This is a genomic window from Nocardiopsis sp. NPDC006938, from assembly GCF_042869555.1.
In the GTDB taxonomy this organism is placed as follows: domain Bacteria; phylum Actinomycetota; class Actinomycetes; order Streptosporangiales; family Streptosporangiaceae; genus Nocardiopsis.
In genome coordinates this window covers 57,672-149,260 of sequence record NZ_JBIAGA010000016.1, presented here as the reverse complement: position 1 = coordinate 149,260, position 91,589 = coordinate 57,672, and the positions used below count along the sequence as shown (strand labels likewise).

Genomic DNA, 91,589 nt, shown 5'->3' with positions numbered 1-91,589 from the left:
TTCAGGGCCAAGCACGGCACCGGGCCACCCCCCAGGACGACTGATGTGTTCGAGAGATGCGTGTCCCCCGGACTGGTAAAAACCCCCGCCGTCCGGGCGCCGCTTGCCGCTCTACGGCCAACCCGCTCTCCTGAACCCAGCACTCACGTGCACGTTTGTACCCCGCTGTGGTTGAGGGGGTTTGCGCCGTGCGGCTTACTACCGCACATGACTGAGGTTCGACCCCCGGGGGCTGGGGGACCGTGTCTTCAGCTGTGGGTCCGGGGTGGGACTCCCTGGGGTGCACGGTTCCACAAAGGTGTGACTGGTCGTGTACTGCGGCTTTGGTGATGGGTGCCTACGCCATGTCGTAAGCTGGAACGCACGAGTACTATGACGCGCTGCTACTGCTCAAGGTGGCAGCGCTTTTGAGTGTTGACGGACGGGTTGGATGACTGAGGACAGCCGATCGGGAGACCGCGAGGACTCCGGAGCACACGACCACAGCGGTAGCCGCTCCGGTGAGCCTGGCGGTCGCGGACGGGGAGACGAGTCCCGTTCCCGGTCTGGCTACAGGGGCTCTCGGGACGACAGGAGTGGGTCCCACGGAGGCGGCGATCGCCGTAACTTCCGAGGTGGCGACCGTCGCGACGACCGCGATGGTTACCGGGGTGGCTCCGGTGGTGGTCGTCGTGACGACCGTCAGGGCGGCTACCGGGGTGACCGGGACCGTCGTGACGATCGCCAGGGTGGTTCCGGGGACCGTGGTGGGGATCGCAGGGACAATCGCGACGACCGACGCGGTGGTTACCGGGGCGGACCCGGCGGCGACCGGGGAGGTTTCCGGGGTGACCGGGACCGTCGGGACGGGTCCGGGGATCGTGGTGGTTACCGGGGTGGCTCCGGTGGTGGTCGTCGTGACGATCGCCAGGGTGGTTCCAGGGATCGTGGTGGTTACCGTGGTGGGGATCGTAGGGATCGCGACGACCGACGCGGTGGTTACCGGGACCGGCAGGGCGGTGCGCGTGAGTTCGAGCGGCGGGACGACCGGGACCCGGCGGACATCGCTCCGCCGCTGCCCGACGAGGCCACCTTCGACCAGCTCGACAAGGACACCAAGCGCGACCTGCACTCGCTACCCAAGTCCCTGGCCGAGCTGGTGGGTAAGCACATCGTCGCCGCCGGCATCACCGTCGACGAGGACCCCGAGCGCGCCTACAAGCACGCCGCCTACGCGCGGAGGAAGGCTTCCCGCCTGCCCACCGTGCGAGAGGCCTCCGGCATCGCCGCCTACACGGTCGGCAAGTGGCAGGAAGCCCTGTCGGACCTGCGCGCGGCTCGCCGCATGAGTGGTCGGGACACCTTCCTCGCGATCATGGCCGACTGCGAGCGCGGGCTGGGCCGTCCCGAGCGGGCGCTGGAGATCACCAACGACCCTGCCGCCAAGGACCTGGACGCGGACGAGCGGATCGAGCTGCGGATCGTCGCGGCCGGAGCCCGCCGCGACATGGGCGATGTCAAGGCCGCCCTCGCCGAACTCCAGGTGCCCGAGCTCAAGGAGCGCAGGGCCCGCCCGTACGTGGCGCGCCTGTTCTACGCCTACGCCGACGTCCTGGAGGAGCTCGGCCGCAAGGAGGACGCCCGCGAGTACTTCGCGCGTGCCTCCTCCGTCGACCGCGAGGGCGTCACCGACGCCGACGAGCGGCTGGCCGCGATCGAGGGCGTCGAGCTGGTCGACAGCGACGTCGAGGACGGCGTGGTCTGGACCGATGTCGAGGAGGAGGCGGACGAGGCCGAGGCCTCCGCTCCGCGTGAGCGTCGCAGGGACCGCGACTGACCCGTGACGGGGCGCCGTCGGGTGGCCGAGAGCCACTCGGCGGCGCCGCCGTGTACCTGGGCGGGGTCCCCGAGCGGTACGACTCGGTGGTGTGCCTGACCTACCTGGGGGAACGCCCCCTCCTGGTACGGCACCGGAACCGGGCCTGGGAGTTCCCCGGCGGACACCGCGAACCCGGGGAGGACCTGGTCGCCACCGCCCGCCGTGAGGCACGGGAGGAAGCCGGGGCCACCCTAGGGCAGGTGACGCCACTGGGGTACTACGTGCTGTCCGGCGGGCACACCACGGTGGTCACGCACGCGCGGGTGGTCGCCCTGGAGCCCCTCAGCGGAGAGTTCGAGACCGTCGAGGTGCGGGCCTTCGACCAGCTCCCCCCGGAGGAGGAGCTGTCCTGGCCCGACGGCGTCTACGCGTACCTGCTGCGCAACCTCGAACTTCCCGGCGCCCGCTAGCCGGGCTTCCTGACGTGTGTGAGCTCGACCCCGAACGTCCTGTACCCGAGTCGGCGGTTGATGGCCAGCATCGGCCCGTTGTCCACGTGGTTCTGGGTGAAGGCGTGGGTGGCGCCGCGATCCCTGGCCGCGTGCAGTGCCGCGACCTTGGTGCGGGTGGCCAGGCCCCGCCCCCTGTACTCGCGGGCCGTTCCGGTCATCGCCGACCCCACCCGGGTGGCGCGGTCCGACGAGTACGCGGAGAACGACACCGGCGCACCCTGGTGCAGCATGACCATGCTGATGTCCAGGTCCGTGAGCGGGTTGTTCCACACCGCGTCGAGCCACTCCTCGTACGGCATGAACGCCTCGGAGGACTCACCGGGTTCGTCGGAGTCCGCGGCCCTGTCGAGTTCGAAGACGGGACGGGGGTCGGCGAGAGCGCTCAACGCGAGTAGCTCGAAGCCCTCCGGGGCGGGGACGCGGTCGGGCAGCGTGCCGAGGTCGAGCCCCAGGACCTCCGCCTCCCCCAGTGGTTCGTACCCCAGCTCCTCGGCCGCCCGGTGGAAGGACGTGCTCCCGTCCTGCCCGCTCACCGCTCGCAGGACGGTGGCACCCTCCGAGACCAGGCGGGCGTCCGACGCTTCGAGGAGCCGCTTGGGAAGATCGCCGTCGCGGTACGGTTCCGCGACGGCGACGAACAGGCTCCGGCCCGTGCGGGTCCCGTCGTGGGCGGTCTGGAGACGGCTCAGGACATGCCCGACCACGGTGTCGCCGTCCACGGCGACCAGTCGGACGTCCCGCGCCCCTGGGAGGGGGTGGGAGAGCCGCCACCGCAGGTGCTCCTCGGTGATGATCAGACAGGGCAGGGCCTTGTGGATGAGCGCGTAGGCACCGGCGGCCTCGGACGCGTGGATGACGCGGATCTGGGGGGTCATGCCGGGAGGCTACGCCGAGTGGTCGCGGGGCCGCACGTGGTTTTCCGGCCGCTCAGGCCCGCTCCTCCTCGGCCCGGCGTCGAGCCTCGGCCTGTTCCTGAGCGAGTCGGTCCAACCAGTGCACGATGCCGCTGACGTTGGCCTCCGGGCCGCTGAGTGTGTCCAGGACGGCCGCGGTCCCCGCGGAGGACTCGGGCGGAAGCGGCCGATAGCGGCTGATCACCTTGTCGCGCACCATCGCGATCGCGTGGTCGAGGTCCCCGCCCGTGTCCCGGGAGTCGCGGACGGTCTCCACCCACAGGCGGAGCTCGCTCTCGGCGCGGTCGATGGTCTCGGCGACGGCGTCGTGCGCGCCGAAGTGGGAGAACATGAGCCGCTGCGCGCCGATGTCGCCGAACAGGCGCAGGGTGCGCAGGCAGGCGTCCATGTCGAAGTCCGGCGGCGGGGTGGCCGGGCGTAGGTCCCCGGTGAGGGGGTTGTACACGCCCAGGGCGTCGCCGACGTACAGGTCGCCGGTCACGGTGTCCACCAGGCCCATGTGGTGCTTGGCGTGACCGGGGGCGTAGTGCGACACGAGCCTGCGGCCCGCGCCGAGGTCGATCTCGCCGGTCTCGGCGACCGAGCGGATGCGCGCCGCCTCGGTCGGGTGCATGTGGCCGAACAACGATTCCAGCCGGTCCCCCCACACCATCTTCGCGCTGGCCATCAGACGGCTCGGGTCGGCCAGGTGGCGGGCGCCGCGCTCGTGCACGACGATCTCCGCGTTCGGGAACAGGGCGGCCATGTCCCCGGTGCCGCCCGCGTGGTCCAGGTGGATGTGGGTGACCACGATGGTGGCCAGGTCCTCGGGGGCCAGGCCCAGGCGGATGACGGCGTCGCGCAGGACCGGGGCGGAACCGGCGGTGCCCACCTCGACGATGCAGGGCCTCTCGGTGCGGATGAGGTAGGCGGACACGACCCCCGGGTATCCGGCGAGCATCGTGTCGATCGCGTAGATCTCGTTCCCGAGCGGGGTGATCCCCTCGGGCAGACCGCTGACGTCCACGTCGTCGTGCACGGCGGGCACCCCTCTTCCTCAAGCGTCCTGTGGTCCGCCACGGACCGGTTCCGACTCTAGGACAAGGATGTCACGGCAGCTGACGGCGGGGTCGCGCGGTTGTCCACAGCCCCCGGATACCCCTTTCCCTCCGCCCGCGCCCGGGTCATCCTGGTACCAGCGCGCGCACCAGGCCCCTCCCGGAAAGGCTCGCTCCCGTGCTCGAACCCACTCCCGCCCCCACGTCGTCCAAGCCCGTCCACTCCACGTCCGGCGCGACCTCGGCGGTACCCGCGCGGTCCGCCGGATCGGTGCCGTCGCCCCGATCGCAGACCGACCGCCACCGCAACGAGGTCCTCGTGGTGGGGCGGGTCACCGCCGCGCCCCGCGAGCGCGAGCTCCCCAGCGGAGACCGGTTGGTGACCTGGCGGATCTGCGTGGCCCGCCCCGAGACGGCGGGGCACCCGCGTACCCGGGCCGACTCCGTGACTCTGGTGTCGTTCGACGCGCGGATGTGCGACGCCGTCGCCGCGTGGCGGGTCGGCGACCTCGTCCGGGTGACCGGTGGCCTGCGCCGTCGCGCCTGGCGCGGCTGGAACGGAATCCGCAGCGTGTTGGAGGTGGAGGCGGACTCCGCCTCGCGGGTGGGAGAGGCGGCAACGTGAGGGGGACTACCAGCCCAGGGCGGCGAGGGCCTCGGTTGAGGAGGTCCCCGCGGGGTCGATCGTCTCGTCCGCCCAGACCGCCGCGCACAGCGCGCGCAGGCCGTCAAGCCGGTCGCCGCTCCCGGAGATCCGGACCGCCCCCCGGGAGGCGGTGACCGTCCACCCCCCGCACTCGGTGCGCGCGGTGTCCCCGTCGACGCGGCGCACCGGGCCGGGATGGGCTTCGTTCATCCCCGACACGTTCCACGCCAGGTAACGGGGGCGCTGGTGGAGGGGCGCGGCCAGGGCGTCGCGCGCTGTGGCCACCCCGGACAACACCAGGAGTCCGGCGGCTCCGTGCACGGTGGCGCCCTCGATGTCGGTGTCCAGCCGGTCGCCCACGATGAGGGGGTTGCTCGCGCCGGTGCGCAGCATGCCCTCCTCGTGCAGGGGGCGCTGCGGCTTGCCCGCGACGATGGGTTCCACCCCGGTGGCGTGCGCGATCACCCGCACGAACGAGCCGTTCGCGGGGGTGACCCCCCATTCGGTGGGTGCGGTGGCGTCGGAGTTGCTGGCCACGTAGAGCGCGCCCCGGGACACGGCGAGCGTTCCCTGGTCGAGGAGGTCGCGGCTCATGGACCGGGAGTAGCCCTGGACGACCGCCACCACCTCGTCGGAGGCGACCGTGACGGGGCGCAGCCCCATCCGGCGCACGGCCTGGCGCAGCCCGGTGTCGCCGACCACGAGCACCTCGGAGCCTGCGGGGAAACGGGAGGAGACCAGGCGCGCCGCGGCCTCGGCCGAGGTGACGACGTCGTCGGGGGTCGCGGGAACGCCCAGCTGGGTGAGGTGTTCGGCGATACGGGCGGGGGTGCGTCCGGCGTTGTTGGTGACGAAGGCGACCCGGGCTCCGGCGGCGCGGGCCTTGCCGACCGCCTCGGGGGCGGCGGGCACGGCCGCGGGGCCGATGTAGACCACTCCGTCCAGGTCGAGGAGCATCGCGTCGTGGAGTTCGTTGAGCGGGCGGTCTGCTGCCTGCAGGGACATGGCGCGTGGTCCGATTCCGTGAGGAGGGAGAGGTCCCCTCCAGGCTAGGTCGCCGGGAGCTCGTCGCCGCCTGCGGCCCGGTGTGGGTTCGGTCGCAGCTCCGACGCCTGGCGGTGATCGACGAGCCACCCGGTGGCGAAGGCGACCGCCTGGGGGAGGGGGAACAGCCTGGCTGTCGCCGATCCCACACGTCCGACGGTCACCGCTCCGGTGGCCTCGAAGTCGGCACCCAGGGCGGGGAAGTCGCTTTCGTCGAGGGCGACGCCGGTGTAGGTGGTCCATCTCCGGTCGCCGTCCGGGGTGCGGATCGCGCAGGAGGATGTCGCCGTGGTTGGTCGGGGCACGCGGTACTCGGCGAGGTGGAAGGCGGTACAGGAGTCGTATCCGGTGCCCAGGAGCAGGACCCGTGCGTCGGCCTGTTCCAGCCGGGCGAGAGGGGAGGCTTCGCCGAGCGCGGACTCCAGGGGGTGCGGGTGCATGAGGTGTGCGGCTCGCGGGCCCAGCGCGGCGAAGGAGGTCTGCGGGTGGGGGCTGCGCACGGCGCCCGGCCAGGTGCGGACCCGTTCGGGCACGCGTCCCATGTAGGCGCTGGGGGTGAGCGCCGGGTCGAACGGGGGCGATTCGGCGCGGATGGTCTCCCACCAGGCTTGGGGGACGGGTGGGTTCTCCCAGCCGGAGGGGTCGGTGTTGTCCATGGTCTGGGTGGGGACCACGAGGTTGCCCGCGGGGCCGATCGCGTCGAGCAGGGCCCGCACCACGGTCTGGTCGCCGCCGCAGACCCAGCCCAGCGAGCGCAGCGAGGTGTGCACCAGGAGGGTGTCCCCGGGGGCCACGCCCAGATGGGTGAGGTGGAGGGTGAGGGAGGAGGCGGTGCGCGGACCGTCCGTCGGGGCGGGGGGTGTGGGCATGGCAGCGCTCCTGTGTTGACGGACACGGGGGACTGGGGACATGCTCGCAGTGTGTACGCGCGTGAGGCCAGTGCTGTCGTGGCGGACTGGAGCGATTTCCCGTTCGGCCGTAGGTCAAGCGGAGATAACGGCCCGCGTTGTCGCAGGTCGTGAAGCGTGAGCCCCACGCACGTGGGGATGGACCGACGTACAATGTCCGCACGGCCACCCTTGGCCGGTGAGCCCCACGCACGTGGGGATGGACCGGCGTCACCCTCGCGGACGCCTATTTCTGCGGTGTGAGCCCCACGCACGTGGGGATGGACCGGTGATCTCGCTCGGCAAGGCGTACGCAGGCGGGTGAGCCCCACGCACGTGGGGATGGACCGGTGTGGCCAGCGCGGCGGAGGTCCTCGATGAGGTGAGCCCCACGCACGTGGGGATGGACCGTACCAGCACGAACGGATGGACCTGCGCCACCCGTGAGCCCCACGCACGTGGGGATGGACCGGTTTCCAGGGTCATTACTTCCCCCTCCGCTGCGTGAGCCCCACGCACGTGGGGATGGACCGCCGCCACACAGGGGCTCACCGGCCCCTTGCGGGTGAGCCCCACGCACGTGGGGATGGACCGATGCCGTTCTTGTCGTAGCCCTCCGAGGCGCCGTGAGCCCCACGCACGTGGGGATGGACCGCCAGCGGACGCCGGGGGGAAGGCTCCCGGCGCGTGAGCCCCACGCACGTGGGGATGGACCGCCCGCCTCGCGGTGGCCTCCTGGACCAGCTGCGTGAGCCCCACGCACGTGGGGATGGACCGTCGACCGCCGACTCCGCAACGGAACCGCGATTGTGAGCCCCACGCACGTGGGGATGGACCGGGTTGATCATGAAGAACGCTCTCCGCCGCGTGGTGAGCCCCACGCACGTGGGGATGGACCGACGTCAGGATGTGCAGGGATGCCGACGTCACCGTGAGCCCCACGCACGTGGGGATGGACCGAAGAAAGCGTCCCCCGCACCGGCGGGACCGAGTGAGCCCCACGCACGTGGGGATGGACCGTTGGCGTTCGTGTAGGTCGACTCAGGGCCTCCGTGAGCCCCACGCACGTGGGGATGGACCGACCACGATCATGTCCGCCGCCCGCACCGTGTGGTGAGCCCCACGCACGTGGGGATGGACCTCCCTCATTGCTACCCGCGACGCTGCCGAGGACGTGAGCCCCACGCACGTGGGGATGGACCGGAACGCCAGGGCGGTCCGCACCGCTGGGCGCTGTGAGCCCCACGCACGTGGGGATGGACCGACGCGGCGCTCTCGCGGGCGCACGCCTCTGGGGTGAGCCCCACGCACGTGGGGATGGACCGATCTCCTCGGCCACGGCGACGCTGCGGTGCTTGTGAGCCCCACGCACGTGGGGATGGACCGATGCCCAACGCCCGGCACTGAGACGCGAGTAGGTGAGCCCCACGCACGTGGGGATGGACCGCGCCTGTGGACCTGGAACCGGCCCGCTGGCACGTGAGCCCCACGCACGTGGGGATGGACCGACCGTCCACGCGAACATCAGTTCAAACACCGGTGAGCCCCACGCACGTGGGGATGGACCGAGGAATACCTTGCCCGCTGGTTGGTCGGGCAGGTGAGCCCCACGCACGTGGGGATGGACCGGCGATGTGGCGTGCCGAGCAGATCGGTCTGCCGTGAGCCCCACGCACGTGGGGATGGACCGACCGTCGATCATCGCCCGGATGGGGGTGAGCAGTGAGCCCCACGCACGTGGGGATGGACCGCGGAGGGCAGCCGCACGGATTGCCGTTGTCTTGTGAGCCCCACGCACGTGGGGATGGACCGGGCTACGAAATGACCTCGCGCACCAACCCCGAGTGAGCCCCACGCACGTGGGGATGGACCGGCCTGGAGCAGGGTGCGGGCGGCGGGGCCGGTGTGAGCCCCACGCACGTGGGGATGGACCGGAACACCCGTGGACACCACCCGCACCCGGCCGGTGAGCCCCACGCACGTGGGGATGGACCGTCAGTTCGCTAGTTCGCTAGCGAACTGCTTGCGTGAGCCCCACGCACGTGGGGATGGACCGGCAGTAGGGGCCGAACTCCTCGTGCGAGACGCGTGAGCCCCACGCACGTGGGGATGGACCGTGTTCAACGCCGACGGCGAACTCGCCCGTGACGTGAGCCCCACGCACGTGGGGATGGACCGCCCTCGCCGTGGGAGCGCTCAGACAGGTTCTCGTGAGCCCCACGCACGTGGGGATGGACCGTTTTCGCGGGGAAGCGGCTCTGGCAGCGGCGAGTGAGCCCCACGCACGTGGGGATGGACCGGAAACTACGCCAACGGCGACGGTGTATACGAAGTGAGCCCCACGCACGTGGGGATGGACCGTGGTCAAAGACCCTCTGCGAAATCACCACGGGGTGAGCCCCACGCACGTGGGGATGGACCGTGCTCGGACGAATCTGAAATTTCTTTGAGCGCGTGAGCCCCACGCACGTGGGGATGGACCGGGGTTGACCCTGCCACGTACGGTCTCCAGCCTGTGAGCCCCACGCACGTGGGGATGGACCGTCCTTCGGGGCCGCGTTCGACGTGAAGATCGTGTGAGCCCCACGCACGTGGGGATGGACCTTCTGAGGTTTTGAGGTTCTTAGATCAGCTGGGTGAGCCCCACGCACGTGGGGATGGACCGGCCCGCCAGGGCGGTGAGACCCGATGACCACCGTGAGCCCCACGCACGTGGGGATGGACCGTTCGCCCAGTTGTCCGCGACCAGGCGGCCGTTGTGAGCCCCACGCACGTGGGGATGGACCGCGCTCAGTCACCGCGACGCAGAACCGGTCACGGTGAGCCCCACGCACGTGGGGATGGACCAGGACCGCCCGCACCGGGCCGTCCCCGGCCCGTGTGAGCCCCACGCACGTGGGGATGGACCGATTTTACGCTCCCGATCGGGGTCGCACACGGCGTGAGCCCCACGCACGTGGGGATGGACCGCCGACCCACGCGTTCTCGGACGTCAACGTGGGGTGAGCCCCACGCACGTGGGGATGGACCGAGCCAGCACGACCGGGCGCTCGCACAGCTGCGGTGAGCCCCACGCACGTGGGGATGGACCGAGCCAGCACGACCGGGCGCTCGCACAGCTGCGGTGAGCCCCACGCACGTGGGGATGGACCGGTGCCGCTGTCCTGGCCCGCGGCCGAGGCCGGGTGAGCCCCACGCACGTGGGGATGGACCGCGCGCCGAACCTTCGACGCCGAGGTCGAACTAGTGAGCCCCACGCACGTGGGGATGGACCGTCGCCCTTCGGGTCGTGGTGGTCGTCGGCCGCGTGAGCCCCACGCACGTGGGGATGGACCGCCAGAGCACGTTTTCCCACCCGGGGTCGGGACGTGAGCCCCACGCACGTGGGGATGGACCTTGAGCGTCGGCACCGGGCGCGCGAGCGCTCCGTGAGCCCCACGCACGTGGGGATGGACCGTGGACGGACGGCACCCGCCCGGCCGTCGTGCCGTGAGCCCCACGCACGTGGGGATGGACCGGGCATCCAGTCGCGTCGGCGGTACCAGATCAGTGAGCCCCACGCACGTGGGGATGGACCGGAAGGTCTGGCACATGAGGTTCCCGAAGAAGCGTGAGCCCCACGCACGTGGGGATGGACCGGCACATTGATGGGACTTGCGGTCGGAGGCCCCGTGAGCCCCACGCACGTGGGGATGGACCGCTGTTCCGCGACCTGGTCGACGGTGAACACCCGTGAGCCCCACGCACGTGGGGATGGACCGGTGTGCAGGCCGGGGTTGGTCTTCCATGCGTCGTGAGCCCCACGCACGTGGGGATGGACCGACCACCCCGGCCGAGGTCGACCCCGCCCAGGCGTGAGCCCCACGCACGTGGGGATGGACCGAAGCGCGGCGGGGCGCGGGAGACCGTGAAGACGTGAGCCCCACGCACGTGGGGATGGACCGATTTCGATGTCTTCGGAGAAGCCCGGCCAGTGGTGAGCCCCACGCACGTGGGGATGGACCGTTCGCGGCGCGCGACCTGGACCGGGTCCGGGCGTGAGCCCCACGCACGTGGGGATGGACCGCCGCTACTCCAAGCACCAGCACTCCCACGGGAGTGAGCCCCACGCACGTGGGGATGGACCGCTTGCGCTCGCGTGCCCGGCTGAACACCTGAGCGGTAGTGGAGATGATGGTCGCGATCACTAAGCCCACTCGGCGACTTCCATTAGGCGTTTCAGTGCATCGCCTAGGCATGACATATGAAGCCTAGGCGGTACACTTCCGTATGAGCTTCGCAGACGACCACATCGCCGCCATCACCGCTGCTCTGGCCAGCATCGATGATGCCGCCGACCGTGCACGCACAGCCGGAGACATGCTCACCCACGTCCCCGGTCTACAGCGCGCACTACGCGAAGTGCGACAGGAAGCCGTCCAGGCGATGCGCGCCGACGGGCTCTCGCACGCAGACGTCGCCGCAGAGCTCGGCATCAGCCGGTCTCGCGCCCAGGGCATCGCTGAAGGCAAGACGACCGCCGCGCGCAAGAAGGCGGAATGACGACAAGCCTCGCCCCATCAAGGGTGACCCCCACGTACGTGGGGGTGGACCGGGGCCGGAAGTTGGTGGGTCCGGGAGGCGCAACTCCTGACCCCCGCCACCACATGCCCTCACGGATGTCGTCTCGGCGTCTGGGCCCGCGCGCTCTCCGAAGGGGAGCCGCACGGGAGTTCGTGAGTTCCGTCCGGGGGTAGTGGGCAGACGCTTACTGGGAGTCCTGCTTGCGGCGCTCGATCTCCTCCAGCTCGCGCTTGTTCTCCTCGTGCTGCTCCGCCCCCTCGTGGAGAAGGCGACGGGCATGCTCCTTAATGCTCTCTTCAGCCACGGCCATCGTTCTCTCTTCCTGACATCCGCCCACTCCACAGCTGCGGTTCGCCATCGCGACGTCCAGCGCATCCGAGGTGTCACAGATGTTGGTCGGCTCGGTCCCGTCATCCTCGCGCCGAGTGCCGATCCACATGGTCGGCGTTGATTCCCTGACGGTACGGAGAGTGGCACCGGAGCTATGGACACAAGACGTGTCACCTCCCAGAACCAAGCCTGAGAACTGCCACGCTTCGTGGCATCGCTGCTGGTCAGCCAGTGACACCGAGGAACTCCGCGATCTCCCGCTCCTGCCGAGACCACTCGGCGCCTGGGCCTTCAATCCGAGCATGATCTCCGTGGTCCGCTCCACGTTCCGCAGCCGCGGGTGCGCGGACACCTGGACCAGGGCGTACCTCTGCTGTGTGTTCCCCGTGGCTGCCTTTGTCGCGGCCGAATCTCGTCCACCGTCGACAGCGTGACATCCGGTCGGCCAGACACCAGTTCGTTCTGCATCCCGTTCATCAGCGCCGTGGCAGCACCGTAACCACTGGCCAGGTGCGGACATCGGAACTCCCCACCTGTGCGCATCGTGTCGGCGGCCCTACCCTGAGCCCCATGAGTCTCGATGACGCGGTGACCGCAGCCAGAGCCAAACAGGAGCAACAAGCACAGAGCCCGGGGCTCCGAGTAGACCAAGAAGTTGAGATTCAGGAGCTTGCGCGGGAGGCCGTGAAACGTCTACGCGTAGCCCCACGGTCGGAGCAATTCGTGCAGGTGCGCGCCGGGGCAATGTTCGCCGACTATCTCTACGAACGCCGGGGCTTTAAGGCCGTCCGTCAAGAGCGGTGCTGGGTACTGAGCACCGGCACGGCTAGCCGCACCCCCACCACCTGGGCAGCCCCCAGCTGCGTTCTGATCCTGGAAAGCGGAGAGGTGGGCCGTATCTACCGGGAGAAGGTCTTCGAGCGCGATCTCCCGGGCGAGTTCATCACAGAACTACCGTTGGCTCCGCTTCCTTCCGATGATCCATTCTTCGGTGGCCCCGGAGGATCTCACGCGTCTCGCGTCGGTGTTCTGAAGGAGAAGCTGGCGGAGGCTATCGTCACCTACGGGGCAGCGTAGAAAGCCGCGAGGTGGCGGGTTCGGCCACCGGTGAACCCACCTTCTTCAAGTCCAGCTAAGGTCCCAACGGCTCGAACTGTGTCGAGATAGCCGACACCCCCACCGCCACCCTCGTGCGAGACGCGCAGAACCGAGGCCTCGGCCATCTCGACATCACCAGATGCCAATGTTCCGCGCTCATCCGCACCTGCCGCTGACACAACTAGAGACCCACCCGCCACACGCACCACAGACTTGAAGATGCATGGACTCCAGCCCGGCGCGCCCCACGTCAGCACACGCCCGCAACGTCTCATCAGTGGTCATGGTGTTGCTCTCTGTCAGATCATCATCACCACGGGTGCCCGAACCGGTCGTCTCGTCAGACCCACGCACGTGGGGATGGACCGGGGACTCACAGCTTCGTGCGCGACCCCAACGGCCAGCTGATCTCCATGGTGGCTTGGTGCGGCGACGAGCGCTTCCACTGCACACCCTGTGCGGTAGGAACTCGACAACCACACCTACGCGGCTCGTGACCCCATCAACAACACCGACCCCACCGGGCTTCAAACTTCTTTGCCGGATGCCCTCTACGCAGGTTTCACTATCTAGGGAGCAAAAGTCGGAGTTTCCATGTACGTCCTGGCTATTGCCGGGCCCGTTGGTGCCATCTCCACGGGAGTCCTGGTAGTCGGCGGTCTCGCCTGCGCAGGGTACTGGATGTATCATCAGCCATAAATAGGCGCATTAAATAGCAAGCGCTCTGTGGTATTGTCCCGAAAAGACAAAAGTATCATCAAAGTGCTAGGAAAGAGGCGAGTCGCCCGGGTGGTGCTCGGGCGGCTCGGGAGGGTGCATGCTTCATATTATCGCAGCAGCTCTACTGGCCCTTGGGGCCGTGTTTCTCTTGAGGCTAATGGTCGTTGGGAAATCGCCGCGTAACGCTTCCGCCTTGGAGAGATTTGCAATACTAGCACTATTTATTGGAGTGCTTGCCTTTGTCTTGGCGTCGATTCTCTTGGGTGATCTCTTTTGAGTTCTCCGAAGGGCTGAAAGAGGTGATCAATGGTTTCGTGCTCGGACTCCTCACTGTGAGAGTGGCCTTCTCATTCGCTGCCACCCCCTGGGGTTCGTGGCGGCAATCGGCGCTGGGCTTGCGGTGATTAGTCAAGTCCGAGCAATCGACCGGGCCTGTGGTGGCCGAATCGCGGCTAGCATGTCAACTTCAGTCGAATTGGCTGCCATGTCCGTTCTGCGGATGTGGCGACCTGATTGCTCGATGAACGCAGGGAGGAATAATGTCAACGATGCGACATCAGAATATATATCTTCTGGTCGTGATTGCGGGCATATCAGTTCTCTTCTTTGTGCTGGTGTCGCGGCAGGGTTCGGGTTATGGATCGGCTGCTCTAGCCACGATCGCACTGTTGGCCATTTCCCTTTTCGCGGGATTTCTCTACTGGGTCATAAAGAAGATCGTCGGTGGTGGGAGGAATTCGTCTGCTGAAAAATAACTCTCGGCGGTAGGGGGTCGGGCCCAGTTTCCGGGCCTCTGCCTGCTCAAATCCGCGCGTTTGCTGTCAGCTCGGAATCCCACGCCGTGTACTCCTCCATCGGCGTCATGGTGAGCCCCATGCACGTGGGGATGGGCGCCGCTACATGTCCGACCCCGGCTGGTACCTGCGTCATATCGTCGACCCATGACCTCACCAGCGGGTGCGGGAGTTGCTGACGAGGTGAACGAGGATGCTTGCGGTGTCTACCAAGGCACCCAGCCCCCCAGTCGGAGCAGAGGTCCCCGCCCGAGGCGGTCGTGTGCTTCCTGGGTGAGATCGACGCGTCGGTGGCGTTGGGGCGTAAGGGCGCGCGGAATCTGATCGGCGGTTTCCGCACTGAGGCGGGATGGGCCGCGCGCCCCTAGGATCGTCACACATTGTAGTCGAAGTAAACGGATCGTGACGAAGTGTCAGTAAAAGCCCTGATCATAGGCTCCCGCGGCTCCCAACTCGCCAAGGCCATGGTCCGCGAATTCATCACCCCCCTGTCCGCTGCCAACCCCGATCAGGTCTTCAAGCAGCGCACCATCTTGACCACCGGTGACAAGGACCGGGTCTCCAGCCTCCAGGCCCTCGGCAAGTCCATGGTGAGCGTCTTCGCGACCCAGGTCGAAGAGGCCCTCCTCCGAGGCGAAGTCGACATCGCCGTCCACTCCCTCAAAGACCTGCCCACCGCACCCACCCCCGGCACCCTGCTCGCCATCACCCCCGCCCGGGAGGACCCCCGCGACGCTCTCACCGGAACCCCTTGGGAAGACCTGCCGCACGGAGCCCGGATCGGCACCAGCTCCACTCGGCGCGTCGCCCAGCTCAAGAACCTGCGCCCCGACGTCGGTACCGTCCCGATCCGTGGCAACGTGCCACCGAGGCTCCGCACAGCGCGCGAACTCGGCCTCCAGGGGTGCTTGCTCGCTTCCTCGGGCCTTCGCCGCCTGGGCATGGCCGACGAGATCGGCACCGACATGGACCCGGCCCTGTATCCGCCCTCTCCCGCCCAAGGAATCCTCGGTATCCAGATCCGGGAAGCCGACAGCCACCTCCTCGAACTCCTCAGCCCGCTCCACGACCCCGACTCCCACGCCGAAGCCACCGCCGAACGCTCCCTCCTCGCCGAACTCCACGGCGGATGCTCCGTACCCGTCGGCGCCCTGGCCCGCGTCGCCGACGACCTCCTGCGCCTGGACGCGCAGGTCACCAGCCCAGACGGCACCCGCACAGTGCGGGCCAGCACCACCGGCCCCGCCACCACTGCCCGCGAACTCGGCGAACAGCTCGCGCGCACGCTCCTCGACCAAGGAGCTGAAGAGCTTCTGTCCCAGGTCAGGGCAACTCCGCCCGGCTGGGAGAACGCTTGACCGTCCCGCCCGGGGCATCCGCCGTCGACGAGAACCCGTGAGCGGCCCCGTCCCCGAGGCCGACGTGCGCGCACGGGGGTGGGGGTGGCCTGTATCGGTCATGGCCTGAGTCGGCGGAACGGTTGAGGTCCCGCAGCCAGGAGAGCAACGTGGAGGGGGTCGGACCACTTCCAGGAATCAGGGGTTCACCTTGTCACTTCGCTCCCGGTTGGTGTCAGTCGTCGGCGCGGTCGTTGTCGGGCTCGGCGTGAGCATGGCTTCCGCGCAGCCCGCGGCGGCTGATCCGCAGGACTGTGTGGACGTGCTCAGGTCCTATCTGGACAGGGTCACGGAGGACCACAAACAGGCCTGTCGGCTCGGAGGGGGGATCGGGGGCGGGACCGGTGCGTGCCAGTCGCAGCTCCGCGACCTCGGTGTGTCCGAGTGGTTGGTGCGGGAGGCGTGCGCGGCCGCCTAGCCCGCGCACCCTCGGGCGTCGTCCAGGACGCGCATGACCAGGCCGGTGCGGGGTTTGGGGCCGAAGGACGTCGACTTGCGGGGGGTCAGCTCCCCGCGGTCGGCGACCGCGTACACCTGTTCCACCCGCATCGGCGGCACGATCACCGCGGTGCCCTTCTCGTCGCGCGCGGCGGCCGCCGCCTCGGCGGGGTCGTCGTGCACCATCCGCACCCTCTCCTCGGGGTAGAGCCACAGCGGCATCAACACCTCGTGCAGGGCCGCGGTGGCCAGGTGGCGCCACTCGGGTGAACGGTCGGGCATGGCTCGGCGGAGCGCGGCCTCGCTGAACCCGCTGAGCAGGTGGGTGTCGCCCTCACCGGAGACCACCAGCAGGGCGGGGGCGGCGACGTCGGCCAGCAGGGCCGGGTCGGCCCCCGCGACGTGTTCGACCGTGGCGACCGTCGCGGCGGCGGCGAGGGCCTCGGCCGTGTCCAGGCCGGGTAGCACCCGGTGGATGGCGCCGAGCTGCGGCGGGTGGGTGTCGCTGTCCACGAGCAGGGCCAACCCGTGGTCCCAGCCCGGGCCGCCGATCTCCCGGCGCAGCTGACGGTAGGCGGCGTAGCGGTGGTGGCCGTCGGCGATCAGGGCGGAGCGTCCGGCCAGGTCGTCGGCCACACGGCGCAGGGTGGCGGGGTCGGTGACGGCCCACAGCCGGTGTTCGGAGCCGTCCCGCGTCCGTGTGGACACCAGGGGCGCCTGGGTGGTGACCTCCTCGGTGGTGGCGGAGGCCGCCCCGCCTCCGCCCCGGTACACCAGGAAGATGGGTTCGAGGTTGGCGCGGGCCACCTCCATGAGGCGGAACCGGTCCCGTACCGGGGGTTCGGCCACGTCCTCGTGCGGGCGCACGGCCGGGGTGGAGGTCCCCTCGTCGGGGAGCCCGAGGGCGCCCACGAGGCCGCGCTGCACCCGGCCCTGGGGGGTGACCTGTTCGTACACGTACAGCGCCGGTTCCTCGTCGCGTGCGAGCACCCCGTCCGTGATCCAGCTGCGCAGGAGGTCGGCGGCGGCCCGGTAGCGCCGGGAGTCGGGGTCGTCCGGCGCGTGCCGGGAGAGTTCGAAGGGGAGTGTGACCCTTGCCGCGTTGTGCGGGTCGGAGCGTTGGAGTTCGCGGGCCTCGTCCGCGTCGGGCATGTCGTAGGGCGGCGCCAGCAGCCGGGCGATGTCGAAGACACCGTCGATGAAGCGGTCGACGTCGGGGGCCGCGTAGCGCAGGCCGTGGAAGGGGGCCAGGACGAGTGGTTGGCGAGGCATCCCAGCAAGGTACCCGCCGCAGGTGACGGCCGCTGCCTTCCGCGGCCGGCTCAGAGCACGCGTCGCAGGCGGAGCATGTCGCTGAGGGTGGCGTCGACCTTCAGGCGCCGGGTGAGCAGTGCCACCGCCGGTTCGAGTCGGTCCTCGGCCAGGGCCACCAGGTCGCCGCTGGAGACGGTCACCCGGACCTGCGGGGTGCCGGAGCGCTCGTCGAGCCCGCGGGCGGTGACGTCGCTGAGTCCGTCCACGGTCAGACGCATGTCGAAGGCGGTCTCCAGGTCGGGGACGACCACGCGCACCGTGCGTTCGCGGATGTGCGCGCGGCGGCGCTCCAAGGGCTGGGCGAGGATGCGCTCGTTCGCCCGGGCGATGCCGTCCAGGCACGCGTCGATGCTGCTCATGGGCTCATGATGCCCTATATGGCGGGTGTGCCCGGGGCGGCGGCCTCGGGAGCCCCTGCGCGTGGAGTTTCGGGAGGGGCGGTCGGGCTCCGCTGTTTGCGTGTCAGGCGCGTGCCGGTCCCGGTAGCGTTGACGTCGAACCCCCCGGAGCACGAGGCCCCTCCCTCCCCGCGCCCACTTTCGTCCCCTTCCCTCCTGCGGTCCCTTCAAGGAGCACGTCATCATGGTCGTCGACGCGGTACGCACCTATCTGGACGCCGCCAATGGCCTCACCGAACTCTCGCGCAAGCAGGCCGTGGCGGCCGCCAAGACGCTGTTGCGCGCCAACGGGGCGACGCCCGCTCCCTCGGTCCCCGACGGTGAGGCTCCGCCGAGGGTGGGGCAGAGCATCCAGGCCCTGGCGAGTGAGCTGATCGAGACCAGCCAGGCCAACCGCGCGGCCGTGGCCGAGCTGGTGCGCGCCGAGGTCCGGGGCGCGCTGGAGCAGATGGACATGGTGCCGCGCGCCGAGCACGAACGCGTGGTGCGCCGGGTGGCGGAGCTGGAGCGCCGGATGGCCGCCCGGCACGCGGTGGAGCGGGTGCTGGAGCCGAGGGGCGGCGCCTCCTCGGAGCTGCCCGACGGTGGGAAGGCCCCCTCCGGGAGGGTGCGCGCTCCCGAAGCCGAGACCCGGGCCGCCGAGGTGGCCGACGTCGCGGACGGGGCGGCGCCGGTCGTGGAGCCGGAGCGGGCCGCCGCCCCGGTGGAGGGTGAGACCTCCGAGACCGGTCGGGAGGACCCGGCGTCCGCCAAGGGCGACCCCTCATCCGAGGAGACCGCGCCGGTGGCGGACGGCGCCGCCGGGGGCGCCGGGGACGCCGACCCGGCTGAGGGAGCGCGGGCCGACACCCCGGCCGGGAGTGGTGCGGGGCGTGCCAAGGCCAAGGCTCCCGCCCGGGCCACCCGGCCGCGTTCGACCGCCAAGCGCACCACCAAGGGCAAGGGCGCCAAGAAGTAGGGTCCGTTGCGGGCGCCGGTGCGTCGGCGCCCGCGGAGCGGTGTCCGGGTGAAGGGACGGGGAGCGATGGACGCGAGTGAGCAGGCCGAGGCGTTGGCCGAGCAGACCCTCGGAGCGACGCGGGAGCGGTTGGCGGCGTTGGACGAACTGCCCACCCACGAGCACGTGGAGGTCTTCGACACGCTCCAACGGGAGCTGTCGGGCGTCCTGGGCGCGCTGGGGCACAACACCCGGGGTGCCCGATAGTGCGCGTGACGGCCGGTACCCTAGGTGACCATGGCAAAACGTAGTCGGCTCGACGCGGAACTGGTCCGCCGAGGCCACGCACGCTCCCGGGGGCACGCGGCCGAGCTGATCGAGGACGGCGTCGTCCTGGTCGCCGGGATGGTCGCGACCAAGGCCGCGACCCAGATCGGCACCGACCAGCCCGTGGTGGTGCGTACGCGTTCCGAGGAACCGGCGTACGTCTCGCGGGGCGCGCACAAGCTCGTCGGGGCGCTGGACGCCTTCGACCTGGACGTCAAGGGGAGGCGCGCCCTGGACGCGGGGGCCTCCACCGGGGGTTTCACCGACGTCCTGTTGCGGCGCGGGGTGGCGCACGTCACGGCGGTCGACGTCGGTTACGGCCAGTTGGCCTGGTCGCTGCGCAGCGACGACCGCGTGCGGGTGATGGAGCGGGTCAACGTCCGTGAGCTGACCCCGGAGGCGCTCGGCGAGCCCCGTCCCGACCTGGTGGTCGGCGACCTCTCCTTCATCTCCCTCAAGCTGGTGCTGGGCGCCCTGCGCGCGTCGGCGGCCCCTGACGCCGACTTCTCGATGATGGTCAAACCCCAGTTCGAGGTGGGCAAGGAGCGTGTGGGCGCGGGGGGTGTGGTCCGCGAACCCGCGCTGCGTGCCGAGGCCGTCTCCGACGTGGCCGCGCACGCCCTCACGCTGGGTTTGGGCGTGGTCGGTGTGACCGCGAGCCCCCTTCCGGGGCCTTCGGGCAACGTCGAGTACTTCCTCTGGATGCGGGCCGGGGCACCGCCTCTGGACCCCTCCGCGGTGGAGCGGGCGATCGAGGAGGGGCCGTCCTGAGGGGCGTGGCCTCCTGTCGCAGGAGTCCGGTAGCGTGACCCGGCCGGGTGCGGTCGAGCACTCGGCCTGTACCAGGCTTCCCACGGGGAGCGAACGTAAGGGGACGGCGATGACCAGCGGACGCAGCGTTCTCCTGCTGGCCCACACCGGTCGGCCCGCGGCCGTGCGCAGCGCCCAGTTGGTGCACGCGCGCCTGAGCGCGGCGGGGTTGACCGTCCGGATGCTCAAGAGCGAGGTCGAGGAGCTGGCCGAGGCGGGTTGTCCGCTGTCCCCGGTGGAGCCGGTCGGTGTGGCGGGGGCCGCCGAGGGCGTCGAGCTGGTCATGGTGCTCGGCGGGGACGGAACCCTGCTGCGCGCCGCCGAGCTGGCCCGGCCGGCCGGTGCGCCGCTGCTGGGTGTGAACCTGGGCCACGTCGGTTTCCTGGCGGAGGCCGAGCGCGAGGACCTGGGCGCCACGGTGAGCAGTGTCGTGAACCGCGACTACGTGGTCGAGGAGCGGATGACGCTCGACGTGGCCGTGTTCAACGGCGGTCGGGGCGACGGCGCTCCGCCGGTGCGTTCGTGGGCGCTGAACGAGGCGACCCTGGAGAAGGCCGACTCGCGGCGCATGCTGGAGATGGTCCTGGAGGTGGACGGGCGGCCCCTGTCGAGCTGGGGCTGTGACGGCGTGGTGTGCGCGACCCCCACGGGTTCGACGGCTCACGCCTTCTCCGCCGGGGGGCCGGTGGTGTGGCCGGACGTCGACGCGCTGCTGGTCGTGCCGATCAGCGCGCACGCCCTGTTCGCCCGGCCGCTGGTGGTCGGGCCGGAGGCGACGGTGGCGCTGGAGGTGCTGCCGGACACCACGCCGGGCGTGCTGTGGTGCGACGGACGGCGTATGGTCGAATTGCCCGTGGGAGCACGAATCGAGATCACCCGTGCCGATACGCCGGTCCGGCTGGCACGGTTGCACCGTGCGCCGTTCACCGACCGGCTGGTGGCCAAGTTCGGCCTCCCGGTCACGGGATGGCGGGGACGGGCCGCGCACGGCCGCTGATCCAGCGCCGTCGCATGCAAGGGCGTCAACTATCAGGAGAGGGATCGGTGCTCGAAGAAGTCCGAATCCAAGGCCTCGGTGTCATCGACGACGCCGTGTTGGAACTGTCACCGGGTCTGACGGTCGTCACCGGTGAGACCGGCGCGGGCAAGACCATGGTCGTCACCGGGCTGGGACTGCTCTTCGGTGGACGCGCCGACCCCCAGCGGGTGCGCCCGGGGGCCGATCGCGCCGTGGTCGAGGGCCGTTTGACGGTGCCCCGGGGCGGCCGGGTGGCCGATCGGGTCCTGGAGGCGGGGGGCGACATCGACGACGACGTCCTGATCCTCACCCGCGCGGTGTCGGCGGAGGGCAGGTCGCGGGCGACCATGGGCGGCCGTTCGGCGCCGGTGAGCCTGCTGGCCTACCTGGCCGACGACCTGGTGGCCGTGCACGGGCAGTCCGACCAGCAGCGCCTGCTGCGCGCGGACCGTCAGCGCTCGTCGTTGGACCGGTTCGCCGGGGACGACCTGGCGCGGGCGATGAAGCGTTACACGGCGGCCTACCGGCGCCACCGTGAGGTCTCCGCCGAGTTGGACGAGTTGGTGGAGCGGGCGCGTGAGCGCGCCCAGGAGGCCGACATGCTGCGGTTCGGGGTGGAGGAGATCTCCGCGGTCGAGCCCCAGCCGGGTGAGGACGCCGAGCTGTTGGCGGAGGAGACCCGCTTGGCGCACGCCGACGGTCTGCGGGTGGCCTCGACCACCGCGCACGAGGCGCTCACGGGCGATCCGGCCGCCGCCGACGTCCAGGCCGACGTGGTGGGGCTGTTGTCGGCGGCCCGCCAGGCGGTGGGGGCGGTTCGTGAGCACGACGCGGAGCTGGCCGCCATCGGTGACCGTCTTGACGAGGCGTCCTACATCCTCACGGACGCGGCCACGGAGCTGGCCTCCTACGCGGAGTCGGTGGACGCCGACCCGGCCCGGCTGGCCGTGGTCCAGGAGCGGCGGGCCCTGTTGACGCAGCTCTCCCGTAAGTACGGGGAGACCACGGACCAGGTACTCGCCTGGGCGGAGTCGGCGGCCAAGCGCCTGGGGGAGCTGGACGGCGACGACGAGCGGATCGACGGGTTGCGCGCGGAGGCCGAGGAGCTGTACGCGAGCATGGACGAGGCGGCGGCCGAGCTGACCGCCGTGCGCTCCGGGGCGGCCGAGCGGTTCGGCGCGGCGGTCACCGAGGAGCTCAAGGCGTTGGCGATGCCGCACGCCCGGGTGAGCGTGCGCATCACCACGGGGGAGGAGTTCGGGGCGCACGGGCGCGACGAGGTCGAGCTCCTGTTGGCCCCGCACCCGAGTTCCCCGCCGTTGGCCCTGCACAAGGGGGCCTCCGGGGGTGAGCTGTCGCGGGTGATGCTGGCGATCGAGGTGGTGTTCGCCGGGGCGGACCCGGTGCCCACGTTCGTGTTCGACGAGGTGGACGCCGGGGTCGGGGGCAAGGCCGCGGTGGAGATCGGTCGGCGCCTGGCCCGGCTGGCCCGGTTGGCGCAGGTGATCGTGGTCACGCACCTGCCGCAGGTGGCGGCGTTCGCCGACGCGCACCTGGTGGTGGAGAAGTCCACCGAGGGTTTGGTGACCGAGAGCGGTGTGGTGCGGTTGGACCGGGACGGTCGGGTGCGTGAGCTCTCGCGCATGTTGGCGGGTCTGGAGGACTCCGAGCTGGGGCGCGCCCACGCGGAGGAGCTGATGGTCAACGCCGATCCGGACCGGGCCTACCCGGCCGGATGACCCGGGTGGGCGGGGTCCGGCTTCCGTGGTGTCCGCGCCGGGGGGGGGTGCGGGCACCACTGGTGTGACGGCATGGGCTGTTTTGCCCTGAAAACGCCGTCCGTCCGCCTGTTGTTACTCAGCGTTATCGAGTTCTGACAGTATGCCACCGATGAAGGTATCGGATGCGCTCAGAGCCACAATGCGATTCCGCCGTTCCCGGGCGGAAGCCCCCTTCGGGCTGGTCGCGCCCGTCCGCTCGGACCGCCGCACCAAGAACCTGACCAAACGGCTGCGCCCGGGCGACATCGCGGTGATCGACCACGTCGACCTGGACCGGGTCAGCGCCGAGGCCCTGGTGGGCTGCGGCGTCTCGGCCGTGCTCAACGTCGCCCGCAGTATCAGCGGACGCTACCCCAACCAGGGGCCCGAGATGATCGTGGCCGCCGGTATCCCCCTGGTGGACGACGTCGACCCCGAGATCCTCACGCGCGTGCGCGACGGCGAGCGGCTCCGCCTGGAGGGGGCCACCCTCTACCGGGGCGACGAGGTCGTCGCGCGGGGCACACGCCAGGACAAGGAGAGCGTGGCCTCCGCCATGGCCCTGGCCCGCGCCGGGCTCGCCACCCAGCTGGAGGCGTTCGCGGCCAACACCATGGCCTACCTCCAGCGCGAACGCGACCTGCTGCTGGACGGGATCGGCATCCCCGTGATCGGCACCTCCATGGAGGGCCGACACGTCCTGATCGTGGTGCGCGGGTACCACTACCGCGAGGACATCGTTGCCCTGCGGCCCTACATCCGCGAGTTCCGGCCGGTGATCATCGGTGTGGACGGCGGGGCCGACGCCGTCATGGAGGCCGGGTACCGGCCCGACATCATCGTCGGGGACTTCGACTCCGTCTCCGACCAGGCGTTGTGCAGCGGCGCCGAACTCGTGGTGCACGCCTACCGCGACGGCCGCGCCCCCGGGCTGCAACGCCTGACCGACCTGGGCCACGAGGCGGTGGTCTTCCCCGCGACCGGCACCAGTGAGGACGTCGCGATGATGCTCGCCGACGGCTCGGGCGCCAGCCTCATCGTCGCGGTCGGCACCCACGCCACCCTGGAGGAGTTCCTCGACAAGGGGCGCTCCGGCATGGCCAGCACCTTCCTCACCCGGCTGAGGGTCGGCGGGAAGCTGGTGGACGCCAAAGGTGTGAGCCGGCTCTACCGCTCCCGCATCTCTCCGTGGGCACTCCTGGGCCTGGTGGCCGCGTGCCTGCTCACCATCCTGGTCGCCGCCTACAGCTCGCCGGCCGGGCAGGTCTATCTCACCTTTCTCGCGGCGCGCTGGGACGCGTTCGTCTACTGGATGACGGGGCTGTTCACGTGATCGACTTCCGCTATCACCTCGTGTCCATCATCGCGGTGTTCCTCGCGCTCACCGTGGGTCTGGTCCTGGGCACCACGATGCTCCAGGACCCGCTGCTCAACACGCTCCAGTCCGAGACCGCCGACCTACGGGGCCAGAGCGAGGAGCTGCGCGCCGAGCGCGACGACTCCGAACGGCTCAACGCGGGGGCCGACCAGTTCACCGACGCGGTCGCCGCCGACGTCCTGGAGGACCGTCTGCTCGACCGGGAGGTCGTCATGGTGTCGGCGCCCGGTGCCGACGAGGAGGTCGTGCGGGCCCTGGGGGAGCGGGTCGAGGAGGCGGGCGGCGCGGTGGTCGGCACGCTGTTGTTCGAGGAGGCCCTCCTGGAGGGGGGCAGCGCCACCTTCATCGACGAGCTCGCGCTCCAGGTCGCGGGCGACCCCGGCGATCTCTCCGGCAACCCCTACGACAAGGCTGGAACCGTGCTCGGCCGTGCGCTGGCCGCACCGTCGGCGCCGGAGGAGGCGCCGGAGGGGCAGGACGGGGACGGCGGGGGCTCCGAGGACGAGGACCAGAGCGAGGACGGGGACGGGAACGGGTCCGGGGAGGACTCCGGCGCCTCCTCGGACGAGGACTCCGGGGAGGAGGCCAACGGCCACGACGCCGCCGCGGTCCTGTCCGCCTTCACCGAGGGCGGTCTGCTCGCCGTGGAGGGCTCTCCGGCCGCGGCCGCCGACACGGTGGTCGTGGTGGCCCCGGCCGCCAACGCCCCCGAGGAGGACCAGGAGCGCGTCAACACCGCCCTGACCAGCCTCACCGCCGCGCTGCACCAGCAGGTCGGGCCCACGGTCCTGGCGGGCGGCACCGACTCCGGGCGTCCCGGAGGGCCGGTGGCGCAGGCCCGCGCACAGGAGCGCCCCCACGCCACCGTCGACGTGGTCGGCCGCCCCACCGGCGACGTGATCACCGTCCTGGCCCTGGCCGACTCCCTCAACGGCGACGGCGCCGCCTACGGGCTCGGGGACGGCGTGGTCGGGTTCCTGCCCGACCCGCTGCCAGGACCGATCGGACCCGCCTCCACGGAGGCCGGAGCCGAGGCCGACGCCGAGACGGGTACCGAGACCCGCGTCGAGGACGAGGCCCGCCGCCGGGCGCCCAGGAGCGGGGAGTGAGGCCCGCGCGCAGCGACGCGAAGGCGGGCCCGAGCCCGGCCTCGCCGGGCGCCCAGATGACCCGGGGCCTGACCGGGGCCGTGCTCGGCGCCCTGGCGGCCCGGTCCGCGTACCGGCTGCTGGACCGGACCACCGACCGTTCGTCCGCCTGGCGGCGCGTCAACTTCCGGGGTCGTACCGTCAGCCTCCAGGAGGGCCCCGCCCTCGCCTCCGGCGTCTGCGCGGCCTGCGTGCTCACACCGGGTCTGAGCCCCCGTGTCCGTGCGGCCACCTCCCTGGCGGCCGCGGCCTCGGCCGCCTTCGGGGCCTACGACGACCTGGCGGGGGACGTCCGGGCGAAGGGGCTGCGCGGCCACCTGGGCGCGCTCACCCGGGGCGAGGTCACCACGGGCGCCGTCAAGATGGCGGGGATCGGTGCGACCGGGCTGGCCGCCGCGTCGCTGCTGCGGCGGGGACCGCTCGACACCCTGCTCGACGGGACGCTCATCGCGGCCAGCGCCAACCTCGTCAACCTCTTCGACCTGCGGCCCGGGCGCGCGGTGAAGTTCGCCCTGCTGGCCTCGGCGCCCGCACTGGCCTCCCCGGCCGCTCCGCTGGTGGGACCGGTCCTGGGGGCCTGCGCGGCACTGCTCCCCGACGACCTGGCCGAGCGCTCGATGCTCGGCGACTCCGGCGCCAACGCCCTGGGCGCCGCTCTCGGGACGGCCGCCGCCGCCCGCGCCCCCCGCCCGGTCCGTCTGGGCCTGCTCGCGGGGGTGGTCGGCCTGACCCTGGCCAGTGAGCGCGTCAGCTTCTCCCGCGTGATCGAGCGCGTGCCCGTACTGCGCGGCCTGGACCGCTGGGGGCGCTCCGACACCGGCCGACCCGTCTCCTCCCGGGCCTTGGCCGCCCGCCCCCGCGGCCCCCGCCCGTCCGGGGAACCGGAGGCGACGCGAACGCGAGTGGCGCACGACGACGGTTCCGGTCGCGTTCCGGGCGCACGGCGCTCCACCGCTTCACCGGCACCGGGGTGACACGCGGGGTCGCCACGGCGGCGGCGCTCATCGCGGTGGTCACCGTGGGCGCCCGTCTGGCCGGGTTCGGCCGCACCGTCGTCTTCTCCCAGACCGTGGGCGACACCTGCCTGGGCACCGCCTACGTCACCGCCAACCAGCTCCCGGCGGTGCTCTTCGAGATCGTCATCGGCGGAGCCCTGACCGCCATGGTGGTCCCGGTCCTGGCCGCCTCGGTCCAGCACGGGGACCACGAGCGGGTCCGGCACACCGCCTCGGCCCTGGTCACCTGGGTGTTGCTGCTCTCGTTGCCGCTGGCGGCCCTGCTGGCGCTGGCGTCGGTCCCGGCGATGACCCTGCTCCTGGGGGCGGGGACCGGCTGCGACCGTGCCGCCCTGGTCTCCCTCGCCGCGCGCATGCTGGTGGTCTTCGCGCCGCAGGTCGTCTTCTACGGGCTCGCGGCGGTGCTCTACGGGGTGCTCCAGTCGCACCGGCGCTTCCTGGGCCCGGCGCTGGCGCCCCTGGTGTCCAGCCTGGTGGTCATCGCCGCGTACCTGGCCTTCGTCCCCCTGGGAGCCGACCAGCGCCAGGACCTGGGCGCCCTGACCCTCCCCGCCGAACTCGTGCTGTCCCTCGGTACGACCGCCGGGGTGGTCGCGCTCTTCCTCACCGTGCTGGGGCCGGCCTGGAGCCTGCGGCTCCGGCTGCGGCCCCGGCTGACCTTCCCGCCGGGGGTGGGCGCCCGGGTGCGCTCGCTGGCGTTGGCGTCCCTGCTGCCGCTGGTGGCCATGCAGGTGAGCCTGCTGCTCTCGGTGGCCCTGGCCAACTGGGGCGGCGGCGCGGGGGCCTCCGTGCTCTACAGCTACGCGTGGGCGCTGTTCACCCTGCCCTACGGGGTGATCGCCGTGCCCATCGCCACCAGCGCGTTCACCGCGCTGGCGGTTCACGTGGCCGAGGGGGACCGGGCCGGGTTCGCGCGGCTGCTGTCGGCGAGCGCGCGGGCGTGCGTGGTGATCACCGCCGGAGTGGGCACGGCCCTGGCCGCCGCGGCGGGGCCGCTGGCGGCGGTCCTGGCCCAGGTGGAGCCGGCTCCGCTCGAACGCGCGCTGCTCGCCTACGCCCCTGGTGTGGTGGGCTTCGGCCTGGTGGCGCTGTACAGCCGGGCGCTGTACGCCTCCCACCACGGGCGTCCCGCCGCCGCCGCGCAGGTGACGGGCTGGATCGTGGTGATGGCGTGTGCCGTGGGGCTGGTGTGGGCCCTGTCGCCCGGGTGGGCGATCGCCGGGCTGGGAGCGGCGAGCACCGCCGGACTCAGCCTCGCCGCCGCTCTGCTGTGCGCGGGCGTGGCGCGGGCCCACGGCGGGGGAGCCCTGGCCGGTCTGGGCCGCTCGCTGGTCGCGGCCCTGGTCGCCGGAGCCCTCGGCGGGGCGTGCGGCAGGTGGGTGTCGGCGTCCCTGGAGCGGGCCCTGGGCGAAGGGGTCGGCGTGACGGTGCTGGTGGCCGTCACGGCCGGGGGAGCGGCGATGGTGGTCTTCGGCGCGGTCGCGGTCCTGGTGGACCGTTCCGCGCTGCGCACGGTGGCGGACCGTGCTCGGAACGTTCGCGAACGAGGGAGGGGAACGCGGTGAACGGCAGGATCGCGTTGGTCGTGGGGACGGTCAGCGGCGGCGTGGGCCGCCACGTGCGCTCGCTGGGGGAGGGGCTGGTCGCCCGCGGGTTCCGGGTCGCGGTGGTCGGACCGCCCTCGGCCGACCGGGACTTCGGGTTCTCGGCGCTGGGCATGCGCTTCTCGCCGGTGGGGATCGGACCGGCCCCCTCCGCCGGGGACCCCGGCGCGGTGCTGCGGCTGCGCTCGCTGCTGCGGGGCGCGGACGTCGTGCACGCGCACGGGCTGCGGGCCGGAGCGCTGTGCGCGCTGGCGGGGGCGCGGCCGCTGGTGGTCACCGCGCACAACGCCCCGCCGGTGGTCGAGGGGGTCATGGGGGCGGTCTACCCGGTCCTGGAACGCATCGTGGCCCGCCGCGCCGAGGTGGTCCTGGGCGTCTCCGGCGACCTCGTGCGCAGGCTCACGGCGGCGGGGGCGAAGGACGCGCGGATGGCGGTGGTGGCCGCGCCCAAGACGGGAAGACCGGTGAAGGGGAGGAAGGAGACCCGCGCCGACCTCGCGGTGGAACCCGGCCGTCCGCTGCTGCTGACGGTGGCCCGGCTCGCCGAGCAGAAGGGCCTGGACACCCTGCTGTCGGCCGCCCCGGTGATCGCGGACCGGGTGCCCGAACCGGTGGTGGCGATCGCCGGGGACGGCCCGCTGTGGGGGGAGCTGCACGACACCGCCGCCGGGATGCGTGTGGACGTACGCATGCTGGGGCACCGCGACGACGTCGCGGACCTCCTGGCGGCGGCGGACGTCTTCTGCCTCACGAGCCAGTGGGAGGGCCCCTCCCTGGTCATCATGGAGGCCCTGCGCGCGGGGCTCCCGGTGGTCTCCACCCGGGTGGGAGGCATCCCCGACCTCTACTCGGGGACGGTTCTCATGGTGCCGCCCGGCGATCCGGCGGCGTTCGCCGCCGCGGTCGGGCGGGTGCTGGACGATCCGGACCTCGCCGCCGACCTGCGGGCCCGCTCCCGGGAGGCGGCCCGGCGGCTGCCCTCGGAGGAGGACGCGGTGGAGGCCGCGTGCTCGGTGTACAAGTCGGTCGCGCGGTGGTGAGGGCCGACTCCGGGAGTGGCCCCCGGGTGCGGGCGGGGTGTCCGCGAGCAACGGCGAACACCCCGTGCGGGTGACTTCCCCGGAGAGATCTTCGATGGCATGCTGGGGACCGGCTCGGATGGCGTACGCTTGGACGGTGCGCTCTACGCGCCTGCTTCACCACGTGAGGGGAGTATCCCTGTCGCGGCGGTGCCGTCATCACGGAGTACAACGGCGTGCTCCCGGTTCCGTCGGTTCGCGTCCTCCGGGCGTGAGCGGGAGAGACCTCCGGTTATTCGCCGTGCGTGCAAAACGCTCGCGCGCACCAACCGGAGGAGAATCCTTCTGTGAACGTTCCCCTGTGGGTGTGGGCCGCCACCATCGCGGCCATGGTCCTGATCCTGGCCCTGGACCTGGTGATCGTCGACCACCCGTGGAGCAAGACCAAGGGTCCCAAGGAGTTCGGGATCAAGCAGGCCTCCTGGTGGGCCGTCTTCTACATCGGCATCGCCATCGTGTTCGGCCTCGGGGTCATGTACTTCGGCAGCCCCACCTCGGGCGCCGAGTACTTCGCCGGGTTCGTCACCGAGAAGAGCCTGAGCATCGACAACCTCTTCGTGTTCTACCTTCTGATGACCGCGTTCGCGGTTCCGAAGAAGTACCAGCACGAGGTCCTGCTCGTCGGCATCGTCATCGCGATCGTCATGCGCGGCATCTTCATCGTGCTGGGCGCGCAGGTCATCAACGCCTGGAGCGAGGTCTTCTACCTCTTCGGCGTCTTCCTCATCTACACCGGCTACAAGATCGTCCGGGACCACGTCAAGGGTGACGACGAGGACAAGGACTTCACCCAGACCCCGGTCGTGCGGCTGGTCAAGCGGTTCTGGCCGGTGACCAAGGACTACCACGGCGCCAAGCTGACCGTGAAGCTCGACGGCCGCCGCCACGTGACCCCGATGCTGCTGGTGATCGTCGCCATCGGCGTCATCGACCTCGTCTTCGCCGTCGACTCCATCCCGGCCATCTTCGGCCTGACGCAGGACGCCTACATCGTCTTCACCGCCAACGCCTTCGCCCTGATGGGTCTGCGCCAGCTGTACTTCCTGCTGGCCGGTCTGATGGACCGCCTCGCCTACATCAGCTGGGGTCTGTCGGCGATCATGGTGTTCATCGGCGTGAAGATGATCCTGCACGCGCTGCACGAGAACGGCGTGCACGTGATCGACATCGGTATCGGCACCTCGCTCACCGTCATCCTGGGCATCATGACCGTCACCATCATCGGCAGCCTGGTCAAGTCCGGTGTGGACCAGCGCAGGCAGGCGGCCGAGGCCGTGGACGGGGACCGGGACACCAAGGTCGACCGCCCCTGATCCCGAACCACCCCGTTCCCGGACGTTGCGGCGCCCCGAGGGCGCCGACCCGGGAAACCCCTCCGATTCGAACGGTTGTTCGCCTATAGTGGTGGTGTCCCGGCGCTCACGCGTCGGGGCACCGCCATTTTCGCGTGCCGGAAGAAACCGCCCCGGGTGATCGTTAGTGTTGACGGAGACGGGGGGACACGCGCTCCCCGACATCCCCTGAGCGGCCCGGTTCCGGGTCAGCGGCGGCCCCCGAGGGGCCCGCGACCGCCTCAACGCGAAGCCATACACGGGTCCACCGACGTCATGTGACGTGGTCAGCGTCCTGTGCGTCAGAGCCGAAGGATGTCTCACTCGATGGTCGAACAACTCGTGGTCCGTGGAGCACGGGAGCACAACCTCAAGGACGTGTCGCTGGACCTGCCCCGGGACGCGATGATCGTGTTCACCGGCCTGTCCGGTTCGGGCAAGTCCTCACTCGCCTTCGACACGATCTTCGCCGAGGGTCAGCGCCGCTACGTCGAGTCCCTCTCGGCGTACGCGCGGCAGTTCCTGGGGCAGATGGACAAGCCCGACGTCGACTTCATCGAGGGCCTGTCCCCGGCGGTCTCCATCGACCAGAAGTCGACCAGCCGCAACCCGCGCTCCACCGTCGGCACCATCACCGAGGTCTACGACTACCTGCGCCTGCTCTGGGCCCGCGTGGGCGTTCCGCACTGTCCGGAGTGCCACCGCGAGATCGCCCGGCAGACGCCGCAGCAGATCGTCGACCGGGTCATGGAGATGACCGAGGGCACGCGCTTCCAGGTGCTGGCCCCGGTCGTGCGCGGCCGCAAGGGCGAGTACGTCGAACTCTTCAAGGACCTGCAGTCCAAGGGCTACACGCGCGCCGTCGTCGACGGCCAGGCGGTCCGGTTGGACGAGGCCCCCAAGCTGGGCCGCTACGACAAGCACGACATCGCCGTGGTCGTGGACCGTCTCGCCGTCAAGCCCGGCGCGAACGGGCGGCTCACCGACTCGGTCGAGACCGCGCTCAAGCTGGCCGGGGGCACCATCGTCCTGGACTTCGTGGACCTGGAGTCCGACGACCCCGAGCGCGAGAAGGTCTTCTCCGAGCACCTCTACTGCCCCTACGACGACCTCTCCTTCGAGCAGCTCGAACCGCGCTCCTTCTCCTTCAACGCGCCCTACGGCGCCTGCCCGGACTGCTCCGGCCTGGGCACCCGGATGGAGGTCGACGCGGACCTGCTGGTCCCCGACCCGGAGAAGACCCTGGCCGAGGGCGCCATCGCCCCGTGGTCGGGCGGGCCCAACGGCGGCTACTGGGAACGCATCCTCAAGGCGCTGGGCGAGGCGGTGGGCTTCGACACCGACACCTCCTGGGAACGTCTGCCGCGCCGGGCCCGCAAGGCGATCCTGGAGGGCCACGACACCCAGGTCCACGTCAGCTACCGCAACCGGTACGGGCGCAGCCGCTCCTACTACACCGAGTTCGAGGGCGTGGTGCCCTGGGTGAAGCGCCGCCACTCCGAGGTGGAGAGCGACCACACCCGCGAGCGCCTCGAGGGCTACATGCGCTCGGTGCCCTGCCCCACGTGTGATGGCACCCGGCTCAAGCCGGTCGTCCTCGCGGTGACGGTGGGCGGCAAGTCCATCGCCGAGGTGGCCTCGATGGCACTCGGCGAGAGCGCCGCCTTCCTGGCCGGGCTGCGGCTCTCCGACCGCGACATGGTGATCGCCGCACAGGTGCTCAAGGAGATCAACGCCCGGCTCGGGTTCCTGCTCGACGTGGGTCTGGACTACCTGAGCCTGGCCCGCTCCTCCGGGTCGCTCTCCGGCGGCGAGGCCCAGCGCATCCGGCTGGCCACCCAGATCGGCTCCGGCCTGGTGGGCGTGCTCTACGTCCTTGACGAGCCCTCCATCGGCCTGCACCAGCGCGACAACGCCCGGCTGTTGGAGACCCTCCAGCGGCTGCGCGACATCGGCAACACCCTCATCGTGGTCGAGCACGACGAGGACACCATCCGCGCCGCCGACTGGGTCGTGGACATCGGTCCCGGCGCGGGCGAGCACGGCGGGCACGTCGTGGTCTCGGGCATCGTGGACGAACTGCTCACCTCGGCCGACTCGCTGACCGGCGACTACCTGGCCGGGCGGCGCGCGATCGAGCTGCCCGCGGAGCGGCGTCCGCTGACCAGGGGGCACGAGCTGGTGGTCCGGGGCGCCCGGGAGAACAACCTGCACGGGATCGACGTGTCCTTCCCGCTGGGCGTGTTCACCGCGGTCACCGGCGTGTCCGGCTCCGGCAAGTCCACGCTGGTCAACGAGATCCTGTACAAGGCCCTGGCCAAGGAGCTCAACGGGGCGCGCGACGTGCCCGGCCGTCACCTGCGGGTGAACGGGATGAACAAGGTCGACAAGGTGGTGCACGTCGACCAGAGCCCGATCGGCCGCACCCCGCGCTCCAACCCGGCCACCTACTCCGGCGTCTTCGACCACGTACGCAAGCTGTTCGCGCAGACCACCGACGCCAAGACGCGCGGCTACCAGCCGGGCCGGTTCTCGTTCAACGTCAAGGGCGGCCGCTGCGAGGCCTGCTCCGGCGACGGCACGCTGCGGATCGAGATGCAGTTCCTGCCCGACGTGTACGTTCCCTGCGAGGTCTGCCACGGAGCCCGGTACAACCGGGAGACCCTCCAGGTGAAGTACAAGGGCAAGAACATCGCCGAGGTACTGGACATGCCGATCTCGGAGGCCCTGGAGTTCTTCGAGCCGGTCAACGCGATCCGCCGCCACCTCCAGACGCTGGCCGACGTCGGTCTGGGCTACGTGCGCCTGGGCCAGCCCGCCACCACGCTGTCCGGGGGCGAGGCCCAGCGCGTGAAGCTCGCCGCCGAGCTCCAGCGCCGGTCGACCGGTCGGACGGTGTACGTGCTCGACGAGCCCACCACCGGTCTCCACTTCGAGGACATCCGCAAGCTGCTGGGGGTCCTCAACCGGCTGACCGACACCGGGAACACGGTGATCGTCATCGAGCACAACCTCGACGTGATCAAGACGGCCGACCACGTCATCGACATGGGACCCGAGGGCGGTTCCGGCGGTGGCACGCTCGTGGCCGAGGGCACCCCGGAGGAGGTCGCCGCGGTCGCGGAGTCCTACACCGGGCGGTTCCTCGCCAAGATGCTCTGAGCCCGTCCCGACCACCCGCGCGCCCGGCGCCCGCACGGCCTCCGTGCGGGCGCCGTGTCGTGTGCGGGAACGGGGCCCGGTGTGAGCGCCGGTCTCCGTGCTCCGGCCCCGCGGGCCACGGGGAGACACCGCGCCTTTTCCGTGGCCCGCGAACGCTCCACGCGAGGGCACGCCCCGTCCCCCGGCGAGGGGGATCGGAGCGTGCCGGTCGGGTCTCCGCGGGGACCGCGCTCAGCGCAGGATCTTCACCGATTCGACCACCACGTCCTCCAGGGGCCGTTCGGTCCTCGGGTCGGTGGCCACCCCGCCGATCTTGTCGACCACCCGCTTCGACTCGGTGTCGGTGACCCTGCCGAAGATGGTGTGCTTGCCGTTCAGCCATGTGGTGGGGGAGAGGGTGAGGAAGAACTGCGAGCCGTTCGTGGCGGGGCCCGCGTTGGCCATGGCCAACAGGTGGGGCTCGGAGAAGCGCAGGTCGGGGTGGAACTCGTCGGCGAACTTGTAGCCGGGTCCGCCGGTGCCGTTGCCGAGGGGGTCCCCGCCCTGGATCATGAAGCCGGGGATCACCCGGTGGAAGACCGTTCCGTCGTAGAACGGGCCCTGCCACCGCTGCCCGGTCTTCGGGTCGACCGCGTTCTCCCTCGTGCCCTCCGCCAGCTCCACGAAGTTCGCGACTGTCCTGGGGCGTGATTGGGCAGCAGTTCCACCTTGATCACGCCGAGGTTGGTGGTGAGCTCGGCCGTCAGGGTCTCGGTCATGGTCGTTCCGTCCTCTCGTCACGCTTCGTGTCACGACGATTCTCTCAGGTGATCGACGCGGGTGGGGGCGGAGTGGAGAACGCGGACACGATCCTCGGTGCCGTCTGGGCGGGGCCGTCGCCTTTCCGTCTGACAAGCTGTCCCCATGCTTGGACGACTGCGCGCCGTGACCGTCGACTGCCCCGACCCCGGGGCCCTGGCCGACTTCTACTCCGAACTCCTGGGGCTTCCGGTCACCAGACGCGACCACGACTGGGCCGGGATCGGTGACGGGACCCGGCCCGTGATCGACTTCCAGCGGGTGGAGGACCACCGGGCTCCGGACTGGCCGGACCCCGAACGCCCCCAGCAGATGCACTTCGAGATCCGGGTGGAGGACATCGGTGTCGCCCACGAGCGGGTCACGGCCCTGGGCGCCCGTCTGCTGGCGGTGTCCGAGGAGCGCCCCGACAACCTGTACCGGGTGTACGCCGACCCCGCCGGGCACCCGTTCTGTCTGGAGTTCACGGCGTGACCGCAGTCGGCCAGTCGTCGCGCGGACCTTCCCCTCCGGCGCCCGGGGGCGCTTCAATGGCCTCAACCCGCTGAGAACAGAGTGTCCCCCGAGCCGCGTGTGGCGGCCGGCCCTTCGGGGCCGGACCCGCTTCGCCGCCGCGTTCTCACGAGTACGAGAGGGCGATGTGCCTCTTCACCGCACGTTCAAGAAGACCCAGCAGCAGAAGCTCCCACCGGGTGACTGGCGCAGTCTCAGGTTCGACGTCGACGACCGGGGCGAGGAGGGCAAGTTCTTCGCTCTGGTGGGCCAGCACGAGCCCCAGGGAGCGCTCTACGACCTGACCGTCGGCGTGGTCATCGAAGGGGTCGACCCCGGCGCCGAGGTGCAGTTGCGCGCCAGCGAGTACGTCAGGGCCGAGGACGAGTGGGTCGTGGCTCGGGAGCGGCCGATCGACAGCCCGGTGCACGCGAACGGCAGGGCGCACTTCACCTACACGTGGAAGGACTACCTGGAGCCGGGGCGCAGGGTGCGCGTCCGGGTGGCCCAGTTCGGTGGTTCACCGGCCGTCATCCTCAAGGCGGAGGCGACCGCGATCTTCTGGCCGGAGGGCCACGAGGAGCCCGGGCGCGAACAGACCGCCCCGCAGCAGGCGCACGCCCAGCCGTACCCGCAGCCCCACCCCTACGGGCCGCAGCAGCCGTACGGTCAGCCCCAGCCCTACGGCCAGCCTCCGGCCTACGGCGCGCCCGGCCACCACGCGCCGCCGCCCGGCGCTCCCGGCGGGCAGCCGCCGCAGGGCGCCTACCCGCCCCCGGCCCCGGGTGACCACTCGCCGGTGCCGCCCGGCGCCGCGCCCTACGGTCAGCCGTATCCGGGCACGGACGCCCACGGCCAGCCGCATCCCGGTCACGGCGCCTACCCGCCCCCGCACGAGCCCGACGCGTACCCCCCCCGGGATCAGGGCGAGTACCCGCCGCACACGCCGCAGGGCTGACGGCTCGGGCACGGCCGCTCGCTCCCTCCCGGACGGGGGAGCGGGCGGCCTCGCACGTTCGGACGCTCCGTGGCACCACGGGTGGGCGCGGTCGGCCGCACGTCGCTCTCCCCGTGCCCCGGGGCCGGTGCGGGGCACCCGACCCGACCTACTACGATTCGTAGTGGAATTCAGGCGCAGGTGAGGAGCGGTCGGTCGTGGCTGGAACGAGGGCATGCGGGTGCGGGGTGAGCAGGCGCCGTCTGTTCGGGACGGCTGGGGCGGCCGCCGCCGTGACCGCCGTGAGCGCCTGTGGTGAGCCCCCCGCCCCCCAGGAGGTGCGCCGGGGCCACGTGGTCGGTCAGACCACGGACGTCCCGGAGGGCGGCGGAGCGGTCTTCAGCCACAGCAAACTGGTGGTGACCCAGCCCGAGGAGGGCGAGTACAGGGCGTTCAGCGCGGCCTGCACCCACGGCGGCTGCACGGTCCAGGAGGTCGAGGACGAGGTCATCCGCTGCCTGTGCCACGGGAGCGAGTTCGACATCACCTCCGGCGAGGTCGTCAAGGGCCCGGCGGAGGAACCCCTGGAGGAGTTCACCGTCTCCATCGACGGGACCGACATCATCCTCGACTGACCGCCCGCACATGACGGAGCCCCACCGGATCGGTCGGGCTCCGTCATGTGTACGGGGGGCTCAGACCTCTTCGGCGTTGCCCGACCGCGCCGAACCCTCGCTGTCGACGTGCGCCGGGACCGAGGCGGAGGAGTTGCGGCGAAACGCCGAGGTCGGGAACCGTGCCGCGTAGTCGGACTCGTCGTCTCCGGCGCCGACGAACTCCGTGCGGTTGCGCGGCAGGGACTCGGGGTAGTGGGTGGCCAGCCAGGTGACCAGGTGCTCGCGGATCTCGCACGCGATGTTCCACTGGTTGCCGGTGTCGGAGGCGGTGGCCACCACCCGGACCATGACCTCACCGGACTCGGTGATGTCCACGACCTGGCAGGACCAGCTGCGCCCGTCCCAGAACTTGCTGGCGGTGATCAGACGGCCGGTCTCCTCGCGCAGGTCCGCGATGGGCACCTCCCAGTCGAGGGGGAGCTGGACCTTGGCGGTGATGTTCGTCCCGGCCTTGGTCCAGTTCTCGAAACTGGTGGTGGTGAAGTTGGCGACCGGGACCACGAGGCGGCGCTCGTCCCAGATCTTGATGGTGACGTTGACCAGGCTGAGTTCCTCGACCCGGCCCCACTCGCCCTCGACGACCACCACGTCACCGATGCGCAGGGCGTCGCTGAAGGCCAACTGGAGTCCCGCGAACAGGTTGCCCAGGGTCGACTGGGCCGCGACACCGGCGACGATACCGATGACGCCGGCGGAGGCCAGGAGTCCGGCGCCGAGCGCCTGGACCTCGGGGAAGGTGAAGAGGATCGAGGCGATGGCCAGGACCACGATGATCGAGGTGATGACCCGGCGCAGCAGCCGCACCTGGGTCTGGAGCCGACGGGCCCGGCGGTCGGCGTCGCCGTTGCGCGCGGAGAGGCGCTCCAGCACCATGTCGGTGGCCGCGTAGGCCAGGCTGATCCCGAGCGCGGTCAGGGTGGCGATCATGAGGATCGTCATCGCGTGGTCGATGGTCTGGAAGGTGCTCCAGGCCACGTCGCCCCGGCTGGGGAGCGCGAGGTTGGCGCCCGCGACCGCCGCTGCGGTGTACGCGGTGACCGCCGAACGCGCGACCACGTAGCGGGCCATCGGCCAGACCTTGCCCAACTTGTGGTTGAGCAGCCACTGGAGGACGAAGACCAGGGCCATCGAGACCGAGACGGCGATGCCGATCGCGATCCACTGGGAGACGGACACGTCGAAGCGCCCCCTTGTCGTTCATGTCGGGAAGTTCAGCTGTACCCGCCCAACCTAGACCATGCAGATATCCAATCGTGACCATTGCTTGGACGGATTCCTCCGGAGTGACCCGCTCCACGGGGGCGCGTCGCGCGGACCGGTGGCCGTCTGTCCCCGGGAGCGACCAGAATGGGGGTATGGCTGCGACTCCACACCTGCGCCCCGCCCCCGGTTCCCTTCCGACCGAGCCGGGCGTCTACCGATTCCGGGACGCCTCCGGCCGGGTCATCTACGTGGGCAAGGCCAAGAACCTGCGGTCGAGACTGTCCTCCTACTTCCGGGACTTCGCCGGACTGCACCCCCGTACCCAGCAGATGGTCTCCACGGCCGCCGACGTCGACTGGACGATCGTCGGCACCGAGGTCGAGGCCCTCCAACTGGAGTACTCCTGGATCAAGCAGTACGACCCGCGCTTCAACGTCAAGTACCGCGACGACAAGAGCTACCCCTACCTGGCGGTGACCCTCAACGAGGAGTTCCCCCGGGTCCAGGTGATGCGGGGCGCCAAGCGCCGTGGCGTGCGCTACTTCGGCCCGTACTCGCACGCCTGGGCGATCCGCGAGACCGTCGACCTGCTGCTGCGGGTCTTCCCGGTGCGCACCTGCTCGCCGGGGGTGTTCCGGGGCGCGCGCAACAGCGGCCGCCCCTGCCTTCTCGGCTACATCGGCAAGTGCGTGGCGCCCTGCGTGGGCCGCGCCAGCCCCGAGGAGCACCGCGAACTGGCGGAGGACTTCTGTTCCTTCCTGGCCGGGGACACCGGACGCTTCATCCGTCAGCTGGAGGCGCGGATGACGGAGGCGGCCCAGGAGATGGAGTACGAGCGGGCCGCGCGCCTGCGTGACGACATCGAGGCCCTGCGCGCCGCCCTGGAGAAGCAGGCCGTGGTCCTGCCCGACTCCACCGACTGCGACGTCATCGCCATGTCCGACGACCCGCTGGAGGCGGCCGTCCAGATCTTCCACGTGCGGGGCGGACGCATCCGCGGCCAGCGCGGCTACGTGGTGGACAAGGTGACCGACGCCGGCCCGGGGGAGCTCATGCAGACCTTCCTGCGCCAGCTCTACGGGTCACTGGACGGTTCCGAGGAGACCGAGGGCACCGGCACGTCGATCCCGCGCGAGGTCCTGGTCTCCCACGAACCGGACGACCCCGACGCCGTGGCGGGATGGCTCGCCGAGCACCGGGGCGCGGGGGTGGACCTGCGCGTGCCTCAGCGCGGCGACAAGAAGTCCCTCATGGAGACCGTGGACAAGAACGCCCGCGAGGCGCTGGCCCGGCACAAGACGCACCGTGCCGGGGACCTGAGCACCCGGAGCCGGGCCCTGAACGAGATCCAGGAGGCGCTGGACCTGTCCGAGGCGCCGCTGCGCATCGAGTGCTTCGACATCTCCAACCTCCAGGGCGAACACGTGGTGGCGTCGATGGTGGTCTTCGAGGACGGCCTGGCCCGCAAGTCCGAGTACCGGCGCTTCTCCGTGCGCGGCAGCGGCGCCGGGGGAGCGGAGCAGCACGACGTGGCCGCCATGTACGAGGTGGTCAGACGCCGGTTCCGCCGCTACCTGGAGGAGAGCTCGCGCTCCGGCGAGGTGGCGCGCATGGGCGGCCCCGAGGACCGCGCGCCCCAGGACGGGCCGGGCGCCCCGGACGGGTCCGCCGGGAGCGGCACCGCCGAGGAGCCGGCCCCCGGCAAGTTCGCGTATCCGCCTAACCTGGTGGTGGTGGACGGGGCCCGGCCGCAGGCCGAGGCGGCGCGGCGCGCGCTCGACGAGCTCGGCATCGAGGACGTGGCCGTCTGCGGCCTGGCCAAGCGCCTGGAGGAGGTGTGGCTGCCCGACGACGAGGACCCGGTGATCCTCCCGCGCGCCGGTGAGGGCCTCTACCTCCTTCAGCGCGTGCGCGACGAGGCCCACCGCTTCGCCATCCAGTACCACCGGCACAAGCGCGCCAAGGCGCTCACGGGGAGCAGCCTGGACGAGCTGCCGGGACTGGGTCCGGCGCGCCGGACCGCCCTCATCAAGGAGTTCGGTTCGGTGCGCAGACTCGCGTCGGCGAGTGTGGAGGAGATCGCGGCGGTACCCGGGATCGGCCCCAAGCTGGCCGAGTCCGTGCACGCACATCTGTCCGGTGACCCCGGCCGGAGGGATGGGGAGGGTGACGGGGTGACGTCAACGCAAGGCACAGACGGGGGAGGAGACACATGACGGTCGAACTGGGCGGGGAACTGCCGCCCGAGGTGGTCATCGTCACCGGGATGTCCGGCGCGGGCCGCAGTACGGCGGCCCGGGCCCTGGAGGACCTGGACTGGTTCGTGGTGGACAACCTGCCACCGGGCCTGCTGCCCACGATGATCGAGCTGGCGGGCCGTACCCACGGGGCGGTCCCCAGGGTGGCGGTGGTGGTGGACGTGCGTTCGCTCGCCTTCACGGAGGACCTGCTGTCCACGGTGGAGGAGCTGCGCAAGCGCGACATCACCGCGCGGGTGCTCTACCTGGAGGCCGGTGACGACGCGCTGGTGCGCCGGTTCGAGGGGGTCCGCCGCCCGCACCCGCTCCAGGGCGACGGGCGCCTGACCGACGGCATCGACCGCGAGCGCGAGACTCTGCGCGCGGTGCGGGGCGAGGCCGACCTGGTCATCGACACCTCACAGCTCAACGTGCACCAGCTCAAGGCGCGGGTGATCGGGTTCTTCGGGGAGAGCGACGAGGTGCGCCCGCGCGCCAACGTGGTCTCCTTCGGGTTCAAGCACGGTCTGCCGGTCGACGCCGACCTGGTCCTGGACTGCCGCTTCCTGCCCAACCCCCACTGGGTGCCCGAGCTCAGACCGATGAACGGGCGCGACGAGCCGGTCCGCGACTACGTGCTCTCCCAGGACGGCGCCCAGGAGATGCTGGACGCGTACTCGGAGGTCCTGAAGCTGACGAACGCCGGCTACCAGCGCGAGGGCAAGCACTACATGACGCTGGCGGTGGGCTGTACCGGCGGTAAGCACCGCAGCGTGGCCATGGCGGAGCAGTTCGCCGACCGGCTGCGCGGCCAGGGCGTGGACGTGCACGTGGTCCACCGGGACGTGGGCCGGGAGTGACACGCGCCCGGCTCGCGGGTGAACCGAATCGCCAATAATGGCGTCTTCCCTTACATTGGCCCGGTCATTGTTGGTGCCGGTCCGCCAAGGGACCGGGACACGGCGGGCCGGGGGCGTGGGTCGGCCGTTCGCGCGTCCCCATCCGGGGCGGGCCGACGCGTCCGCCGGACACGGGACGAGGGGGCAGGCCAAAGGCATGTCGAACAGCACCGCTCCGGACGGGGACGACGCCTCACGGCCGCCACGGGTGGTCGCGCTGGGGGGCGGGCACGGACTTCACGCCTCCCTTTCGGCGCTGCGCAGGGTGACCACGGACGTGACCGCGATCGTGACGGTCGCCGACGACGGCGGGTCCAGCGGACGTCTGCGCGAGGAACTGGGCGTGCTGCCGCCCGGTGACCTGCGGATGGCGCTGGCCGCGCTGTGCGGGGACGACGAGTGGGGGCACACCTGGAGCCAGGTGCTCCAGCACCGGTTCCGCTCGGAGGGCGACCTGCACGGTCACGCGGTCGGCAACCTGCTCATCGTCGCCCTGTGGGAACTGCTCGGCGACTCGGTGGCGGGGCTGGACTGGGTCGGGCAGCTCCTGGGCGCCCACGGGCGGGTCCTGCCGATGTCGTCGGTCCCGTTGGAGATCTCGGCGGAGGTGTCGGGGATCGACCCCGGGCGACCGGACGCGCTCACCACGGTGCGCGGTCAGGTGGCGTGCGCGAGCACGAGCGGCCGGGTGCGCTCCATCTCGCTGATCCCCGAGGACCCCCCGGCCAGCCCGCAGGCGGTCAAGGCCGTGCGGGAGGCCGACTGGGTGGTGTTCGGCCCCGGATCGTGGTTCACCAGCGTCCTGCCGCACCTGCTGGTCCCGGATCTGGCGCACGCCCTGGTCACCTCGCGGGCCCGGCGCCTGGTGGTCCTCAACCTGTCGCCGCAGCGGGGGGAGACCGACGACTTCCGGCCCGAGACCTACCTGGAGGTGCTGCACGAGCACGCTCCCAAGCTGGGGGTGGACGTCGTGCTCGCCGACTCCGGCACGGTCGAGGAGGTCGGACCGCTGTTGTCCGCCACCAACCAGTTGGGCGGGCGGTTGGAGCTGGCGGACCTGAGCCGGGGGGACGGCACCCCGCGCCACGACGCCGACAAGCTGGCCGCCGCGCTGGAACACGTGTTGGAGGACTGACCGCGCTCCGTCCGGGCCGTCGCCCGGGCCCCCGGGAGGCCGCGCCCGGGGCACCGGACCCGGCGCGCTGCCGGGGTGTTGACGCCGCGCTGGGGTGGGCGTGACCCGCTCCCGGGAAGGGTGGGCGCATGGCTGAACACCGCATCCACCTGGAACGCGTCTACGACGAGGTCCGTGCCGAGAAGCACCCCGGGCAGGGGGAGGACCCCCCGCCCGGGCCCCGCTTCCTCGTGGACCGGCTCTGGCCCCGGGGCGTGAGCAAGAGCGAGGTCGCCGGGGACGAGTGGGTCAAGGACGCCGCGCCCAGCCCCCAGCTGCGCACCTGGTTCGGGCACGACCCCGACCGGTTCGAGGAGTTCGCGAACCGCTACCGAACCGAGCTGGAGGCGCGCCCGCAGGCGTTGGAACCGCTCCTGGACGCCGCGCGCAAAGGGCCGATCACGCTCTTGTACGCGGCCAAGGACACCCGGCACAACCACGCCATCGTGCTCAGGGACCACCTGGAGTCGCTCCTGGACTCCTCCGAGGGCTCCGGGAGCAATTGACCGCACACCGCCACGAAGGGCGACACGCCGCCTGTGACCTGGGTTTGAGGAAGCGCGACACGCCGTGCGGGGGTCGGCGGGAAGACGCGCGTCACGTAGTCTGCACCGAGACAAGCCGCCCAGGGCACACCTCGTGGCGGCACCCCGGTGACCAGGTGTGAGGCACCGGTGTTCTGCCAGTTCGAGGGGGGACCGCAGCGATGGCGATGACCGGCGTGGTGAAGGACGAGTTGAGCCGACTGGCGATTCTCAAGCCATGCTGCCGCAAGGCGGAGGTGTCCACCATCCTGCGGTTCACCGGAGGCCTCCACCTCGTGGGCGGCCGGATCGTGATCGAGGCCGAGCTGGACACGGGCGCGGCCGCGCGGCGGCTGCGCAAGGACATCTCGGAGGTCTTCGGACACGAGTCCGAGGTGGTCGTGCTGTCCCCGAGCGGGCTGCGCAAGGGCAACCGGTACGTGGTGCGGGTGATCAAGGACGGCGAGTCCCTGGCCCGCCAGACCGGTCTGGTCGACAACAACGGCCGTCCGGTGCGCGGGCTGCCCCGTCACGTGGTGGCGGGCGGGGCCTGCGACTCCGAGTCCGCGTGGCGCGGGGCGTTCATCGCGCACGGCTCCCTCACGGAGCCGGGCCGGTCGATGTCCCTGGAGGTCACCTGCCCCGGCCCGGAGGCGGCGCTGGCGCTGGTGGGGGCGGCCCGTCGCCTGAAGGTGCACGCCAAGGCCCGCGAGGTGCGTGGTGTGGACCGGGTGGTGGTGCGTGACGGCGACTCCATCGGAGCCCTGCTGACCCTGCTGGGCGCCCACCAGAGCGTGCTGGCCTGGGAGGAGCGCCGGATGCGCCGGGAGGTGCGGGCCACCGCCAACCGGCTCGCCAACTTCGACGACGCCAACCTGCGGCGCAGCGCCCGGGCGGCGGTCGCGGCGGGTGCGCGGGTGGAGCGCGCCCTGGAGATCCTGGGGGAGGACGCCCCCAAGCACCTGGTGGCCGCCGGGCAGCTGCGCCTGGCCCACAAGCAGGCGTCGCTGGAGGAGCTGGGGCAGTTGTCGGTGCCGCCGCTGACCAAGGACGCCATCGCCGGGCGCATCCGCCGACTGCTGGCGATGGCCGACAAGAGGGCCAGTGACCTGGGCATCGAGGGAACAGAGGCGAACCTCACTCCCGACATGCTCGTGCCCTGACCCCGGTGTGGGCGTGAACCCGCCGAAACGTGACCGTGCCGTGGATGTTCGGCTTTGTTAACTGGGAAAACTCCGGGATAACTTCCGAAAATGGTATAGACCTCTCCGCTTCGCGATGTCAGGATGGTCGCGAATCCGCGAGGGGAGGGCGGGTCGGCGGGCGGGGGCGAGAACGGCTCCCCGCCGACACTCCGCTAGGCTCTTTGTGAACACCTGTTACGCGTTCACGCTGTTCAACACGGTCGTGCCGACCGTACCGGCCCGGCGCACCGCGAGCAGCCGCACGCTCGGGTGAAACTGCTGTGCGACATATGAGGAGATTGGTTCCGTGACCATCCGTGTAGGCGTCAACGGCTTCGGTCGGATCGGCCGCAACTTCTGGCGCGCGGTCGCCGCTGGCGGCAACGACATCGAAATCGTCGCGGTCAACGACCTCACCGACACCAAGACGCTCGCGCACCTGCTCAAGTACGACACCGTGCTCGGCACCCTCGAGGGCGACGTCGAGGTCGGTGACGACTTCATCCGCGTCGGCGACAGGACCATCAAGGTCCTCGCCCAGCGCGACCCCGCCCAGCTGCCCTGGGGCGAGCTCAACGTCGACGTGGTCGTCGAGTCCACCGGCATCTTCACCAAGGCCGAGGACGCCCGCAAGCACATCACCGCCGGTGCCAAGAAGGTCATCATCTCCGCCCCGGCCAAGGGCGAGGACATCACCATCGTGATGGGCGTCAACGACGACAAGTACGACGCCGCCAACCACGACATCATCTCCAACGCCTCCTGCACCACCAACTGCGTGGCGCCGATGGCGAAGGTGCTCAAGGACAGCTTCGGCGTCCAGCAGGGCTTCATGACCACGGTCCACGCGTACACGAACGACCAGGTCATCCTGGACTTCCCGCACAAGGACCTGCGTCGCGCCCGCGCCGCCGCCCAGAACATCATCCCGACCAGCACCGGTGCCGCCAAGGCCACCGCCCTGGTCATCCCCGAGCTCGCGGGCAAGCTGGACGGCATGGCCATGCGCGTCCCCGTGCCGGACGGCTCCGCCACCGACCTGGTCGTCACCGTCGACCGCGAGGTGACCAAGGACGAGGTCAACGCCGCGTTCAAGGCCGCCGCCGAGGGCCCGCTCAAGAACGTCCTGGTCTACACCGAGGACGAGATCGTCTCCTCCGACATCGTCGGCACCTCGCCCTCCTGCACCCTGGACGCCGGGATGACCATGGTCTCCGGCAACCAGGTCAAGATCCTGGGCTGGTACGACAACGAGTGGGGTTACTCCAACCGCCTGGTGGACCTGGCCAAGCTGGTCGGCTCCAACCTGTGACCCACGGGCCCCGACCCGTGGCCGCGCACGCGTGACCCGGCACCCCTTCCGCCCCGCGCGGTGGGGGTGCCGTCGCGTGCGCGGCCCCGCCGCCCCCGACTTCGACACCCCAACGAGGAGACCAGCATGCGGACGATCGACGACCTCGACGTCTCCGGCAAGCGCGTGTTCGTCCGGGCCGACCTGAACGTGCCCCTGGACGGTGACCGCATCACCGACGACGGGCGCATCCGCGCGGCCCTGCCGACCATCGAGAAGCTTCGCGAGCGCGGCGCCCGCGTCATCGTCGCCGCCCACCTGGGCCGCCCCAAGGGCGCCCCGGACCCCCAGTACTCCCTGCGCCCCGTCGCCGCCCGCCTCGGCGAGCTGCTCGGCACCGAGGTCGCCTTCGCCGCCGACACCGCGGGCGAGTCCGCCCGCGCCACCGCCGCCGCCCTGGCGGACGGCCAGGTGGCGCTGCTGGAGAACGTGCGCTTCGAGCCCGGCGAGACCAGCAAGGACGACGCCGAGCGCGGCGAGCTCGCCGACCGCTTCGCCCAGCTCGCCGACCTGTACGTGGGCGACGCCTTCGGCGCCGTGCACCGCAGGCACGCCAGCGTCTACGACCTGCCCGGCAAGCTCCCGCACGCCGTCGGCGGCCTTGTGCTCACCGAGGTCGAGGTGCTCAGGCGCCTCACCGAGAACCCCGACCGCCCCTACGTGGTGGCCCTGGGCGGTTCCAAGGTCTCCGACAAGCTCGCCGTGATCGACAACCTCCTGGGCACCGCCGACCGCCTGCTCATCGGCGGCGGCATGGTGTTCACCTTCCTCAAGGCCAAGGGGTACGAGGTCGGCTCCAGTCTGCTGGAGACCGACCAGCTCGACACCGTGCGCGGCTACCTGGAGCGGGCCGAGCGCGAGGGCGTGGAGATCGTCCTGCCCGTGGACGTCGTGGCGGCCGAGAAGTTCGCCGCCGACGCCCCGCACGCAGCCGTGGGCGTCGACGCCATCCCGGCCGACCGGATGGGCCTGGACATCGGCCCCAAGAGCCAGGAACTGTTCGCCGCGAAGCTGGCGGACGCCAGGACCGTGTTCTGGAACGGTCCGATGGGCGTGTTCGAGATGACTCCCTACGCGGGCGGCACGCGCGCCCTGGCCCAGGCCCTCGTCGACTCCGACGCCCTCACGGTCGTCGGCGGCGGCGACTCCGCCGCGGCCGTGCGCTCGCTCGGCTTCGACGAGGCCGCCTTCGGCCACATCTCCACGGGCGGCGGTGCCAGCCTGGAGTACCTGGAGGGCAAGGACCTCCCCGGCATCGACGCCCTGGCCTGAGGGTGACCGCCCCGCCCGGTGCGGGGTCACGCGATCCCTCTCTCTCCCGACGATTGTGAAGTGAGTCAAGGATGACCAAGCGCCAGCCGCTCATCGCGGGCAACTGGAAGATGAACAACAACCACTTCGAGGCGATCGCGCTCGTCCAGAAGCTGGCCTTCGCCCTCAACGAGAAGGACTACGAGAACGCCGAGGTCGTCGTCCTGCCGCCGTTCACCGACCTGCGCAGCGTGCAGACGCTCGTGGACGGGGACAAGCTGAGCATCCGCTTCGGTGCGCAGGACATCTCCGCCCACGACAAGGGCGCCTACACCGGCGAGATCTCCGGTTCGATGCTCGCCAAGCTGGAGTGCTCCTACGTCCTGGTGGGTCACTCCGAGCGCCGCGAGTACCACAACGAGGACGACGCCCTCGTGAACGCCAAGGTCAAGGCCGCCTACAAGAACGACATCGTGCCGATCCTGTGCGTGGGCGAGGGTCTGGAGGTCCGCAAGGCCGGGCAGCAGGTCGAGCACGTCCTGGCCCAGCTGGACGGCGCCCTCAAGGAGATCCCGGCCGAGCAGGCCGAGCGGATCGTCATCGCCTACGAGCCGGTGTGGGCCATCGGCACCGGTGAGGTCGCCACCCCCGAGGACGCCCAGGAGGTGTGCGCCGCGATCCGCGCCCGCCTGGCCGAACTGTACTCCGCCGAGGTGGCCGACGCGGTCCGCGTCCTGTACGGCGGTTCGGTCAAGGGTGACAACGCCCCCGGCATCATGGCCAAGGACGACGTCGACGGCGCCCTGGTCGGCGGTGCCTGCCTCAAGGCCGACGAGTTCACCAAGGTGATCCGTTTCGGCGAGAACGGCTGACCAACCGTCTCGTGAGCCCGGCCCGTCACCCTCCGACGTCCAGGGGTGACGGGCCGGGTGCGCGACGGGTGCCGGGTTCGGGCTAGACTTCGCTGTGGGGATTGCCCTGCCTTGGGGTTTCTCCGCCCGCGCCTTCACCGGCACGGTAAAATCCGAAAACGTCCCCGGTCTCCTCCTTCCGCGACCGCCCCGGACCGACGCCTCCCGTCGGCCCGGAACGGTGGGGAAAAGGGGGACCGAGGTGTCCATTCCCCCCTGCTGCGGGGTCGAGCTACGGGTGAGCGTGTGATCCTCGGTCTGTCCATCTTCGTGATGCTTCTCAGTGTGCTGCTGGTCCTCCTCGTGCTGATGCACAAGGGCAAGGGCGGTGGCCTCTCCGACATGTTCGGCGGCGGTGTCACCTCCTCGCTCGGCGGTTCGTCCGTGGTCGAGCGCAACCTCGACCGGATGACCATCGGTATCGGGATCACCTGGATCGTGACGATCGTCATCCTCGGTCTGCTGATCAACCGGGGAATGTAGCGCGCCGATCGGCCGCAGGCCCCTCGTACAAGACCATCGCGCCCGAGTCAGGCAGCGAGTTCGCTGAAGGAGTTTTTCGTGGGTAGTGGCAGCGCCATCCGTGGCAGCCGAGTCGGAGCCGGCCCTATGGGCGAGGCCGAGCGCGGCGAGGCCGCTCCGCGTGTCCGGGTTCCGTTCTACTGTGCGAACCTGCACGAGGTCGTGCCCAGCTTCGCCAGCGAGGCCGCCGTTCCCGACGAGTGGGACTGCCCGCGCTGCGGGTTCCCCGCGGGCAAGGACAAGGCCAACCCGCCGTCGCCGCCGCGCACCGAGCCGTACAAGACCCACCTGGCGTACGTGAAGGAGCGGCGCAGCGAGGAGGAGGGCAAGCTCATCCTCGACGAGGCGCTGGCCAAGCTCCGCGCCGACCGCGCCGCCGTCGAGGCCCACATGAGGGCCTCCCAGAACTAGGCTCCGGACGGCCCCCGCGGCCGTCGGGGTTTCCAGGGGTCCGCCCCCGGTCACCGGACCGGGCGCGGGCCCCCGTGCGTGCCGGGGGAGGACGCCTCGGCGACGGGGGTGCCTCGGACATGAGGGAACGACCGATCTTCTCATTCCCGAGACCGGTGTGACCTGTGGGAATTACGATGACCGACACACACCCCCGAAGCCCCCTTCCTGAGGAGTTGGTGTCGATGTCAGCGTGCCCCACCGGCGGAGACCACGACTGGATTCTCGGCGACGACCGCAAGTTCCAGTGCGCCAAGTGCGGAGCTCAGAGCGCCAGGCGGTTCTGAAGCACCTGCCCGGGCCGCGCGGTACCCCGGGCCTCGGGTTCGTTCTTGGCCTCGGCACGCCAGGTCACGGGCCTTCCCAGGCTCTCGGCCACGGTCGTGGCCCAGCGCTCCAACGGCGCGAACCGCTCCGCCCCCTCCTCGTCCAGCATGGTGCGACCCCGGTAGACGATCCCCTCGATCACCAGGACCTCGCCGTCCACCAGGAGTGCGGTCTCGTACTCTCGCGTGCTGCGCCTCATGGGACAGGACTGTAGCGCCGAGGAGGGGCGGAGATCAGCCGTTCGCCGGTATTGACCGCACATGGCCGGGAAAGCGGCGTGACGCGGCGCACCAAGCACCCCCGAACCTTGGAAGAATGGGAGGTATGGCCTCCCCCGAACCACCGGACGTCCCCCCTGAGACACGGGGTGTCCCCTCGGACCTGACCCAGCCGCCCGCGAGCGTGTCCCACCTGCGCCGCTACGTCAGCCTGCGCGGCCCCAACACCCGCATGTGGATGACAGCGGCCTACTTCTCCGGCGGTCTCACCCTCGGCTTTGCCGTCGTGGTGGGGTCCATGCTCTGGCACGTGCTGCGGGAGGAGACCACGGTCGGCTCGGTGTCCCTGTGGGCGTTCGCGGCGCTGGTCATGTTCTTCATCGGCCCCGGCAGCAACGTCTTCCTCGTGCGCGGGCTGCCGCAGCGCATCACCCGGCAGGGCATCAGCGCCGACAGTGACGGCGTCACCGTGCTCCAGGAGCGCAAGTGGTGGTTCCCGGGAGAGGGCACCTTCATCGCCTGGCCGGAGATCCGCCGCATCCGCGAGGTGCACACCGGCGGACGCAGGATCACCTACTTCATCGAGTTCGCGCTGGACACCCACCGCACCGACCCCGAACTGCCCACCTGGGCCGAAACCCCCGAGAGCCTGGACCTGGAGGTCGACCCCGAGGCCGCCACGCAGTTCTACGTGCAGGTTCCGCGCGATCGCAAGGAGCACATCCTCAAGATGGTGGAGCGCACCGCGCCGCTGCCGTCGATCGTCGAGCGGACCCCGCCCCTGCGCGCTCGCCGCGGTTAGGGCGACCTCCCGCTGAGCCTGCGGGTGAGCTCCCCGGCCGCGTCCCGCACCCGGGAGGCCAGCGCCCGGGGGGTGACCGGCCGGGCCGCCGGCACGGTGAGGCTGATCGCGGCGGCCGGGCGCCCGTTGTGGTCCGAGGCCGCCGCCGCCACCGAGAGGAACCCCTCGGTGACCTGGCCGCTCTCGATCGACCACCCCTGACGGCGCTCCTCGGCCAACAGCTCCCGCAGTTGCCCCGGGGTGGACGGACCGCGCCCGGTGCGGTCGGTGAAGGCCCCCGTGTCCGGGTACAGCGCCCGCACCTGGGCGCGTGGCAGTCGGGCCAGCATGGCCCGCCCCGACGCGGTCAGGTGCGCGGGCAGGCGTACTCCCACACCGGTGATCAGGGTGGGCGCGTGCGGGGGCTGCTCCTTGAGCAGGTAGAGCGTGTCGGCTCCGTGCAGGACCCCCAGGTGCGCGGTGGCGCCGGTGGTCTCGGTGAGCTGGTGCAGCAGGGGCCGGGCCAGCCGCTCGACGCCGTCGTGGCGCAGGTAGGCCGAACCGATCTCGAAGGCGGCCACGCCGAGCCCCCACCGCCGATCCTCGGGCAGGTGGGTCACGAACCCCTCCTCGGCCATCGCCTCCAACAGCTGGTAGACGCTGGACCGGGGCAGGCCGAGGCCGGTGGCGATCGCCGAGGCCGAGACGGGGCCCGGCCGGGAGGCCAGGAAGCGCAGCAGCCGCAGCGCGCGCGTGGCCGCCGGAACAACACTCATGCCCCAAGGGTGTCATGGACTCGGCACGTGCGGTTGTGGCGCCACAGTGGCGCCGATATGTATTGCTAATATGTAGAGGTAGTGGCGTCAGCCCGATTCGAAGGAGTGCGCTGTGGCTGCCATTCAGATCAAGGATGTTCCGGACGAGGTCAGAGAGGCACTGGCAGCAGAGGCCAAGAGGTCGGGCAAGTCCCTCCAGGCCTACCTGCTGGGTCTCTTGGAGAAGGAGGCACGGTTCGCGCGCAATCGTGAGATCGTGGCGCAGACCCCCTTGCCCGGGGCCAAGCTGACTGTGGAAGAAATCGTCGCCGTGGTGCGTGAGGCCCGGGGCGATGGTGGTGACGAACCGGAAAGTGAAGTCGCGTGATCGTCGTAGACACGTCCGCGCTGGTCGACCTCTACCTCGGCGCGACCGGTCACGGTGTCGGGGTGGCACAAAGAGTCCTGGGCAGTGATCCGGAGTGGTACGCGCCGAGTCATCAACCGGCCGAGTTCCTCAGTTCCATGCGTGGCCTCGTGCTGGGGAGGAAGTTCCCCCAGGCTGACGCGGAAGCGGCACTGAAGCTCTATGAAATGCAGGCCATCAGTTATGTGGACGCCACGGGGTCGATCTATCACCGGGCGTGGGAGCTCCGCCACCATCTGAGCGCCTACGACGCGGTCTACGTGGCCGTCGCCGAAGCTCTGGACTGTGCGCTGGTCACCGCGGACGCGCGTATCGCGGCGGCGCCCGGTCTCAGGTGCGAGGTGCGGGTCATCCGCTAGCCCTCCGAGGTGTCTGGTATCTCGGACAGAACCCTCGTGTTGGCACTTCCGGTGCGGGCCCGGGCACGGTCGAATGGGGCCATGTCCACAGCAGTTCCTTCCGTTGCCGTCGGCGGTGCTCCGCTCACCCCGGCCCAGGTCCTCTCCGTCGCCCGCGAGGGCGCCCAGGTCGTCCTCAGCGAGGACACCCGCAAGGCCGTGCGCCACGGCCGCGAACAGGTCGAGGCGCTCGCCCGGGGCGAGGTGCCCGCCTACGGCGTCAGCACCGGGTTCGGCGCGCTGGCCACCCGGCACATCGCCCCCGACCTGCGCGCCCGCCTCCAGCGCTCCCTCATCCGCTCCCATGCCGCCGGGGCCGGACCCGAGGTGGAGCGCGAGGTCGTGCGCGCCCTCATGCTGCTGCGCCTGCGCACCCTGGCCTCGGGCAACACCGGGGTCCAGGTCGTCACCGTCGAGACCCTGGCCGCCCTGCTCAACGCCGGGATCACCCCCGTCGTCCACGAGTACGGCAGCCTGGGCTGCTCCGGCGACCTCGCGCCGCTCTCCCACGTCGCCCTGGCACTCATGGGCGAGGGGCGGGTCCGGGGCGCCGACGGTGAGCTCAGGGAGGCCGGGCAGGCCCTGGCCTCGGCGGGAATCACGCCCGTGGAGCTCGGCGCCAAGGAGGGCCTGGCCCTCATCAACGGCACGGACGGCATGCTCGGCATGCTCGCCATCGCCTGCGTGGACCTGGAGCGCCTGCTCAAGGTCGCCGACATCACCGCCGCCATGAGCGTCGAGGCCCTGCTCGGCACCGACCGGGTCTTCTCCGAGGAGCTCCAGAGACTGCGCCCGCACCCGGGTCAGGCCGCCTCCGCCTCGAACCTGCGCGCGATGCTCGCCGACTCGCCGATCGTCGCCTCCCACCGGGGGCCGGACTGCAACCGCGTCCAGGACGCCTACTCGCTGCGCTGCGCCCCGCAGGTGGCCGGGGCCGCCCGCGACACCCTCGCCCACGCCCTGCTCGTGGCCGGGCGCGAACTCGACAGCGTCATCGACAACCCGGTGGTGCTCGACGACGGCCGGGTGGAGTCCAACGGCAACTTCCACGGGGCCCCGGTCGCCTACGTCCTGGACTTCCTGGCCGTGGCCGTGGCCGACACCGCCTCGATCGCCGAACGCCGCACCGACCGCATGCTCGACGTCTCCCGCTCGCACGGGCTCCCGGCCTTCCTGGCCGACGACCCCGGAGTGGACTCCGGCCACATGATCGCCCAGTACACCCAGGCCGCGATCGTCTCCGAGCTCAAGCGCCTGGCGGTTCCCGCCAGCGTCGACTCCATCCCCAGCTCCGCCATGCAGGAGGACCACGTGTCCATGGGCTGGTCCGCCGCGCGCAAGCTGCGCCGCGCCGTCGACGGGCTCACCACCGTGCTGGCCGTGGAGCTGCTGACCGCCGCCCGCGCCCTGGACCTGCGCTCCCCGCTGGAGCCCGGACCCGCCACCGGCGCCGTCCTGCGCACGGTGCGCGAACGGGTCGCGGGACCCGGTCCCGACCGCTACCTGGCCCCCGAGATCGCCGCCGTGGCCGCCCTGGTCGCCGACGGTTCGGTCGTCGAGGCCGCCGAGACCGTCACCCCCCTCGCCTAACCCCCCCGGAGACTACGATGAGCACACCCCGCACCGTCCGCGCGGCCCGCGGCCTCACCCTGTCGGCCAAGGGCTGGCAGCAGGAGGCGGCCCTGCGCATGTTCCACAACAACCTCGACCCCGAGGTGGCCGAACACCCCGAGGACCTGGTCGTCTACGGCGGCACCGGCAAGGCCGCGCGTGACTGGCGCAGCTTCGACCGCATCACCGCCTCCCTGCGCGACCTGGAGGGCGACGAGACGCTGCTGGTGCAGTCCGGCCGCCCGGTCGGCATCATGCGCACCCACGAGTGGGCGCCGCGCGTGCTGCTGGCCAACAGCAACCTGGTGGGGGACTGGGCCAACTGGCCCGAGTTCCGCCGCCTGGAGGCCGAGGGCCTGACCATGTACGGGCAGATGACCGCCGGGTCGTGGATCTACATCGGCACCCAGGGCATCCTCCAGGGCACCTACGAGACCTTCGCGGCCGTGGCCGCGAAGAAGTTCGGGGGTACTCTCGCCGGAACCATCACCCTGACCGCCGGGCTCGGGGGCATGGGTGGCGCCCAGCCCCTGGCCGTCACCATGAACGACGGTGTGGCGATCGTGGTCGAGTGCGACGGCAGCCGGATCGACCGCCGCATCGAGCACCGCTACCTCGACGTGCGCGCCGCCGACCTCGACGAGGCCCTGGACCTCGCGGTGCGCGCCCGCGACGAGCGCCGACCGCTGTCCATCGGCGTCCTGGGCAACGCCGCCGAGGTCTTCCCCGAACTCCTCTCCCGGGGCGCGCCGATCGACGTCGTCACCGACCAGACGTCGGCGCACGACCCGCTCGCCTACCTTCCGGCGGGCGTGGCCTTCGAGGACTGGAAGGGGCTGGCCGCCGCCAAGCCCGAGGAGTTCACCCTCCGGGCCAGGGAGTCCATGGCCGCGCACGTGGAGGCCATGGTGGGCTTCCTCGACGCGGGCTCGGAGGTCTTCGACTACGGGAACTCCATCCGTGACGAGGCGCGCGAGGGCGGCTTCACCCGCGCGTTCGACTTCCCCGGCTTCGTGCCCGCCTACATCCGTCCCCTGTTCTGCGAGGGCAAGGGCCCGTTTCGGTGGGCCGCGCTGTCCGGGGACCCCGCCGACATCGCCCGCACCGACGAGGCCGTCCTCGACCTGTTCCCCGACAACGAGCACCTGGCCCGGTGGATTCGCATGGCGCGCGAGCGGGTCGCCTTCCAGGGTCTGCCCGCCCGGATCTGCTGGCTGGGCCAGGGTGAGCGGGCCGCGGCCGGGCAGCGCTTCAACGAACTGGTGGCCTCCGGGGAGATCACCGCGCCGCTGGCGATCGGTCGCGACCACCTGGACACCGGGTCGGTGGCCTCGCCCTACCGCGAGACCGAGGGCATGAAGGACGGTTCGGACGCGATCGCCGACTGGCCGCTGCTCAACGCCCTGGTCAACACCTCCTCCGGTGCCTCCTGGGTGTCCATCCACCACGGCGGCGGGGTCGGCATGGGCCGCTCCATCCACGCCGGTCAGGTGAGCGTCGCGGACGGCACCGAGCTGGCCGCCGCCAAGCTCCAGAGGGTGCTCACCAACGATCCGGCCATGGGCGTCGTCCGGCACGTGGACGCCGGGTACGAGGAGGCCGAACGGGTCGCCGAGGCGCACGGCATCCGCGTCCCCATGAAGGAGGGCGAGTGAGCTTCGACCAGCTCTGGGCCGACCTGGCTCCGGTGGGCCGCTCCGCCGACAGCGGCGGCTACCACCGGTACACCTGGGCGGGCGCCGACACCGACGCCCGCGCCTGGTTCACCGAGGCGGCCGCCGCCCGGGGCCTGGACGTGCGCACCGACCGCAACGGCAACCTGTGGGCCTGGTGGGGCACGCCCGGCCCGGGCGCGGTGGCCACCGGCTCGCACCTGGACTCGGTGCCCGACGGCGGGGCCTTCGACGGGCCCCTCGGCGTGGCCAGCGCCCTGGCGGCCGTCGACGAACTGCGCGCACGCGGGTTCACCCCCTCCCGCCCGCTGGTCCTGGGCGTGTTCGTCGAGGAGGAGGGCGGCCGGTTCGGGGTGCCCTGCCTGGGCAGCCGCCTGACCACCGGGGAGATCGACCCGGCACGCGCGCGCTCCCTCACCGACGCCTCCGGTGTCACCTGGGAGCGGGCCATGGCGGGGGCGGGGTTGGACCCCGAGGCGATCGGACCCGACCCCGAACTCCTCTCCTGGCTGGACGTGTTCGTCGAGCTGCACGTCGAGCAGGGGCGTGCGCTGGAGGACACCGACCACGCGGTGGGGGTGGCCAGCGCGATCTGGCCGCACGGCCGGTGGCGGATGGACTTCCGGGGCCGGGCCGACCACGCGGGCACCACCCGTCTGGAGGACCGCGCGGACCCCATGCTCCCGTTCGCCCACACGATCCTGGCCGCCCGCGCCCTGGCCGAGCGGCACGGGGCCCGGGCCACCGTGGCCAAGGGCCTGATCACCCCCAACGGCACCAACGCGATCCCCTCGCTGGTCAGCGCCTGGCTGGACGCCCGAGCCGCCGACCGGGCCGCTCTGGAGTCGGTGGTCGAGGGTGTACGCGAGGCCGCCGACCGGGCCGCCCACGACCACGGGGTCTCCCTCGCGATGACGGCCGAGTCCACCACCCCTCTGGTGGAGTTCTCGCACGACCTCAGGGACCGGCTGGCCGGGATCGTGGGTACCCGGGCCGCCGAGGCGGCAGGTCCGGTGCCGGTCCTGCCCACCGGGGCCGGGCACGACGCCGGGGTGCTCTCCGCTCACGTGCCCACCGCGATGCTGTACGTGCGCAACCCGAGCGGGATCTCGCACTCGCCGCAGGAGTGGGCCCGCCCCGAGGACTCCCACGCCGGGGTCCTCGCCCTGGCGGACGTTCTGGCCGACCTTCTCGCCGTTCCCGGAGGCGGCCGGTGACCGACCGATCGGAACACCCGCGCGCCCGGCGCGCACGGAGTCCGCGCGGGTCGGGTTCCCCGACGGTCCCGGGCGCCCCGGCCCCTCACGCCCGGGCCCCGCTCGGGCCGAACGCGCGGGGGCTCGGCCCGAGCACACCGGGTGCGCGGGCGCGCCGGTACTGGTGCGAGTGGGCGTGGCTGGGCGGTGAGGCTCCCGAAGCCGGGGTGCTCCTCACCGTCGACGACGGGCGGCTGACCTCCGTCGTCACGGGGGCCGACCCGGGCGGTGCCGAGCGCCTGCCCGGCCTCACCCTGCCCGGCCTGGCCAACGCCCACTCGCACGCCTTCCACCGGGCGCTGCGCGGCCGCACCCACACCGACGGCGGGTCCTTCTGGACCTGGCGCGAGGTGATGTACCGCGCGGCCGAGCGCCTCGACCCCGACTCCTACCACCGTCTGGCCCGCGCCGCCTACGCCGAGATGGCCCTGGCCGGGGTGGCCTGCGTGGGCGAGTTCCACTACCTGCACCACGGCCCCGGCGGACGCCCCTACGACGACCCCAACGCCATGGGCGAGGCCCTGGTGGCGGCCGCCGCCGACGCGGGCGTGCGCATCACCCTCCTGGACGTGTGCTACCTGTCCGGCGGGCTGGCTGAGGACGGCACGCACCGGCCGTTGGCCGGGCCGCAGCTGCGCTTCGGCGACGGCTCCGCCGACGCCTGGGCCACCCGGGTCGGCGCGTTCACGCCCCGGGGCGCGCACGCCCGCGTGGGAGCGGCCGCGCACTCGGTCCGCGCCGTCCCCGCCGCCGACCTGCCGACCGTCGTCCGTCTCGCGGACACCGGCGGGCTGCCCCTGCACGTCCACGTCTCCGAGCAACCCGCCGAGAACGCCGCCTGCCTGGCCGCGTACGGCACCACCCCCGTGCGGGTGCTGGCCGACGCGGGCGCCCTCACCGAACGCACCACCCTGGTGCACGCCACCCACCTCACCGACGCCGACGTCGCCACCGTCCGAGGGAGCGGCTGCGCCGTGTGCCTGTGCCCGACCACCGAGCGCGACCTCGCGGACGGGCTGCCGCGCACCGGCGACCTCACGGCCGGTCCGCACCGGGTCCCCCTGAGTCTGGGCACCGACCAGCACGCCCAGCTCGACCTGTTCGAGGAAGCGCGCGCGGTGGAACTGCACGAACGCCTGCGCACCCACCGCCGTGGCACGCTGGGCAGCGCGGAGCTGCTGCGCGCCGCCACCTCCGACGGGCACGCGGGTCTCGGCTGGCACGACGCGGGAACGCTCACCCCCGGAGCCCGCGCCGACCTGGTCACCGTGTCCCTGGACGGCGTGCGGTTGTCCGGGGCCGATCCCGAGCGGGCCACCGATGCCGTGGTCTTCGCCGCCTCCGCCGCCGACGTCCGCCACGTGATGGTCGACGGCGCGTGGACCGTCCGCGACGGCGCGCACCTGAGCCTGCCCGACACCGCCCGAGAACTCGACGCCGCCATCAAGGAGCTGCTGTGACCCCGAACGGCCCCGACACCCCGACCGAGCCCGCGACGCCCGGCACCGTCCTCGTCGACGCCATCGGCACCCTGGTCACCAACGATCCCGAACGGGGCAAGGGCCCCCTCGGTGAGATCGAGGACGCCGCCCTGGTGATCGAGGACGGCCGGGTGGCCTGGGCGGGGCCGCGCGCGCAGGCTCCCGACGCCGACGTCCGGGTGGACGCCGCCGGACGGTGCGTGCTGCCGGGGTTCGTGGACAGCCACTCCCACATCGTGTTCGCCGGGGACCGCAGCCGCGAGTTCGCCGCCCGGATGAGCGGTACCCCCTACTCGGCGGGCGGTATCCGCACCACCGTCGCGGCCACTCGCGCCGCCTCCGACGCCGATCTGCTGGCCGGGGCCCGCCGCTTCGTCCGTGAGGCGCACGGCCAGGGCACCACCACTCTGGAGGTCAAGTCCGGGTACGGGCTGACCGTGGAGGACGAGCGCCGCTCCCTGGAGGTCGCCGGCCGGGTCACCGACGAGGTCACCTTCCTGGGCGCGCACGTGGTCGCTCCCGAGTACGCCGACGATCCGGGCGCCTACGTCGACCTGGTCACCGGGCCGATGCTGGACGCCTGCGCGCCGCACGCCCGCTGGGTGGACGTGTTCTGCGAGCGCGGCGCCTTCGACGAGGAGGCCTCGCGCCGGGTGCTCGCCGCCGGGATGGAACGCGGGCTGCTGCCCCGCGTACACGGCAACCAGTTGGGCGAGGGGCCGGGGGTCCGGCTCGCGGTGGAGCTGGGGGCCGCCTCGGTGGACCACTGCACGTACCTGACCGGTGAGGACGTGGACGCCCTGGCCCAGGCGGCGCGGCGGCCCGAGCCCACGGTGGCGACGCTGCTTCCGGGGGTGGACTTCTCCACCCGTCAGCCCTATCCGGACGCCCGCGCCCTCATCGACGCGGGCGCTCTGGTGGCCCTGGCCAGCGACTGCAACCCGGGCTCGTGCTTCACGTCCAGTCTGGCGTTCTGTGTCGCCGTGGCCGTGCGGGACATGGGGATGACCCCGGACGAGGCGGTGTGGGCGGCGACCCGGGGCGGGGCGCTGGCGCTGCGCCGCGACGACGTGGGCCGCCTGTCGCCGGGGGGCCGGGCCGACCTGACCCTGCTCGACGCGCCCAACCACCTGTATCTGGCCTACCGCCCGGGTGTGCCCCAGGTGGCGGCGGTGTGGAAGGACGGTGCCCTGGTCGCGGGCAGGCCGTAGGCGGGGCCCGGCCGCCGGGACCGCGGGTCGTCACGCCCGCGGGGCGCCCTCGCGGCGGGCGGCCCAGGCCCGGTCCGCCAGCCGGTGCGCGGCGCGGCGGAGCATCGCGCGCACCACCAGCGGGTGCAGGGTCGGGCCTCCACGGCGAAGGCGTCGGCGTGGTGGGAGTCGTCGAAGGCGTCGTGCGCGAGCCGCGCGGCCACGGTGTGGCCGCCACCGTCTCCCGGGTCACCGAACGACGGATCGCCTACGTGGCGGCCCTGTACGAGGAGTTGGGCGTCTCGCCCGACCGCGCCCGGCAGCGGGCCCTGCTCGCCTTCTCCACCTGGCTCGGCTACACACAACTCGTCCACGCGACCCCCGAGGCGCTGCCCTCGGGGCCCGACGCCGAGGCCTACGTGGAGTTCGTCCTGGACCAGACCGTCACTCCCGGAGGCATCGACGACGCGGGCGGTGCGTGACCCGTGCCCGCCCGGCCCGGCGTGTGGCCCGCCGAGGCCGGGGAGCCCCGCCTCGCGCGCGGGAGCACGCGGACGGCACGTACGCGAACGGGGGCCGACGGGCACACCGGTGCCCGCCGACCCCCGTTTCGCGGTTGACGCGATGAGGCCGGTCCGGCCGTTTCCGAGCGGGAACGGCCGGATGAACCTAGGGAGTGGTCCGGGGGCGGCCCCGGACCTCGCACGACCTAGTTGTCGTCGTCGCCGTCCGCGTCGCTGTCGGAGCCCTCGGGCTTCTCGGCGGTGGGGGCGGCGGCCTTCTTGGTCGTGGCGCGACGCTTCTTCACCGGACGCGAGTAGTCGACGAGGGGCTCGTAGCGGGTCTCGTGCTCCTTGAAGCACTCCTCGCAGGCGTCGACCTCGCGGACGGCGCCCTCCCAGGCGAACTGGATGACCTCAGTCGCCTCGACCTTCTCCTCGCGGACGGCGTGGGGATCGCAGTACTTGCGCGTGAAGACCTCGGTGACCACGGCGGGGATTTCCCTTCGGTATCGCGTGAACTGTGCGGACCCTGTAATCATACACGTGTACGAACACGGAAACGGGTGATGAGACCGGTTTCCGTGATGGGTCGGGGTCGCCCCGAAGCCTAGCGAAGTCGGAGGGGTCGTCGCGCCGTCCCGCGACGCGTGTGCCCGGGATGACCAGGCGGTCCATTCGGGTGACGGTCCGTGATCCCGGGGGCCGGAGCCGAGTCCGCGTGTTCCCGGTGCGCGTTCCGCATAACCGTTCTCCCCCTTTTCGTTCCTGTTCCCGCATTCGCCCCAACCGATTTGTGTATGTGGCGAACAAGGCGGGCGGGCTGTGGTTAGTGTGAGTTCCACTCGGGTTCGAGGGGCCGTGCCGGTGACGAAGGCGGATCGGCCCGGGAAACCGGCCGACGCGTCCAGGCGGGCGCGCGCCGGGGAAAGGCCGGTCCGTGGGGGAACGGAATCGGTGCCACAGACCAGGGCCCCGCGCGGACGCGGGGAGCGATGTCGTGTGTTCGGGGGGATGATCGTGGTCGAGTACATGGAAGGTACGTCCGGAAGGCGCGGCGGCGGGCCGGGGGAAACGCCCGCCGCCGACCACGGCGGATCGGCGCGGGGCTGGGCCGGGGCGGATATGGCGCACGCCTGTGAACGTCTGTCGGTCGATCCCGCATTCGTGAAACTCCGAAGGAGATTCGCAGTCCAATCCGGACTGTTGGTCGGCACCTTCCTGCTGAGTTACCTTTCCTATCTCCTCCTTTCCGCCTACGCGCGTGATTTCATGAGTGTGCGCGTCGCCGACCAGGTCAACGTCGCCCTGGTGATGGGCATCGGTCAGTTCCTGCTCACCTTCGCCCTCGCCTGGGCGTTCGGCCGGTTCTCCGCGCGCGCCATCGACCCCCTCGCGGAGGGGCTCCGCGACCGGGCCCGGGCCGAGGACACCCTCGACGGACGGGCGGCCCTTTGATGGAGACCCTCGCCCCGGTGCGTCCGAGCACGGTCCTCGACACCCCGATCCAGACCGCGCACGCCTGGACCATCGGACTGTGCGCCCTGTTCGTGCTGGTCACGCTGGTCATCACGGTGCGGGCCCGGCGTACCACCCAGGGCGCCGTCGACTTCTACGCCGGAGGGCGCGGCTTCTCCAGCACCCAGAACGGCCTGGCCCTGACCGGCGACTACCTCTCCGCGGCGTCCTTCCTGGGCATCGCCGGGATGATCGCCCTCCAGGGATACGACGGCTTCCTGTACTCCATCGGCTTCCTGGTGGCCTGGCTGCTGGTCCTGCCCATGGCGCAGCTCACACGCAACACCGGCCGCTTCACCATGGCCGACCTGCCCGCCTTCCGTATGCGCCGGATGCGCGTGCGCCTGGCCTGCACCGTGTCCACGGTCACCGTGTGCGTGTTCTACCTGGTCGCGCAGATGGTCGGGGCGGGCGCCCTGGTCTCGGTCCTGCTGGGTCTGCACGACGGCGGCACCTTCCTCGGCCTGAGCGCGGGCCAGGCGCGCACCGGAGCCATCGTCCTGGTGGGCGTTCTGATGATCGTGTACGTCATGTACGGCGGCATGAAGGCGGCCACCTGGCTCCAGATCATCAAGGCCGTGGTGTTGCTCACCGCCAGCGGTCTGCTCACCGTCCTGGTGCTGGCCCTGTTCTCCTTCGACCCGCGCGCGCTGCTCGGCGGCGCCGCCGAGGCCAGCGGTCACGGGCAGGCCTTCCTCGAACCCGGGCTCCGGTTCGGCGTCGAGGTCCCCGGGGACGCGGCCCGTACCCTCTTCAACAAGCTGGACCTGGTCAGCCTGGGACTGGCACTGGTCCTGGGCACCGTCGCCCTGCCGCACATCCTCATCCGCTTCTACACGGTGCCCGACGGCCGGGCCGCACGCTCCTCGGTCAACCGCACCATCGCCATGGTGGGCGCCTTCTACCTGATGACCCTCGCCCTGGGGTTCGGCGCCGCGGCCCTGGTGGGCTCCGAGCGGATCACGGCCCTGGACCCCTCGGGGAACTCCGCGGTCCCGTTGCTCGCCGAGGAGGTGGGCCGTCAGACCGCGGGGCCGGTGGGGGCCGCCGTACTCCTCGCGCTCATCTCGGCGGTGGCGCTGGCGACCATCCTCGCGGTCATCGCCAGCCTCACGCTCGCCTCGTCCTCGTCGATCGCGCACGACCTGTTCGGACACGTCCTCATGTGGGGCCGCCCGCGCGAGTCCCAGGAGGTGGGGGTCGCCCGGTTCTCGGCCTGTGTGATCGGCGCCCTCGCCATCGCCCTGGCGGTGCAGGCCCAGGGGCAGAACGTCGCCTTCCTGGTGGGGTTGGCCTTCGCGATCGCGGCCGCCGCGAACCTGCCCGTCATCGTGCTCACCCTGTTCTGGCGCCGCTTCAACACCCGGGGCGTGGAGTGGGGCGTCTACGGGGGGCTGTCGGCCACGCTGGTGCTGATGCTGCTCTCCCCGGTGATGTCCGGCAAGACCGATCCGGTCACCGGTGAGAACCTGTCGGTGCTGCCCGCGTGGATCGACATCCAGGTCTTCCCGATGGAGAACCCGGCACTGGTCGCCGTGCCCGTCGGCTTCGCGTGCGCGATCGTCGGCAGCCTGCTCTCCCGGGAGCGCAACAGCGCGCGCTTCACGGAGCTGCGGGTGCGCTCGCTCACCGGGTGGGGCGCCGATCGCGACTGATCGCCGGTGCCCGGTGCCCAGGGACCCCGGGCCCACGGGCGTCTGGACCGTGCTCGGGGCCGCCCGGGCGGTCGGGCGTCCGGATCGGTCGGCCCTACTGGGGGCGGGCGTCGGCGAGGACGGCGGCCAGTTCGTCGAGCAGGGCGGGGAACTCGGGGAGCGCGCGGGCGATCCCGTCCCAGCCCGCCTCGAACGCGGCGGCACGCGCCTCCAGGGACCACGCGTCGGAACCGCGCAACGAACGGCCCAGGGCCCACCCGGCCGCGGCCACGAGGGGGCGGGACAGCCCGACTCCGCGCACCTCCAAACGGCCGGAGACCGACCACACCCCCTCCGGGCCCGGCGCGGGGACCGCCTCCCCGCTCGCCCGGACCAGCCGGTGCTCCACCTCCAGGGTCACCGGAGGCACGGTCGCGGCTCCGGAGGCGGCCGCGTACCAACCGGGCAGGTCGACCCGCACCCGCACACGGGCCCGCAGGAGGCCCGACCCCCAGCGCGCCATGGCGCTCTCGACGGGCAGGCGCAGGTCGGCCTCGACGGTCAGGGTCTCCTGGACGTGGTCGTGGACCACCGTCCCGGTCGTGGTGGTGCTCTCGCCCCGGGGCGAGGCGCCGTCCGCGGCCCCGGCGTCCTCGCGCATGGCGAAGTCGACCGCGCACCGTCCCGACTCGTTCCAGGAGGTGACGGTGAGGTCGGTGCCCACCCAGCCGTCGCCGTCGGTCTCGAAGACCGGACGCCCCTCGGCATCGACCTCGGTGACCAGGTAGGCGCTGCCGGGGGCGAGGTGCTCACCGGACAGCAGCCGCAGGGAGAGCCGGGCCTCGCGCAACGCCGCCTCTTCCGCCAGGTCGTGCCCGTCCAGTTCCCGTTCGGCCGAGCCGCGGTCGTCACCTTCGGGAACGGCCTCCCCGGAACCCTCGGCGTGGCCCGGCGGGTCCTCGAAGGCCCGCTGGTAGGCGGCCCTCTCCTCGGCGTCCGGCACGATTCCCCGTGCCTCGGCGCGGCGCTCCAGGCGCCGCAGCTCCTCTTCGGTGGGAGGGAGCAGAGCCCCGTCCGGGCCGAAACGCGCGCCGCGCACGACCCCGTACGCCGAGGACACGGTCCGGGCGACGTCCCCCCGGTCCAGGGCGGTGAGCGTGAAGGTGTGGTGCAGGTGGGGCATACGCCCTCCGGGGTGGAAATCGGGGCCGACGGGGTCCGACCCATTGTCGTCCCCGGGCCTGCGCGCGGACAACCTCGCCGCTGTCGTCGGTCCGCGACACCATGGCCGGTATGACCAGACACATCGTGCTGCTGCGCGGCATCAACGTCGGCGGGCACCGCAAGGTGGCCATGGCGGACCTGCGGGACCTGCTCTCCGGTCTCGGGTACACGGACGTGGCCACCTACATCCAGAGCGGTAACGCCGTGCTGACCTCGTCGGAGAGCGATCCCGGGGCGGTGGGCGCCGCCGTGCGCTCCGCTCTCCGCGACCGGTTCGACCTGGACGTCCCGGTGGTGACCCGCACGCTCGACCAGCTCCGCGCCGCCGTGGCGGCCAACACCCTGACGGTGGGCGACCCCTCCGCGTTCATGGTGCTGTTCTGCTCGGAACCCGTGGACACCGCCGCGCTCGCCGCGATCGACCCCGCCACCCATCCGCGCGAGGAGATGGTCGTCACCGCCACCGAGGTGTTCACCCACCACGAGCTCGGGGTGCGCGCGGCCCGGCTGCCCGCGGTGGTCGCCCGGAACTGCCCGGGGGAGGTCACCGCCCGCAACTGGCGTACCGTGCTGCGTCTGCTCGAGATGGCCGAGGGCGCGTGAAGCCCGAGCGCACCCCCGGATGACGCGGCGCGCCGGGACTGTCCGAGAGTAGTCGTGGGACGACCGTGGACGGTGCCCGGTGCGCCGTCCCGACCACGGGAGGGGTGGAGTCCGGTGCCCAGACGGTGGACCCTGATCCTCAGGGACCGGGCCGACGCGGCGCGGCCCGTCCGCCCCGAGGACTGCCACGGGCTGCTCAACCGCTGGTGGCCGCAGACGCGGGCCGAGCACACCTCGGCCAAGCGCTGGGTGATGAACGGTTGGCCGACCCCGCTGGGCGACCGCCTGTACCTGTGGACCCTCACCTGGCTGGACGACGATCCTGCGCCCGTCGACCCCGGCGAACTGGTCGGCCGGGTCCACCGGGTCGGCGACCACCGGTTCGAGCTCCTCTCGGTCACCCGGACCTTCGACACCCCCTACACCGCGTTGCTCGCCCCCGGGCGCCGGAGCGTCGCCGTGCGCGCCGCCGAGGTGCGCACCGGCACTCCGGTGGTGACGACCACCCGCGACACCACGGGGGAGCGCGTCCCGCACGTGTGGCCCGACCCCCGGCGGCTCTTCGGGGCCGTGCACCGGTCCGGTGGCGGCATCGTCGGGGGCAGCGGCGCCGTGGGCGCGGTGGCCAGGTTCGCCCCGCCCGCGCTGGTCGGGCCCTGGCTGGAGAACGCCCTGGCCGTGCTGGGCCGGGTCCGCCGTTCGGCGCTGCCCGGCGAGGAGGTGGCGCTCGCCGAGCACCCGCACACGGAGGGGCACACCGTGCGGGGCTGGCAGGGGGGCCTGCGCCTGGACCTGGTCGACGGCGGTCCGGGCGAGGCCGGGACCTTCGCCGCCCTGTTGGAGCTCCTCGAACTCGCGGGGGTCGGCAAGCACACCGCACGGGGCTTCGGCGCGGTGCGGGTGGACACGGTCACACGAATCCCGGTCACGGCGCGCGTGCCCGCCCCACGGCCGGTTCCGCGCACCGCCCACCGCGTCCGGCACGTCCGCCCCGGGCCGGTCGACGCGCACGCGGTGGCCGAGGCGGAGGAGTTCGGGGGCACGTTGTTCGACTGACCCACAGACCGCCGGTTCCCGCCCGAGGACGGCGGGCGGGGGCCGGTGCCCCACCCCGGCGGCCGCGCGGCCGCCCTTCACGGCTCCCACCCGGTGGACGGGGTGGGAGCCCCTCTCTCGTCCTCGCCCGTGCCCGGCCCGGATGGTTACCCGGGCCGGGAGTCAGCGCGTGCGTTCGTGCGGCACGGGACCGGGCGGGGTGCGCCCGTCCCCCTCGCGCAGGGTCCGGGCCAGCCCGAGCAGGTGGGGTACGAGGTCCTCGGGAGACAGGGCGGGGCCGGTGCGCTTGCCTCCGGAGGGGCGGTCGCGTTCGGATCGGGTGAGCCGGTCGTGTCTGCTCGGGGTCGCCATGAGGGGCCTCTCTGCTGTCGGGCGGGGGAGGGTCCGTGCACTGTGCTCTCTCGGACAGGGCCGGACTCTCCCGGGCAGAGGGGGCGTCGCCGCACCGGGCGGACGGACCACCGCGCACCGGCAGGAGGCCGACCGAGGAACGGAAGGGCCCGAGAACGTGAGGGCCCGGAGGGGGACCGCAGACACGGGCGAGCCTCCGGGCCCGGGGGCGCGGGGTCCTTTCGTGCCCGCGTCATCGCGGCCCCACGGCCCACGGGGGCGGGAGTGACCGGATGGGGCCATCGGGGTGACGGGAGGCGATCGCTCCTGGTTGGGTGGTGAGGACGCCGTCACCGTCCGAGAGAGGTCGGAAGGGCTCCCGTTCCCGCGCGGAGCCCCGCGCGTTCCCGCCGTCCACCGGTCACGAGGAGTCCGTCGCGGTGACCCAGGCCCCCGAGCACCGACCGACCGAACCCCGCCCCGCCCACCGACCCCGCGTCCCCCACGCGTCCGACCAGCCCCCCGACGTCCCGGCCCCCGAAGCCCCGGTTCAGGAAACCCCGGCCCCCGCCCCTCCGGCCACCGGGGTACTGGTCGGCGTCGACCTACGCGGCATCCAGGCCTTCGTCTACAGCGGCCGCCGCATCCTGGACGCCGTGGGGCGCGCCGCGCTGGTCGCGGAACTCACCGACACCACCGACCCCGTGTACGGGGTGGCCGACCTCGTCCCCGAGGACTGCCTGGTGCTGCGGGACGCGGGCGGCGCCCTCACCGTGGTCCTGCCCGACCCGGAGTCGGCACGCCACTTCACCGGCCGCTACACCCGCAGACTGCGCGACCGGGCCGGCGGGCTGACCCCGGTGGTCGCGTTCGTGCCCTTCGGCCCCGGAGCCTCCCCCCTCCCCGGCACGGACGCCGTCGCGGACCTGGACACGGCACTGGCGGAGCTCCCGGTGCGCCTGCGCCGGGCCCGCCGTCACATGTCCGTCCTGCACACCCCCGCGCCGGGGTACGGCATCACCGCCGTGTGCTCGGTCAGCGGGGCCCCGGCCGAGGCGGTGGACGGCAGCAGACCCCTGGAGGACGCCGCCGGGGCGGGACGGCGCGTACACGAGCGGGTCGCCGCCGACGTCGCCCGCGCCCGGGGGATCGGGCGCCGCTGGCACCGCGCCCACAGCGACGCCTGGCTGACCGGCCCGCACTGCGATCTAGCGCTGCCGATGGAGGTGGACCGGCTCGGCCGCGACCACGGCGAGGTGAGCCGTGTGGCGGTGGTGCACGTGGACGTCAACGGTCTGGGCGCGCTGCTCGGGGAGTACCGGGAACGGGCCGGGACCCCGGGCGCACCCGGTTCCGGGGCGCTGGCCCAACGGGAGCTGTCCCTGCGCGTGTCCGGGCTCGTGGAGGGGTTGGCCCGGGCCCTGGTGCGGGCGGTGGCGGCGCGGGTCCGGACCGCTCCGGGGCGCTCTCCCTGGTTGCCGGGGGTCGACACCGCGGGACGCGTCACCCTGGACCACGAACCGCCCGGACCGATCCTGCTCCCGGTGCGCCCGATCGTGGTCGCCGGGGACGACCTCACCGTGCTCTGCGACGCCCGGATCGCCCTGAGCCTGGTCCGGTACGCCCTGGAGTGGTTGGACGCGGACCCCGAGCGGATCGGTGACCCGGCCGACCCCCGGGCGGCCCTGCACCGGGCGCTCGCGCGCGCCGACGTCCGGGGGCGGACGGTGAGGGGCCCCGGCGGACGCGCGCACCGCACCCGCGTGCCGACCGTGGGCGCGGGTGTCGCGGTGCAGCCCGTGGGCGCCCCGCTCGCGCTCGGCTACGACCTCTGCGAGGCCGTGTGCCGCCTGGCCAAGGCGCGACGGGTGAGCGAGGTCGCCGCCGACCCCGCCGCGGCCCAGGAGCACACCGTGGCCTGGACCACTCGCTTCGACGGCGTCGACCGGGTCCTGGACCGCATGGCGGCGGCCCGCGCGGCCGTGCCCGCGCGCACCGCCCTGCCGATGACCGGCTCCGCCTTCGCCCGGTTCCTGGACCGCTACCTGTCCGCGCGGGGACCGTTCACGGACGGGGACGCACGCCACCGGGGATGGCTGGTCTCGGCCCTGGTCCCGCTGCTGGAGTCCGGCGCGGACCCCGGGCCCGAGCTGGACCGCCGCGCCCGCGTCACCGGCTGCCCCGTCGTCCTGCCCACGGGGTGGACCCACGGCGAGCTGTTGGACGCGGCGGCCGTGCGCGACCTCTACCTGGACCCGGGGCTGACGGAGGGCGGGGACCGATGAACCGACCCGACCGGATCGTGCTGCGCCTGGCCTCCCCCGCGCTGTTCGTCGGCGCGAGCGCGGACGGCACGGGCGCCGACACCGACGTGGTCACCGACGGGCACGGGCTGCCCTACCTGCCCCGGCACCGGCTCGCCGCCCGGCTGCGTACGGCGGCCCTGGACGCGGCGACGGTCGCACCGGACCTGGCGGAGGCGGTGGAGCGGTTGTTCGGCAGTGAGGGGTCGCACGGCGCCGACCGCGCGCTGCGGGTGGGGCACGCGCTTCCCTCGGACCCGGTCCGCGCCGCCGTCGCCCACGCCCTGGCGGGGCGTGCCGGACCCGCGCGCACCACTCTTCGCCGGGCGGTGACCGAGGCGCACACGACGCTGGAGACAGGAGTGGAGATCGGGCCCGACGGCGCCGCCGAACCCGGTCGACTGCGCACCCACCGGGCGCTCCTGCCCGGGCTGCTGCTCACCGCGTCCCTCACCTGGGCGCTCGCGCCGTCCGGGGAGGACTGGCGCTGCCTGGCCCGCGCGTGTTTGGCCACCGACCGGATCGGGCTCCGCTCGACCCGAGGCCGGGGGCGCGTCGACGTGTACCTGGCCCGCCCCGAGGACCCCGATCCCCGTGCCACCACGCTCGCGCTGGCACGGCCGCCGGTGCGGCCGGGTCCGGCCGACCCGCCTGCGGAAACTCCCACGGGCCCGCCTCCGGGACCACTACCGGACCCCGCGCGGAGAACACCCACGGGCCGCGCTCCGGACCCTGGACCGGGGAAGCCCCCGGACCCGCGACAGTGGCCAGGGAGCCCCGGCGGGGGATCGGATGCATCCGTGTCCGGGCGGGAGGGCCGCCGACCATGAACCCCGCCCCGTCCTCCGCTCCGTCCCCCGCCGCACCCGTCAGCGCCTACCTTCCGTTGCGGTACGTGCTCACCGACTCCCTCGCGGTGCGCACCTCCTTCGACCCCCTGCGCGTGGACACCGAGACCACCATCAGCGGTCGCGCCCAGCGCGGCATGCTCGCTGCCGCGCTCCGGCGCGCCGGGCTGCCCGACGAACTCCACTCCTGGGTGGCCCGAGGCGAACGGGTCCGGTTCGCCCCCGCCCACCCCCGCCTGGAACAGCACGAGCGTCCCGGAGTCCCGGTGGTGGCCCACACGCCACCGGCCCATCTCTACACCCCGGGCAAGGACGGCGACACCCTCGTGGACCTGTTCGCGGACGGGGTCGACCGACCCGGTGTCCCGCACCGCGCGGTCCGGGACCCGCTCACCCCCGACCTCTCCCTGCGGGCCGCCGTGCGCACCACCTCCGAGAGCTACCTCGGACGGGGCGCCCCCTTCTTCACCACGAGTCTGGACCCGGGCCAGGTGTTCGAGGCCCGCTGGCAGCTGCGCGGGCCCGACCACGCCTCCCTGCGAGCGCTCGCCGAGCGGATCACCGCGGTGCTGGCCGACGCCGAGGGGACACTCACCCTGGGTTCCGGCGGCACCCGCGCGCACGGAGGGGTCTCGGTGACTCCCGTACGCCCCGACCGCCTGCTCTCCCCGGACCGGGTGGAGGCGCCCGGCCCGGACCGGTCCAGGCGCGGCGGCCGTGAGGTCGACCTGGTCCTGCTCTCCCCGGCGGTACTGGTGGGAGCGCAGGGACAGGAGCGTCCGCACGCCCTGGTTCCCGCCGTCCGCGAACTCCTCGCCCGCCGTCTGCCGCACACCCCCGTCACGGTGGTGGCCGCGCACGTCGAACCGGTCCTGGTGGGCGCCTACCACCGGGCCTACCGGGGTCCGATGGCGCAGCGGTGGGCGGCGGCCCCGGGGTCGGTCGTGCGCCTGCGCCCCGGCGGGGGAATCACCACCGCCGAGGTACGCGACCTGGAGGCCCACCCCCTCGGCGGACGCCTCGTGGACGGCCACGGTCAGTTCGCCCTGTTCGACCCGCCCCCGCGCGCGCCCCTGCCGCTGGCCCCGCCCTCGGCCCCCCTTCCGGCCCGCCGGAAGGGAACGGTGACGCTGTCCGACGGCCGGGCCCTGCCGGAACCGGCCCCGCTCGACTCCGGCCCCTCCCCGGAGCTGGACTCCCTCTACGACGCCCTGTTGTGGGACGCCGCGGCACCCGCCGTCCGCGACCACGCCCGCGCCCTCGCCTCGGCGGGCACCCTCGCCCCGCTCACACCCAGCCTCCTCGGGAGGTTGCGCGAGGTGGTGAGCCGCCCGCACGGAGACCCCGGCGAGGCGCTGGACGCGCTCCGACGCACCCTCGACGCCCCGGAGGGGGAGGGCGATCCCGTGCACCGGGTACTGCGGGAGAGGGCCGTGGGGGCCCTGCGCCGGGCCCGGCTGGCCCGGCCCGGCCCGGGGCGCGCGCTCACGGTCCACGCCTGGCTGACCGGTCTGTCCGCCGGTCCGGTGGCCTGGTGGCGGGAGAACCGTCCCCGGTTCGCCCACGACCCAGCCTACGCCCGCGCGCTGGCCGCCGTCGACCTGTCCGTCCCGGACGGGCTGCCCCCCGCCGACCGTGCGAGCGGGCTGTCCACCCGGGCCGAGCAGTGGGAGCACGGGGCCTCGGCCCGGTTGTGCCTGTTGTTGGTCTCGTCCTGGCTGGCCGAGGCGGCCCGGACCCTGAGCACCGAGCGGGACCGGGCGTGACGGGCGCCGAAGATCCGCACGGGCCGGGAGCCACCCGCGTCGTCTGGGAGTTCGCGGTTCGGCTGGGGCTGCTCACCGACACCCACGTCGGGGCGGCGCGTGCCACGCCCCGGCACGTCGCGGAGAGCGACGTGGACCTGCGCCTGGACCGTGACCCCCGCACCGGGGTGCCCCGGCTCCGGGGGACCACACTGGCCGGTCTGCTCCGCCACGAACTGCTCGCCCGCACGGCCGATCCGGAGAGCGCCGTCGCTCTGCTGGGCTCGGGGGAGGCCGAGGGGGCGGGCGCCCGGGCCAGCGCGGTGGACCTCGACGACGCCCACGCGGACCTCCCCGAGGGCGGAGCGGTGACGGTCCGGGTGGGGACACGGGTGGACCCGGCCTCCGGCAGTGTGCGCCCGGGTCTCCTGTGGCAGTGGGAGGTCCTTCCCGCGGGCACCGTGTTCACCGCCCATCTGCGGCTGCGTTCGGGCCGAGAGGCCGAGGAGGCGCACCTGCTCGGCCTGCTGGCGCGTGCCGCGCGCGGGTTGGCGGACGAGGGGCCGGGCATCCGGATCGGCGCGCGCACGGGGCGCGGACACGGCGCGGTGCGGGCCGTCCGCTGGGCGGCCCGCCGGTACGACCTCACGGAGGAACCGGGATGGTTCGCCTACCACGCCCGCGACTGGCGGACCCGGTGGCGGGAGGCCGAACGGGCTCTCACCGAGTCGCCTCTTGACGGGGAGCCCACCGGAGGGCGCCCCGAAGCGTCTGCCGCCCTCGACCCGCCTTGGACGCCACACGCCGGGACGGACCTGGCCGACCTCGTCCGCACCGTCCTTCGCGCGGGCGGGGCGACCACCGCGACCGCCCCGCTCCACGACGGGGCGATCCGATCCGACCGGAGGCGCCGCGCCGAGCTGCGCCTGGAACTGCGCGTGGCCGAACACCCCGACCCGGCGGCCCCGGCGGCGGAACCGCTCCCCGGCACCCTCCTGATCGGCGATCCCCCCGCCCCCGGCCGGGCGTTCGCGGCCGACCGCGTCCACCGGCGGCGCCCGGCCGTCACCGGCCCCGGGGACTCCGAGGCGGAGCTCTCCCCGGTCCTCGGTGACACCGCTCTGTTCTCGCTGGTCAAACGGGTCGGGGGGCGGCTCGTCCGGGACGCCGCCGAACACCTCGCGGTGGAGGGGGCCCCGTGGCGCGCGTGGCACGCGCACTGGTGGGGGGACGACACGGCCGCGCCCCCCGGGTCCCGGCCCGCGCCCTCCCGCATCCGTCTGCGGTCCACCCCCGTGCTGACCGGCGGCGCGGCGGTCACCACCACCCGCCTGACCGTCGACCCGCTGTTCGGCGACGCGGTCGACGGCCACCTGTTCACCGCCGAACTCCACAGCGGGGGCGCGGCCGAGGCCGTCCTCGACGTGGCCGAACCCGACGACGCGGTGCTGGGGATGCTCGCCCTGGTCGTGCGCGAACTGGCCACGGTCCCCCTCGACACCCTCGGCGCGGGTGCGGGCACGGGCGCGGGCCGCCTGCTCGCCACCCGCGCCGTCCTGGTGACCTTCGACGGGAGCGGGGCACCGCCCAGAGAGACGGACCTGCTCCGAGCCCTGTCCGCACCGGCGGGTCCGGACGCCGCCACTGTGCGCGGTTGGCTCCCCGACCTGCACCGACAGATCACCCGTGCCCCGGACCCCGGGCCCGCTGACGAGGGGACCCCCTCATGAACCCGCACGCATCCGCGTCCTTCCACGAGCCCCCGGCGCCGGTCGGCGCCGACGTGCGCCCGCTCCCGGCGCAGGCCGTCGACGAGGTCCTGCACGACGTCTTCGTCCGCGGGCGCCGCTGCCGCGCCCTGGACTCCGTGGGGCCCCCGGGCGGCCCCCAGTGGCTGTTGGCGGAGCTCGGTGACGGCCGGATCACCGGCTCCTGCCCGGGTTCGTGGTGGCGCAGGTCCGACGCCCCGCCCACCGAGCACCTGTCGGCACCGTCCCTGGACCCCGACACCGACCGCTGGCGGGTCCTGGAGGTCCTGGTCTTCGGACCGCACGCGCAGATCCGCCTGGGGGAGTTCGCCGAGCGGGGCTGGATCTGCTCCGACGCCCCCGGCACCCTCCCGGAGTGGTTGCGCCCCCGTGACCGCTCCTTCCTGCTCCAGGGCTGGGCGGGCCCCGACTCCGGTCGCACCCTGGAGGGCGCGGTGCCGTTGTCGGTCACCCGGGAGCCCTCCGGTACCGAAGCGGTGCTCCCGGTGGCCTGGGCCGACTTCTCCGGCCGGGTCCGGCCCCTGGCGGAGCCGGGGCACGGCGCCCTGGAGAGCACGGGCGCCTGGCTGACGGTGCGGGAGTACTGGGCCGCCGACCCGGTGACCGGAGCGGTGGGGGTGGCGCTCCACCGGTTGACCGGGCTGACGACCGGGCGCAAACCCACGGGGCCGGAGTTCGACGTGGGTACCGGCGCCGTGGTCGGAGCCGAGCAGGGGGAGCGGGGCGGCGAACGGTGACCGCCGGCCCCCATCGCGCCACGGCCCCCTACGGCCTGGTCGGATTGGCGGAGGAGCCCCTGCCCGCCGCCGCCCTGCACCCCGGACTCGACACGGCCGCACTGCTGTGCTCGCACGACCGCACGGTCGCGGGAACACACTCGGGATGGATCGACCTCACCGTCACCACCCTGACGCCCACGTTCGTCGGCCAGACCCCGGGGAGCGGCCGGGTGCGCCGCTCCGCACGGCTCCCGCACGGCGACCGCTCGCTGCCCCTGATCCCCGGATCGACCCTGCGGGGCCTGGTCCGCAACACGCTGCGCATGCTCACCAGCGGTGAGAGCGGTCCGGTCAACACCCCCATGCTGTTCTTCCGGGCCCCGGTGCGCGTGGACCCGGGCACCGGGGAGGGGGCACGGTCGGCCCGTTCTCGCCAGGTCATGGCCCGCAGACACGACCACTACCGCAGGCGCCGCGCCGGACACCGCACCCGCCAGGGATTCCTGTACCGCGATCCCGACGAGGGCGGGTGGTACGTGGTGGAGGTTCCCGCCACCGCCCTGGAGCCCGAACCCGGGAGGGCCCTGAAGGTCTCCTTCGACGTGTTGCGGGAGAGCCTGCGCACCTGGGACTTCGGCGTGGTCGACTTCCCTGACCCGCCCCGGGACGGCACGTACGTGCCCACCACCCACGAACAGCACGGCCGCCTGCAACACCGGTGGGTGTACGCGGTGCACCTGCGCGGGCGGCGCGGGATCGCCGCCGTGGCCCCCGACGACCGGGAGGCCCGGGCCCACCTGGCCGCTCACGGGGGTTCCGGAGGGGTGGTTCCGGCGCTGCTGGTCCTCACCGGGAGCGCCGGTCAGGAACGGCGCAACGCCTACCTGTTCCCCCGGCCCCCGGACCCGCCCCCGGGGCGGCTGCCGGTGCCCGACTCCCTGGTGGAGCTGTTCGAGTCGGCGGCCCAGGTCACCGGCTACCAGAGGGCGGCCTTCCCGGACACCCTGGGCGCGGGCGGGGAGTGCCCCGACCGCGCCCCGGTGGGCGGTGCCGGTGGCGGCGGCCTGCCGCGCCGGGGACCGGAACCGGTCTGGTTCGACGTCGACCCCTCGGGGCGGGTGGTCTCCTTCGGCCGCTCCGGCGGCTACCGGGTGACGGTCAGCGACGACGACCCGATCCGCCGGGCGGTCCCGAGGGGCGTGCTCGGACCCCAGCACGGGGACCCCGACCGGACGGAGCGTGCCGGGCGGACCCCGGACGCGTGCCGGGCGCTGTTCGGCGACACCGACCTCCTCGCGGGCGAGTCCGGCGCGGTCAAGGGGCGCGTGTCGTTCGGTAACGCCCTGGGCACGGAGCCCGATCCGGACTACCCGGACGGTGCGGCGCTGCGCGTGCGCCTGCTCTCCCCGCAACGCGGTTGCTTCGCCAACTACCTGGTGCAGGGGCCCGACGCGGCGGGGGAGCGTCCCGACGTCGTCACGTGGTCCCACGAGGGCGACATCCGGCTGGGCGGGTACAAGGCCTACCTGCACCGGCACGAGGACCGACTGGGGTCGCCGGTGCGCTACGACGACCGGGCCCAGGCCGACCTCGGGTTCCTCGTGGTGCGCGAGGGGGCCGACACCGAGCCGCCCCAGGACACCCAGCGCGACGTCATACCTCTCCGGGACGGCCTCACGCTGCGGTCACGGATCACGTTCACGAACCTGACCGCCGCCGAGCTGGGCGCGCTCCTGCGGGCCGTGCTCCTGGGCAACCCGGCGGACGGAGGAGACCCCCGCGACCCCGGGCACGCGCACAAGGTCGGCATGGGCAAGGCGCTGGGCCTGGGCAGCGTGCACCTGCGCCCCGAACTCCACCTGGTGGACCGTCGGGCGCGCGCCGCCGACCTCTCCCTACACCCGGGCGCCGGGGTCACCCGGGCCGGTCCGGGCGCGGTGGCCGCCTTCCTGGACGCCTTCTCCGAGGCCCTGGCCGGGTACCGGGACGCGCGCGACTGGCGTGCGGTCGACCAGGTGGTCGACGTGCTCCTGGCGAGCCGTTGGCGGGAGCGGCTGCCGTTGGCGGAGACGGCGGTGATGTCACTGCGTCAGTTCGCCGAGTACCCGGTGCTCCCGTCGCTGGCCGAACGCTTCGGGGTACCGGGCGGCTGAGCGGCGGTCCGGGCGCCACCGCGCCGCAGGCCGGGTACCGACGTGTCCTCAGTCGTTGACCGCGTCCGCCAGCGCCTCCAGCAGGTCGGCGCGGCGGTCGGGGTCGTCCTGGGCACCCTGCCACAGCAGCGGCGCCCGGGGGCCCTCCTCCAGGAGTCGGCACAGCAGCGCGTCCAGCGAGCCCCGGGGGTCGGCGTCGAAGGCGGCCCGGTGCGCCTGCGCCTCGGCGGCCAGCTCCCGGGCGAGCCAGCCCAGCCACGCCCGCTCGGTCCGGCGGAGCACCTCGCGCCGGGGCCCGTCCGGGTCGGGGTCGCCGTCGCCGCGGGTGTCGCCGTCCTCGGCACCGGTCAGGTCGGGGACGGGGGTGTAGGGCGCGCTGCGGGCCCGGCCCCGGGCGCGCTGCACGAGTTCGAAGTGGCCGGGCATCGTGGCGGCCATCCGCCCCAGGACACCGGTGAGCCGCCGGGCCACGTCCTCGCCGCTCAGACCGGGCAGCAGACGGCGCAGGTGCAGGCGGCGGCGCTGGTCCGGGGTGCGGCCCGGGTCCGCGTCGCGACCCCCGGCCAGCTCGGAGAGCTTGCGCAGCAGGTAGTCGCCGGTGGCGGTGGAGACCAGCGGGGGTTCCTTGACCGCAGTGAGCGACCTGCCGTGCAGGTCCGCGACGGGCACCGCGCTGCCGTCCTCGGTGAAGGACACCGACTCCCCGGGGTGCACGTCCTCCGGCAGGTCGGCGGCGGGGTTGCCCCATCCGGCGGTGAGGACCAGCAGGGCGAGCGCCTCCTGCTCCACCACGTCGGTGGCGACCCGGGCGACGTCGCGCCGCTGGGCCCAGCGGCGGGGGCGTTCGGAGAAGGCGCAGCGGACCTTGCCGTTGGGGGCGGGCTGGGGGTAGACGCGCCGCAGGTTCTTGTACGAACGGTCGCGGCGAACGTCGTCCAGGGCGTCACGGAGGCGGTGCGCGGCACCGCGGTCGATGGCGGAGGACCCGCGCACGCCGGAGGCCCCCGGGGCGGTACGCCCGATCCCGGGCACGGCCTTGGCACCGACCGCGTCGGCGCCCGGAAGGTCGCCCGGGCCACGGGCGGCCGTGCCGTCCGTGACGCCGGCCATCCGCGTGGCGATGACGCTGGTCGGCTCTCCCCGGTGCCTCGCGCACGGACAGTGCTCGAAGCACAGGTCGACGTAGTCGAAGAACTGCTCGGAGTGACCGGCGCAGCCCTGCGCTGTTCCGTCCGAGGAGCAGGGCCCGCACCCCAGGACGCGCGTGAACACGCGCAGGAAGGCGGCCGAACCGAACAGTTCCACGGCGGAGCAGTCATGCTTGCTCACGAACTCTTCTCCCCGGGTGTGCCGGGGCCGGGACGCTTCCCCAGCCCTTCCGGGAAAACGCGTGGTCGAGACGTGAGACGGGTGGTGACACTCCTGCGTCAACGGGAGGTCGATCAACAAAATAGGGCCACCGGGAGCACACTGTCAATTGTCGGTGACTCCACAGTGGGAAAAGCGAATTCCGGGCCTTTAATAAAACGGTCACAGGAAACAACGGCCCCACGAACAACACCACGGGTGACCATCGGGCCAGCACGAGGTGTCCGAGAGAGGGCGGAGAGGGCCTCGGAGCGGGGTGCGTCGCGCCCGTCCCGGTGAAGCGGGCGGCCGACAGGAACGAGTGGTACGGGAGGTCGCTGGATGTCCGTGGTCAATCTGACGCCGCACGAGGTGACGGTCGTCGACGAGCACGCGCGGGTGATCCGGTCCTGGCGGGGATCGAGCGAACCGGCGCGGGTCGAGGCGGTGCGGGTCCCCCTGAGCGAGGTCGAGGGCGTCCCGCTGCTCGCGGAGGAACGCACCCGGGCGCGCCTGCCCGCGCCGGTCGAGGGGGTCTGGTTCATCGTCTCCTCGGTGGTCAGCTCCGCCCATCCGGAACGTCACGACCTGCTCGTCCCCTCCGACCTCGTGCGCGACGACAGGGGTGTGGTCACCGGCTGCCGTTCCTTCGTCCTCACCTCCGTTCCCGTCCGGGCGCACCAATACCGGTGCGGTCCCGCCTGCCGGGTGGGAACGTCGTTTCCCTGATCCATTCCGGGCGCGGGTGAGTACTGTGGTCCCGTTCCTGTTGTCCGGGGACCGCCGACAATGGCGCGTCCGGAAGGGAAGACCGTGGACGCACCCCGAGTCGCCGTCGTCCTCGTGGGCCAAAACCCCACGCCCGCCCTCCTCTCCTCCCTGACCCTGCCGGTCGACCAACTGCTGCTGGTGTGCAGCGACGGGACTCTGCCCGTGGCCCGTCGCGTCGCCGAGGCCGTGGGCCGCGCCGCCCGCGACCGGTCCGTGCGCGTGCTCAGCGTCGGCGCGGACCCGCACGACCCCGACGGTGTCACCGGCCTCCTGGACACCGTCCGCCGGGCCCTGGGCGGCCGCCCCTGGTACCTGGACTACACCGGGGGCACCAAGGTGATGAGCGTGGCCGCCGCCCTTCACCACGAACGGTCCCTGCCCGCGGCGGCCAGCGCCTGGCGGTTCTACCTCGACTCCCACAGCGACCTCCTGCGCACGGCCGACCCCGCGAGCCCCGACCACCCCGTGAGCTGTCGCGGCGTCGACCTGCGCACCCTGGCCGGAGTCCACGGCGCCAGCTGGCTCAGCGACCGCGACCCCGAGCCCGTGCGCCGCTTCCTGCGAGGCGGGGACCCCGCCCTGGCGGCCGCCTACCCGAACCTGCCCGAGAGCGAGCGCAACGGGATCGCGGCGGAGGCCCAGGTCCTGTCCCACCTGCGCCGACTGCTGGGCGGGCGGCCCGACACCGAGGTACTGGGTTCGCGCCGTGTCGCCGACCCCTACCGTCCAGGCGGGTCCGTGGCGGACTTCGACATCCTGGTGCGCCACCGCCACCGCGTGCTGTGCGTGGAGGCCAAGACCCGTGCGGAGGACGTGGTGGCGCGCGCGGGCTGGACGGTGGCCAAGGCCCGCAGGGTCTTCGGTGGTGCCACCCTCGTGCTGTTCGTGTACTCGGGCCCGGTCGTCGACGACCTGCGCACCCGGGTCACCGCGTACAACCCGGCGCTGACCGCACGCCACGTGCACGTGTGGAACCTGGACGCCCTGACCGCGCGGGTCACCTCCTTCGAAGCCGTGCGGGACGCCTTCTTCCCGAGCCTGACGGACACGCCCCCGCCGCCCGCGGTCCCCGCCGTCCTGCCGCAGGCCGCCGCCCCGCCCACCGACCCCTCCGGCCACCAGGCCCCCGGACCCCCTCACCGGCACCCCGGTCCCCAGGACGGACCCCTCCTGGTCACGCCCCTGGGCGGCAGCCGCCTGGGCGCCCTGGCCGCGCTGCACGCCCACCGGCCGGCCCGCGCGCTGGTCCTCCCCTCCCGGCAGAGCCTGCGGGGACGGGTCCGCGAGGCCGCCGCCGGAGCCCTGCGCGCCGCCGAACGGCCCGACGCGCCCCCGGCCGACGCCGCCACCCTGCGCTCCGAGGGCTACCGGGACCGGGTCCGGTTGGCCGCCGACCCCGTGGACGGCTACGACTCCGGCGCGGTCCAACGCGCCGTGCAGGGGTGGATCGCCCAGGAGCGGGACGGGGACCAGCCCGTGGTCGTCGACATCACCACCGGAACCAAGGCGATGAGCCTGGGCCTGGCCCGCGCGGCCCTGGGTTCCGGCGCCTGCGCCACCTACCAGCTGCCCCGTGACCGGGCCGTGGTGTGCCTGACGCACGGCCGTCGCGAACTGGACGGCCGGGCCCGGATCGACTGGTCGCTCGTCCTGTCCGGGTACGCCCCCCTGGCCGCCTCGTTGGACCGGGAGGTCACCGGTCCCGCCCGCGAACAGGTGGACCTGGAGCTGCTCGACCTGGCCGGGTCGGCGCTCGGAGCGGCCGCCTCCGGCCCGGTCTCGGTGTGGTGGGACGTCTCCCTGGCCGACCCCGAGGGGTTCCTCACCGCGCAGGAACGGCCCGCGCTGGTCCTGACCTTCGACGACCGTGCGGTGGGTCTGGCCGCTCCGGCCCGCCGTCGGCGCCGCAGTGCGGACGGGCCCCTGCGGGAGGTGAGCCCGGGGGCGTGGGCGCAGAGCGTGTTCGCGGCCACCACCCACCTCAACGTGCGCTGCGACGTGGCGGGTGCGGTGGTGGCGCTGACCCGCCCCGGCCGGGACGTGAGCCGGGCGGGCGAATTGGTCGACTGGATCGCCCAGCCCTCCCCGGGGCACGCGGCGCCCGCTGGCGGGCTCCGGTTCGGCGAACCGCTGTACCCGCTGGTCGTCGAGGTCGACCCGGCGGTCGGAGTCGACCCGACCGGACCGCTGTCCACGGACGTGAGCGGGCTCTGAACCGGGCGGCGGCTCCGGGGCGCCGGGCGCCGACCGGGGCCGACGTGATCCGCGTCCCTTTCGAGAACCGGCGTCCGGTTCGCGGTGTCCCATCCCGTGCCCCAGGATGGGGTCGCGGCCGCCCGGCCGCGTGTGGAGCGGAAGCGGCGGAGCGTACGAGGCATGGCGATCACGGTTGGTCGGGTTCGGTGGGGCGCGGCGGCGGGTGTGTTCGCGCTCCTGCTCGCGGGGTGCACGGCACAGGGCGACGGGGACGCGGCGGCGGCCGAGCCCGCCTCCGGGCCCCGGGAGATCGACTGGGCTCCCTGCTACACCGAGGAGGAGCTGGAGGAGGCGCCCGAGTGGGACGGCGACCCGGAGTGGTTGGAGACCCTCGAGTGCGGCACCCTCACCGTGCCGGTCGACCACTCCGACCCCGACGGTGACACCCTCGACCTGGCCCTGGCCCGCCAGCCCGCCAGCGGTGCCTCCGACCAGCGGGTCGGTTCCCTGGTGGTCAACCCCGGAGGGCCCGGGGAGTCCGGGGTGTCGATGCTGGACCACCCGCTCTTCGCCGACCCCGTCCTCGAGGCCTTCGACCTGGTCGGCTTCGACCCGCGCGGCGTGGGCGGCAGCGAGAGTTTCGCCTGCGGTGACTGGTACGCGATGTACGACGCACGACAGGCGGTGGCCGACCCCGAGAACGTCACCGACGACGACCTCTCCGCCTTGGAGGAGAGCGCCCGCGCCTACGCCGAGGCCTGCGCCGAGTCGGTGGGGGAGGAGTTCCTCGCGAACATGGGCACCGTCAACGTGGTGCGCGACCTCGACCTGATCCGGGACGCCCTGGGCGACGACCGGCTGACCTACGCGGGGTTCTCCTACGGCACCTACATCGGCGCCCTGTACGCGGACATGTACCCCGAGAACACCCGGGCCCTGGTCCTGGACGGCGCGGTGGAGACCGAGCGCCCCAACGTGGAGGTCGCCGCCGACCAGGCCGAGGCCTTCCAGGCCGCCTGGGAGTGGTTCGTCGACGACTGCTCGTACGCTCCCAGCTGCCCGTTCGACGGCGTCGACACGGCGGACCAGCGCATGGAGGGCATCCTCGACCGCCTCGACGCCGACCCGCCCACGATCCGGGACACGCGTGTGGACGGCGAGATCCTGCTGAGCATGGTGAGCATGCAGCTCTACGACGAGGTCTCCTGGTACGACCTGGCCCAGACCCTGGCCGCCCTCGACGAGGACGTCGACGGCGCCCGGCCCGCGCTGGAGGAGCTCTACGACGTGACCTTCGGCCAGCAGGAGGCGGAGACCGAGGAGGGCGACGAGCCCGAGGAACCCGGGGTCCACGAGGACACCGAGGCGGCGATGACCGCCGTCAACTGCGCGGACCGCGACGATCCGACCGACGCCGACGTCTACCGTGATGCCGCCCAGCGGGCCGCCGCCGACTCCCCGTACTTCGGAGCCGACCTGGTGTGGGAACAGCTGCCGTGCGCCTACTGGGTGGACACCGAGGAGGCACCCGCCGGGTTCACCGCTCCCGACGCGCCGCCGATCCTGGTGATCGGCACGCTCGGCGACCCCGCCACCCCCTACGGCTGGGCCGAGGAACTCGCCGACCAGCTCGACACCGCCACCCTGCTCACCTATGAGGGCGCGGGTCACACCGCCTACGGGTACGGGCTGGAGTGCGTGGACAGTCCGGTGGACGCCTACCTGTTGGACGGGCTGGTCCCGGAAACCGGGTTGTCCTGCCCCGCCTGGTAAAAACGCGACGGAACGGACTGTTTACCCTCCTTCCGGAATGTTCAACGCGGCCGCGCCCCCGGACCCTCGGAGGATGGGTCCCGATCACGGACGAATCTGGACGGGACGGGTGTGCGGGTGCGCGGTGCGGGCGGACGGGCTCTGGTGACGGTGGGGACGGCGTTGGCGCTGGTCGCGACGGCGGGCTTCGCGCCTCTCGACGAGTGGGGCCACGCCCGCTCCTTCTACGGCCAGCACGTCGACTGGAGCCCGTGCCTGACCGCTGACGAGATCGCCGGTGCCGGGCCCGTGGAGGGCGACCCGGACTGGCGGGCCCGCCTGGAGTGCGGGACCGTCACCGTTCCCGTCGACCACGGCGACCCGAACGGCCGGACCATCGAACTCGCGGTGGTCCGGCACCCCGCCCAGGGCCCCGCCGAACAGCGCCGGGGGTCCCTGGTGTTCAACTTCGGCGGGCCCGGTCGCGCGGGGGTGGCGCAGTTCGAGTCCGGGCCGCTGGCCCTCTCCCGCAGGGTCCGGGACTCCTACGACCTGGTCTCCTTCGACCCGCGCGGAGTGGGGGAGAGCGCGGGGTTCACCTGCCCGGCGTGGGACGCCATGGAGCGCCCGCTGGAGGCGGTGGAGGACGTCGCGCCCGCCGACGTCGACCACGACCGGCTCCAGGACCTCGAAAGCGCCGCCCGCAGGTTCACGTGGAGCTGCCTGGACGAGGTCGGGGAGGAGTTCCTCGCGAACATGGGCACCGTCAACGTGGTGCGCGACCTCGACCTGATCCGGGACGCCCTGGGCGACGACCGGCTGACCTACGCGGGGTTCTCCTACGGCACCTACATCGGCGCCCTGTACGCGGACATGTACCCCGAGAACACCCGGGCCCTGGTCCTGGACGGAGCACTCCGGACCCGGCGCGGCCTCATCGACGACGGGGTGGAGCAGAGCCGGGGGGCGCAGACGGCGTGGGAGGCCTTCGTCGCCTACTGCCTGGAGGGCGCGCCGGAGTGCCCCTTCACCGGTGCGGAGGAGGCCCCGGGCGAGGCTGAGGCGCTCCTGGCCGGGCTGGACCGCAGGCCCCTCGTCGTCCGGGGGCAGCGGATCGACCGCCACGAGATGCTCACACTGCTGAGGGACTCCCTGCACACCGAACGGCAGTGGGAGAGCGACGCCCATCTGCTCGCCCGGATCGCGCTCGGGGACACCCGGGACCCGTTCGTCCAGGCCTACCTGGGCCGCTTCGTCGACGGCCGGAACGAGAGCCCCGGTGCGGAAGAGTCCGCTTTCATGGCGGTGCGGTGCGCCGACCACGAGCCCCCCGGCGGCGTCCGCGCCTACCAGGAGGGCGCCGAGCGCGCCGCCCGGTCGTCCCCGTTCTTCGGCGGCGACGACGTCTGGTCCTACCTGCCCTGTGCGTCGTGGCCGGACGCGGAGTCCGCCGCCCGCGCACCGAGCGCCCCGATGGCGCCGCCGCTGCTGGTCGTCGGCACCCGCAACGACCCCGCGACCCCCTACGCCTGGGCCGAGGAACTGGCCGACCAGCTGGCCACCGCCACCCTGCTCACCTACGAGGGCGGCGGCCACACCGCGTACGCGGGGGGCAGGTCGTGCGTCGACGCCGCGGTGGACGCCTACCTCCTGGACGGCGTCGTCCCCGAGCACGGCGCCTCCTGCCCCGGAGCCCTCTGAGCCCTGTCCCCACAGGGAACGGAGAGTTTCCCGCCGCGGGGTGGCGGCGCCGCACCGAGGCGACCATACTCCCCTCAGGAGCACGTCGGCGGGGAGAAGGGGAGCGGCCATGGACGCGCGGGCGCAGGGCGGTGCGGCCGGAGCCGAGCGGGGCCCGGAGTCCGGAGAGCGCGGGCACGAGGGGCGGTCCGGGCACGGACCCGCACGGGCCGTACCCGGGTGGCTCGGTCGTTCGGCGGCCGGTGCGGGCCTGCTGCTGGGTGTCGCGCACCTGCTGGTCACCGGCTGGATGGCGGCCTCCGCCGGACAGGCGGTCGGAGCCGGCTACCTGGTCTGGATGCTCGCGCCGTTGGCGATCACGGCGGGCACGGCCGTCGCGGCGCTGGCACTCGTGCGCCCCGGGGCCCGGCGCTGGCTGACCTGGGTCACCGGAACGGTGGCGGTGCTCTGCGCCCTGCTCACGCTGTTCGGGTTCGCGTCCCTGGCCTTCGGTGCCAGCCCGGCGTCACTGTTCCTGGGGCCCGGACCCTACGCCCTCCCCGGCGCGGTGCTCTTCGCGGCCCTCACCGTCAGCTCCCGGCGGGCGCGGCGGGCACCGACCGCTCCGTGACGTCCCGCGCGGCCTCCCGGTAGCGGCCGGGGGACTGGCCGAACTCGCGCTTGAACGCGTTGGCGAAGGCGAACTGCGAGGAGTACCCCACCCGGGTCGCCACGGAACCGATCGGGACGTCCTCCTCCCGCAGCATCCGGGAGGCGGTGGTCAGCCGCCACCACGTCACGTACGCCAGCGGGGACTGGCCCACCAGGGCAGTGAAGCGCCGGGAGAAGGCGGCCCGGGACAACCCCGCTCGCGCACCGAGCTCGGCCACGGTCCACGGGTGGGCCGGATCGCGGTGCACGGCCTGGATCGCGGCGTGGACCGCAGGGTCGCGCAGGGCTCCCGCGAACCCGCACCCGGCGCCCTCCTTCGTGGCCGCGACCTCCTCCAGGTAGGTGCGCAGGATGTACACGACCAGCATGTCCAGCAGGTGCGGGACCAGGGTGTCGCCGCCGGGCCGGTTGGAGCCCAGTTCCCGCCCCAACAGCCCCACCGCCAGCGGCAGCTCCGAACGCTGGCCCACCTTCGCGGGCAGGTGCACCACCGAGGGGAGTTCGGCCAGCAGGGGGTGCGGCCGGGAGGCGCTCGCGTGGTAGGAACCGCCGACCGTGACACAGCTGGGCGCTCCGTCACCCGGCTCACCGACCGTCGCGGCCCCGAACGCGGGCGTCGGCGGCATCTCCTTGGTGCGAGCGGAGCCCCGCGAGCACACCAGTGTGGGCATGGTCTGTCCCGACATCGCGGCGGCGCGCAGCACGGCGGCGCAGTCCACGCCCTCGTGGGGCGGCTCGGGGGAGTCACTCAGCGTGTGCGCGCGGCCGCGCGGCAGGAAGAGCACGTCGCCGGGGCCCAGCTGGAGGGGCTCCCTGCCGTCGACGGACAGCCAGGTCGACCCCTGCAACACCACCATGAACTTGGCGCCGGGGATCTCCGGGAACCGGGTGGCGTAGGGTGCGCGCCACTCCACCCGCGCCGAGTGGGGCAGGCCGGTGCGCACGGTCGAGATGACGTCGCTCAGTACATCCATGCGCCCATCGTATCCCCAGGGTCTTGGGTCGTGGACGAACGCGTATACAACGAAGCGAATCGCGTATAGGAAGTATCGCCCTGGTTCCGTACGGTCGTGAACGTCACCAACCACGAGGGAAGAGTCATGACCCAGAGCGCCACCACCGCACCCCCGACCGTCTCCCGCCCGACCTGGCAGCCGCGCCTGGTCGCGGTGCTCGCGGTCATCGTCGTCAACACCGTCCTGGCCCTGGCGGCGCCGCTGTTCGGCGCCGACCTGGTGATCGCTCCCCGAGGGCAGGAGCCCGGGCCGGTGGCCTGGCCGGTCTTCGTCCTGTTCACCGCCGTGTTCGCCCTGGTCGGATGGGGTGTGCTCGCTCTGGCCGAACGTCTGCTGGGAGCACGGCGCGGGCGCCTCGTGTGGACGGTCGCCGCGGTGCTGATCACCCTGGTGATGTTCGTTCCGCCGCTGATGGCGGAGGCCAGCGCCGCGACGGTCGTGGTGCTTCAGCTCTCACACCTGGTGGTCGCCGCGATCATCCCGGTGTTCTGGAGGACCTCCCGGGTCTGACCCCGACACGCCACGACCCCGTGCACGAGGTGAGGCCCCTCATGTACGGGGTCGTGGCGTATCAGGAGAGCGGCCCGATTCTTTGGACGGTGGAGGGCTACTGTCGCGAGGGGCGCGCGGCTTGACCCTCTGGTAACCGCAACCCTGAGACTGGGCGCATGAGCCTTTCCATCAAGGACTTCAGCGAGATGAGCGAGCTGTCTCCGCAGACGCTGCGCTTCTACCACTCCGAGGGGTTGCTGGTCCCCGCCGTGGTCGACGACGACACCGGCTACCGGTACTACGACTTCGAGCAGGTCCAGGACGCCCTGCTGGTCAGCGCGCTGCGCGGCACCGGCATGAGCGTGCGGGAGGTGCGCCTGGCGGTGGAGTCCCCCGACACGGCGGCCGGACTGCTGGACGAGCACACCGAGGGACTGCGGCGACAGCGCGCGGCAGAGGACGAGGCGATCGCGACCGCACGGAGCCTGCTCACGGTCTGGCCCGAAGTGCGGCGGCGGGAAGTTCAGGAGGCGACGGTGCTCTCGAAGGCGGTCGCGGCGGTTCCCGTGGAGAAGCGGCGGGGCCAGCCGGAGCGGTACGACTGGGACGCCGTCGTCGCGGCGGTGCGGGCCGCGGTCACGGAGCTCCGTGCACTCGCGGAGGAGCAGGGCGCCGAGGTCGCCGGTGACCCCTGGTTCACGTGGGCGGGGGAGTCCCACGAGCAGCGGGAGGCCGCTCTCACTTCCGAGGGGCCGCACTGGCTGGCCAAGCTCCCGGTCACGGCGGACGAGGGAGGGCGGACCGCGTTGGCCGAACGGGTGGACGTCCAGGTCTTCGAGGCCCGAGAAGAGCTCGCCATCCACCTCCCGGGCCGGGCCACCATGCCCAAACACGCGACGGCCCAGCTGAGGCTGGCGACGCAGGTTCCCGAGGGTCTCTTCCCCGACGCCTCCACCCAACGCCACATCCTGCACGAGGACGGTGTGGAGACCGCCGTTCGCCTGAGCCCGCTGAGCACTGCTGAGAACATCGACTGAGTGACGGCGAAGGGCCCGAGCGTCACGCGCGGGCCCTTCACCGCGTCCGGGTTCAGCCGTGGAAGTCGAATCCTCCGGCGCGTACGCCGTTGGTGAAGGCTTCCCACTCCTGGCGGGTGTAGAGGATGTGAAGGCCCTCGGGATGCTGGCTGTGGCGCACGGCGACCCGCCCCGACCCGTCACCCAGCGGCCCGGCCTCCACACAGGTGGCGCCGCCGTTGGAGCTGTAGGTGCTGATGTGCCAGTTGATGGTGGCGCGTTCCTGCTCGGAAAGCTGCTGGAACGTCGGCTCGGGGGTCACGATGGCTCCTCGATGAGCGCCGAGATGCGCTCGGCGGTCGCGTCTGTGCTCAGGGACTTAGCCCACAGCCGATCATATCGCTGGGCCATCGGATCGGCCTCCGCCTGCTCCAGATAGACGGCACCGTTGGGGGTCTCGGCGTACACCACGTCGGGGTAGGGATCGTCCATCACGAAGTACTGGAACGCTCCTTCGGGACTCTCATGCGCCCCGGACGTGAACGGCAGCACGCGAAGGTGGATGTTGGGGCGTCCGGCCAACCCCAGCAGGTGGGAGAGCTGTTCGCGCATCACCTCGGCGGAGCCCACACGGCGGTGGAGTACGGACTCGTCCAGGAGTACGTTCATGGTGGGCGGATTCTCCCGAGTCAGGAGTTCCTGGCGTTGGAGTCGGACCTCCAGACCCTGCACGATGTGCTCTTCGGATGTGTCGAACTCCGCTGTGCGGATGGCGGTCTCGGCGTATCGTTCGGTCTGGAAGAGCCCAGGGAGCAGTACGGTGTCGAACAAGCGCTGCTCGACGGCCTGAGCTTCCAGCCAGATGAAGTCCACGAACTCGGTGAACTCGTCCGGGTAGCCATCCCACCAGCCGGTCTGCCAGACACTTTCGCTGAGTCGCATCAGGTTCTCGCGGTGCCGGGCGTCGTTCACCCCGAACAGGTCGAGCATGGCCATCATGTCCGGCCGTCGAACCGGGTAGATGCCGTTCTCGAAGCGACTGACGGTGCCCATGTTGCGCTGGAGAAAGTCGCCGACCTCCTCGATGCTCATCCCGGAGGCCTCGCGAAGGTCTCGGAGCCGACGCCCCAGCCAGCGGCTCCGCAGTGTGGCTGTCTTCGCCTTCGCCATCCGGCACCTCCTTCAGGCGCGAGCCCAACAATCGATCTTGACGTACAAGCTTGTGAATCTGTTTGACATGTGTCAGCCTAGCAGAAGGTGAGATGGCCGTCACAGAGAGGGTGGCCCTCGACCCGACACGAAGGCGGCCCGGACGGAGAGCTTGGAACCGATCCGTCCGGGCCTGGTGAGCCAGCGATAGGGGATGCCCGTGCAGGACGACCGCCACCGCGACCCGAACTCTGTCTATCAGAAGCCAGACGAGCCCGCCCACCCCCGTGCGTTCTACGTGGACGTCTGGAACGAGGACACCGACACCGCCGAGCACTACTACTACGGGGTGACCCACCCCGGCGGGAACGGCGGTATGGCCCGTCGCATCCTTGGTGGGGGCATCCACCTGTTCCGGTGTCCCGACACCCTCGCGGACCGGATCGGCGGAGAAGTGGTCTGGATCTGACTCCGACCCGGCACACGACGGCGCCCCGGCCGGAGATCCGGCCGGGGCGTCCTCACGTACGACTACAGCCGGGCGGCGGCGGCCTCGTCCACCCAGAACACGGTCTTCTCGCTGCCGCGCGCACCGGCCACCGGGGCCTCGTCCACGCTGCCGCCCGCCACACCCAGGCGGACCGCTTCGGCCTTGGCCGCACCGGCCGCCAGCACCCACACCTGGCGGGAGGCACGGATCGACGGCAGGGTCAGGCTGATCCGCGTGGGCGGCGGCTTGGGGGAGTCGTGCACGGCCACGGCCGAGGCCTCGTTCTCCCGCACCCCCGGCAGGCCCGGGAACAGCGACGCGACGTGGTTGTCGGGTCCCAGCCCCAGCAGGCACACGTCGAACTCCGGCACCGGGCCCCGGCCCCGCGCCGCCACCGACAGCGCCTGCGAGTAGTGGGTGGCCGCCCGCTCCGCCTCCGCATGGTCGGTCCCGTCCGAGGACGGCATGGGGTGCACCTGGTGCGAGGGGATGTCGATGTCGTTGATCAGCGCGTCGCAGGCCTGGGTCTGGTTGCGTTCGGGGTCGCCGTCGGGCAGGAAGCGCTCGTCCCCCCACCACAGGTGGACGTGCCCCCAGCTCATCCCGCTGGCCAGCGCCTCGTCGCGCAGCACCCCCAGGGTCTGGATGCCCACGCCGCCGCCGGTGAGCACCAGATGGAACTCGCGCCCCTCGGCCTCGGCGCTCACGATCAGCTTCACCAGCCGCGACACCACGCTCTCGGCGAGCTGTCGGGCGTCGGTGGTGCGGACGATCTCCGGTTCGGTCATCCTCAGGCTCCGCTTCCAGCGAGCATCGGGCCCAGGTGGCGGGCCGCGCTCGCGTACGTCTCGTCGGCGTCCAGGCGGCGCAGTTCCTCGGCGAGAGCCGTGGAGGCGCCCCGCCTGGCCAGCGCCACCGTCTGGTCCGGCTGCCCCGTCCGGGACAGCGTGGCCACCCGGCCGTCCACCCGGGAGACGGTGATGTCCCCCTGGTCCGTGGTCAGCCGTACCTCGGTCAGCCCCGGCCCGTGCGAGGTGGCGCGCTCCACCTCCACCTCCAGCCGCTGGGACAGCCAGGCGGCCAGCAGTTCGGCGCTCGGGTAGTGCGGTTCGGCCGTGACCCTGGCCGAGTTCACCCACCCGCACGGCTGGTCCATGGCGCTGGCCAGCAGCGAACGCCACGGGGTGAGCCGGGTCCAGGTCAGGTCGGTGTCGCCCGGACGGTAGTGGCTGACCCGCTCCAGCAGGTCCGCCACCGGGTCCGGGGCACGCAGCGCGTCGGTGATCCTGCGCTGGGCGAGCTTGCCCACGGGGTCGGCGGCCGGGTCGGCGGGGCCCCGGCCGGGCCACCACACCACCACGGGCGCGTCCGGCACCAGCAGGGGCGTCAGCACCGAGTCGGGGTGTTCGCCGAGCGGGCCGTACAGGCGCAGCAGCACCGCCTCGCCGGGCCCGGAGGTGCCGGGGCGGCGGATCTCGGCGTCGATGGCCGGTTCGGCCCCCGGGTCGCGGCGGATCAGCGCCACCACCCGCGAGGGGTGCTCGCGTCCGGCCTCGGTGGCCGCGCGGACGGCGTCGTAGTGGTCGGCCTCGTCGGTGACGATGACCAGGGTCAGCACCATGTTCATGGCGCCCCCGCCGACACTGAGGCGCTCGGCCATGAGCGCCTCGGTGATCTTCGAGGTGGTGGTGCGCGGCAGATAGAGCGTCATCGGTTCCTCCCTGCGTGGACGCGGACGGTCACGGCCGCCGCCACTGGCGTCCGTCCCTGGCGAGCAGTTCCTCCGCCGACTCCGGACCCCACGTGCCCGAACCGTACTGTTCGGGCTGGCCCGACGCCGCCCAGTACTCCTCGACCGGGTCGAGGATGCGCCACGACAGCTCCACCTCCTCCTGACGGGGGAACAGCGGCGGGTCGCCGATGAGCACGTCCAGGATGAGCCGCTCGTAGGCCTCGGGGCTGGCCTCGGTGAAGGACTGCCCGTACGTGAAGTCCATGCTCACGTCGCGCACCTCCATGGAGGCGCCCGGCACCTTGGACCCGAACCTCAGGGTGACCCCCTCGTCGGGCTGGATGCGCAGCACGAGCGCGTTCTGGCCGAGCTCGCTCACGTCGCCGCGGGCGAACAGCTGCTGCGGGGCGGCCTGGAACACCAGGGCCACCTCGGTCACCCTGCGCCCGAGCCGCTTTCCGGTGCGCAGGTAGAACGGCACGCCCGACCAGCGCCGGGTGTCCACGTCCAGCCGCAGCGCCGCGTAGGTCTCGGTCACCGAGTCGGACGGGATGCCGTCCTCCTCCAGGTAGCCGCGCACGGCGTCGCCGCCCTGCCACCCGGCCGCGTACTGTCCGCGCGCGGTACCCGTCCCGAGGTCCTCGGGAAGCGACACCGCGGAGAGCACCTTCTCCTTCTCGGCGCGGATCGCGTCGGCGCTGTAGGAGACCGGTTCCTCCATGGCCACCAGCGCCAGCAGCTGGATCAGGTGGTTCTGCATGACGTCGCGGGCCGCGCCGATGCCGTCGTAGTAGCCCGCGCGCCCGCCCACGCCGATGTCCTCGGCCATGGTGATCTGCACGTGGTCCACGTAGCTGCGGTTCCACAGGGGTTCGAAGAGCGTGTTGGCGAAGCGCAGCGCCAGGATGTTCTGGACCGTCTCCTTGCCCAGGTAGTGGTCGATGCGGAACACCGCCGAGGGCGGGAACACGTCGTCGACGACGGCGTTGAGTTCCTGGGCGCTCTCCAGGTCGTGGCCGAACGGCTTCTCGATGACCACGCGGCGCCACGGGGTGGTGCCTCCGGCGCCCTCGCCCTCCCCGGGGGTGGCCAGGCCGCTGCGCTTGAGCTGGGTGACCACGGTGGGGAACAGCTTGGGCGGCAGGGACAGGTAGAACGCGTAGTTGCCGCCGGTGCCGCGCTGGGTGTCCAGCTCCCGCACGGTCCGGGCCAGCTCGTCGAAGGCCGCGTCGTCGTCCAGGTTGCCCTGCACGAACCGCACACCCTCGCTGAGCTGGCGCCACACGTCCTCGTGGAAGGGCGTGCGCGCGTACCTGCGCACCGCCTCGTACGCCTCGGCCGCGAAGTCCTGGTCCTCCCAGTCGCGGCGGGCGAAACCGACCAGGCCGAAGCCCGGCGGCAGCAGGCCTCGGTTGGCGAGGTCGTAGATGGCGGGCAGGAGCTTCTTCCGGGCCAGGTCGCCCGTGACACCGAAGAGCACCAGCACGCTGGGCCCGGCGATGCGGGGGAGCCTTCGGTCCAGGGCGTCGCGGAGGGGGTTGGGTACCGCCCCCGGCATCACCGGTTCTTTCACGGGCTTGCGTCTCTTCCTGTCAGGAACGGCCTGGTGGCTGGTGGAACCCGTGCCCGCGCGGATCACGCGCGGGCACGGGTCGGCGACCGGGAACGGGTCCGGGTCAGGAGAGCTCGTCGAGCTTCATGGTGAGGCGGCCGAGCAGGCTCTCCCAGGAGTCGACGAACTTGACCAGTCCGTCCTCCTCCAGGTGGCGGGTGACGTCGTCGATCTCCACGCCGACCTCGGCGAGCGCGGCCAGGTCCTCCTCGGCGGAGGCGTACCGGCCGCTCACGGTGTCACCGGTGACCTCGCCGTGGTCGGCGGTGGCGTCCAGGGTGGCCTGCGGCATCGTGTTGACGGTGCCGGGGGCCACCAGCTCGGAGACGTAACGGGTGTCCGCGTACGCGGGGTCCTTCACACCGGTGGACGCCCACAGCGGGCGCTGCGGGGTGGCGCCCTCGGCGGCCAGGGCGCGCCAGCGCTCCGACGAGAACACCTCCTGGTGGTCGCGGTAGGCCAGCCGGGCGTTGGCGATGGCGGCGCGGCCGCGCAGCTCCTCGGCGCGCGGGGTGCCGACCGCGCGCAGGCGCTTGTCCACCTCGGTGTCCACACGGCTGACGAAGAACGACGCCACGGACTGAATCCGGGACAGGTCGTGGCCGTTCTCGCGGGCCAGCTCCAGACCCTCCAGGAACGCCTCCATGACCGCGCGGTAGCGGTCCAGGGAGAAGATCAGGGTGACGTTGACGCTGATCCCGTGCCCCAGCGTCTGGGTGATCGCGGGCAGACCCTCGGCGGTCGCCGGGATCTTGATCATGAGGTTGGGCCGGTCGACCAGCCACCACAGCGCCCTGGCCTCGGCGACGGTGCGCTCGGTCTCGCGCGCCAGCCGCGGGTCCACCTCCAGGGAGACCCGGCCGTCCACGCGGTCGGTGGAGTCGTACACCGGGCGCAGCGTGTCGGCGGCCCAGCGGATGTCGTAGGCGGTCAGCAACCGGACCGCCTCGCCCACCGAGACCCCGCGCACGCCGAGCTCGTGCACCTGGAGGTCGTAGGCGTCGCCCTCGGCCAGGGCCTTGTCGAAGATCGACGGGTTGGAGGTGACGCCGGTGACGTGGCGGGTCGACAGTAG

The 91,589-nt window shown here is 72.4% G+C and carries 80 protein-coding genes, 3 pseudogenes and 1 CRISPR repeat array (1 of these 84 only partly in view); of the genes and pseudogenes, 60 read left to right on the top strand and 23 right to left on the bottom strand.

Annotated elements, in window-relative coordinates:
• Window positions 1-370 precede the first annotated feature (370 nt).
• Window positions 371-1,111 carry a hypothetical protein gene (locus ACFYL4_RS22170; RefSeq protein WP_387520541.1) on the bottom strand — a complete coding sequence of 247 codons (741 nt, stop codon included), beginning with the start codon at window positions 1,109-1,111 and terminating at the stop codon, window positions 371-373.
• A gap of 27 nt (window positions 1,112-1,138) precedes the next feature.
• On the opposite strand from ACFYL4_RS22170, the gene ACFYL4_RS22165 reads away from it, so the two are divergent.
• Entirely contained in the window at window positions 1,139-1,816 is a 678-nt protein-coding gene (locus ACFYL4_RS22165; RefSeq protein WP_387520538.1) for a tetratricopeptide repeat protein, read from the top strand.
• A gap of 50 nt (window positions 1,817-1,866) precedes the next feature.
• Entirely contained in the window at window positions 1,867-2,268 is a 402-nt protein-coding gene (locus tag ACFYL4_RS22160) for an NUDIX domain-containing protein (protein ID WP_387520535.1), read from the top strand.
• Here the strand turns inward: ACFYL4_RS22160 and ACFYL4_RS22155 are convergent.
• Both ACFYL4_RS22155 and ACFYL4_RS22150 read right to left on the bottom strand, forming a co-directional pair.
• Complete coding sequence (locus ACFYL4_RS22155) at window positions 2,265-3,185, bottom strand: GNAT family N-acetyltransferase (protein WP_387520533.1); 921 nt, start codon at window positions 3,183-3,185, stop codon at window positions 2,265-2,267. The two genes, ACFYL4_RS22160 and ACFYL4_RS22155, sit on opposite strands and share 4 nt — an antisense overlap.
• Window positions 3,186-3,237: 52 nt before the next feature.
• Complete coding sequence (locus ACFYL4_RS22150; protein WP_387520555.1) at window positions 3,238-4,242, bottom strand: MBL fold metallo-hydrolase; 1,005 nt, start codon at window positions 4,240-4,242, stop codon at window positions 3,238-3,240.
• A 197-nt stretch (window positions 4,243-4,439) separates the two neighbouring features.
• On the opposite strand from ACFYL4_RS22150, the gene ACFYL4_RS22145 reads away from it, so the two are divergent.
• Complete coding sequence (locus tag ACFYL4_RS22145) at window positions 4,440-4,886, top strand: single-stranded DNA-binding protein (protein WP_387520530.1); 447 nt, start codon at window positions 4,440-4,442, stop codon at window positions 4,884-4,886.
• 6 nt (window positions 4,887-4,892) lie between these two features.
• Here the strand turns inward: ACFYL4_RS22145 and ACFYL4_RS22140 are convergent, their stop codons facing one another.
• Together ACFYL4_RS22140 and ACFYL4_RS22135 are read right to left on the bottom strand one after the other, a co-directional pair.
• Entirely contained in the window at window positions 4,893-5,912 is a 1,020-nt protein-coding gene (locus ACFYL4_RS22140; protein WP_387520528.1) for an HAD-IIA family hydrolase, read from the bottom strand.
• A gap of 44 nt (window positions 5,913-5,956) precedes the next feature.
• On the bottom strand, window positions 5,957-6,820 hold the full coding sequence (locus tag ACFYL4_RS22135) for an aminoglycoside N(3)-acetyltransferase (protein ID WP_387520526.1): 864 nt from the start codon (window positions 6,818-6,820) through the stop codon (window positions 5,957-5,959).
• A gap of 156 nt (window positions 6,821-6,976) precedes the next feature.
• A CRISPR array of direct repeats spans window positions 6,977-10,965; the repeat unit is 29 nt; unit sequence GTGAGCCCCACGCACGTGGGGATGGACCG.
• 142 nt (window positions 10,966-11,107) lie between these two features.
• Between ACFYL4_RS22135 and ACFYL4_RS22130 the strand changes: the two genes are divergently transcribed.
• Window positions 11,108-11,380: a hypothetical protein gene (locus ACFYL4_RS22130; RefSeq protein WP_387520523.1), complete on the top strand. Its 273-nt coding sequence runs from the start codon at window positions 11,108-11,110 to the stop codon at window positions 11,378-11,380.
• Window positions 11,381-11,585: 205 nt separating this feature from the next.
• Here ACFYL4_RS22130 and ACFYL4_RS22125 read toward each other — a convergent pair whose 3' ends face one another.
• Window positions 11,586-11,711, bottom strand: coding sequence for a hypothetical protein (locus tag ACFYL4_RS22125; RefSeq protein ID WP_357769906.1), 126 nt, complete (start codon window positions 11,709-11,711; stop codon window positions 11,586-11,588).
• A gap of 590 nt (window positions 11,712-12,301) precedes the next feature.
• Between ACFYL4_RS22125 and ACFYL4_RS22120 the strand changes: the two genes are divergently transcribed.
• From ACFYL4_RS22120 to ACFYL4_RS22105, 4 genes and pseudogenes are all read left to right on the top strand, one after another.
• The gene (locus ACFYL4_RS22120; protein WP_387520520.1) at window positions 12,302-12,808 is read left to right on the top strand and encodes a hypothetical protein; all 507 of its coding nucleotides are present in this window, start codon (window positions 12,302-12,304) and stop codon (window positions 12,806-12,808) included.
• A gap of 74 nt (window positions 12,809-12,882) precedes the next feature.
• Window positions 12,883-13,005 (top strand): annotated as a pseudogene (locus tag ACFYL4_RS22115) (DUF397 domain-containing protein); the annotation flags it as partial.
• 1,748 nt (window positions 13,006-14,753) lie between these two features.
• The gene (gene hemC, locus ACFYL4_RS22110) at window positions 14,754-15,701 is read left to right on the top strand and encodes a hydroxymethylbilane synthase (RefSeq protein ID WP_387520518.1); all 948 of its coding nucleotides are present in this window, start codon (window positions 14,754-14,756) and stop codon (window positions 15,699-15,701) included.
• Between the two features lie 253 nt (window positions 15,702-15,954).
• Entirely contained in the window at window positions 15,955-16,158 is a 204-nt protein-coding gene (locus tag ACFYL4_RS22105) for a hypothetical protein (RefSeq protein WP_357764006.1), read from the top strand.
• On the opposite strand, the gene ACFYL4_RS22100 is transcribed toward ACFYL4_RS22105, so the two are convergent.
• Together ACFYL4_RS22100 and ACFYL4_RS22095 are read right to left on the bottom strand one after the other, a co-directional pair.
• A complete protein-coding gene (locus tag ACFYL4_RS22100) occupies window positions 16,155-17,450 on the bottom strand; it encodes a DUF1015 domain-containing protein (protein WP_387520516.1) in 1,296 nt (431 codons plus the stop codon). The two genes, ACFYL4_RS22105 and ACFYL4_RS22100, sit on opposite strands and share 4 nt — an antisense overlap.
• A 50-nt stretch (window positions 17,451-17,500) precedes the next feature.
• Window positions 17,501-17,851 (bottom strand): SCP2 sterol-binding domain-containing protein, encoded by a 351-nt coding sequence (locus ACFYL4_RS22095; protein WP_357764012.1) that lies wholly within the window; start codon window positions 17,849-17,851, stop codon window positions 17,501-17,503.
• Between the two features lie 223 nt (window positions 17,852-18,074).
• On the opposite strand from ACFYL4_RS22095, the gene ACFYL4_RS22090 reads away from it, so the two are divergent.
• From ACFYL4_RS22090 to uvrA, 12 genes are all read left to right on the top strand, one after another.
• Entirely contained in the window at window positions 18,075-18,848 is a 774-nt protein-coding gene (locus ACFYL4_RS22090; protein ID WP_357764016.1) for a membrane fusogenic activity family protein, read from the top strand.
• Between the two features lie 66 nt (window positions 18,849-18,914).
• Window positions 18,915-19,094, top strand: coding sequence for a hypothetical protein (locus tag ACFYL4_RS22085; RefSeq protein ID WP_387520514.1), 180 nt, complete (start codon window positions 18,915-18,917; stop codon window positions 19,092-19,094).
• A gap of 30 nt (window positions 19,095-19,124) precedes the next feature.
• Window positions 19,125-19,925: a TlyA family RNA methyltransferase gene (locus ACFYL4_RS22080; RefSeq protein WP_357764021.1), complete on the top strand. Its 801-nt coding sequence runs from the start codon at window positions 19,125-19,127 to the stop codon at window positions 19,923-19,925.
• Window positions 19,926-20,034: 109 nt separating this feature from the next.
• On the top strand, window positions 20,035-20,961 hold the full coding sequence (locus ACFYL4_RS22075) for an NAD kinase (protein ID WP_357764023.1): 927 nt from the start codon (window positions 20,035-20,037) through the stop codon (window positions 20,959-20,961).
• A 47-nt stretch (window positions 20,962-21,008) separates the two neighbouring features.
• Window positions 21,009-22,721 carry a DNA repair protein RecN gene (gene recN, locus ACFYL4_RS22070; RefSeq protein WP_387520510.1) on the top strand — a complete coding sequence of 571 codons (1,713 nt, stop codon included), beginning with the start codon at window positions 21,009-21,011 and terminating at the stop codon, window positions 22,719-22,721.
• A gap of 181 nt (window positions 22,722-22,902) precedes the next feature.
• A complete protein-coding gene (gene steA / locus ACFYL4_RS22065; protein ID WP_357764029.1) occupies window positions 22,903-24,075 on the top strand; it encodes a putative cytokinetic ring protein SteA in 1,173 nt (390 codons plus the stop codon).
• On the top strand, window positions 24,072-25,229 hold the full coding sequence (locus ACFYL4_RS22060; protein WP_357764032.1) for a copper transporter: 1,158 nt from the start codon (window positions 24,072-24,074) through the stop codon (window positions 25,227-25,229). Before steA ends, ACFYL4_RS22060 begins: the two co-directional genes overlap by 4 nt.
• A gap of 56 nt (window positions 25,230-25,285) precedes the next feature.
• Window positions 25,286-26,242, top strand: coding sequence for a hypothetical protein (locus ACFYL4_RS22055; RefSeq protein WP_387520552.1), 957 nt, complete (start codon window positions 25,286-25,288; stop codon window positions 26,240-26,242).
• On the top strand, window positions 26,239-27,849 hold the full coding sequence (murJ, locus tag ACFYL4_RS22050) for a lipid II flippase MurJ (protein ID WP_357764035.1): 1,611 nt from the start codon (window positions 26,239-26,241) through the stop codon (window positions 27,847-27,849). The genes ACFYL4_RS22055 and murJ overlap by 4 nt, the downstream gene beginning before the upstream one ends.
• Complete coding sequence (locus tag ACFYL4_RS22045) at window positions 27,846-28,928, top strand: glycosyltransferase family 4 protein (protein ID WP_387520507.1); 1,083 nt, start codon at window positions 27,846-27,848, stop codon at window positions 28,926-28,928. The genes murJ and ACFYL4_RS22045 overlap by 4 nt, the downstream gene beginning before the upstream one ends.
• Before the next feature lie 326 nt (window positions 28,929-29,254).
• Complete coding sequence (locus tag ACFYL4_RS22040) at window positions 29,255-30,280, top strand: TerC family protein (RefSeq protein ID WP_357764041.1); 1,026 nt, start codon at window positions 29,255-29,257, stop codon at window positions 30,278-30,280.
• A 345-nt stretch (window positions 30,281-30,625) separates the two neighbouring features.
• Complete coding sequence (gene uvrA, locus ACFYL4_RS22035; RefSeq protein WP_357764044.1) at window positions 30,626-33,460, top strand: excinuclease ABC subunit UvrA; 2,835 nt, start codon at window positions 30,626-30,628, stop codon at window positions 33,458-33,460.
• Between the two features lie 231 nt (window positions 33,461-33,691).
• Here uvrA and ACFYL4_RS22030 read toward each other — a convergent pair.
• Window positions 33,692-34,218 (bottom strand): annotated as a pseudogene (locus ACFYL4_RS22030) (peptidylprolyl isomerase).
• A 145-nt stretch (window positions 34,219-34,363) separates the two neighbouring features.
• Here ACFYL4_RS22030 and ACFYL4_RS22025 point away from each other — a divergent pair.
• From ACFYL4_RS22025 to ACFYL4_RS22015, 3 genes are all read left to right on the top strand, one after another.
• A complete protein-coding gene (locus tag ACFYL4_RS22025) occupies window positions 34,364-34,732 on the top strand; it encodes a VOC family protein (RefSeq protein WP_387520503.1) in 369 nt (122 codons plus the stop codon).
• Window positions 34,733-34,898: 166 nt separating this feature from the next.
• Window positions 34,899-35,708: a hypothetical protein gene (locus ACFYL4_RS22020; protein ID WP_357764048.1), complete on the top strand. Its 810-nt coding sequence runs from the start codon at window positions 34,899-34,901 to the stop codon at window positions 35,706-35,708.
• Window positions 35,709-35,935: 227 nt separating this feature from the next.
• Window positions 35,936-36,322, top strand: a complete 387-nt coding sequence (locus ACFYL4_RS22015) for a Rieske (2Fe-2S) protein (RefSeq protein WP_357764051.1) — start codon at window positions 35,936-35,938, stop codon at window positions 36,320-36,322.
• Between the two features lie 60 nt (window positions 36,323-36,382).
• On the opposite strand, the gene ACFYL4_RS22010 is transcribed toward ACFYL4_RS22015, so the two are convergent.
• Window positions 36,383-37,540 carry a mechanosensitive ion channel family protein gene (locus ACFYL4_RS22010; RefSeq protein ID WP_387520500.1) on the bottom strand — a complete coding sequence of 386 codons (1,158 nt, stop codon included), beginning with the start codon at window positions 37,538-37,540 and terminating at the stop codon, window positions 36,383-36,385.
• 179 nt (window positions 37,541-37,719) lie between these two features.
• Here ACFYL4_RS22010 and uvrC point away from each other — a divergent pair, with 179 nt between their 5' ends.
• The 10 genes from uvrC (at window position 37,720) to ACFYL4_RS21960 (ending at window position 48,031) form a co-directional block, all read left to right on the top strand.
• Window positions 37,720-39,783 carry an excinuclease ABC subunit UvrC gene (gene uvrC, locus ACFYL4_RS22005; protein WP_387520497.1) on the top strand — a complete coding sequence of 688 codons (2,064 nt, stop codon included), beginning with the start codon at window positions 37,720-37,722 and terminating at the stop codon, window positions 39,781-39,783.
• The gene (gene rapZ, locus ACFYL4_RS22000) at window positions 39,780-40,664 is read left to right on the top strand and encodes an RNase adapter RapZ (RefSeq protein WP_357764060.1); all 885 of its coding nucleotides are present in this window, start codon (window positions 39,780-39,782) and stop codon (window positions 40,662-40,664) included. Before uvrC ends, rapZ begins: the two co-directional genes overlap by 4 nt.
• A 196-nt stretch (window positions 40,665-40,860) precedes the next feature.
• Entirely contained in the window at window positions 40,861-41,838 is a 978-nt protein-coding gene (gene yvcK / locus ACFYL4_RS21995; protein ID WP_357764063.1) for a uridine diphosphate-N-acetylglucosamine-binding protein YvcK, read from the top strand.
• A 128-nt stretch (window positions 41,839-41,966) separates the two neighbouring features.
• Complete coding sequence (locus ACFYL4_RS21990) at window positions 41,967-42,383, top strand: DUF488 domain-containing protein (RefSeq protein WP_387520494.1); 417 nt, start codon at window positions 41,967-41,969, stop codon at window positions 42,381-42,383.
• Window positions 42,384-42,583: 200 nt separating this feature from the next.
• Window positions 42,584-43,564, top strand: coding sequence for a DNA-binding protein WhiA (gene whiA / locus ACFYL4_RS21985; RefSeq protein WP_017546454.1), 981 nt, complete (start codon window positions 42,584-42,586; stop codon window positions 43,562-43,564).
• Between the two features lie 328 nt (window positions 43,565-43,892).
• Window positions 43,893-44,897: a type I glyceraldehyde-3-phosphate dehydrogenase gene (gene gap, locus ACFYL4_RS21980; protein WP_357764071.1), complete on the top strand. Its 1,005-nt coding sequence runs from the start codon at window positions 43,893-43,895 to the stop codon at window positions 44,895-44,897.
• Between the two features lie 126 nt (window positions 44,898-45,023).
• On the top strand, window positions 45,024-46,208 hold the full coding sequence (locus ACFYL4_RS21975; RefSeq protein ID WP_387520490.1) for a phosphoglycerate kinase: 1,185 nt from the start codon (window positions 45,024-45,026) through the stop codon (window positions 46,206-46,208).
• A 71-nt stretch (window positions 46,209-46,279) separates the two neighbouring features.
• A complete protein-coding gene (gene tpiA, locus ACFYL4_RS21970; RefSeq protein ID WP_357764077.1) occupies window positions 46,280-47,059 on the top strand; it encodes a triose-phosphate isomerase in 780 nt (259 codons plus the stop codon).
• A 285-nt stretch (window positions 47,060-47,344) separates the two neighbouring features.
• Window positions 47,345-47,581, top strand: coding sequence for a preprotein translocase subunit SecG (secG, locus tag ACFYL4_RS21965; protein WP_017546450.1), 237 nt, complete (start codon window positions 47,345-47,347; stop codon window positions 47,579-47,581).
• A gap of 78 nt (window positions 47,582-47,659) precedes the next feature.
• On the top strand, window positions 47,660-48,031 hold the full coding sequence (locus tag ACFYL4_RS21960) for an RNA polymerase-binding protein RbpA (RefSeq protein ID WP_357764081.1): 372 nt from the start codon (window positions 47,660-47,662) through the stop codon (window positions 48,029-48,031).
• A 304-nt stretch (window positions 48,032-48,335) separates the two neighbouring features.
• On the opposite strand, the gene ACFYL4_RS21955 is transcribed toward ACFYL4_RS21960, so the two are convergent.
• On the bottom strand, window positions 48,336-48,596 hold the full coding sequence (locus tag ACFYL4_RS21955; RefSeq protein ID WP_387520486.1) for a hypothetical protein: 261 nt from the start codon (window positions 48,594-48,596) through the stop codon (window positions 48,336-48,338).
• A 125-nt stretch (window positions 48,597-48,721) separates the two neighbouring features.
• Between ACFYL4_RS21955 and ACFYL4_RS21950 the strand changes: the two genes are divergently transcribed.
• Window positions 48,722-49,417 (top strand): hypothetical protein, encoded by a 696-nt coding sequence (locus tag ACFYL4_RS21950; protein ID WP_357764087.1) that lies wholly within the window; start codon window positions 48,722-48,724, stop codon window positions 49,415-49,417.
• Here the strand turns inward: ACFYL4_RS21950 and ACFYL4_RS21945 are convergent.
• Window positions 49,414-50,172: an IclR family transcriptional regulator gene (locus ACFYL4_RS21945; RefSeq protein ID WP_387520483.1), complete on the bottom strand. Its 759-nt coding sequence runs from the start codon at window positions 50,170-50,172 to the stop codon at window positions 49,414-49,416. The genes ACFYL4_RS21950 and ACFYL4_RS21945 overlap by 4 nt on opposite strands.
• A gap of 112 nt (window positions 50,173-50,284) precedes the next feature.
• Between ACFYL4_RS21945 and ACFYL4_RS21940 the strand changes: the two genes are divergently transcribed.
• From ACFYL4_RS21940 to ACFYL4_RS21905, 8 genes are all read left to right on the top strand, one after another.
• Window positions 50,285-50,539, top strand: a complete 255-nt coding sequence (locus ACFYL4_RS21940) for a hypothetical protein (protein ID WP_387520480.1) — start codon at window positions 50,285-50,287, stop codon at window positions 50,537-50,539.
• Window positions 50,536-50,937, top strand: coding sequence for a type II toxin-antitoxin system VapC family toxin (locus ACFYL4_RS21935; protein WP_387520477.1), 402 nt, complete (start codon window positions 50,536-50,538; stop codon window positions 50,935-50,937). The genes ACFYL4_RS21940 and ACFYL4_RS21935 overlap by 4 nt, the downstream gene beginning before the upstream one ends.
• A gap of 81 nt (window positions 50,938-51,018) precedes the next feature.
• A complete protein-coding gene (hutH, locus tag ACFYL4_RS21930; protein WP_387520474.1) occupies window positions 51,019-52,566 on the top strand; it encodes a histidine ammonia-lyase in 1,548 nt (515 codons plus the stop codon).
• A gap of 17 nt (window positions 52,567-52,583) precedes the next feature.
• Window positions 52,584-54,242 carry a urocanate hydratase gene (hutU, locus tag ACFYL4_RS21925; RefSeq protein ID WP_357764099.1) on the top strand — a complete coding sequence of 553 codons (1,659 nt, stop codon included), beginning with the start codon at window positions 52,584-52,586 and terminating at the stop codon, window positions 54,240-54,242.
• Entirely contained in the window at window positions 54,239-55,477 is a 1,239-nt protein-coding gene (locus ACFYL4_RS21920) for an allantoate amidohydrolase (RefSeq protein ID WP_387520471.1), read from the top strand. The genes hutU and ACFYL4_RS21920 overlap by 4 nt, the downstream gene beginning before the upstream one ends.
• A gap of 179 nt (window positions 55,478-55,656) precedes the next feature.
• Window positions 55,657-56,976 carry a formimidoylglutamate deiminase gene (locus ACFYL4_RS21915; RefSeq protein ID WP_387520549.1) on the top strand — a complete coding sequence of 440 codons (1,320 nt, stop codon included), beginning with the start codon at window positions 55,657-55,659 and terminating at the stop codon, window positions 56,974-56,976.
• Entirely contained in the window at window positions 56,973-58,208 is a 1,236-nt protein-coding gene (gene hutI / locus ACFYL4_RS21910) for an imidazolonepropionase (protein ID WP_387520468.1), read from the top strand. Before ACFYL4_RS21915 ends, hutI begins: the two co-directional genes overlap by 4 nt.
• 161 nt (window positions 58,209-58,369) lie before the next feature.
• Window positions 58,370-58,669, top strand: a complete 300-nt coding sequence (locus tag ACFYL4_RS21905) for a hypothetical protein (RefSeq protein ID WP_387520465.1) — start codon at window positions 58,370-58,372, stop codon at window positions 58,667-58,669.
• A 227-nt stretch (window positions 58,670-58,896) separates the two neighbouring features.
• Here ACFYL4_RS21905 and ACFYL4_RS21900 read toward each other — a convergent pair whose 3' ends face one another.
• Window positions 58,897-59,178: a hypothetical protein gene (locus tag ACFYL4_RS21900; protein WP_357764114.1), complete on the bottom strand. Its 282-nt coding sequence runs from the start codon at window positions 59,176-59,178 to the stop codon at window positions 58,897-58,899.
• 529 nt (window positions 59,179-59,707) lie between these two features.
• On the opposite strand from ACFYL4_RS21900, the gene ACFYL4_RS21895 reads away from it, so the two are divergent.
• Window positions 59,708-60,145, top strand: a complete 438-nt coding sequence (locus tag ACFYL4_RS21895; protein WP_387520546.1) for a DUF485 domain-containing protein — start codon at window positions 59,708-59,710, stop codon at window positions 60,143-60,145.
• Window positions 60,145-61,860, top strand: a complete 1,716-nt coding sequence (locus tag ACFYL4_RS21890) for a cation acetate symporter (RefSeq protein ID WP_387520462.1) — start codon at window positions 60,145-60,147, stop codon at window positions 61,858-61,860. Before ACFYL4_RS21895 ends, ACFYL4_RS21890 begins: the two co-directional genes overlap by 1 nt.
• Before the next feature lie 94 nt (window positions 61,861-61,954).
• Here the strand turns inward: ACFYL4_RS21890 and ACFYL4_RS21885 are convergent, their stop codons facing one another.
• Window positions 61,955-63,022 (bottom strand): hypothetical protein, encoded by a 1,068-nt coding sequence (locus ACFYL4_RS21885; protein WP_387520460.1) that lies wholly within the window; start codon window positions 63,020-63,022, stop codon window positions 61,955-61,957.
• A gap of 101 nt (window positions 63,023-63,123) precedes the next feature.
• On the opposite strand from ACFYL4_RS21885, the gene ACFYL4_RS21880 reads away from it, so the two are divergent.
• Both ACFYL4_RS21880 and cas6 read left to right on the top strand, forming a co-directional pair.
• Entirely contained in the window at window positions 63,124-63,666 is a 543-nt protein-coding gene (locus ACFYL4_RS21880; RefSeq protein WP_357764126.1) for a DUF1697 domain-containing protein, read from the top strand.
• Window positions 63,667-63,780: 114 nt separating this feature from the next.
• The gene (gene cas6 / locus ACFYL4_RS21875) at window positions 63,781-64,722 is read left to right on the top strand and encodes a CRISPR system precrRNA processing endoribonuclease RAMP protein Cas6 (RefSeq protein ID WP_387520457.1); all 942 of its coding nucleotides are present in this window, start codon (window positions 63,781-63,783) and stop codon (window positions 64,720-64,722) included.
• A 162-nt stretch (window positions 64,723-64,884) separates the two neighbouring features.
• On the opposite strand, the gene ACFYL4_RS21870 is transcribed toward cas6, so the two are convergent.
• The gene (locus ACFYL4_RS21870) at window positions 64,885-65,073 is read right to left on the bottom strand and encodes a hypothetical protein (RefSeq protein WP_387520455.1); all 189 of its coding nucleotides are present in this window, start codon (window positions 65,071-65,073) and stop codon (window positions 64,885-64,887) included.
• Window positions 65,074-65,492: 419 nt separating this feature from the next.
• On the opposite strand from ACFYL4_RS21870, the gene ACFYL4_RS21865 reads away from it, so the two are divergent.
• From ACFYL4_RS21865 to ACFYL4_RS21840, 6 genes and pseudogenes are all read left to right on the top strand, one after another.
• Window positions 65,493-67,337 (top strand): hypothetical protein, encoded by a 1,845-nt coding sequence (locus ACFYL4_RS21865; RefSeq protein WP_387520453.1) that lies wholly within the window; start codon window positions 65,493-65,495, stop codon window positions 67,335-67,337.
• Window positions 67,334-67,978: pseudogene (locus ACFYL4_RS21860) on the top strand (RAMP superfamily CRISPR-associated protein); the annotation flags it as partial. The gene ACFYL4_RS21865 and the pseudogene ACFYL4_RS21860, both read left to right, overlap by 4 nt.
• Before the next feature lie 203 nt (window positions 67,979-68,181).
• Window positions 68,182-69,969, top strand: coding sequence for a hypothetical protein (locus tag ACFYL4_RS21855; RefSeq protein WP_357764135.1), 1,788 nt, complete (start codon window positions 68,182-68,184; stop codon window positions 69,967-69,969).
• A complete protein-coding gene (locus ACFYL4_RS21850) occupies window positions 69,966-71,678 on the top strand; it encodes an RAMP superfamily CRISPR-associated protein (protein ID WP_387520450.1) in 1,713 nt (570 codons plus the stop codon). Before ACFYL4_RS21855 ends, ACFYL4_RS21850 begins: the two co-directional genes overlap by 4 nt.
• Window positions 71,675-72,454, top strand: coding sequence for a hypothetical protein (locus ACFYL4_RS21845; protein WP_357764140.1), 780 nt, complete (start codon window positions 71,675-71,677; stop codon window positions 72,452-72,454). The genes ACFYL4_RS21850 and ACFYL4_RS21845 overlap by 4 nt, the downstream gene beginning before the upstream one ends.
• Complete coding sequence (locus tag ACFYL4_RS21840) at window positions 72,451-74,589, top strand: TIGR03986 family CRISPR-associated RAMP protein (RefSeq protein ID WP_387520448.1); 2,139 nt, start codon at window positions 72,451-72,453, stop codon at window positions 74,587-74,589. The genes ACFYL4_RS21845 and ACFYL4_RS21840 overlap by 4 nt, the downstream gene beginning before the upstream one ends.
• A 48-nt stretch (window positions 74,590-74,637) precedes the next feature.
• On the opposite strand, the gene ACFYL4_RS21835 is transcribed toward ACFYL4_RS21840, so the two are convergent.
• Complete coding sequence (locus tag ACFYL4_RS21835) at window positions 74,638-75,918, bottom strand: hypothetical protein (RefSeq protein WP_387520445.1); 1,281 nt, start codon at window positions 75,916-75,918, stop codon at window positions 74,638-74,640.
• A gap of 360 nt (window positions 75,919-76,278) precedes the next feature.
• Here ACFYL4_RS21835 and ACFYL4_RS21830 point away from each other — a divergent pair, with 360 nt between their 5' ends.
• The 5 genes from ACFYL4_RS21830 (at window position 76,279) to ACFYL4_RS21810 (ending at window position 82,966) form a co-directional block, all read left to right on the top strand.
• Window positions 76,279-76,665, top strand: a complete 387-nt coding sequence (locus ACFYL4_RS21830; RefSeq protein WP_357764149.1) for a hypothetical protein — start codon at window positions 76,279-76,281, stop codon at window positions 76,663-76,665.
• A gap of 84 nt (window positions 76,666-76,749) precedes the next feature.
• Window positions 76,750-78,921, top strand: coding sequence for a CRISPR-associated protein (locus ACFYL4_RS21825; RefSeq protein ID WP_387520443.1), 2,172 nt, complete (start codon window positions 76,750-76,752; stop codon window positions 78,919-78,921).
• Between the two features lie 162 nt (window positions 78,922-79,083).
• On the top strand, window positions 79,084-80,676 hold the full coding sequence (locus ACFYL4_RS21820) for an alpha/beta hydrolase (RefSeq protein WP_387520441.1): 1,593 nt from the start codon (window positions 79,084-79,086) through the stop codon (window positions 80,674-80,676).
• 144 nt (window positions 80,677-80,820) lie between these two features.
• Window positions 80,821-82,356: an alpha/beta hydrolase gene (locus tag ACFYL4_RS21815; protein WP_387520439.1), complete on the top strand. Its 1,536-nt coding sequence runs from the start codon at window positions 80,821-80,823 to the stop codon at window positions 82,354-82,356.
• Window positions 82,357-82,465: 109 nt separating this feature from the next.
• The gene (locus ACFYL4_RS21810; protein WP_357764160.1) at window positions 82,466-82,966 is read left to right on the top strand and encodes a hypothetical protein; all 501 of its coding nucleotides are present in this window, start codon (window positions 82,466-82,468) and stop codon (window positions 82,964-82,966) included.
• Here ACFYL4_RS21810 and ACFYL4_RS21805 read toward each other — a convergent pair.
• Entirely contained in the window at window positions 82,926-83,981 is a 1,056-nt protein-coding gene (locus ACFYL4_RS21805; RefSeq protein WP_357764163.1) for an AraC family transcriptional regulator, read from the bottom strand. The two genes, ACFYL4_RS21810 and ACFYL4_RS21805, sit on opposite strands and share 41 nt — an antisense overlap.
• A 126-nt stretch (window positions 83,982-84,107) precedes the next feature.
• Between ACFYL4_RS21805 and ACFYL4_RS21800 the strand changes: the two genes are divergently transcribed.
• Both ACFYL4_RS21800 and ACFYL4_RS21795 read left to right on the top strand, forming a co-directional pair.
• A complete protein-coding gene (locus tag ACFYL4_RS21800) occupies window positions 84,108-84,533 on the top strand; it encodes a DUF6069 family protein (protein ID WP_357764166.1) in 426 nt (141 codons plus the stop codon).
• A 158-nt stretch (window positions 84,534-84,691) separates the two neighbouring features.
• Window positions 84,692-85,552, top strand: coding sequence for a MerR family transcriptional regulator (locus ACFYL4_RS21795; RefSeq protein ID WP_357764170.1), 861 nt, complete (start codon window positions 84,692-84,694; stop codon window positions 85,550-85,552).
• Window positions 85,553-85,604: 52 nt separating this feature from the next.
• Here ACFYL4_RS21795 and ACFYL4_RS21790 read toward each other — a convergent pair whose 3' ends face one another.
• Both ACFYL4_RS21790 and ACFYL4_RS21785 read right to left on the bottom strand, forming a co-directional pair.
• Window positions 85,605-85,853, bottom strand: coding sequence for a DUF397 domain-containing protein (locus ACFYL4_RS21790; RefSeq protein ID WP_357764173.1), 249 nt, complete (start codon window positions 85,851-85,853; stop codon window positions 85,605-85,607).
• Window positions 85,850-86,701 carry a helix-turn-helix transcriptional regulator gene (locus ACFYL4_RS21785; protein ID WP_357764175.1) on the bottom strand — a complete coding sequence of 284 codons (852 nt, stop codon included), beginning with the start codon at window positions 86,699-86,701 and terminating at the stop codon, window positions 85,850-85,852. Before ACFYL4_RS21785 ends, ACFYL4_RS21790 begins: the two co-directional genes overlap by 4 nt.
• Before the next feature lie 193 nt (window positions 86,702-86,894).
• Between ACFYL4_RS21785 and ACFYL4_RS21780 the strand changes: the two genes are divergently transcribed.
• On the top strand, window positions 86,895-87,149 hold the full coding sequence (locus ACFYL4_RS21780) for a hypothetical protein (RefSeq protein WP_357764178.1): 255 nt from the start codon (window positions 86,895-86,897) through the stop codon (window positions 87,147-87,149).
• Between the two features lie 62 nt (window positions 87,150-87,211).
• Here ACFYL4_RS21780 and pgl read toward each other — a convergent pair whose 3' ends face one another.
• The 4 genes from pgl to tal all read right to left on the bottom strand — a co-directional run.
• A complete protein-coding gene (pgl, locus tag ACFYL4_RS21775; protein ID WP_357764181.1) occupies window positions 87,212-87,958 on the bottom strand; it encodes a 6-phosphogluconolactonase in 747 nt (248 codons plus the stop codon).
• Between the two features lie 2 nt (window positions 87,959-87,960).
• On the bottom strand, window positions 87,961-88,881 hold the full coding sequence (locus ACFYL4_RS21770) for a glucose-6-phosphate dehydrogenase assembly protein OpcA (RefSeq protein ID WP_357764182.1): 921 nt from the start codon (window positions 88,879-88,881) through the stop codon (window positions 87,961-87,963).
• A gap of 28 nt (window positions 88,882-88,909) precedes the next feature.
• A complete protein-coding gene (zwf, locus tag ACFYL4_RS21765) occupies window positions 88,910-90,460 on the bottom strand; it encodes a glucose-6-phosphate dehydrogenase (protein ID WP_357764272.1) in 1,551 nt (516 codons plus the stop codon).
• A 118-nt stretch (window positions 90,461-90,578) separates the two neighbouring features.
• Window positions 90,579-91,589, bottom strand: the 3' portion of a protein-coding gene (gene tal / locus ACFYL4_RS21760) for a transaldolase (protein ID WP_357764184.1). It continues 96 nt past the right edge of the window; the window shows 1,011 of its 1,107 coding nt (coding positions 97-1,107); its start codon lies beyond the right edge, outside the window — the gene reads right to left on this strand; it ends in the stop codon at window positions 90,579-90,581.

Coding starts and splice junctions, on each gene's coding strand:
- zwf (WP_357764272.1), bottom strand. CDS start 90,460: ATGCCGGGGGCGGTACCCAACCCCCTCCGCGACGCCCTGGACCGAAGG.
- uvrC (WP_387520497.1), top strand. CDS start 37,720: ATGGCTGCGACTCCACACCTGCGCCCCGCCCCCGGTTCCCTTCCGACC.
- ACFYL4_RS21845 (WP_357764140.1), top strand. CDS start 71,675: ATGAACCCGCACGCATCCGCGTCCTTCCACGAGCCCCCGGCGCCGGTC.
- ACFYL4_RS21950 (WP_357764087.1), top strand. CDS start 48,722: ATGGCCTCCCCCGAACCACCGGACGTCCCCCCTGAGACACGGGGTGTC.
- ACFYL4_RS21855 (WP_357764135.1), top strand. CDS start 68,182: ATGAACCCCGCCCCGTCCTCCGCTCCGTCCCCCGCCGCACCCGTCAGC.
- ACFYL4_RS22105 (WP_357764006.1), top strand. CDS start 15,955: ATGGCTTCCGCGCAGCCCGCGGCGGCTGATCCGCAGGACTGTGTGGAC.
- ACFYL4_RS22055 (WP_387520552.1), top strand. CDS start 25,286: ATGACCCGGGGCCTGACCGGGGCCGTGCTCGGCGCCCTGGCGGCCCGG.
- ACFYL4_RS21795 (WP_357764170.1), top strand. CDS start 84,692: ATGAGCCTTTCCATCAAGGACTTCAGCGAGATGAGCGAGCTGTCTCCG.
- ACFYL4_RS22155 (WP_387520533.1), bottom strand. CDS start 3,185: ATGACCCCCCAGATCCGCGTCATCCACGCGTCCGAGGCCGCCGGTGCC.
- ACFYL4_RS21990 (WP_387520494.1), top strand. CDS start 41,967: ATGGCTGAACACCGCATCCACCTGGAACGCGTCTACGACGAGGTCCGT.
- ACFYL4_RS22100 (WP_387520516.1), bottom strand. CDS start 17,450: ATGCCTCGCCAACCACTCGTCCTGGCCCCCTTCCACGGCCTGCGCTAC.
- pgl (WP_357764181.1), bottom strand. CDS start 87,958: ATGACCGAACCGGAGATCGTCCGCACCACCGACGCCCGACAGCTCGCC.
- ACFYL4_RS21880 (WP_357764126.1), top strand. CDS start 63,124: ATGGCCGGTATGACCAGACACATCGTGCTGCTGCGCGGCATCAACGTC.
- hutU (WP_357764099.1), top strand. CDS start 52,584: ATGAGCACACCCCGCACCGTCCGCGCGGCCCGCGGCCTCACCCTGTCG.
- ACFYL4_RS21800 (WP_357764166.1), top strand. CDS start 84,108: ATGACCCAGAGCGCCACCACCGCACCCCCGACCGTCTCCCGCCCGACC.
- yvcK (WP_357764063.1), top strand. CDS start 40,861: ATGTCGAACAGCACCGCTCCGGACGGGGACGACGCCTCACGGCCGCCA.
- ACFYL4_RS22135 (WP_387520526.1), bottom strand. CDS start 6,820: ATGCCCACACCCCCCGCCCCGACGGACGGTCCGCGCACCGCCTCCTCC.
- ACFYL4_RS21885 (WP_387520460.1), bottom strand. CDS start 63,022: ATGCCCCACCTGCACCACACCTTCACGCTCACCGCCCTGGACCGGGGG.
- ACFYL4_RS22080 (WP_357764021.1), top strand. CDS start 19,125: ATGGCAAAACGTAGTCGGCTCGACGCGGAACTGGTCCGCCGAGGCCAC.
- ACFYL4_RS22025 (WP_387520503.1), top strand. CDS start 34,364: ATGCTTGGACGACTGCGCGCCGTGACCGTCGACTGCCCCGACCCCGGG.
- ACFYL4_RS21955 (WP_387520486.1), bottom strand. CDS start 48,596: ATGAGGCGCAGCACGCGAGAGTACGAGACCGCACTCCTGGTGGACGGC.
- ACFYL4_RS21975 (WP_387520490.1), top strand. CDS start 45,024: ATGCGGACGATCGACGACCTCGACGTCTCCGGCAAGCGCGTGTTCGTC.
- rapZ (WP_357764060.1), top strand. CDS start 39,780: ATGACGGTCGAACTGGGCGGGGAACTGCCGCCCGAGGTGGTCATCGTC.
- steA (WP_357764029.1), top strand. CDS start 22,903: ATGCGATTCCGCCGTTCCCGGGCGGAAGCCCCCTTCGGGCTGGTCGCG.
- ACFYL4_RS21770 (WP_357764182.1), bottom strand. CDS start 88,881: ATGACGCTCTATCTGCCGCGCACCACCACCTCGAAGATCACCGAGGCG.
- ACFYL4_RS21890 (WP_387520462.1), top strand. CDS start 60,145: ATGGAGACCCTCGCCCCGGTGCGTCCGAGCACGGTCCTCGACACCCCG.
- ACFYL4_RS21830 (WP_357764149.1), top strand. CDS start 76,279: ATGTCCGTGGTCAATCTGACGCCGCACGAGGTGACGGTCGTCGACGAG.
- ACFYL4_RS22090 (WP_357764016.1), top strand. CDS start 18,075: ATGGTCGTCGACGCGGTACGCACCTATCTGGACGCCGCCAATGGCCTC.
- hutH (WP_387520474.1), top strand. CDS start 51,019: ATGTCCACAGCAGTTCCTTCCGTTGCCGTCGGCGGTGCTCCGCTCACC.
- ACFYL4_RS22085 (WP_387520514.1), top strand. CDS start 18,915: ATGGACGCGAGTGAGCAGGCCGAGGCGTTGGCCGAGCAGACCCTCGGA.
- ACFYL4_RS21870 (WP_387520455.1), bottom strand. CDS start 65,073: ATGGCGACCCCGAGCAGACACGACCGGCTCACCCGATCCGAACGCGAC.
- ACFYL4_RS21945 (WP_387520483.1), bottom strand. CDS start 50,172: ATGAGTGTTGTTCCGGCGGCCACGCGCGCGCTGCGGCTGCTGCGCTTC.
- ACFYL4_RS21785 (WP_357764175.1), bottom strand. CDS start 86,701: ATGGCGAAGGCGAAGACAGCCACACTGCGGAGCCGCTGGCTGGGGCGT.
- ACFYL4_RS22095 (WP_357764012.1), bottom strand. CDS start 17,851: ATGAGCAGCATCGACGCGTGCCTGGACGGCATCGCCCGGGCGAACGAG.
- ACFYL4_RS22125 (WP_357769906.1), bottom strand. CDS start 11,711: ATGGCCGTGGCTGAAGAGAGCATTAAGGAGCATGCCCGTCGCCTTCTC.
- ACFYL4_RS21820 (WP_387520441.1), top strand. CDS start 79,084: ATGGCGATCACGGTTGGTCGGGTTCGGTGGGGCGCGGCGGCGGGTGTG.
- ACFYL4_RS21780 (WP_357764178.1), top strand. CDS start 86,895: ATGCCCGTGCAGGACGACCGCCACCGCGACCCGAACTCTGTCTATCAG.
- ACFYL4_RS21805 (WP_357764163.1), bottom strand. CDS start 83,981: ATGGATGTACTGAGCGACGTCATCTCGACCGTGCGCACCGGCCTGCCC.
- ACFYL4_RS22130 (WP_387520523.1), top strand. CDS start 11,108: ATGAGCTTCGCAGACGACCACATCGCCGCCATCACCGCTGCTCTGGCC.
- ACFYL4_RS22075 (WP_357764023.1), top strand. CDS start 20,035: ATGACCAGCGGACGCAGCGTTCTCCTGCTGGCCCACACCGGTCGGCCC.
- ACFYL4_RS22140 (WP_387520528.1), bottom strand. CDS start 5,912: ATGTCCCTGCAGGCAGCAGACCGCCCGCTCAACGAACTCCACGACGCG.
- uvrA (WP_357764044.1), top strand. CDS start 30,626: ATGGTCGAACAACTCGTGGTCCGTGGAGCACGGGAGCACAACCTCAAG.
- ACFYL4_RS22120 (WP_387520520.1), top strand. CDS start 12,302: ATGAGTCTCGATGACGCGGTGACCGCAGCCAGAGCCAAACAGGAGCAA.
- tpiA (WP_357764077.1), top strand. CDS start 46,280: ATGACCAAGCGCCAGCCGCTCATCGCGGGCAACTGGAAGATGAACAAC.
- ACFYL4_RS21810 (WP_357764160.1), top strand. CDS start 82,466: ATGGACGCGCGGGCGCAGGGCGGTGCGGCCGGAGCCGAGCGGGGCCCG.
- whiA (WP_017546454.1), top strand. CDS start 42,584: ATGGCGATGACCGGCGTGGTGAAGGACGAGTTGAGCCGACTGGCGATT.